88 protein-coding genes and 1 tRNA gene are annotated in these 98,307 nt (G+C 64.7%); 49 read left to right on the top strand and 40 right to left on the bottom strand.

Annotated elements, in window-relative coordinates; genetic code table 11:
• Positions 1-689 precede the first annotated feature (689 nt).
• A complete protein-coding gene (gene tyrS / locus NMG10_RS14680; protein ID WP_232855096.1) occupies positions 690-1,889 on the bottom strand; it encodes a tyrosine--tRNA ligase in 1,200 nt (399 codons plus the stop codon).
• Positions 1,890-2,101: 212 nt separating this feature from the next.
• Between tyrS and NMG10_RS14685 the strand changes: the two genes are divergently transcribed.
• Both NMG10_RS14685 and NMG10_RS14690 read left to right on the top strand, forming a co-directional pair.
• Positions 2,102-3,517 (top strand): peptidoglycan DD-metalloendopeptidase family protein, encoded by a 1,416-nt coding sequence (locus NMG10_RS14685; protein ID WP_254464604.1) that lies wholly within the window; start codon positions 2,102-2,104, stop codon positions 3,515-3,517.
• Position 3,518: 1 nt separating this feature from the next.
• Positions 3,519-4,610 carry an anhydro-N-acetylmuramic acid kinase gene (locus tag NMG10_RS14690; RefSeq protein WP_232855094.1) on the top strand — a complete coding sequence of 364 codons (1,092 nt, stop codon included), beginning with the start codon at positions 3,519-3,521 and terminating at the stop codon, positions 4,608-4,610.
• Between the two features lie 57 nt (positions 4,611-4,667).
• Here the strand turns inward: NMG10_RS14690 and erpA are convergent, their stop codons facing one another.
• Both erpA and argC read right to left on the bottom strand, forming a co-directional pair.
• Complete coding sequence (gene erpA, locus NMG10_RS14695; RefSeq protein WP_050703544.1) at positions 4,668-5,018, bottom strand: iron-sulfur cluster insertion protein ErpA; 351 nt, start codon at positions 5,016-5,018, stop codon at positions 4,668-4,670.
• Between the two features lie 145 nt (positions 5,019-5,163).
• The gene (gene argC / locus NMG10_RS14700) at positions 5,164-6,198 is read right to left on the bottom strand and encodes an N-acetyl-gamma-glutamyl-phosphate reductase (protein ID WP_186731668.1); all 1,035 of its coding nucleotides are present in this window, start codon (positions 6,196-6,198) and stop codon (positions 5,164-5,166) included.
• Positions 6,199-6,338: 140 nt separating this feature from the next.
• On the opposite strand from argC, the gene hemJ reads away from it, so the two are divergent.
• From hemJ to NMG10_RS14735, 7 genes are all read left to right on the top strand, one after another.
• A complete protein-coding gene (hemJ, locus tag NMG10_RS14705) occupies positions 6,339-6,764 on the top strand; it encodes a protoporphyrinogen oxidase HemJ (protein ID WP_050703542.1) in 426 nt (141 codons plus the stop codon).
• Positions 6,765-6,794: 30 nt separating this feature from the next.
• On the top strand, positions 6,795-7,751 hold the full coding sequence (locus tag NMG10_RS14710) for a nitronate monooxygenase family protein (protein WP_232855093.1): 957 nt from the start codon (positions 6,795-6,797) through the stop codon (positions 7,749-7,751).
• Between the two features lie 51 nt (positions 7,752-7,802).
• Positions 7,803-8,585: an SDR family oxidoreductase gene (locus NMG10_RS14715; protein WP_110734638.1), complete on the top strand. Its 783-nt coding sequence runs from the start codon at positions 7,803-7,805 to the stop codon at positions 8,583-8,585.
• Positions 8,586-8,649: 64 nt separating this feature from the next.
• A complete protein-coding gene (locus NMG10_RS14720; protein WP_110734636.1) occupies positions 8,650-8,988 on the top strand; it encodes a histidine triad nucleotide-binding protein in 339 nt (112 codons plus the stop codon).
• Positions 8,989-9,054: 66 nt separating this feature from the next.
• Positions 9,055-9,702 (top strand): 2-polyprenyl-3-methyl-6-methoxy-1,4-benzoquinone monooxygenase, encoded by a 648-nt coding sequence (gene coq7 / locus NMG10_RS14725; RefSeq protein ID WP_198742874.1) that lies wholly within the window; start codon positions 9,055-9,057, stop codon positions 9,700-9,702.
• Between the two features lie 10 nt (positions 9,703-9,712).
• Positions 9,713-10,750 carry a DUF2157 domain-containing protein gene (locus NMG10_RS14730; protein ID WP_232855092.1) on the top strand — a complete coding sequence of 346 codons (1,038 nt, stop codon included), beginning with the start codon at positions 9,713-9,715 and terminating at the stop codon, positions 10,748-10,750.
• An 8-nt stretch (positions 10,751-10,758) separates the two neighbouring features.
• Positions 10,759-11,178, top strand: a complete 420-nt coding sequence (locus NMG10_RS14735) for a hypothetical protein (RefSeq protein ID WP_232855091.1) — start codon at positions 10,759-10,761, stop codon at positions 11,176-11,178.
• A gap of 20 nt (positions 11,179-11,198) precedes the next feature.
• Here NMG10_RS14735 and NMG10_RS14740 read toward each other — a convergent pair whose 3' ends face one another.
• On the bottom strand, positions 11,199-11,621 hold the full coding sequence (locus NMG10_RS14740; protein ID WP_110734630.1) for an OsmC family protein: 423 nt from the start codon (positions 11,619-11,621) through the stop codon (positions 11,199-11,201).
• Positions 11,622-11,811: 190 nt separating this feature from the next.
• Here NMG10_RS14740 and crp point away from each other — a divergent pair, with 190 nt between their 5' ends.
• Entirely contained in the window at positions 11,812-12,456 is a 645-nt protein-coding gene (gene crp / locus NMG10_RS14745; protein WP_050703538.1) for a cAMP-activated global transcriptional regulator CRP, read from the top strand.
• Here crp and NMG10_RS14750 read toward each other — a convergent pair.
• From NMG10_RS14750 to NMG10_RS14765, 4 genes are all read right to left on the bottom strand, one after another.
• The gene (locus NMG10_RS14750; protein WP_232855090.1) at positions 12,453-13,157 is read right to left on the bottom strand and encodes a lipoate--protein ligase family protein; all 705 of its coding nucleotides are present in this window, start codon (positions 13,155-13,157) and stop codon (positions 12,453-12,455) included. The genes crp and NMG10_RS14750 overlap by 4 nt on opposite strands.
• A gap of 167 nt (positions 13,158-13,324) precedes the next feature.
• A complete protein-coding gene (trpC, locus tag NMG10_RS14755; protein WP_232855089.1) occupies positions 13,325-14,158 on the bottom strand; it encodes an indole-3-glycerol phosphate synthase TrpC in 834 nt (277 codons plus the stop codon).
• On the bottom strand, positions 14,155-15,204 hold the full coding sequence (trpD, locus tag NMG10_RS14760; RefSeq protein WP_232855088.1) for an anthranilate phosphoribosyltransferase: 1,050 nt from the start codon (positions 15,202-15,204) through the stop codon (positions 14,155-14,157). Before trpD ends, trpC begins: the two co-directional genes overlap by 4 nt.
• Before the next feature lie 9 nt (positions 15,205-15,213).
• Positions 15,214-15,807: an aminodeoxychorismate/anthranilate synthase component II gene (locus NMG10_RS14765; protein ID WP_110734621.1), complete on the bottom strand. Its 594-nt coding sequence runs from the start codon at positions 15,805-15,807 to the stop codon at positions 15,214-15,216.
• Between the two features lie 376 nt (positions 15,808-16,183).
• On the opposite strand from NMG10_RS14765, the gene estP reads away from it, so the two are divergent.
• The gene (gene estP, locus NMG10_RS14770) at positions 16,184-18,088 is read left to right on the top strand and encodes an esterase EstP (protein WP_232855087.1); all 1,905 of its coding nucleotides are present in this window, start codon (positions 16,184-16,186) and stop codon (positions 18,086-18,088) included.
• Positions 18,089-18,202: 114 nt separating this feature from the next.
• Here estP and trpE read toward each other — a convergent pair whose 3' ends face one another.
• From trpE to NMG10_RS14815, 9 genes are all read right to left on the bottom strand, one after another.
• A complete protein-coding gene (gene trpE / locus NMG10_RS14775) occupies positions 18,203-19,684 on the bottom strand; it encodes an anthranilate synthase component I (protein WP_254464605.1) in 1,482 nt (493 codons plus the stop codon).
• Positions 19,685-19,754: 70 nt separating this feature from the next.
• Positions 19,755-20,573: a phosphoglycolate phosphatase gene (locus NMG10_RS14780; RefSeq protein WP_203649947.1), complete on the bottom strand. Its 819-nt coding sequence runs from the start codon at positions 20,571-20,573 to the stop codon at positions 19,755-19,757.
• Entirely contained in the window at positions 20,570-21,244 is a 675-nt protein-coding gene (gene rpe, locus NMG10_RS14785) for a ribulose-phosphate 3-epimerase (RefSeq protein ID WP_028689018.1), read from the bottom strand. The genes NMG10_RS14780 and rpe overlap by 4 nt, the downstream gene beginning before the upstream one ends.
• A gap of 176 nt (positions 21,245-21,420) precedes the next feature.
• Entirely contained in the window at positions 21,421-22,248 is an 828-nt protein-coding gene (locus tag NMG10_RS14790; protein ID WP_028689019.1) for an ABC transporter permease, read from the bottom strand.
• Between the two features lie 11 nt (positions 22,249-22,259).
• Positions 22,260-23,507: an ABC transporter permease gene (locus NMG10_RS14795; RefSeq protein ID WP_186731676.1), complete on the bottom strand. Its 1,248-nt coding sequence runs from the start codon at positions 23,505-23,507 to the stop codon at positions 22,260-22,262.
• Between the two features lie 217 nt (positions 23,508-23,724).
• Entirely contained in the window at positions 23,725-24,756 is a 1,032-nt protein-coding gene (locus NMG10_RS14800; protein WP_254464606.1) for an ABC transporter substrate-binding protein, read from the bottom strand.
• Positions 24,757-24,796: 40 nt separating this feature from the next.
• A complete protein-coding gene (locus NMG10_RS14805) occupies positions 24,797-25,909 on the bottom strand; it encodes an ABC transporter ATP-binding protein (RefSeq protein ID WP_203649939.1) in 1,113 nt (370 codons plus the stop codon).
• A gap of 260 nt (positions 25,910-26,169) precedes the next feature.
• A complete protein-coding gene (locus NMG10_RS14810) occupies positions 26,170-26,802 on the bottom strand; it encodes a response regulator transcription factor (RefSeq protein ID WP_203652578.1) in 633 nt (210 codons plus the stop codon).
• Positions 26,803-26,811: 9 nt separating this feature from the next.
• Complete coding sequence (locus NMG10_RS14815; RefSeq protein WP_203649937.1) at positions 26,812-29,199, bottom strand: transporter substrate-binding domain-containing protein; 2,388 nt, start codon at positions 29,197-29,199, stop codon at positions 26,812-26,814.
• 95 nt (positions 29,200-29,294) lie between these two features.
• Here NMG10_RS14815 and NMG10_RS14820 point away from each other — a divergent pair, with 95 nt between their 5' ends.
• Positions 29,295-30,293 (top strand): alpha/beta hydrolase family protein, encoded by a 999-nt coding sequence (locus NMG10_RS14820; protein WP_254464607.1) that lies wholly within the window; start codon positions 29,295-29,297, stop codon positions 30,291-30,293.
• 63 nt (positions 30,294-30,356) lie between these two features.
• On the opposite strand, the gene NMG10_RS14825 is transcribed toward NMG10_RS14820, so the two are convergent.
• Genes NMG10_RS14825 through NMG10_RS14835 form a run of 3 tightly spaced genes read right to left on the bottom strand, consistent with a single transcriptional unit; the run spans position 30,357 to position 32,810 of the window.
• Complete coding sequence (locus tag NMG10_RS14825; RefSeq protein ID WP_203649933.1) at positions 30,357-31,121, bottom strand: TerB family tellurite resistance protein; 765 nt, start codon at positions 31,119-31,121, stop codon at positions 30,357-30,359.
• 1 nt (position 31,122) lies between these two features.
• A complete protein-coding gene (gene murU / locus NMG10_RS14830) occupies positions 31,123-31,794 on the bottom strand; it encodes an N-acetylmuramate alpha-1-phosphate uridylyltransferase MurU (RefSeq protein ID WP_203649931.1) in 672 nt (223 codons plus the stop codon).
• A complete protein-coding gene (locus tag NMG10_RS14835) occupies positions 31,791-32,810 on the bottom strand; it encodes an aminoglycoside phosphotransferase family protein (RefSeq protein WP_254464608.1) in 1,020 nt (339 codons plus the stop codon). The genes murU and NMG10_RS14835 overlap by 4 nt, the downstream gene beginning before the upstream one ends.
• 132 nt (positions 32,811-32,942) lie before the next feature.
• On the opposite strand from NMG10_RS14835, the gene NMG10_RS14840 reads away from it, so the two are divergent.
• From NMG10_RS14840 to NMG10_RS14890, 11 genes are all read left to right on the top strand, one after another.
• Positions 32,943-35,753, top strand: coding sequence for an LPS-assembly protein LptD (locus NMG10_RS14840; protein ID WP_232855080.1), 2,811 nt, complete (start codon positions 32,943-32,945; stop codon positions 35,751-35,753).
• The gene (locus tag NMG10_RS14845) at positions 35,734-37,053 is read left to right on the top strand and encodes a peptidylprolyl isomerase (RefSeq protein ID WP_234561389.1); all 1,320 of its coding nucleotides are present in this window, start codon (positions 35,734-35,736) and stop codon (positions 37,051-37,053) included. The genes NMG10_RS14840 and NMG10_RS14845 overlap by 20 nt, the downstream gene beginning before the upstream one ends.
• Positions 37,050-38,039, top strand: a complete 990-nt coding sequence (gene pdxA / locus NMG10_RS14850) for a 4-hydroxythreonine-4-phosphate dehydrogenase PdxA (protein WP_232855078.1) — start codon at positions 37,050-37,052, stop codon at positions 38,037-38,039. Before NMG10_RS14845 ends, pdxA begins: the two co-directional genes overlap by 4 nt.
• Complete coding sequence (gene rsmA, locus NMG10_RS14855) at positions 38,036-38,836, top strand: 16S rRNA (adenine(1518)-N(6)/adenine(1519)-N(6))-dimethyltransferase RsmA (protein ID WP_232855077.1); 801 nt, start codon at positions 38,036-38,038, stop codon at positions 38,834-38,836. The genes pdxA and rsmA overlap by 4 nt, the downstream gene beginning before the upstream one ends.
• A gap of 189 nt (positions 38,837-39,025) precedes the next feature.
• Positions 39,026-39,406, top strand: a complete 381-nt coding sequence (apaG, locus tag NMG10_RS14860) for a Co2+/Mg2+ efflux protein ApaG (RefSeq protein WP_186712684.1) — start codon at positions 39,026-39,028, stop codon at positions 39,404-39,406.
• Positions 39,406-40,263 carry a symmetrical bis(5'-nucleosyl)-tetraphosphatase gene (locus NMG10_RS14865; RefSeq protein ID WP_254464609.1) on the top strand — a complete coding sequence of 286 codons (858 nt, stop codon included), beginning with the start codon at positions 39,406-39,408 and terminating at the stop codon, positions 40,261-40,263. The genes apaG and NMG10_RS14865 overlap by 1 nt, the downstream gene beginning before the upstream one ends.
• Before the next feature lie 13 nt (positions 40,264-40,276).
• Positions 40,277-40,606 (top strand): thiosulfate sulfurtransferase GlpE, encoded by a 330-nt coding sequence (glpE, locus tag NMG10_RS14870; protein ID WP_050703512.1) that lies wholly within the window; start codon positions 40,277-40,279, stop codon positions 40,604-40,606.
• Between the two features lie 282 nt (positions 40,607-40,888).
• Complete coding sequence (locus tag NMG10_RS14875; protein WP_203649925.1) at positions 40,889-42,811, top strand: PrkA family serine protein kinase; 1,923 nt, start codon at positions 40,889-40,891, stop codon at positions 42,809-42,811.
• 119 nt (positions 42,812-42,930) lie between these two features.
• Entirely contained in the window at positions 42,931-44,202 is a 1,272-nt protein-coding gene (locus tag NMG10_RS14880) for a YeaH/YhbH family protein (protein WP_203649924.1), read from the top strand.
• Positions 44,199-45,767: a SpoVR family protein gene (locus NMG10_RS14885; RefSeq protein ID WP_203649922.1), complete on the top strand. Its 1,569-nt coding sequence runs from the start codon at positions 44,199-44,201 to the stop codon at positions 45,765-45,767. Before NMG10_RS14880 ends, NMG10_RS14885 begins: the two co-directional genes overlap by 4 nt.
• A 58-nt stretch (positions 45,768-45,825) precedes the next feature.
• A complete protein-coding gene (locus NMG10_RS14890) occupies positions 45,826-46,923 on the top strand; it encodes a multifunctional CCA tRNA nucleotidyl transferase/2'3'-cyclic phosphodiesterase/2'nucleotidase/phosphatase (protein ID WP_232855074.1) in 1,098 nt (365 codons plus the stop codon).
• 157 nt (positions 46,924-47,080) lie between these two features.
• On the opposite strand, the gene folK is transcribed toward NMG10_RS14890, so the two are convergent.
• Positions 47,081-47,590 (bottom strand): 2-amino-4-hydroxy-6-hydroxymethyldihydropteridine diphosphokinase, encoded by a 510-nt coding sequence (folK, locus tag NMG10_RS14895; protein ID WP_203649918.1) that lies wholly within the window; start codon positions 47,588-47,590, stop codon positions 47,081-47,083.
• Positions 47,581-47,937, bottom strand: a complete 357-nt coding sequence (folB, locus tag NMG10_RS14900; protein WP_110994292.1) for a dihydroneopterin aldolase — start codon at positions 47,935-47,937, stop codon at positions 47,581-47,583. Before folB ends, folK begins: the two co-directional genes overlap by 10 nt.
• A gap of 74 nt (positions 47,938-48,011) precedes the next feature.
• On the opposite strand from folB, the gene plsY reads away from it, so the two are divergent.
• Positions 48,012-48,581, top strand: coding sequence for a glycerol-3-phosphate 1-O-acyltransferase PlsY (gene plsY / locus NMG10_RS14905; protein WP_050703505.1), 570 nt, complete (start codon positions 48,012-48,014; stop codon positions 48,579-48,581).
• A gap of 25 nt (positions 48,582-48,606) precedes the next feature.
• On the opposite strand, the gene tsaD is transcribed toward plsY, so the two are convergent.
• Entirely contained in the window at positions 48,607-49,632 is a 1,026-nt protein-coding gene (gene tsaD, locus NMG10_RS14910) for a tRNA (adenosine(37)-N6)-threonylcarbamoyltransferase complex transferase subunit TsaD (protein WP_203649916.1), read from the bottom strand.
• A 205-nt stretch (positions 49,633-49,837) separates the two neighbouring features.
• Here tsaD and rpsU point away from each other — a divergent pair, with 205 nt between their 5' ends.
• From rpsU to NMG10_RS14935, 5 genes are all read left to right on the top strand, one after another.
• Positions 49,838-50,053 carry a 30S ribosomal protein S21 gene (gene rpsU, locus NMG10_RS14915; protein WP_003255575.1) on the top strand — a complete coding sequence of 72 codons (216 nt, stop codon included), beginning with the start codon at positions 49,838-49,840 and terminating at the stop codon, positions 50,051-50,053.
• Positions 50,054-50,334: 281 nt separating this feature from the next.
• Complete coding sequence (dnaG, locus tag NMG10_RS14920; RefSeq protein ID WP_232855073.1) at positions 50,335-52,323, top strand: DNA primase; 1,989 nt, start codon at positions 50,335-50,337, stop codon at positions 52,321-52,323.
• A gap of 67 nt (positions 52,324-52,390) precedes the next feature.
• The gene (gene rpoD, locus NMG10_RS14925; RefSeq protein WP_232855072.1) at positions 52,391-54,241 is read left to right on the top strand and encodes an RNA polymerase sigma factor RpoD; all 1,851 of its coding nucleotides are present in this window, start codon (positions 52,391-52,393) and stop codon (positions 54,239-54,241) included.
• Positions 54,242-54,361: 120 nt separating this feature from the next.
• A complete protein-coding gene (locus tag NMG10_RS14930; protein WP_254464610.1) occupies positions 54,362-58,105 on the top strand; it encodes a bifunctional diguanylate cyclase/phosphodiesterase in 3,744 nt (1,247 codons plus the stop codon).
• Between the two features lie 17 nt (positions 58,106-58,122).
• A tRNA-Ile gene (locus NMG10_RS14935) sits at positions 58,123-58,199 on the top strand.
• Between the two features lie 80 nt (positions 58,200-58,279).
• Here NMG10_RS14935 and prfH read toward each other — a convergent pair.
• Together prfH and NMG10_RS14945 are read right to left on the bottom strand one after the other, a co-directional pair.
• Positions 58,280-58,900: a peptide chain release factor H gene (gene prfH / locus NMG10_RS14940; RefSeq protein WP_232855070.1), complete on the bottom strand. Its 621-nt coding sequence runs from the start codon at positions 58,898-58,900 to the stop codon at positions 58,280-58,282.
• Positions 58,900-60,036 carry an RNA ligase RtcB family protein gene (locus NMG10_RS14945; protein WP_232855069.1) on the bottom strand — a complete coding sequence of 379 codons (1,137 nt, stop codon included), beginning with the start codon at positions 60,034-60,036 and terminating at the stop codon, positions 58,900-58,902. Before NMG10_RS14945 ends, prfH begins: the two co-directional genes overlap by 1 nt.
• 451 nt (positions 60,037-60,487) lie before the next feature.
• Between NMG10_RS14945 and NMG10_RS14950 the strand changes: the two genes are divergently transcribed.
• A complete protein-coding gene (locus NMG10_RS14950) occupies positions 60,488-60,859 on the top strand; it encodes a hypothetical protein (RefSeq protein ID WP_046857393.1) in 372 nt (123 codons plus the stop codon).
• A gap of 54 nt (positions 60,860-60,913) precedes the next feature.
• Here NMG10_RS14950 and NMG10_RS14955 read toward each other — a convergent pair whose 3' ends face one another.
• A complete protein-coding gene (locus NMG10_RS14955) occupies positions 60,914-61,609 on the bottom strand; it encodes a CatB-related O-acetyltransferase (RefSeq protein ID WP_232855068.1) in 696 nt (231 codons plus the stop codon).
• A gap of 156 nt (positions 61,610-61,765) precedes the next feature.
• On the opposite strand from NMG10_RS14955, the gene NMG10_RS14960 reads away from it, so the two are divergent.
• Positions 61,766-62,227 carry an Lrp/AsnC family transcriptional regulator gene (locus tag NMG10_RS14960; RefSeq protein WP_088852407.1) on the top strand — a complete coding sequence of 154 codons (462 nt, stop codon included), beginning with the start codon at positions 61,766-61,768 and terminating at the stop codon, positions 62,225-62,227.
• A 16-nt stretch (positions 62,228-62,243) separates the two neighbouring features.
• On the opposite strand, the gene NMG10_RS14965 is transcribed toward NMG10_RS14960, so the two are convergent.
• Positions 62,244-62,534, bottom strand: coding sequence for a DUF3077 domain-containing protein (locus NMG10_RS14965; protein WP_232855067.1), 291 nt, complete (start codon positions 62,532-62,534; stop codon positions 62,244-62,246).
• A gap of 551 nt (positions 62,535-63,085) precedes the next feature.
• Between NMG10_RS14965 and NMG10_RS14970 the strand changes: the two genes are divergently transcribed.
• The 10 genes from NMG10_RS14970 to NMG10_RS15015 all read left to right on the top strand — a co-directional run bounded on the left by NMG10_RS14970 (position 63,086) and on the right by NMG10_RS15015 (position 73,856).
• Positions 63,086-63,400, top strand: a complete 315-nt coding sequence (locus NMG10_RS14970) for a DNA-binding transcriptional regulator (RefSeq protein WP_096049206.1) — start codon at positions 63,086-63,088, stop codon at positions 63,398-63,400.
• Between the two features lie 160 nt (positions 63,401-63,560).
• Positions 63,561-65,243 carry an NAD(P)/FAD-dependent oxidoreductase gene (locus NMG10_RS14975; protein ID WP_232855066.1) on the top strand — a complete coding sequence of 561 codons (1,683 nt, stop codon included), beginning with the start codon at positions 63,561-63,563 and terminating at the stop codon, positions 65,241-65,243.
• 16 nt (positions 65,244-65,259) lie between these two features.
• Positions 65,260-66,042 (top strand): carbon-nitrogen hydrolase family protein, encoded by a 783-nt coding sequence (locus tag NMG10_RS14980; RefSeq protein ID WP_232855065.1) that lies wholly within the window; start codon positions 65,260-65,262, stop codon positions 66,040-66,042.
• A gap of 180 nt (positions 66,043-66,222) precedes the next feature.
• Complete coding sequence (gene pqqF, locus NMG10_RS14985; RefSeq protein WP_254464611.1) at positions 66,223-68,538, top strand: pyrroloquinoline quinone biosynthesis protein PqqF; 2,316 nt, start codon at positions 66,223-66,225, stop codon at positions 68,536-68,538.
• Between the two features lie 170 nt (positions 68,539-68,708).
• Positions 68,709-68,780, top strand: coding sequence for a pyrroloquinoline quinone precursor peptide PqqA (pqqA, locus tag NMG10_RS14990; protein ID WP_003243383.1), 72 nt, complete (start codon positions 68,709-68,711; stop codon positions 68,778-68,780).
• Positions 68,781-68,871: 91 nt separating this feature from the next.
• On the top strand, positions 68,872-69,783 hold the full coding sequence (pqqB, locus tag NMG10_RS14995) for a pyrroloquinoline quinone biosynthesis protein PqqB (RefSeq protein ID WP_232855063.1): 912 nt from the start codon (positions 68,872-68,874) through the stop codon (positions 69,781-69,783).
• Positions 69,784-69,901: 118 nt separating this feature from the next.
• Entirely contained in the window at positions 69,902-70,657 is a 756-nt protein-coding gene (gene pqqC, locus NMG10_RS15000; RefSeq protein WP_203649870.1) for a pyrroloquinoline-quinone synthase PqqC, read from the top strand.
• On the top strand, positions 70,654-70,929 hold the full coding sequence (gene pqqD / locus NMG10_RS15005; RefSeq protein WP_203649868.1) for a pyrroloquinoline quinone biosynthesis peptide chaperone PqqD: 276 nt from the start codon (positions 70,654-70,656) through the stop codon (positions 70,927-70,929). Before pqqC ends, pqqD begins: the two co-directional genes overlap by 4 nt.
• A complete protein-coding gene (gene pqqE / locus NMG10_RS15010) occupies positions 70,901-72,049 on the top strand; it encodes a pyrroloquinoline quinone biosynthesis protein PqqE (protein WP_203649866.1) in 1,149 nt (382 codons plus the stop codon). Before pqqD ends, pqqE begins: the two co-directional genes overlap by 29 nt.
• Positions 72,030-73,856: a S9 family peptidase gene (locus tag NMG10_RS15015; RefSeq protein WP_232855062.1), complete on the top strand. Its 1,827-nt coding sequence runs from the start codon at positions 72,030-72,032 to the stop codon at positions 73,854-73,856. Before pqqE ends, NMG10_RS15015 begins: the two co-directional genes overlap by 20 nt.
• Positions 73,857-73,983: 127 nt before the next feature.
• Here the strand turns inward: NMG10_RS15015 and NMG10_RS15020 are convergent, their stop codons facing one another.
• Positions 73,984-74,142, bottom strand: a complete 159-nt coding sequence (locus NMG10_RS15020) for a YqaE/Pmp3 family membrane protein (protein ID WP_009681539.1) — start codon at positions 74,140-74,142, stop codon at positions 73,984-73,986.
• 157 nt (positions 74,143-74,299) lie between these two features.
• Entirely contained in the window at positions 74,300-75,577 is a 1,278-nt protein-coding gene (locus NMG10_RS15025) for an aspartate aminotransferase family protein (protein WP_232855061.1), read from the bottom strand.
• A 208-nt stretch (positions 75,578-75,785) separates the two neighbouring features.
• Between NMG10_RS15025 and NMG10_RS15030 the strand changes: the two genes are divergently transcribed.
• Positions 75,786-76,709, top strand: a complete 924-nt coding sequence (locus NMG10_RS15030) for a LysR family transcriptional regulator (RefSeq protein WP_186712661.1) — start codon at positions 75,786-75,788, stop codon at positions 76,707-76,709.
• A 401-nt stretch (positions 76,710-77,110) separates the two neighbouring features.
• On the opposite strand, the gene NMG10_RS15035 is transcribed toward NMG10_RS15030, so the two are convergent.
• From NMG10_RS15035 to bioB, 9 genes are all read right to left on the bottom strand, one after another.
• Positions 77,111-78,889, bottom strand: a complete 1,779-nt coding sequence (locus NMG10_RS15035) for an acyl-CoA dehydrogenase C-terminal domain-containing protein (RefSeq protein WP_232855060.1) — start codon at positions 78,887-78,889, stop codon at positions 77,111-77,113.
• A gap of 135 nt (positions 78,890-79,024) precedes the next feature.
• Positions 79,025-80,308 carry a diguanylate cyclase gene (locus tag NMG10_RS15040; protein ID WP_254464612.1) on the bottom strand — a complete coding sequence of 428 codons (1,284 nt, stop codon included), beginning with the start codon at positions 80,306-80,308 and terminating at the stop codon, positions 79,025-79,027.
• A gap of 346 nt (positions 80,309-80,654) precedes the next feature.
• Positions 80,655-82,460 (bottom strand): phenylacyl-CoA dehydrogenase, encoded by a 1,806-nt coding sequence (locus NMG10_RS15045; RefSeq protein ID WP_110734511.1) that lies wholly within the window; start codon positions 82,458-82,460, stop codon positions 80,655-80,657.
• A gap of 250 nt (positions 82,461-82,710) precedes the next feature.
• On the bottom strand, positions 82,711-83,007 hold the full coding sequence (locus tag NMG10_RS15050) for a pyrroloquinoline quinone biosynthesis protein PqqE (RefSeq protein ID WP_254464613.1): 297 nt from the start codon (positions 83,005-83,007) through the stop codon (positions 82,711-82,713).
• 109 nt (positions 83,008-83,116) lie between these two features.
• Complete coding sequence (bioD, locus tag NMG10_RS15055; RefSeq protein WP_203649854.1) at positions 83,117-83,797, bottom strand: dethiobiotin synthase; 681 nt, start codon at positions 83,795-83,797, stop codon at positions 83,117-83,119.
• 1 nt (position 83,798) lies between these two features.
• The gene (bioC, locus tag NMG10_RS15060) at positions 83,799-84,623 is read right to left on the bottom strand and encodes a malonyl-ACP O-methyltransferase BioC (RefSeq protein WP_234562718.1); all 825 of its coding nucleotides are present in this window, start codon (positions 84,621-84,623) and stop codon (positions 83,799-83,801) included.
• Positions 84,616-85,347: an alpha/beta fold hydrolase gene (locus NMG10_RS15065; RefSeq protein WP_203649850.1), complete on the bottom strand. Its 732-nt coding sequence runs from the start codon at positions 85,345-85,347 to the stop codon at positions 84,616-84,618. The genes bioC and NMG10_RS15065 overlap by 8 nt, the downstream gene beginning before the upstream one ends.
• A complete protein-coding gene (gene bioF / locus NMG10_RS15070) occupies positions 85,340-86,512 on the bottom strand; it encodes an 8-amino-7-oxononanoate synthase (RefSeq protein WP_203649847.1) in 1,173 nt (390 codons plus the stop codon). The genes NMG10_RS15065 and bioF overlap by 8 nt, the downstream gene beginning before the upstream one ends.
• 2 nt (positions 86,513-86,514) lie before the next feature.
• Positions 86,515-87,573, bottom strand: a complete 1,059-nt coding sequence (gene bioB, locus NMG10_RS15075; RefSeq protein WP_110734496.1) for a biotin synthase BioB — start codon at positions 87,571-87,573, stop codon at positions 86,515-86,517.
• A gap of 90 nt (positions 87,574-87,663) precedes the next feature.
• On the opposite strand from bioB, the gene NMG10_RS15080 reads away from it, so the two are divergent.
• The 4 genes from NMG10_RS15080 to rarD all read left to right on the top strand — a co-directional run bounded on the left by NMG10_RS15080 (position 87,664) and on the right by rarD (position 91,318).
• Positions 87,664-88,401, top strand: a complete 738-nt coding sequence (locus NMG10_RS15080) for a ComF family protein (protein WP_254464614.1) — start codon at positions 87,664-87,666, stop codon at positions 88,399-88,401.
• A gap of 57 nt (positions 88,402-88,458) precedes the next feature.
• On the top strand, positions 88,459-89,223 hold the full coding sequence (locus NMG10_RS15085) for a TOBE domain-containing protein (protein WP_234562723.1): 765 nt from the start codon (positions 88,459-88,461) through the stop codon (positions 89,221-89,223).
• A 168-nt stretch (positions 89,224-89,391) separates the two neighbouring features.
• On the top strand, positions 89,392-90,366 hold the full coding sequence (locus NMG10_RS15090) for a serine/threonine protein kinase (RefSeq protein WP_203649843.1): 975 nt from the start codon (positions 89,392-89,394) through the stop codon (positions 90,364-90,366).
• 64 nt (positions 90,367-90,430) lie between these two features.
• Positions 90,431-91,318, top strand: coding sequence for an EamA family transporter RarD (gene rarD, locus NMG10_RS15095; protein ID WP_203649835.1), 888 nt, complete (start codon positions 90,431-90,433; stop codon positions 91,316-91,318).
• A 333-nt stretch (positions 91,319-91,651) separates the two neighbouring features.
• Here rarD and NMG10_RS15100 read toward each other — a convergent pair whose 3' ends face one another.
• The gene (locus tag NMG10_RS15100; RefSeq protein WP_254464615.1) at positions 91,652-92,170 is read right to left on the bottom strand and encodes a glycine cleavage system protein R; all 519 of its coding nucleotides are present in this window, start codon (positions 92,168-92,170) and stop codon (positions 91,652-91,654) included.
• A gap of 459 nt (positions 92,171-92,629) precedes the next feature.
• Here NMG10_RS15100 and NMG10_RS15105 point away from each other — a divergent pair, with 459 nt between their 5' ends.
• Positions 92,630-94,807, top strand: coding sequence for a malate synthase G (locus NMG10_RS15105; RefSeq protein WP_254464616.1), 2,178 nt, complete (start codon positions 92,630-92,632; stop codon positions 94,805-94,807).
• Positions 94,808-94,891: 84 nt separating this feature from the next.
• Here NMG10_RS15105 and NMG10_RS15110 read toward each other — a convergent pair whose 3' ends face one another.
• Positions 94,892-95,341, bottom strand: a complete 450-nt coding sequence (locus NMG10_RS15110; RefSeq protein ID WP_062575435.1) for a response regulator — start codon at positions 95,339-95,341, stop codon at positions 94,892-94,894.
• Between the two features lie 225 nt (positions 95,342-95,566).
• Here NMG10_RS15110 and NMG10_RS15115 point away from each other — a divergent pair, with 225 nt between their 5' ends.
• Both NMG10_RS15115 and NMG10_RS15120 read left to right on the top strand, forming a co-directional pair.
• Complete coding sequence (locus NMG10_RS15115) at positions 95,567-97,504, top strand: putative nucleotidyltransferase substrate binding domain-containing protein (RefSeq protein WP_232855049.1); 1,938 nt, start codon at positions 95,567-95,569, stop codon at positions 97,502-97,504.
• A complete protein-coding gene (locus tag NMG10_RS15120) occupies positions 97,501-98,211 on the top strand; it encodes a PolC-type DNA polymerase III (RefSeq protein ID WP_203649818.1) in 711 nt (236 codons plus the stop codon). Before NMG10_RS15115 ends, NMG10_RS15120 begins: the two co-directional genes overlap by 4 nt.
• Positions 98,212-98,307: the final 96 nt, after the last annotated feature.

Genomic DNA, 98,307 nt, shown 5'->3' on the forward strand with positions numbered 1-98,307 from the left:
TTGCTGTCAACTGCCTTTTTCACCGCTGCCGATCAAGTGATCGAAGCACCTCCGATACTACCTGAAACATTCAACCTTTTGATTAACAAGAGATTTTTCGTTTCGACTACGTCGGAAGTGGGGCGCATTATAAGGGGATCTGAGAGGGCGTCAACCTTTTATTTCAGGAATATGAAAAGGACCGCGTCAGGGCCTCTAGGTGTTCACCGAGAGCCTTGCAGCGCCTATCAGACCGAGCGCCGCCCGCGCGGCGCATCGCGGCACAAGGCCGCTCCTACATTTGTTGCAACGTGCCGAACCTGTCAGGCCATGGTTGCCAGCCTTGTTGGCACGACGCGGTTTCGGCGTGGGCACCACTGCCGCTCCGCACGACTTGAGGCATGCACCAAGGCAGGCGCCGCCTCACTCCCAGGAACAATTGGCCCGAAACAGATGTAGGAGCGGCCTTGTGCCGCGATGCGCCGCGCGGGCGGCGCTCGATCTCATAGGCGCCAGAGAATCTTCGGCGAACACCTCTGAAACACAACACAATCCCAAGGCGAACACCTCGAAACCCAACCCCTCGCCCAAACAACACAACCCCAAGACAGGCACCCTCCAGCCCCGACACCTATATAAGCAACCCCCAAAAACAAAAGCGGGGAGACCTACCGGCCTCCCCGCTTCTATATAGCTACACCACCAGGCGATCACTCCGCCTTGAGGCTGACCCGGGCAAACGCCTTCTTGCCCGCCTGGCACACATGGGTCGCACCAACCACAAACATGAAGTCACGGTCGACCACCACACCATCCACCTTGACCGCACCGGCGCCGAGCAGATCTCGCGCCTGCGCCGAGTTCTTCACCAGGCCAGCCCGGTTCAACACAGCAGCGATCGGCAGATCTTCAACAGCGGCCACTTCGATCTCCGGCAGATCCTCCGGCAACTCGCCTTCCTTCATGCGGTTGCCCGCGGCACGGTGCGCATTGGCCGCAGCCTCTTCACCATGGAAGCGAGCCACGATCTCCTCGGCCAGCTTGATCTTGATGTCGCGCGGGTTGACGCCGTTCTCGACATCCGCCCGGAACTGATCGATCTCTTCCATCGAACGGAAGCTCAGCAGCTCGAAGTAACGCCACATCAAGGTGTCGGGAATCGACACAAGCTTGCTGTACATCACCCCAGGCGCTTCCTGGATACCGACATAATTGCCCAACGACTTGGACATCTTCTTCACGCCATCCAGCCCTTCGAGCAGCGGCATGGTGACGATGTTCTGCGCCTCCTGACCGTAGGCGCGCTGCAACTCGCGCCCCATCAGCAGGTTGAACTTCTGGTCGGTGCCGCCCAGTTCGACATCGGCCTTCAAGGCGACGGAGTCGTAACCCTGCACCAGCGGATAGAGGAACTCATGGATCGCGATCGGCTGGTTGGTGGTGTAGCGCTTGTCGAAGTCGTCGCGCTCGAGCATGCGCGCCACGGTGTACTGCGAGGCCAGGCGAATGAAGTCGGCAGGCGTGAGCTTGTCCATCCAGGTGGAGTTGAACGCCACCTCGGTCTTCGCCGGGTCGAGGATCTTGAACACTTGCTGCTTGTAGGTCTCGGCGTTATCCAGCACCTGCTCGCGGGTCAGCGGTGGGCGGGTGGCGCTCTTGCCGCTCGGGTCGCCGATCATGCCGGTGAAGTCGCCGATCAGGAAGATGACCTGATGCCCCAGCTCCTGGAACTGGCGCAGCTTGTTGATCAGCACCGTGTGCCCCAGATGCAGGTCGGGCGCGGTTGGATCGAAGCCCGCCTTGATGCGCAGCGGCTGGCCGCGCTTGAGCTTCTCCACCAGTTCCGATTCGACCAGTACCTCTTCCGCACCGCGCTTGATAAGCGCCAGCTGCTCTTCAACCGACTTCATAGACAGACCCGCAACGCTAGGATTCAAGGGGAGCCAACCATACAAGATCGGCCATCAAATACAAGTTTCGCAAAGGATTGTGACCCGAACGGCGCACCGCAACGTCTACGCGCCCTTGCGTGCGAATGGATTTGGTTATATTTTATACAGTTATTTCATCTTCATCATGTCATTCATCTTTTCCATTTCACCTTTTCAAAGTCACCTTATCTATGACCAACGAAACGCCTAAAGCGCCCCCGCTTTATCCGAAAAGCCATCTGTTGGCCGCAAGCGGCATTGCCGCTCTCCTCAGCCTGGCCTTGCTGGTCTTCCCTTCCAGCGAAGTGGAAGCCAAGAAAACCACCCTCAGCCTGGAGCTCGAAAGCCCGGCAGAACAGCTCAAGGACGAGTCCCGCAGCGCCCCCCTGGTAGAGGCAGGACAGGGCAGCGACTCGCCATTCGCCCAGATCGACGGCGCCGAGCCCGAGACCGCCAAGGCGGAGCCGACACCGGCCCCCGCCGCCAAGCCGGAAGAGAAGGCCCCAGGCCACCGTGAAGTAGTGGTCAGCCGCGGCGATACGCTTTCCACCCTGTTCAACAAGGTCGGCCTGCCGGCCAACGCCGTCCATGGCGTCCTGGCGAGCAACAAGCAGGCCAAGCAGTTCAGCCAGCTCAAGCACGGCCAGGTGCTGCAGTTCGAACTGGACAAGGACGGCCAGCTGACCAGCCTGCACAGCAAGGTCAGCAACCTCGAGACCATCCGCCTGAACAGGACCGACAAGGGCTTCGCCTTCGAACGCGAGGTCAGCAAGCCGGTGGTCCGTACCGCCTACGCCCATGGCGTGATCAAGAGCTCGCTGTCCGCCTCCGCCCAGCGCGCCGGCCTGTCCCACAGCATGACCATGGACATGGCGCGGATCCTCGGCTACGACATCGACTTCGCCCAGGACATCCGCCCTGGCGACGAATTCGACGTGGTCTACGAGCAGAAGATGATGGACGGCAAGGTGGTCGGCACCGGCAACATCCTCTCCGCCCGCTTCACCAACCGCGGCAAGACCTACACCGCCGTGCGCTACACCAACAAGCAGGGCAACACCAACTACTACACCGCCGACGGCAACAGCCTGCGCAAGGCGTTCATCCGCACCCCGGTGGACTTCGCCCGCATCAGCTCGCGCTTCTCGGCCGGGCGCAAGCACCCGATCCTCAACAAGATCCGTGCGCACAAGGGCGTCGACTACGCCGCGCCACGCGGCACGCCGATCAAGGCCGCCGGCGACGGTCGCATCGAGCTGGCTGGCCGCCGCGGCGGCTACGGCAACACCGTGATCATCGCCCATGGCAATTCGTACAAGACGCTCTACGGCCATATGCAGGGCTTCGCCAAGGGCATCAAGACCGGTTCCAGCGTCAAGCAGGGGCAGATCATCGGCTATATCGGCACCACCGGTTTGTCGACCGGCCCGCACCTGCACTACGAGTTCCAGGTCAACGGCGTGCACGTCGACCCGCTGAGCCAGAAGGTGCCGATGGCCGACCCGATCGCCAAGGCCGAGCGCCAGCGTTTCAACCAGCAGAGCCAGCCCCTGATCGCCCGCATGGATCAGGAAAAGGCCACCCTGCTCGCCGCCAACAAGCGCTGACATGGCGCTCTACCTGGGGGTGATGTCCGGCACCAGCCTCGACGGCCTGGACATCGCCCTGATCGAGCAACACGAGCAGCTACGGCTGCTCGCCACCCATTACATCCCCATGCCCGTCGACCTGCGCCAGGACCTGCTCGGCCTCTGCGCCAGCGGCCCCGACGAGATCGCCCGTGCGGCCCTGGCGGAAAACCGCTGGGCCACCCTGGCAGCACAGGGCATCAATCACCTGCTGACCACCCAGGGCCTGGCGCCCGACGCCATCCGCGCCATCGGCAGCCACGGCCAGACGGTTCGCCATGAGCCGGCCCGTGGCTTTACCGTGCAGATCGGCAACCCGGCCCTGCTGGCCGAGCTCACCGGTATTTGCGTAGTAGGCGATTTTCGCCGCCGCGACGTGGCAGCTGGCGGCCAGGGTGCGCCCTTGGTACCGGCATTCCACGAATCGTTGTTCGGTCACCTCGGCCAGCGCCTGGCAATCCTCAACGTGGGGGGCTTCAGCAACCTGAGCCTGATCGAGCGCGACCAACCGGTACACGGCTTCGACTGCGGCCCGGGTAACGTGCTGCTGGACGCATGGATCGAACGCAAACGGGGCCAGGCCTTCGATGCCAATGGCGCCTGGGGGGCCAGCGGCAGCGTCCGCCAGGACCTGCTGAACGCTTTGCTGAGCGACCCGTTCTTCGCCGGCAACGGCCCGAAGAGCACCGGCCGCGAGGTCTTCAACCTGCCCTGGCTGGACGCGCATCTGGGGCGCCTGCCGGCGTACCGTGACGAAGATGTCCAGGCCACCCTGCTGGAACTGACGGCGAGCAGCATCATCGACTCGCTGCGCCAGGCCCAGGACGGCACCGAGGCCTTGCTGGTCTGTGGTGGAGGTGCGCGCAACGGCGCATTGATGGCGCGCCTGGCGGCCCTGCTGCCGAGCGCCAAGGTCGCCAGCACCGCGGCACATGGCGTGGACCCCGACTGGGTTGAGGCCATGGCCTTCGCCTGGCTGGCCCATTGCTGCCTGGAGGGCATCCCGGCCAACCGCCCCAGCGTGACCGCCGCCCGCGGCCTGCGCATCCTCGGCGCGATCTACCCCGCCTGACCCCCCAGAATGCAAAACGCCGCGCAATTGCGCGGCGTTTTCACAGCGGGGCGCGGATCAGATCGAGAACGACGAACCGCAACCGCAGGTAGTGGTGGCGTTCGGGTTCTTGATCACGAAGCGCGAACCTTCCAGGCCTTCCTGGTAGTCGACTTCGGCGCCCGCCAGGTACTGGTAGCTCATCGGGTCGACGACCAGCGCAACACCTTCGCGCTCGACGATGGTGTCGTCGTCGGCCACGTCTTCATCAAAGGTGAAACCATACTGGAAGCCCGAGCAGCCGCCGCCGGTCACGAACACACGCAGCTTCAGCCGCTCGTTGCCCTCTTCGCTGACCAGGGTTTTCACCTTGTGCGCAGCCCCGGGAGTGAACTCCAAAGCCGTGGGGGTGAAGGTTTCGACGCTCATGTTGATTCTCCCGGCGCAGTGCCGCCATAAAACTCGATGGCGGGTATTATCCGCTTGTCCGAGAAAATCGGTCAAGAATTGTGCGGCTTTAGTCGCCCCCATGAAAAAGGCCCGCACGAGGCGGGTCTTGGCAACGACGGCCGGCTTACGGCAGCAGCCCGGCGTGGGACAAGCCCATGCGCTCGTCGAGACCGAACAGGATGTTGAGGTTCTGCACCGCCTGGCCCGACGCGCCCTTGACCAGGTTGTCGATCACCGACAGCACCACCACCAGGTCACCGCCCTGAGGCCGGTGCACGGCGATGCGGCAGACGTTGGCACCGCGCACGCTGCGGGTTTCCGGGTGGCTGCCGGCCGGCATGACGTCGACGAACGGTTCGTTGGCGTAGCGTTTCTCGAACAACGCCTGCAGGTCGACCGAGGTATCGGCGACCGTCGCGTACAGGGTGGCATGGATGCCACGGATCATCGGGGTCAGGTGCGGCACGAAAGTCAGGCCGATGTCCTTGCCCGCCGCCTGGCGCAGGCCCTGGCTGATCTCCGGCAGGTGACGGTGGCCCTTGACCGCGTAAGCCTTCATGCTTTCACCGGCCTCGCAGAACAGCGAACCTACCGCAGCGCCGCGGCCGGCACCGCTGACGCCCGACTTGCAGTCGGCGATCAGTCGCGACGGGTCGGCCAGGCCGGCTTCCAGCAGTGGCAGCAAGCCCAGCTGGGTGGCGGTCGGGTAGCAACCCGGCACGGCAATCAGGCGCGCCTGGCGGATCTTCTCGCGGTTCACCTCGGGCAAGCCGTAGACGGCGTCCTTGAGCAGCTCGGGCGCACCATGGGGCTGGCCGTACCACTTGCCCCATTCGGCGGCGTCCTGCAGGCGGAAGTCGGCGGACAGGTCGATGACCTTGGTGCCGGCCGCCAGCAGCTCACCCGCCAGGGCGTGGGCAACGCCGTGGGGCGTGGCGAAGAACACCACGTCGCAGGCCGCCAGGGTCTTGCTGTCCGGCACGCTGAACGCCAGGCCATCGTAATGGCCGCGCAGGTTCGGGTACATGTCGGCAACCGCCACGCCCGCTTCGGAGCGCGAAGTGATGACCGCCACTTCGGCCTGTGGGTGCTGCGCCAACAGACGCAGCAGTTCGACACCGGTGTAACCCGTGCCGCCGACGATACCGACCTTGATCATGACGCTTGCCCCTTATCAACGAGACCACTGGAAAACGCACGATAATAGGGGCCAAGGGCGCCTGTAACAACTCTTGGGATGACCCTTCGGGCCCTTGGCCTCTACTATCTGACGACCGTGAAAACCTGAAGGAACTCCCCATGCTCTATCTATGGATCAAGGCGCTGCATATCGTCAGCGTGGTCTGCTGGTTCGCCGGCCTGTTCTACCTGCCACGCCTGTTCGTCTATCACGCCCAGAGCCAGGACAGCATCAGCCTCGAGCGCTTCACCACCATGGAGCGCAAGCTGTACCGGGGCATCATGAACCCGGCGATGATCGCCACCTATGTGTTCGGCGGCTGGATGCTGTACCTGAACCCCGGCTGGCTGAGCCAGGGCTGGCTGCACGCCAAGCTCACCCTGGTGGCCCTGCTCACCGTCTACCATCACATGTGCGGCGCCCAGCGCAAACGCTTCGCCGCCGGCACCAACACCCGCAGCCATGTGTACTACCGCTGGTTCAACGAGGCACCGGTGCTGATGCTGCTGGGCGTCGTAATTCTCGTGGTGGTCAAACCGTTCTGACGATATCCACCCGCCTACAGGAGTTTCGCCATGTCCCTGCCCGCCTCGCTCGAACAACGCCTGCGCCTGCCCCTGGTGGCGGCGCCGATGTTCCTGATCTCCAACCCCCGGCTGGTGCTCGCCTGCTGCGCCAATGGCGTGGTGGGCAGCTTCCCTGCCCTGAACCAGCGTGACAGCGCAGGGTTCAAGGCCTGGCTGGAGGAGATCGAGGCCGGGCTGGCCGAGCTGCAGGCGCCCGCGCCCTATGCGGTCAACCTGATCGTGCACCCGACCAATCCGCGCCTGCAGGCCGACCTGACACTGTGCGTCGAGCATCGGGTGCCCATCGTCATCACCAGCCTCGGCGCGGTGAAGGAGGTGGTCGATGCGGTGCACGGCTATGGTGGCCTGGTGTTCCATGACGTGACCACCCGTCGCCACGCCGAGAAGGCCGCTGAGGCCGGCGTCGACGGGCTGATCGCCGTGGCCGCCGGCGCCGGCGGGCATGCCGGGACCTGGAGCCCGTTCGCCCTGGTCGCGGAGATCCGCCAGTTCTTCGACAAGACCCTGCTGCTGGCCGGTTGCCTGAACCATGGCCATGAACTGCTGGCCGCGCAATTGCTGGGGGCCGACCTCGGCTACATGGGCACCCGCTTCATCGCCACCCGCGAGAGCCAGGCCCAGGACGCCTACAAGCAGATGATCCTGGGTGCCGGGGCCGCCGATATCGTGCATACCCCGGCGGTGTCCGGCATCCCCGCCAGTTTCCTGCGCCAGAGCCTGGAGCAGGCCGGCTACGACCTGGCGGCACTGAAGAGTGGCCATGAAGCCGGCAAGCTCAAACCCCTGGATGAAGAGGCCAAGGCCTGGAAGACCGTCTGGTCGGCCGGCCAGGGGGTCGGTGAGATCCATGACCTGCCCACGGCCGGCGAACTGATCGGGCGCTTGCACAACGAATACCGGACAGCCCTGGAGCGTAGCCAGCAGCTGCACGGCAATGCCTTGTAGCAATTCGGCCACGCTGTAAACTAGGCGCCCCTTTCGCCCCAGGAGCCTTGCATGACCCGTTACGCCATGATCACCGGAGCTTCCAGCGGCCTGGGCCTGGCCCTGGCGGAAGCCCTGGCACGGCGCGGGCGCAACCTGATCCTGGTGGCGCGCCAGCGCGAGACGCTGGAGCCGGTGGCCATCGAGCTCACCCAACGCTTTGGCGTGGAAGTGCTGTTCCGTGCCTGCGACCTCAGCCAGCCTCTACGCCTGTCTGGCTTCGTCCTCGAGCTGGAGGAAGGCGAGCGGCGCATCGACCTGCTGGTGAATTGCGCGGGGCAGCGTACCTATGGGCCGTTCCTGGCCCATGAGTGGGCCGATGAACAGGACCTGCTCGAGGTCAATATCCTCGCCCTGAGCCGCCTGTGCCACGCCATTGGCAACCTGATGGCGATCCAGGGCGGTGGGCAGATCCTCAACGTCGCGGGGCTGGCCGGCGTCGCACCAGGCCCGTGGATGGCTGCCTACGCGGCGAGCAAGGCCTATGTGCTGAGTTTCTCCGAGGCCCTGCGCGAGGAACTGCGACGGACCGGGATCAAGGTCTCGGTGCTGTGCCCGGGGCCGGTGCGCTCGGCCAGGCGCCGCATCCCCCGGCTCGACGGCAACAGCCGCTGCCTGAGCCCCGAGGAAATCGCCCTGTACACCGTCCGTGCCCTGGACCGCAACCGCGCGCTGATCCTGCCCGGCCGGCGCAACCGCTGGCTGGCCTTCGCCCCGCGCCTGCTGCCGCGCTGGCTGACACGCAAGCTGGCCGGGATGATCCATCGCCGCTATTGCCCGATCGGCATGGAATAGCCACTGGGCGAGCGGCGGCGGGCTCAGTACACTCAGCCCCGACACTCACCATGGAGCACGTGCTGTGGACGATTTATTCCTCAGAATCATCAACCGGGAGATCCCGGCGAAGATCATCTACGAAGACGACCAGGTCCTGGCCTTCCACGATATCGCCCCCCAGGCCCCGGTCCATTTCCTGGTCATCCCGAAGAAACACATCCGCACCCTCAATGACCTGACCGAAGAGGACAAAGGCCTGGCGGGCCACATCCTGTTCACCGCCCAGCGCCTGGCCCGGGAACTCGGCTGCGAAGAGGGCTTCCGCGTGGTGATGAACTGCAACGAGCAGGGCGGCCAGACCGTCTACCACATCCACATGCACGTGCTTGGCCAGCGCCAGATGCACTGGCCGCCGGGCTGATCCAAGGCAAGCCTGCCCAGGGGTATTGAGGTAGACTGTCGGGCATCACTTCAGCGGAGGTGCCCGATGGCTACCGAACGTCACTACTCGCCGCTCGACCGCTTGTTGCTGCAGGCCGATACCGCCATGCGCACCTTGCTGCCCTTCAGCGGCCAACCCGCCCGCCCATCCCCGGCAATCATCCAGCCGGACGCCGAACTCGACGAGCAGCAGACCCGCCATATCGCCGGCCTGATGCGCATCAACCACACCGGCGAAGTCTGCGCCCAGGCGCTGTACCAGGGCCAGGCCCTGACCGCCAAGCTGCCCCAGGTGCGCAAGGCCATGGAGCATGCGGCGGAAGAAGAAATCGACCACCTGGCCTGGTGCGAGCAGCGCATTCGCCAGCTCAACAGCCACCCCAGCGTGCTCAACCCGGTGTTCTACGGCCTGTCGTTCGGCATCGGCGCCCTCGCCGGGCTGGTCAGCGACAAGGTCAGCCTGGGCTTCGTCGCCGCCACCGAGCATCAGGTGTGCAAGCACCTGGACGAACACCTGGAGCAGATCCCCGAGCACGACGGCAAGTCCCGCGCCATCCTCGAGCAGATGCGTGTCGACGAGGAGCACCACGCCGAATCCGCGCTGGAAGCCGGCGGGTACCGTTTTCCGGCCCCCGTGCGCTTTGGCATGAGCCTGCTGGCCAAGGTCATGACCAAGAGCACCTACCGGATCTGAGGCACTCGCCATGGCACGCTTCGACGCCAGGGACCTGGCACGCGCCGTGAGCGCCGGGGTGCTGCAGCCCGGCCAGGACCGTGCACTGGTGGACTTCCTGCGCCAGCAACCGCAGGCCTCCGGCAGCTTCCAGCTGGCTCACGTTGCGTTCTACTTCGGAGCCCTGCTGATCATGGGCGCCATGGGCTGGCTGCTCACGGAAGCCTGGATGCGCATCGGCGACTCAGCGCTACTGACGATCGCCCTGCTCTATATTGCCGCGATCACCTTGTTTGCCCTGTCACTGCAACGCCGTGGCCAACCTGTTGCTGCGGGAGTACTGGCAGCGGTGGCAGTCAGTATCGTTCCACTGGCGGTGTTCGCCGTTGAGCGGTTGGTCGGCTGGTGGCCACTGGAGGATGCCCAGGGCGATTACCACCAGTACTACACCTATGTGCAGGGTGGTTGGCTGGCCATGGAAGCGGCAACCGTGCTGGCCGGCCTGCTGATGCTGCGCCTGGTGCCCTTCCCCTTCATCGTCATGCCGATTGCCGTGGCTTTGTGGTTCATGTCGATGGACCTCACCGAATGGTTGCATGGCGATGTCTTCGACTGGGAGCAACGCCGCACCGTGTCGCTGTGGTTTGGCCTTGGCATGCTGCTGGTATTTCTCGTGGTGGACGGGCGCACAGCGCGGGACTATGCCTTCTGGGGCTACCTGGCCGGGCTGGCGGCATTCTGGGGCGGGCTGACGCTATTGGACAGCGGGAGTGAATGGGGCAAGTTCCTGTACTGCCTGATCAACCTGGGGTTGATGAGCCTGGCCGTGCTGTTGCGCAGGCCGGTGTTCATGGTGTTCGGCGCAATGGGTGTGGCGGCTTACCTGGGCCACCTTTCCTACGAGGTCTTCGCCGACTCCCTGCTGTTCCCGGTAGTGCTGACCCTGATCGGCCTCGCGGTCATCGGCCTGGGCGTGCTCTATCAGAAGCGACGTGAAACATTGAGTGCGCACCTGCGGGCAAAAATACCTGCCAGCCTCTTGCAACTGCTACCGGCATTGCGGCGTTGAGCGTTCGCATGCTCACCGCCCGCCTGCTGCAAGGCCTTGGGCTGATACTGGTTGCCTATCTCTTTGTTTGCCTGATGACCGCCGGTCTCAGGCAAACCGGATTCAGCCTGGAACTGCCAGATCTCGTCGAGCCCGACAGCAACAGTGCGTTGGAACTGCTGCTCTTCGCCGTACCCGGGCTATTGCTGTTTCTGCTGTTCGGCTGTTTTATCCGCAATCGTCGAACGCTCATCCACACTTATGTGCTGCTGGCGATCATGGTCGCGCAATTGCAATGCCTGAACTTTGCCGAAAGCTACGGCAGTACCTGGAGCGGCCTGGAGCTTGTCATGCTGCTGGGCATGAACACGCATTGGTTGTTGCTTGCCCTCATCCCAGGGCTCGCACTGCTGCTGGGTATCGAGCAGTTGCGCAGACAGAGCGCCTGAAGAGCAGGCGCTCCTGCACATCAACCAAGTTCGACGATTTCGTAACCGTGCGTGATCTCGACGCCAGCGCGATCCAGCATGATCGAGGCCGAGCAGTACTTCTCCGCCGACAGCTCCACCGCACGCTTGACCTGCGCCTCCTTCAAGCCGCGGCCCTTGACCACGAAGTTGAGGTGGATCTTGGTGAACACCTTGGGGTCCTCATTGGCGCGTTCGGCTTCCAGGAAGGCCTCGCAGCTTTCCACGGCCTGGCGCGACTTCTTGAGAATGCTGACCACGTCGAAGCTGCTGCAGCCACCGAGGCCAAGCAGGAGCATCTCCATCGGGCGCACGCCCAGGTTGCGGCCCCCGGCTTCAGGCGGACCGTCCATGACCACGACATGGCCGCTCCCCGACTCGCCGAGGAACATCGCTTCACCGGCCCACTGGATGCGTGCCTTCATCTATCCGGACTCCCGATCTCGTAAAAGGGTGTCAGCTTAGACCTTGCGAGGCTGTCGGAAAAGCTCAAGCCGCGTCGCTTTTGTGCCGATTCAAGTTGAAGTGTCTGATAAGCTGGCGCCAAATGACTGGCGCATGCTGCCAGGCAGCCCCTATAAAAAGCCAATGCGTCGCATCGAACAGGATTTCGTGATGGTCTCCTCAGCCCTGCCACCCAAGATCAAGAACATCGACAAGCTGCTGGCCCACTGCCAACGCCGTCGCTATGCCGCCAAAAGCAACATCATCTGTGCCGGCGACCGGGCCGAGACCTTGTCGTTCATCATCAAGGGCTCGGTGACCATCCTGATCGAGGACGACGACGGCCACGAGATGATCATCGCCTACCTCAACAGTGGCGATTTCTTCGGTGAGCTGGGGCTGTTCGAGCCGGCAGGCCAGGAACATCAACGCAGCGCCTGGGTGCGTGCCAAGACCGAGTGCGAAGTGGCCGAGATCGGCTACGACAAATTCCGTGAGCTGGTACGCCTGGAGCCGGAAATCCTCTATGCCCTGGGCAGCCAGATGGCCCAGCGCCTGCGCAACACCACCCGCAAGGTCGGCGATCTGGCGTTTTTCGATGTCACCGGACGGGTCGCCCGCTGCCTGCTCGACCTGTGCAAGCAACCCGACGCCATGACCCACCCCGACGGCATGCAGATCAAGATCACCCGCCAGGAGATCGGTCGTATCGTCGGTTGTTCACGGGAGATGGTCGGCCGCGTCCTCAAGGACCTCGAGGAGCGCAGCCTGGTGCAGGTCAAGGGCAAGACCATGGTGGTCTACGGCACCCGTTAATCCTGTGGCAGCTCCGCCAACACTTGCTCATAGGCCTGGCTCAAGCGCTCGAACCAAGGGGCGGTAGGCGCCACCTCGTGCAGGGCGATATGGCTGTCGGCGCGGCAGCGCTGGTCCAGCTCGCAGCACTCATTGAAGCGGTTGACCGCCGCGACCATCGATTCGCGCTCGTTGTCCAGCAACAGCGCGCCATGCACCAACACCACCGGGCGCTTGCCCCCCATCCCCTGGCGCCAGCGCTGGGCCGTGCCGACCAGCTTGCGGCCATTGAGGTTGACGTTGTAGCGGCCATCGCAGAAGGCGCCGTCGATCTCCCCCACCGAAGCGACACCGCCCCATTCGCGCAGGACATCGCACAGCGGCAGGCACAGACGCTCGTAGGCATTCTCAATGCGGCCGTGGTCACCCTCGCTGCGCGGTGCCACATAGACCAGTGCCACGTTGACCGTCGCATGGGATTGCGGCACGGGCTCGCCACCGGTTTCGCGCAGCAGCACCGGCCAGCCGGCGATGGCCAGCTCGGCGCAGGCGGCCTCGAAGTTGTCCAGGCGGCTCATGCGCCGGGGCATGACCAGGGCATGGTCGGTCGGGCGCCAGAACAGCACGCCGGATTCGCGCTCGCCGCGGCAGACGGCGGCCAGCAGGTCCTGTTCGGCGTGCAGGCCTTGTTCGACGGTGAGGGCAAGGGGTTGATCGGTCATTGATCCACCATTGATGTTGGATTCTATGGCCTCTTCGCGGGTAAACCCGCTCCCACAGGTGCTGCACACTCCTTGAGAGCGACAGAAGTCCTGTGGGAGCGGGTTTACCCGCGAAAGGGCCGGGGCAGGCCTACAAAAAAGCCGGCGTAACGCCGGCTTCGTTTAAATCAGTCCAGTTGCTGAACAGTCTTCTTCACCTGTTCGGGGAAGAACAGCCGCTGCAGCTCCAACCCTGGCTGCTCGGCGCGCATGAACGCCTCGCCGACCAGGAACGAATACACCTCGTTGATTTCCATCAGCTCGACATCGGCACGGTTGAGGATGCCGCTCTCGGTGATGGCCAGGCGATCGCGGGGGATGCGTGGCAGCAGGTCGAGGGTAGTCTCCAGGCTGACTTCGAAGGTATGCAGGTTGCGGTTGTTGACCCCGACCAACGGGGTGTCGAGGGTCTTCAACGCACGTTCCAGCTCATCACCGTCATGCACTTCGACCAACACGTCGAGGCCGACGTCCTTGGCGGTGGCGGCCAGCTCGGCCATCTTCACGTCGTCCAGCGCCGAGACGATCAGCAGCACGCAGTCGGCGCCCAGCGCACGGGCTTCGACGATCTGGTACGGATCGACCATGAAGTCCTTGCGGATCACCGGCAGCGAAACGGCGGCGCGCGCCTGCTGCAGGTAGACGTCGGCACCCTGGAAGTAGTCCACGTCGGTCAGCACCGACAGGCAGGTCGCCCCGCCTTTCTCGTAGCTGACGGCAATCTCCGCCGGTAGGAAGTTTTCGCGGATCACGCCCTTGCTTGGCGAGGCCTTCTTGATTTCGGCGATCACCGCAGGCTGCTTGCGCGCAGCCTGCTCGATCAATGCCCTGGCAAAGCCACGGGACGCATCGGCCGCCTTGGCCAGGCGCTCGAGTTCAGCCAGGCTGACCCGCGCGCTGCGCTCGGCCACTTCCTGGAATTTGCGGGCGATGATCCTTTCCAGCACCGTCGGTACGCTCATGCTTCGTTCTCCACCTTGAATACCGCGGTAAAGGCGCCCAGCTCCTGCAGTTTCTCCCAGGCCAGCCCGGTGTGCAGCACATCGTGGGCCAGCTCGACACCCTGGGCCAGGGTCATCGCGTGGTCGGCGGCATACAGCGCCGCGCCAGCGTTGAGCACGATCATCTCGGCGGCCTTCTGGCCGTTCTCGGTCTTGCGCCGGCCCAGGGCGTCACGGATCAGCTCCAGCGATGCCTGCGGCCCCTCGACCGCCAGGCCATGCAGGCTCTGGCTCTTCATGCCGAGGTCTTCCGGCTCGACCCAGTACTCGGTGATCTGGTCATTCTTCAGTTCGGCGACGAAGGTCGGCGCGGCCAGGCTGAACTCGTCCAGACCGTCCTTCGAGTGCACCACCAGCACATGCTTGCTGCCCAGGCGCTGTAGCACCTCGGCCAACGGGCGGCACAGGGCCTGGGTGAAGACCCCGACCACCTGGTGTTTCACACCGGCCGGATTCGTAAGCGGGCCGAGCATGTTGAACAGGGTGCGCAGGCCCAGGTCGCGACGCGGGCCGGCGGCGTGCTTCATGGCACTGTGATGGGTCTGGGCGAACATGAAACCGATGCCGAGGCTATCGATGCAGCGGGCGACCTGGACCGGGGTCAGGTTCAGGTAGATACCGGCGGCTTCCAGCAGATCGGCGCTGCCGCTCTTGCCGGAAACCGCACGGTTGCCATGCTTGGCCACGGTGCAACCAGCTGCAGCCAGCACAAAGGCCGAAGCAGTCGACACGTTGAAGATGTTGGCGCCATCACCGCCTGTGCCGACGATGTCGACCACGCCGTCGAGGGTCTTCAGCTCGACCTTGTCGGCCAGCTCACGCATCACCGACACCGCGCCGACGATCTCGTCGATGCTTTCGCTCTTCATGCGCATGCCCATGAGGAAGGCGCCGATCTGCGCCTCGCTGCACTGGCCGGTCATGATCTGGCGCATGACGTCGCGCATTTCCTCGGTGGACAAATCCAGGTGGCCGACGATACGGGTCAAAGCGGTCTTGATATCCATGATCGGTCCTTAACGGCGTCCGCCGGTCTGCTTGAGGAAATTGGCGAACAGCTCGTGGCCCTGCTCGGTGAGGATGGATTCGGGGTGGAACTGTACCCCTTCGACGTTCAGGGTTTTATGACGCAGGCCCATGATTTCGTCGACGGAGCCGTCTGCGTGGGCGGTCCAGGCGGTCACCTCCAGGCAGTCGGGCAGGGTTTCGCGCTTGACCACCAGCGAGTGGTAGCGGGTCACGGTGAGCGGGTTGTTCAGGCCGGCGAACACGCCCAGGTCACGGTGCAGCACCGGGCTGGTCTTGCCGTGCATCACCTGGCGGGCGCGCACCACGTCGCCGCCGAAGGCCTGGCCGATGGACTGGTGGCCCAGGCAGACGCCCAGGATCGGCAGCTTGCCGGCGAAGTGCAGGATGGCCTCGATGGAGACCCCGGCTTCGCTCGGCGTGCACGGGCCCGGGGAGACGACGATGCGCTCGGGGTTCAGGGCTTCGATCTGGGCGATGGTCATTTCGTCATTGCGAATGACCTTGACCTCGGCACCCAGCTCGCCAAGGTACTGCACGACGTTGTAGGTGAAGGAGTCGTAGTTGTCGATCATCAGTAACATCTGCAACGAACCTCTTGAATACTGACTTTTGATTCGAGCCTTCCGCTGCCGCTCATGAATGCGGCCGATCCCGCACGGGGCGGTTGACGGAACAAGTGGGGAAGGCAAACGGGGACGGGCCGGGCGAACCGGCAGGAGAAAAAGTCAGGCGCGCCAACGCCAACGGGCGACGGCCTTGATAACGCGCATCAAGAGTTTGCTGACGATCAACACAGGGTAGGTCTCGTTCATACGTTCCGGGACAGTAACCTACCGGGGCGGCGGGTGCAATATGCCCCTAAACACTGGAAAAACATTGCCATGCTGGGCAAAGACCGGCGATTTGCTATGTTCATGCGGCTTGCCTTAATAAAAACAACGAAAAGGATATTCATGCATGCGCAAGACCCCATTCCTGCACGTCACCCTCGGCATGCTCGCCCTCGCCTGCAGCCAGGCCATCATGGCCGCGCCCTCCCCCTACGCATCACTCATCGTCTTCGGTGACAGCCTCAGCGACGCCGGGCAGTTCCCCGACCTGACCGGCGGCACGCCAGGCATGCGCTTCACCAACCGCGATGCCAATGGCAACTACGCGCCGGTGTCGCCGATGATCCTGGGTGGCAGGCTGGGCTTTTCCGGCACAAGCCTGGGGCCCTCGACGTCGCTGACCAACCAGCTGCAAGGCACCCCGGACGGCAACAATTGGGCCGTGGGCGGCTACACCACGCAGCAGATCCTCGACTCGATCACCGACACCTCGCAAGCCGTCATCCCACCCGGTCGACCCGGCGCCGGCACGGTTCTGCGCGAGCGTGACGGTTACCTGGCCAACGGCCTGCGGGCCGATCCCAATGCCCTGTACTACCTGACCGGTGGCGGCAACGACTTCCTCCAGGGCCTGGTCAACAGCCCCGCCGACGCGGCCGCCGCCGGTGCCCGCCTGGCGGCCAGTGCGCAGGCGCTGCAACAGGGCGGCGCGCGCTACATCATGGTCTGGCTGCTGCCGGACCTGGGGCAGACACCGAACTTCAGCGGCACGCCCCAGCAAGGGCCGCTGTCGCAACTGTCCGGCGTGTTCAACCAGTCGCTGGTCAACCGGCTCGGGCAGATCGACGCCGAGATCATCCCGCTCAATGTCCCAGTACTGCTACGCGAGGCCCTGGCCAGCCCCGCCCAGTTCGGCCTGGCCGCCGACCAGAACCTGGTCGGCACCTGCTACAGCGGCGACGGCTGCGTGGGCAACCCGGTCTACGGGGCGAACGGCACGACGCCGGACCCGACCCGGCTGCTGTTCAACGACTCGGTGCACCCGACCATCGCCGGTCAGCAACTGATTGCCGACTACGCCTATTCGATCCTCGCCGCGCCCTGGGAACTGACCCTGCTGCCGGAAATCGCCCACGCCAGTATCCGCGCCCACCAGGATGAACTGCGCAACCAGTGGCAGACGCCCTGGCAGGCGGTCGGTCAATGGCAGGCGTTCGTCGCCACCGGCGGCCAGGACCTGGACTTCGGCAGCCAGCGCAGCGCCGCCAGCGGCGACGGGCGCGGCTACAACCTGACCCTCGGCGGCAGCTATCGGCTGGATGACGCCTGGCGCGTAGGGCTGGCAGCGGGCGTGTATCGACAAAAGCTTGAGGTGGGCCAACAGGATTCCGACTACAAGCTCGACAGCTACCTTGCCAGTGCCTTCGCCCAGTTCCGCCAGGATCGCTGGTGGGCCGACGCGGCGCTGACCGCCGGGCACCTGGACTATCGCGACCTCAAACGCACCTTCGCCTTGGGGGTGAATGACCGCAGCGAGAAAGGCGATTCCAATGGCGAAGCCTGGGCCGTCACCGGCCGGGTGGGCTACAACCTGGCGGCCGAGAGCAGCCGCTGGCAACTGGCACCGTTCATCAGCGCCGACTATGCGCGGGTCAAGGTCGATGGGTATGACGAGAAAAGCGGCCGCTCCACGGCGCTCGGCTTCGACGATCAGGAGCGCACATCGCGCCGGCTGGGGGCCGGCCTGCTGGGGAGCGTGCAGCTCCTGCCGACGACCAGGCTGTTTGCCGAGGTGGCCCGCGAGCACGAGTTCGAGGACGATCAGCAGGACCTGCGCCTGCACCTGACCAGCCTGCCGGCGAACGACTTCACCCTGACCGGGTATACGCCGCACAGCAATCTGACCCGCGCCAGCCTGGGGCTGAGCCATGAACTGGTGCCGGGGGTGAACCTGCGGGGGAACTATAACTGGCGCAAGAGTGATGAGTTGACCCAGCAAGGGGTGAGCCTGGGGGTCAGCGTCGACTTCTAGCTCTTTGGGGCCGCTCTGCGGCCCATTCGCGGCTAAAGCCGCTCCTACAGGTACTACGCCAATCTGTGGGAGCGGCTTTAGCCGCGAATGGGCTGCAAAGCAGCCCCAATCGATCTACTTGAAGGAGGTCTGCTCGGCCAGCGCCACCGCACGGAACATCGCCCGGCGCTTGTTGATGGTCTCTTCCCACTCCAGCGCCGGCACCGAGTCGGCGACGATGCCGCCACCGGCCTGCACATGCAGTTCGCCGTCCTTGATCACTGCGGTGCGGATGGCGATGGCGGTGTCCATGTTGCCGTTCCAGGCAAAGTAGCCCACCGCGCCACCGTAGACGCCGCGCTTGACCGGCTCCAGCTCGTCGATGATCTCCATGGCGCGGATCTTCGGCGCGCCAGAGAGGGTACCGGCCGGCAGGATCGCCCGCAGCGCGTCCATGGCCGTCAGCCCGTCACGCAGTTGGCCGGTGACGTTGGACACGATATGCATGACGTTCGAGTATCGCTCGATCACCATTTTCTCGGTCAGGCGCACGCTGCCGGTGGCCGACACCCGGCCCACGTCGTTGCGGCCCAGGTCGATGAGCATCAGGTGCTCGGCGATTTCCTTGTCGTCCGACAGCAGGTCGTCTTCCAGCGCCCGGTCGGCTTCTTCGGTGGCCCCGCGTGGGCGGGTACCGGCGATCGGGCGCACGGTGACCAGGTTGTCCTCGACCCGCACCAGCACTTCCGGCGAACTGCCGACCACATGGAAGTCGCCGAAATTGAAGAAGTACATGTACGGCGTCGGGTTGAAGCAGCGCAGCGCCCGGTACAGGTCGATGGGCGCGGCCTTGAAGTCGATGGACATGCGCTGGGACGGCACCACCTGCATGCAGTCACCGGCCAGGATGTATTCCTTGATGCGGCCCACGGCGTTTTCGTAGTCGGCTTGTGTGTAGCTGGAGCGGAATGCCGGCTCGGCGGCCATCGGCCCGCTCAGGTCCAGGCCACGACGCGGAGTGATCGGCTGGCGCAGGGTGTCCAGAAGCCCCTGCAGGCGAGCCTGGCCTTGCTCGAAGGCCTGCGCCTCGGCCGGGTCGACCAGCACGATGGCGTGCATCTTGCCCGCCAGGTTGTCGAACACCACCACGGCATCGGAGACCATCAGCAGGATATCCGGCACCCCAAGCGGATCCGGATTGGGGCTGGCGCCCAGGCGTTTTTCCACGTAACGCACGCAGTCATAGCCAAAATAGCCCACCAGGCCGCCGTTGAAACGCGGCAAGCCGGGAATGTCGGCGACCTTGTAGCGGTCCTTGAACGTCTCGACGAAGGCCAGCGGATCCTCGACGTCGTGGCTTTCCACCTCGACGCCATCCTGCAGGATGCTGACGTGGTAGCCGTGCACACGCAGCACGGTGCGCGACGGCAGGCCGATCATCGAATAGCGGCCCCATTTTTCGCCGCCCTGCACGGACTCGAGCAGGTAGGAGTTGGGCTGGTCGGCCAGCTTCAGGTAGATCGACAGCGGCGTGTCGAAGTCGGCCAGGGTTTCGCAGGCCAGGGGAATACGGTTGTAGCCGGCAGCGGCCAGGCGCAGGAATTCTTCGCGGGTCATGTGTAGCCTCGGGGCAAGCAGCAATGGGGGCGGGCAAATGGATATACCGGCAGGCGCCGGTGGGCAGGAGTCAGGCGCGCCAGCGCCAGCGGGCCAGGGCCTTGATGACTTTCATCCAGAATTTGCCGGTAACCACCACGTTGTTGTCTCTGCTTTGCGGGGCTTGAAGGTCCGCCAACGTTATCCCAGTGTCGGTGACTAAGCAACCGGGCAACAGTAGGCGCAGGTCGTCGATGACCAGGCTGGGTGACTCGTCGCCGATCGGCCGGCCATGGTTGTAGCCGTAGCTCAGGCCAACGCACTTGACGCCGGCGGCCTTGGCGGCCAGCACGTCGCTGCGCGAATCGCCGACGAACAGCGATTGTTCGGCACTGACGCCGGCCATTTTCATGACGAACAACAGCGCCGCCGGGTCGGGTTTCTTCTGTGGCAGGGTGTCACCGCCGATGATCCAGCGGAAATAGCGGCCGATCTTCATCTGGTCGAGCAAGGGGGCGACGAAGCGTTCGGGCTTGTTGGTGATCAGCGCCATCTCCACGCCCTGCTTGCGCAGCCAGCGCAGGGTATCGCGTACACCGGGGTAGACCACGGTGAGTTCATGGTTGTCGGCATAGGCTTCCATGAACAGCGCCAGCGCGCGTTCGGCCAGCTCGTCGTCCACCGCGGTGTGATCGATATCGCCGGCCAGGGCCCGGCGCACCAGCACCTGGGCGCCGTTGCCGACCCAGTGGCGCACGGCCTCCAGGCCTGCGGGCGGTCGCCCGAGTTCGAGCAGCGTGCGGTCGACAGCTGCGGCCAGGTCGGGTACCGAATCGATCAGGGTGCCATCCAGATCGAACATCACCAGCCTGGGCAGTGTCCCCGGGAACAGCTGCTCGAAACCGCTCATGCGCGTGCCAGCGCCATTTCGGCACGCATCTTGTCGATGACTTCCTTGTAGTCCGGGGCGTTGAAGATCGCCGAGCCGGCCACGAAGGTGTCAGCGCCGGCGGCGGTGATCTCGCGGATATTGCCTACGTTGACGCCGCCGTCAATCTCCAGGCGGATGTCACGGCCACTGGCGTCGATCAGCGCGCGGGCTTCGCGCAGCTTGTCGAGGGTGCCGGGGATGAACTTCTGCCCGCCGAAGCCTGGGTTGACGCTCATCAGCAGGACCATGTCGACCTTGTCCATCACGTACTTCAGCGCATCCAGGCCGGTGGCCGGGTTGAACACCAGGCCGGCCTTGCAGCCGCCATCGCGGATCAGTTGCAGCGAGCGGTCGATGTGCTGGGAGGCTTCCGGGTGGAAGGTGATGTAGGTGGCGCCGGCCTCGATGAAGTCGCCGATGATGCGGTCGACCGGGCTGACCATCAGGTGCACGTCGATCGGCGCGGTCACGCCGTACTTGCGCAGGGCGCTGCAGACCATCGGGCCGATGGTCAGGTTGGGCACGTAGTGGTTGTCCATGACATCGAAGTGGACGATGTCGGCCCCGGCGGCCAGGACCTTGTCGACGTCCTCGCCCAGGCGGGCGAAATCGGCGGACAGAATGGAGGGGGCAATAGCGTAGGGCTGCATGGCGCACCTGTTGGGCAGAATCACGGTGGCGCGCATTGTAACTCAGGGAAGCGGATGAGGGCTGATTGGTATCAATTGGCCCCCCTTTCGCGGCACAAGGCCGCTCCTACAGGAGACCGCGACCCCTTGTAGGAGCGGCCTTGCGCCGCGAAAGGAGGGCAAAGCCCTCCCGGCAGTCAGGCCGGCTGCTGGGTCCTCAGCTTCTCGCTGCGCCCACGCAGCCACTCCAGGGTCAGCAGCAGGATCACCGAAAAGGCGATCAGCAAGGTGGCCGCCGCCGCGATGGTCGGGCTCAGGTTCTCGCGAATGCCGCTGAACATCTGCCGTGGCAGGGTCGCCTGCTCGGGCCCGGCGAGGAACAGGGTCACCACCACCTCATCGAACGACGTGGCGAAGGCGAACAGCGCGCCGGAGATCACCCCGGGGGCGATCAGCGGCAAGGTCACCCGACGGAAGGCCAGCAATGGCGAGGCCCCGAGGCTGGCCGCCGCGCGCACCAGGTTGTAGTTGAAGCCCTGCAGCGTGGCCGACACGGTGATGATCACGAACGGCACACCCAGCACCGCGTGCACCAGGATCAACGAGGTGAAGCTGTTGCCCATGCCCAACGGGGCGAAGAACAGGTAGCTGGCCACGCCGATGATCACCACCGGCACCACCATCGGCGAGATCACCAGCGCCATCACCAGCGACTTGCCGGGAAAGTCGCCGCGGGTCAGGCCGATGGCCGCCAGGGTGCCGAACACCATGGCCAGCACCGTGGCCGCCGGGGCGACGATGATGCTGTTCTTCAGGGCGCGCATCCATTCAGCGGAAGCGAAGAAGTCCTGGTACCAGTGCAGCGAGAAACCTTGCAGCGGGTACACCAGGAAGCTCCCGCTGTTGAACGACAGCGGGATGATCACCAGTACCGGCAGTACCAGGAACAGCAGGATCAGGCCGCACAGGATGCGCAGGCTGTAGAACCACACCCGTTCCACGGGCGACATGTAGGGGCTCAGCATGACAACGCTCCTCAGCTCAGGCGCAGGCGGCTGGCGCCGACCAGCCAGCTATAGATCAGGTACAGCAGCACGGTCGCCAGCAGCAACAGCCCGCCCAGGGCGGTGGCCATGCCCCAGTTGATGCTGGTGTTGGTGTAGAAGGCGACGAAGTAGCTGACCATCTGGTCGTTCGGGCTGCCCAGCAGCGCCGGGGTGATGTAGTAGCCGATGGCCAGGATGAACACCAGCAGGCAACCGGCGCCGACACCGGCATAGGTCTGTGGGAAGTACACCCGCCAGAAACTGGCGAACGGATGGCAACCCAGGGAAATCGCCGCGCGCATGTAACTGGGCGAAATACCCTTCATCACGCTGTACAGCGGCAGGATCATGAACGGCAGCAGGATGTGCACCATCGAGATGTACACGCCGGTGCGGTTGAACACCAGCTCCAGCGGTTGGTCGATGATGCCGATGGCCATCAGCGCGCTGTTGATCAGCCCGCCCGACTGCAACAGCACGATCCACGCCGCCACCCGCACCAGGATCGAGGTCCAGAACGGCAGCAGCACCAGGATCATCAGCAGGTTGCTCTGCCGGGTCGGCAAGTTGGCCAGCAGGTACGCCAGCGGGTAGGCCAGCACCAGGCAGATGGCGGTGATCACCACGCCCATCCACAGGGTGCGGGCAAAGATATCCAGGTAGATGGCCTGGTCCGGCGTGGCCTTGGCCAGTTCGCCGAGGTCGTCGATGCGGTGATCGACGGAGGCCAGCAGGTAGAAAGAGGTGACCGTGCTGGTGTTGCGGCGGATCGCCTGCCAGTAGGCCGGGTCACCCCAACGCTCGTCCAGCGCTTGCAGGGCATCCTTATAAGACGCGGGCTCGGCCTTGAACGGCAGCGCACGCGCGGTCTTGGCCAGCAGGCTGCGGTAGCCGGCCAGCTCCATGTTCAGGCGCTTGGAGAGGTCGCCCAGGGTCTGGTTCTTGCGCGACTCGGCCAGGTCCTGGCTGAGGGCCTTGTAGACCTCCTCGCCGGGCAGGCTCTTGCCGTCCCACTGCGCCACCGCCTCGACGGTGCGCGGCAGGCCGGCGACCACCTCGGGGTTGCCGACGCTCTTGTACAGCAGCGCCGCGATCGGCACCAGGAACACCAGCAGGAGGAACAGCGCCAGCGGCGCGATCAACGCCTGGGCCTTCCAGCGGTTGACCCGCTCGGCATGCTTGAGGCGCTGCTTGAGGCTTTTACCCGCGCCTTCGTTGAGGGGCACTGCAATGGCCATGGCGAACTCCGGGAAATCAGGGAAACATCGAGGCCGCTTTACAATGACAGCGGTGACCTCAGGCTTGACGCGCTAACTGTAGGAGCGGCCTCGTGCCGCGAAAGGACCGCGAAGCGGCCCCTGGATCTCAGCCGTGATGCACAAGATGCTGGGGGCTGCTTTGCAGCCCTTTCGCGGCACGAGGCCGCTCCTACAGACATCAGGGATTGTGTCCCTACTACTTCGCCGCCCAGGCGTTGAAGCGTTGCTCCAGCTGTTCGCTGTTGTCGGCCCAGAAGGCCACGTCGATCTGCACCTGGTTGGCGATGTTCTCAGGCGTGGTCGGCATGTCCTTCTTCACCGCATCGGCCAGCAGCGGGACGGCCTTGGAATTGGCCGGGCCGTAGGCGATGTTCTCGGAGTAGGTCTTCTGCTGTTCGGGCTGGACGGTGTAGGCGATGAATTTCTTCGCTTCTTCCACATCCTTGGCGCCTTTCGGGATGGCCCAGGCGTCGAAGTCGTAGATGCCGCCGTTCCACACCACCTTCAGGTTGCTTTCTTTCTGCACCGCGGCGATCCGGCCGTTGTAGGCCGAGCTCATGACCACGTCACCCGAGGCCAGGTACTGCGGTGGCTGGGCACCAGCTTCCCACCACTGGATGCTTGGCTTGAGCTGATCGAGTTTCTTGAAGGCGCGGTCCTGGCCTTCCTTGGTGCCGAGCACCTTGTACACTTCTTTTGGCGCGACGCCGTCGGCCATCAGGGCGAATTCGAGGGTGTACTTGGCGCCCTTGCGCAGGCCGCGCTTGCCCGGGAATTTCTGGGTGTCCCAGAAGTCGGCCCAACTGGTCGGGGCGGTCTTGAGCTTGTCGGCGTTGTAGGCCATCACCGTGGACCACACGAAGAAACCGACGCCGCATGGCTGGATGGCGCCCGGTACGTAGTCAGCCTCATCACCGAACAGGGCCGGGTCGAGTTCCTCGAACATGCCTTCGTCGCATCCACGGGCCAGCTCCGGCGACTCGACTTCCACAAGGTTCCAGGACACGCTCTTGGTGTCGACCATGGCCTTCACCTTGGCCATCTCGCCGTTGTACTCACCGGCGACGATCTTGCCCTTGCCAGCCTTCTCCCATGGCTCGTAGAACGCCTTGGTCTGGGCCGCCTTGTTGGCGCCGCCAAAGGAGATCACGGTCAGGTCGGCCGCCAGGGCCTGCCCGGCGACGAACAGGCCAAGGGCCAGGGCGGTCAGTTTCAACTGCTTGCGCATTATTATTCTCTCCACAGTTCAGGGTTGGTGAAGCAAACCATCAATGGGCTTCGGCAATCGGATCGAGCGCGCGGGCGTGTTCCACCTCCCAGCCCAGCGGTACCACATCGCCCACGGCCAGGGCCGGGTCGAGCTCGGCGATCGGCTGCTTGACGAAGAAATCGGCCTTGCCGCACACCTCCAGGCGCACCCGCACGTGGTCGCCCAGGTAGATGAACTCGGCCACGCGGCCGGAGAAGCGGTTCACGCAGCTTTCGCTGTGGCCGTTCAGGCGCACGCGCTCCGGGCGGATCGACAGGGTCACCGGCTCGCCGGCCTGGCCGACGTTCACCGCCAGCGCCTCGACCCGCTCGCCACGGGCCAGTTGCACCTGGCAGCGCTTGCCGTCACTGGCCAGCAGGGTGCCGTTGAGGCGGTTGTTCTCGCCGATGAAGTTGGCGACGAAGGTGTTGCGCGGCTCTTCGTAGAGGGTGCGCGGGTCGGCGATCTGCTGGATCTCGCCCTGGTGGAACACCGCCACCCGGTCGGACATGGTCAGCGCCTCGCCCTGGTCGTGGGTCACGTAGACCACGGTCACGCCCAGGCGCTGGTGGATATGCTTGATCTCCATCTGCATGTGTTCGCGCAGTTGCTTGTCCAGGGCGCCGAGCGGTTCGTCCATCAGCACCAGCTGCGGCTCGAACACCAGGGCACGGGCCAAGGCCACGCGCTGCTGCTGACCGCCGGACAGCTGTCCGGGGTAGCGCTTGGCGAAGGCGTCGAGCTGGACCATGCCGAGCACGCGCTTGACCCGCTCGCTGATGTCGGTCTTGCTCAGGTTGCGCACGGTCAGCGGGAAGGCCAGGTTCTCGGCCACGGTCATATGCGGGAACAGCGCGTAGTTCTGGAACACCATGCCGATGTCACGCTTGTGCGGCGGCACATTGTTGATCGAGCGTCCGGCCAGCTGGATTTCACCGGCGGTGGGGGTCTCGAAGCCGGCCAGCATCATCAGGCTGGTGGTCTTGCCCGAGCCGGACGGGCCGAGCAGGGTCAGGAACTCGCCCTTGCGGATGTCCAGGTTGAGGTCCTTGACGATCAGCGATTCGCCGTCGTAGCTCTTCTGCACACCTCGGAAGCTGACCAGCGTCTCGTTCGAATTCGCCTCGCTCATGCCCTGCACCTTCTTGTTGGAATGACTGCGTGGGCACAGCGTAGAAGAGGCGCAAGCGCCCGAAAATCGGGGGGACTGAGAGATTGCCATCATCCGCATGGAAGACTTGCTGTAGGGATTGCCCTACAAGGATGGCGCTTTCAGGACAGACACATTCCCTTGTAGGAGCGGCCTTGCGCCGCGAAAGGGCTGCAGAGCAGCCCCGGCAATATAAGCTGAAGCCCAGGGGCTGCTCCTACAAAAAACCGGGCATGTCGCAATCAGACCAGCTTGTGCTCCATCGCGTACTTCACCAGCTCCGCCAGCGAGTTGACCTTGAGCTTCTGCATCAAGCGCGCCTTATGGGTGCTGATGGTCTTGTTCGACAGCGCCAGCTGCTGGGCGATGTCATTGACGTTGGCGCCCTGGGCCAGGCGCTCGAACACCGAGAACTCGCGCTCGGACAGCAGCGTGTGCAACGGCCGGGTTTCGGTCAACCCCACCTCGAAGACCATGCGGTCGGCCAGGCTCGGGTCAATATAGCGCCCGCCGCCGGCAACCCGGCGAATCGCGGTGAGCAGCAGCGCCGGGTCGCTGTCCTTGGTGGCGTAGCCCGCCGCCCCGGCCTTCAGCGCCCGCGCAGCCATCTGCGCTTCATCATGCATCGACAGCATCAGGATCGCCGGCGGGTTGCTCAATGCCAGGATCCGCGGGATGGCCTCCAGGCCATTCACCCCCGGCATGGAGATATCCAGCAGCACCACCTCACAAGGGGTATGGCGCAGGGTCTCCAGTAACTGCTCGCCGTTGCCCGCCTCGCCGGCGACCTGCATGTCCTTGGCCAGGCCAATCAACTGCTTGATGCCCTCACGGACGATGGTGTGGTCTTCCGCCACCAGCACTCGAATCACGATCGTTCTCTCCTACGCCAAAGGAATCGCCACGCTCAGGCTGCTGCCTTCGCCGGGCTCGCTCTCCAGGGTCATGTCGCCGCCCAGCATCAGCACGCGCTCACGCACCCCCACCAGGCCGAACGAAGTCGGCCGGGCCGCATCGACGGCGAACCCCACGCCATCGTCGATGACCGTCATGCGCAACTGCCCGCCTTCCTCGACCAGGGCGATCTGCACGGTGTGCGCCCGGGCATGGCGCATGACGTTGGTCAGCGCCTCCTGGAGGATGCGGAACAGGCCGATGGCCTTGGCATCGCTCAAGGGCGGCAGTTGCTCCGGGACCTCGACCAGGCAGGGGATCTGCGTGCGGGCCTCGAAACGCCGTGCCTGCCACTCGATGGCCGAGGCGATCCCGGCATCCAGAATCGGCGGGCGCAACGCGCTGGCCACGTCACGCACCAGCTGGAACAGTTGGGCGATCAGGCGCTTCATGCTGGCCAGGCGCTCATGCAGCCCGGCGTCCAGCTCGGCATAGGCCAGCTCGCACATCGACACCTCGAGCTTGAGCACCGTGAGCATCTGCCCCAGTTCGTCATGCACCTCGCGGGCGATACGGGCCTTTTCCTCCTCGCGCACGCTCTCCAGGTGCGCCGACAACTCACGCAACTGCTCCTGGGAGGCGGCCAGGGCCAGCTCGGCCTGCTTGCCCTGGGTGATGTCCCAGACCACACCATCCCACACCATGCGCCCATCGGCCAGGCGGCGTGTGGTCGCCTTGATGTCAGCCCAGCGCTGTTCGCCCTGGCGGGTGAGGATACGGCCCTGCCACGACCAGTCCTGGTCGCTGGCCAGGGCCAGGTCCTGGACCCGGTGATAGTCGGCGCGGTCCTGGGGGTGGACCAGGTTGCGCAGCCCCATCTGCGGGTGCTGGATCGCCGCCGGGGTATAGCCGACCAATGCCTCGCTGCCCTCGCTGATATAGGGGAACTCCGGGTCGCCCTCGGCCGGGTCGCGCTCCAGGCGGAACACCAGCCCCGGCACGTTGCCGGCAATGCCCTTGAGCCGCGCCTCGCTTTCGCGCAACGCGGCCAGATCGCGCTGGCGCTCGGTGACATCGGCGAGGAACACCACCAGGTACTCCGCATCGCGAAAACGCAGGAACGACAACGACAACTCGACCGGGAACAGGCTGCCGTCGGCGCGCCGGCACTGGCTTTCAAACTGCTGCTCGCCGCCATCCCCGGTGCGTGCGCGCTTCCACAGTTCCAGCCAGCGATCCATCGTCAGATTCGGTTCGATATCCACCAGCGGCCGCTCCAGCAATGCCCCCTCGACGAAGCCCAGCATGCGTTCGGCGGCATGGTTGGCGTAGCGCACATGGCTGTCCCAGTTGACCCAGAGGATGCCCACCGTGCTCTGGTCGATGGAGAACTGACTCAGGCGCAAGGCCTCCTCGCGCACCTGGCGCTCCACCAGGCTCTCGCGGGCCGCCAGCAAGCCGCGTTCCAAGCCGCGCTGCTGGCGTCGCTGCCAGACCAGGGTGGCCAGGGCACACAACAGCAGCAGGCCGAACAGCAAGGCGAGGTTCTGCCAGAAGCCGGCGGACTCGGAAAAGCGTGGGTACTTGGGCTGCAACCAGCGCTGGTGCATCTGCTCCAGGGTCTTGGCCGGCAGGGCCTGCAAGGCGCGTTCGAGGATATCGGCGAGCACGGGCCAATCGCGCCGTGATCCGACCCGCAGCAACTGCGGCAAACCGATGTCACCCACTACCGCCAGGTCGGCGAACTCGCCTTCGCGGGAAAACCGACTCAGTTGCGCCTCGTCCAGCACGGCGAAGGTGGCCTGCCCACCCAACACCAGCTGCAGCGCCTCCCGCTCGTTGGGCACGCCCTGCAGGTTGAGGTTGCCGTAGTTGCTCCGCAGGTAGTCCGCCAGGGAGCCCGGCATGCGCACCGCCACCCGTTCGTTGGCGGTCAGCTTCTCCAGCTCCACGGCCACCGCGCCGCTGCGCATCCCCACCACCAACTGCGGCACACGCATGTAAGGGTCACTGAACAACCACAGCCGCAGGCTGGTGGGTGTCTGCGTCAGGCCTGGAGCGAAATCGATCTCTCCCGCCTGCAACGCGTGCTCCAGCGCCGCCTGATCCGGGAAGCCGCGCCAGGTCAGGTCCAGCCGCAGTGCCCGGGACAGTGCGTCGATCAGTTCGACGTTGGCCCCGTAGAATTGCTGCAGTCGGCGGTCGAACTGAGCATAGGGCGCCTGCAGTACCAGGCCGACGCGCAGGCCGCGGTGTTCGTCCAGCCACTGCTGCTGGGCCGGTTCCAGCACCACGGGTGGCGGCGCCTCCGGCTTTGCCAGGGCGATCAAGGGTAGACACAACCAGCCGATAACCCACAGGCAACGCACTCGCTTCATCTCTACGCTCGTCTTGGCAATGACGGCCGCCTGGCGTGGCCGTCGCGGGCAAATACCATTAGGCTGCCGGTATGATTCTGGCCTTGGATTGATCGATGTTCACACTTTATCGCACGACGCTGGCAATGTTCTGCCTGGCTTCGCTCCTGCCGCTCGGCGCTCGGGCCGCCGACGCCGAAAAACCGCAGGATGCCGCCGAAACTGCGGCCCCCGCTCCCCGACCAGCGCTGCTTGAACGCAGCCAGGACGACGCCCTGGCCCTTGAGCGCCAGGTGCCCAAGGCCGAGCAACAGACCTTGCAGGCCAATGGCGAGAACTTCCTGGCCCTGTGGAAGCCGGCCAACGACAGCGATCCGCAAGGCGCGGTGATCATTGTTCCCGGTGCCGGCGAAAGTGCTGACTGGCCAACCACCGTCGGCCCGCTGCGCCGTGGCTTCCCCGATGTCGGCTGGAGCACCCTGAGCCTGAGCCTGCCCGATCTGCTTGCAGAACGCCCGCAGGCCCGGGTCGAAGCCAAGCCGGTGGTCGAACCGAAAAAGGAAGAAGGCGAGTCGGCTCCAGCCAAGGACACGCCAGCAGACGCCAATGCCAATGTCGCCCAGGCGACCGCGCCCGAGGCGGACGCAGCCGACAGCACCGACGCGGTCGAGGCCGACCAGCACACCAGTGAGGAGGATGCCGAACGCATCTTCGCCCGCCTCGATGCCGCCGTGGCTTATGCCCAGCAGCAGAAAGCGCGCAGCATCGTGCTGCTGGGTAACGGCAGTGGCGCGTACTGGGCCGCGCGCTACCTCAGCGAGAAGCAGCCGCCCCAGGTGCAGAAACTGGTGATGGTCGCCGCACAGACGCCGGCGCGGGTGGAGCACGACCTGCTGAGCCTGACGCCGATCCTGAAAGTACCAACGGCTGATCTGTACTACACAACCCGCAGCCAGGATCGACTGGCTGCCCAACAACGCCTGCAAGCCAGCAAGCGCGAGAAAAACAGCCAGTACCGGCAGCTGTCGCTGATGGTCGTTCCAGGCAACAAGGCCGCCGAGCAGGAGCAATTGCTGCGCAGGGTACGCGGCTGGCTGAAGCCCAAGGAAGAGTGACGCGTATCGAGGGACAAGCCAACTCCAACAACGTGGGAGCGGGCTTGCCCTGCGATGGCAAACCTAAAGCCCGCGCCGCTTGCGAATCATGGCATAGGCCTGATGCAACTCGCGGGTATGCTCGGTCGCCTCGCGCACCTTGGCCTCACTGGCGCCACTGCCCACCAGCTTGTCCGGGTGATGTCGGCTGAGCAAACGTCGGTAGGCCTGCTTGACCTTGTCCGCCTCGGTATCCGGTTCCACCCCCAGCAGCCTCAACGCTGCGGCATAGGTCATCGCACCGCCCTCGACCGCCGACTTGCGCGGTTCATACTCCAGCGACATGGCCTGCACCTGGTTGCGACTGAGCCCCAACTGCTGCCCCCAGCCCAACAGCAGGTCGCGCTCCTGGCGCCCTGCCTTGCCGTCGGCCCAGACCATGCGCCAACAGGCACGCAGGGTACCCTCGGCAGCGTGAGGCTGCAGCTTGATCCGGCGCAGGTAGTGACCCAGCCGGCCCTTGCCCGACTTGCCGCGGTTGAACGCGGCAATCGCCCGCATCCGCGCAGGCTCGGCCAGGTCCAGCCGCGACATCTCCTGACGCGCCTGCTGGATATGCCCCTCGAGCACCCGGCCGTCGCTCTTGGCCAGGCGTCCGAGCAGGACAAACAGCAGTTCCTCGTCACGCAGCGCCGGGCGCCCACCCAGGCGCTCGCGCACATCCTCCCAACCCTGCAGTCGCAGGCGCCGATCCATGGCCTGTCCCAGCAACGCCCCCAGCAATGCCCCTGGGATGCTGGCCACGGCGAAACCGGCACCGGCACCAATCACTGTGCTCGGCCACCACATGTCAGGCACGCTCGCCGATCAGGCGCTCGACATCGGCCAGGCGCTCGAGGGTGCCGACATCGATCCAGTGGCCACGATAGTGCTCACCGCTCACCCGCCCCTCGACCATGGCCTTGCGCAGTAGCGGGGCCAACTTGAACGCGCCGGCTTGGCAACCCTCGAACAGGGCCGGACTCAGCACCGAGATGCCGCTGAAGGTCAGCGTTCCCGGCGCTTCGTCACCATCGCTCACCTGGCCATCCGCCAGGCGGAAGTCGCCACGGCCGTGATGGCCGGGATTGTCCACCAGCACCAGGTGCGCCAGCCCTTGCAGGGGAGCATTCAGGCCTGTGAAGTCGTAGTCGGTCCAGACATCACCGTTGACCAGCAGGAACGGCGCATCCCCAAGCAGCGGCAACGCCTTGAAGATCCCGCCACCGGTTTCCAGTGGCTCGCCCTCCGGGGAGTAGCGGATGCTCAGTCCGAAACGGCTGCCGTCGCCCAGGTGGTCCTCGATCTGCTGGCCGAGCCAGGCGTGGTTGATGACCACTTCACGGATACCGGCGCGGGCCAGTGCCTCGAGGTGGTATTCGATCAGCGGCTTGCCGGCCGCGGGCACCAGTGGCTTGGGCGTATGCAGGGTCAGCGGGCGCATGCGCTCGCCCTTGCCTGCCGCCAGGATCATCGCCTTCATGAACGCGCCTCGCCCTTGAGCTCGGCAATCAGTTGCCCCAGCTCGGCCAGTTCGGGACGGCGAGCGACCACTTCATCTATATAGGCGAAGAAACGCGGCACGTCGGCGAGATAGCGCGGCTTGCCGTCACGGTGGCAGATGCGGGCAAAGATACCGATGACCTTGAGGTGGCGCTGCACCCCCATAAGGTCGCTGGCACGGTGGAACGCCTCGAACTCAGGCTGCACCGGGACGCCGGTGGCGCGGGCCTTCTCCCAATAACCACGCAGCCAGCCTTCCACGCGCGCCTGCGGCCAGCTAAGGAAGGCGTCCTTGAACAGGCAGGTGATGTCGTAGGTGACCGGGCCGTAGACGGCATCCTGGAAGTCCAGCACGCCTGGGTTGGGGGTGCTCTGCATCAGATTGCGCGGCATGTAGTCGCGGTGCACCAGCACCTTGGGCTGGGCCAGGGCGCTGTCGATCAGCACCTGGCTGACCCGTTGCCAGGTGGCCTGCTGTGCTTCGCTGAAGCCCAGTCCCAGCTCGCGACCCACGTACCACTCGGGGAACAGCTCCACCTCGCGGCGCAGCAGGGCAACGTCATAGCTGGGCAGCGGCGCGTCCATCGGCAGGCGCTGGAACGCCAGCAGCGCATCGATGGCATCGGCGAACAGTGCGTCAGCGTTGTCCGAACCAATGATGTCCAGGTATGTCTGACGGCCCAGATCGCCCAACAACAGGAAACCACGCTCCAGGTCCTGGGCATGAATGACCGGCACGTTCACGCCCGCCGTGGCCAGCAGGTGATCGATATCGACGAACGGACGGCAATTTTCCTGCGGCGGCGGCGCATCCATGATCACGAAGCTGTGGCCAGCGCCCTCCCAGCGGAAATAACGACGGAAACTCGCATCGCTGCTGGCGGCGGTCAGGCTGCCGGGGGGCACTTCGCCCCAGGCGTTGCTAAGGAACAGGCTCTCCAGTTGCCCGGCAAGCCAGGCGGTCAGTTGTTGCAGGCGTACATCGTGATCGGGCATTACAAGGGTTCTCCGACGGCCCTAGCCGTCAAGCGGGTCATGCTTTATTATCCAGCATCTTTTTCAGACCATCGAGAGGCGTGCGGCCCCCACACGCGGGCAGATGGCACGCAGGAAGCCCGGACTAATAAGATGGCATTGAAATCCCCCGCGTTTCGTAGAAAGTTTCCATTGCTGGTGACAGGCGGTCTGCTGGCCCTGCAACCCCTGGCCACGTCGTACGTGGTGGCGGCCGAGCAGTTCGACTGCCAAGTTTCCGCTTCCGGTGGCTGGGACTGCAAGCCCAAGACCTCCGCCAACCTGCCTCCGCGCCCGGTTCATCCGGGTGCTGCCGCTGCCAGCTCGGGCGCCGAAGCGCCTGGCGAAGCCGCCGCACCCGAGGCCGAGAAGCCGATGCTGGTCACCGAGGCCAAGGGCCGCGGCCTGAAATCGCGCAGCGAAGACTACAGCCACCTGGACTGGGTCCCGCGCGAGAAGCTCACCGCTGCGCAGCTGGCCGAGACCGGCCCGTACTGCGGCGGCGCCTACATCGAGCCGACCCGCCCAGGCATGAACGACTCCACGCCCAAGGACGAGTCGCCCACCTACATCAACGCCAAGGTCTCCAAGTACCAGCAGGAGCAGCAGATCGCCACCCTCGCCGGTGACGTGGTCATGCGCCAGGGCAGCATGCAGGCCGAGGCGGACGAGGCCAACCTGTACCAGGCCGAGAACCGCGGCGAGCTCAAGGGCAACGTCAAGATCCGCGACAACGGCTCGCTGGTGGTCGGCGACGAGGCGCAGATCCAGCTCGACACCGGCGAAGCCCGGGTCGACAACGCCGAATACGTGATGCACAAGTCGCACATCCGCGGCAACGCGCTGTACGCCAAGCGCGCCGAGAACGCCATCATCCGCCTCAAGGACGGTACCTATACCACCTGTGAGCCGGGCAGCAACGCGTGGCAGCTCAAGGGCAACAACATCACCCTGAACCCGGCCACCGGCTTCGGCACCGCGACCAACGTGACGCTGCGGGTCAAGGATTTCCCGGTGTTCTACACACCATACATCTACTTCCCGATCGACGACCGTCGCCAGTCCGGCTTCCTGCCGCCGTCGTTCAGCTCCAGCAGCGACACCGGCTTCATGCTGGTCACGCCGTACTACTTCAACCTGGCGCCTAACTACGACGCCACGTTGTACCCGCGCTACATGGCCAAGCGCGGCATGCTGATGGAAGGCGAGTTCCGCTACCTGACCAAGTCCAGCGAAGGGCAGTTCGGCGGCGCTTTCCTGAACGACAAGGACAACGACCGCGAACTGCAGACGGACTACAAGAAAGATCGCTGGATGGTCAACTGGCAACACAAGGGCGGCCTGGACCAGCGCCTGATGGCCGAGGTCGACTACACCGACATCAGCGACCCGTTCTACTTCCAGGACCTGGAAACCGACCAGATCGGCGTGCAGAGCCGTGATTACATCAACCAGCGTGGCACGCTCACCTACCGTGGCGACTCCTACACCGCTGGCCTGAACGTGCACGCCTATGAGCTGGCAACCATTTCGCAGATCACGCCTTACGACCGCCTGCCTCAGCTGACCCTCAACGGCATGCTGCCATTCCACCCGGGCGGCCTGGACTTTGGTTACGAAGCCGAGGCGGTACGCTTCGATCGTGACCTGAAGAATGACTTCGTCCTGGACAAAGATGGTAATCCGGATGCCTCTGCCGGCCTCCCTGGCCGCCGGCTGGATGAAAACCTCTTCGGCGTTGCCCGCTCCAACGGCACCCGCCTCAACTTCGCACCCTCGATCAGCCTGCCGCTCGAGGCCAGCTACGGCTATGTCACGCCCAAGCTGAAGTACGTCTACACGCACTATGACCTCGACCTCGACAGCAAGGGCAAGAAAGACCTCGCCGACAACCCGGGCATGCTCGACGTGTATGGCGACTTCAAGAGCAATCAGAACCGCGATATTCCGGTCTTCAGTGTCGACAGTGGCCTGTACTTCGATCGCAATACACAGCTGTTCGGGACCAACTACCGCCAGACCCTCGAACCGCGTCTGTTCTACCTCTACGTGCCGTACAAGGACCAGACCGACATCCCGCTGTTCGACTCCGGCGAGAGCACCTTCAACTACTCGTCGCTGTTCCGCGACAACCGTTTCACCGGCACCGACCGCATCGGCGACGAGAACAAGCTGTCGCTGGGCCTGACCAACCGTTGGATCGAAGACAACGGCTTCCAGCGCCAGCGCTTCAGTATCGGCCAGGCGTTCTACTTCAAGGATCGCAAGGTCCAGCTGCCAGGCATCGACTACCGCACCCGAGTGGACAGCAAGTCGGATGTCTCGCCGTACGCGCTTGAATACGAATACGCTTTCAACCGCGACTGGCGCTTCAATTCGGACTACAACTGGGACCCGGACACCCACAGCCCTCGCTCGGGCAGCGCGATGTTCCACTACCAGCCCGAGGACAACCCGAACAAGGTCGTCAACCTCGGCTATCGCTACCGCAACGACCTGATCACCTACGACTCGCAGACCGGTAACTGGAAGGTCGGCGGTGGTGACTACGGTACGCCGGGCACGCCGGGCTACATCAAGGACTACTACAAGATCCAGCAGCACGACTTCTCGGTCATCTGGCCGATCGTGCCGCAATGGAGCGTCATTGCCCGCTGGCAGCATGACTACAACCGTAACCGCACGCTGGAAGCGATGGGCGGCTTCGAGTACGACAACTGCTGCTGGAAACTGCGCCTGATCAATCGCTACTGGATGGACTACGACGACTTCAGCCAGGCAATACCTGAAAACGAAAAGGGCGACCACGGGATCTTCCTGCAGATCGTGCTCAAAGGGCTCGGTGGTGTAGTCGGCAACAAGGTCGAATCGTTCCTGGACCAAGGCATTCAAGGTTACCGTACACGTGAAGAGCAAGCTTATTGATCGTCTGCGCCCGCTGATGCTGGGCGCCGCAATGCTGAGTGGCGCGGTGCATGCCGCGGTGCAACCCATCGACCGCATCGTGGCCACCGTCGACAATGACGTGGTCATGCAGAGCCAGCTGGACCAGCGCGTGCGCGAAGTGCAGCAGACCATCGCCAAGCGTGGCGGCGGTGTGCCGCCAACCAGCGCGCTGGAACAGCAAGTGTTGGAACGCCTGATCGTCGAAAACCTGCAACTGCAGATCGGCGAGCGCTCGGGTATCCGCATCACCGACGAAGAACTGAACCAGGCCGTCGGCACCATTGCCCAGCGCAATGGCATGTCGTTGGAGCAGTTCCGCGCCGCCCTGGCCCACGACGGCCTGTCGTACGACGATGCCCGCGAGCAGATCAAGCGCGAGATGATCATCAGCCGCGTGCGTCAGCGCCGGGTAGCCGAGCGTATCCAGGTGTCCGAGCAGGAAGTGAAGAACTTCCTCAACTCGGACCTGGGCAAGATGCAGATGTCCGAAGAGTACCGCCTGGCCAACATCCTCATCCCGACACCGGAAGGCGCCAACTCGGACGCCATCCAGGCTGCCGCCCGCCAGGTCGGCGATGTCTACCAGCAACTCCGGCAGGGCAAGGACTTCGGCCAGATGGCCATTGAGCGTTCCGCCAGCGAGAACGCCCTGGAAGGCGGCGAGATGGGCTGGCGCAAGGCTGGCCAGCTGCCACCTGACTTCGCCAAGATGCTCAGCAGCATGGCCATTGGCGATATCACCCAACCGATCCGCATCCCCAACGGCTTCATCATCCTCAAGCTCGAGGAGAAGCGCGGTGGCAGCGAGAGCATCCTGCGCGACGAAGTGCATGTACGCCACATCCTGATCAAGCCGAGCGAGATCCGCAGCGAAGCCGCCACCGAGCAACTGGCCGAGCGTCTGTACGACCGGATCCAGAACGGTGAAGACTTCGCCGAACTGGCGAAGAGCTTCTCGGAAGACCCGGGCTCCGCGCTCAACGGCGGCGACCTCAACTGGGTCGACCCGAACAGCCTGGTGCCGGAGTTCCGCGAGCAGATGGCCAACGCCCAGCAAGGCGTGGTGACCAAGCCGTTCAAGACCCAGTACGGCTGGCATGTGCTGGAAGTCCTGGGCCGCCGCGCCACCGACAGCACCGAGCAGGCGCGCGAGCAGCAGGCCATGAACGTCCTGCGCAACCGCAAGTACGACGAAGAGCTGCAGAACTGGCTGCGCCAGATCCGCGACGAAGCCTACGTTGAAATCAAGCTGCCTGGCGTCGACCAGGCCGCCCAGTGAAGCCCCAGCGCTTCGCCGTCACGCCCGGCGAGCCGGCCGGCATAGGTCCCGACCTGTGCCTGCTGCTCGCCGCCGAGGCCCAGCCCCACCCCCTGATCGCCATCACCAGCCGTGACCTGCTCGCCGAGCGGGCCACGCAGCTGGGGCTGGCCGTCAGCCTGCTGCCCGTCACCCCCGACAGTTTCCCCAGCCTGCCAGCCCCCGCCGGCAGCCTGTACGTCTGGGACACACCACTGGCCAACCCGGTGGTGGCCGGACAGCTGGACAAAGCCAACGCCGCGTTCGTGCTGGAGACGCTGACCCGGGCCGGCCAGGGCTGCCTCGACGGGCAGTTCGCCGGGATGATCACCGCCCCCGTGCACAAGGGTGTGATCAACGAGAGTGGCATTGCCTTCTCCGGTCACACCGAATTCCTCGCCGACCTCACCCATACCGCGCAAGTGGTGATGATGCTGGCCACCCGAGGATTACGCGTGGCCCTGGTGACCACCCACCTGCCCCTGCGCGATATTGCCGACGCCATCACCGGCGAACGCCTGGAGCGCGTCACCCGCATCCTGCATGCGGACATGCGCGACAAGTTCGGCATCGCCAACCCACGCATCCTGGTCTGCGGGCTCAACCCGCATGCCGGAGAAGGCGGCCACCTGGGCCGCGAAGAAATTGACATCATCGAGCCGGCGCTGCAGCGCCTGCGCGCCGAAGGCATGGACCTGCGCGGTCCGCTGCCGGCCGATACCCTGTTTACCCCCAAATATCTGGAGCACTGCGATGCGGTGCTGGCGATGTACCACGACCAAGGCCTGCCCGTACTCAAGTACAAGGGCTTCGGCGCCGCGGTCAACGTGACGCTGGGCCTGCCGATCATCCGTACCTCGGTCGACCACGGCACTGCCCTGGACCTGGCCGGCACCGGTCGAATCGATACCGGCAGCCTGCGCGTCGCATTGGAAACCGCCTACCAGATGGCCGAGAACCGACCATGACCGAGCACTACCAACACCGGGCGCGCAAGCGCTTCGGCCAGAACTTCCTGCATGACGCCGGAATCATCGACCGCATCCTGCGGGCAATCAACGCCAAGGCCGGCGAACACCTGCTTGAAATCGGCCCGGGCCAGGGCGCCCTGACCGAGGGGCTGCTGGGCAGCGGCGCACAGCTGGACGTGGTGGAGCTGGACAAGGACCTGGTGCCGATCCTGCAACACAAGTTCGCCGGGCGCGACAACTTCCGCCTGCACCAGGGTGATGCCCTGAAGTTCGACTTCAACCAGTTGGGCGTGCCAGAGCGTAGCCTGAAGGTGGTCGGCAACCTGCCCTACAATATCTCCACCCCGCTGATCTTCCATCTGCTCAGCCACGCCGGGCTGATCCGCGACATGCACTTCATGCTGCAGAAGGAAGTGGTCGAGCGCATGGCTGCCGGCCCGGGTGGCGGTGACTGGGGGCGCCTGTCGATCATGGTGCAGTACCACTGCCGGGTCGAGCACCTGTTCAACGTTGGCCCTGGCGCCTTCAATCCGCCGCCGAAAGTGGACTCGGCCATCGTCCGCCTGGTACCGCACGCAGTGCTGCCTCATCCGGCCAAGGATGCGCGACTGCTGGAACAGGTGGTACGCGAGGCGTTCAACCAGCGCCGCAAGACCCTGCGCAATACCCTGAAAGGTCTGCTCGACAGCGCGGCCATCGAAGCCGCCGGTGTGGACGGCAGCCTGCGCCCCGAGCAGCTGGACCTGGCCGCCTTCGTGCGCCTGGCTGACCAGTTGGCTGATCAGCAAGCCTGATATCGCCTGTACCGGCCTCTTCGCGGGTAAACCCGCTCCCACAGTGACCGCGTGCGATTCCTGTGGGAGCGGGTTTACCCGCGAAGAGGCCGGTACTGATAACAACGATCTCAAGCCCCACCCCGCTGGCCCTCCCCCCTCTCAATGGCCTAGACTGCGTTATTGCGTCAGTTCGCCCAAGGCCCTTGCATGTCCGACCCCCGCTATCAGATCGACGTCAGCGTCGTGACCCGCTATCTCAAAGACCAATCCGACCCCGAAAGCAGCCGTTTCGCCTTCGCCTACACCATCACCGTGCAGAACAACGGCACGGTCACGGCCAAGCTGATGTCCCGCCATTGGCTGATCACCAACGGTGACGGCGAGGTCGAGGAAGTGCGCGGCGCCGGCGTGATCGGCCAGCAACCGCTGATCGAACCCGGCCAGAGCCACACCTACAGCAGCGGCGCGGTCATCAGCACCCGCGTCGGCACCATGCAGGGCAGCTACCAGATGTTCGCCGAGGACGGCAAGCGCTTCGACGCCACGATTGCCCCCTTCCGCCTGGCCGTGCCCGGGGCCCTGCACTGATGGCCACCTACGCGGTCGGCGACCTGCAAGGCTGCCTGCAACCGCTCAAGTGCCTGCTCGAACGCGTACGCTTCAACCCGGCGGTCGACCGGCTGTGGCTGGTGGGTGACCTGGTCAACCGTGGCCCCGAGTCCCTCGAGACCCTGCGCTACCTCTATTCGATCCGCCATGCGCTGGTCTGCGTGCTGGGCAATCACGACCTGCACCTGCTGGCGGCCTGGCACAATGTCGAGCGCCTGAAGAAAAGCGACACCCTGCGCGAAATCATCGAGGCCCCGGACGCCGACCAGCTGTTCGACTGGCTGCGCCGGCAGAAGCTGCTGCACTACGACGAAACCCGCGGCATTGCCATGGTCCATGCCGGCATCCCGCCGCAATGGACCCTGGGCAAGGCGCTGGAGCTGGCGGCCGAGGTCGAGGAAGTGCTGCGCGACGACGGCCGCCTGAAGCTGTACCTGGACGGCATGTACGGCAACGAGCCGAACAAGTGGAGCAAGGACCTGGCCGGCGTCGAGCGCCTGCGGGTGATCACCAATTACTTCACCCGCATGCGCTTCTGCACTGCCGCCGGCAAGCTCGACCTCAAGACCAAGGAAGGCGCCGACAGCGCCCCCAAAGGCTACAAGCCGTGGTTCGATCACCCGGACCGTCGCTCGCGTCATGTGAAGATCATCTTCGGCCACTGGGCCGCCCTCGAAGGCCGTGTCGATGTGCCCGGCGTGATCGCCCTGGACACCGGCTGCGTCTGGGGCGGCGCGATGACCCTGTACAATGTCGACAGTGGTGAGTTCCACCGCTGCGACTGCACCCGCGAGGGCACCCCGCGCCCGCCGGCTCCACTCAACGAACACCCCTGAAGGAACCGCACCCATGAGCGAATTCAAGCGCATTACCCCAGAGCAAGCCCTCGCCCTGCGTGCGCAAGGCGCGGTCGTGGTCGACATTCGCGACCCGCAGGCCTATGCCGCCGGGCACATCGCCGGCGCCACTCATCTGGATAATCACTCGGTTGCCGATTTCATCCGCAACGCCGACCTGGACGCGCCTACACTGGTTGTCTGCTACCACGGCAATTCCAGCCAGAGCGCTGCCGCCTACCTGGTCGGCCAGGGCTTCTCCAACGTCTACAGCATCGACGGTGGCTTCGAGCTGTGGCGCAACACCTACCCGGCGGAAACCGCCCAGGGCAGCGCCGAATAATTTTTTCATTTTTCCTCCAGCCCGCGCTTGGCGCGGGCTTGCGCCCGACCTGACGAACGGTCGCAGGCCTCTTCTCGGCTCCCCGCCCTTGACCTTGCGTATAACCAACTATCCTTAAGCCCAGGCCATCCAAAAAAGGGGAGAGCCGGTACACCGGCGTGCGGGTCATCGGTAGCGTTCCAAGGTGTTCTGGGGGGTATACAGCAATCGGCGAGCCCGGTTGCATGCCAGCATCAGCTGACTGATCCGGCGTCGTCTCCACGTATCGAGCGAGGTGACGTCATGAGCATTTTTAGCCACTTCCAACAACGTTTCGAGTCCACCCGCCAGGAAGAACTTTCGCTGCAGGAGTACCTCGAGCTGTGCAAAGAGGATCGCAGCGCCTATGCCTCGGCGGCCGAGCGGCTGTTGCTGGCCATCGGCGAACCAGAGCTGATCGACACCTCAAGCAACTCCAGGCTGTCGCGGATCTTCTCCAACAAGGTGATCCGCCGCTATCCGGCCTTTGCCGACTTCCATGGCATGGAAGAGTGCATCGACCAGATCGTCTCCTACTTCCGCCATGCCGCCCAAGGCCTGGAAGAGAAGAAACAGATCCTCTACCTGCTGGGCCCGGTGGGCGGCGGTAAATCGTCGCTGGCCGAGAAACTCAAGCAGCTGATGGAAAAGGTGCCGTTCTACGCCATCAAGGACTCGCCGGTATTCGAATCGCCCCTGGGCCTGTTCAATGCCGCCGAGGACGGCCAGATCCTCGAAGAGGAATACGGCATCTCGCGCCGCTACCTCAACACCATCATGTCGCCCTGGGCCACCAAGCGCCTGCAGGAGTTCGGCGGCGACATCAGCAAGTTCAAGGTGGTCAAGCTCTACCCATCCATCCTCAACCAGATCGCCATCGCCAAGACCGAGCCGGGCGACGAGAACAACCAGGACATCTCTGCCCTGGTGGGCAAGGTGGATATCCGCAAGCTCGAGGAATTCCCGCAGAACGACGCCGACGCCTACAGCTATTCGGGCGCCCTGTGCCGGGCCAACCAGGGCCTGATGGAATTCGTCGAGATGTTCAAGGCGCCGATCAAGGTCCTGCACCCGTTGCTCACCGCGACCCAGGAAGGCAACTACAACAGCACCGAGGGGCTGGGCGCGATCCCCTACTCCGGGATCCTGCTGGCCCACTCCAACGAATCGGAGTGGCACACCTTCCGCAACAACAAGAACAACGAGGCGTTCATCGACCGGATCTACATCGTCAAGGTGCCGTACTGCCTGCGCGTCAGCGACGAGATCAAGATCTACGACAAGCTGCTGATCAACAGCTCCCTGGCCAAGGCGCACTGCGCGCCGGACACCTTGAAGATGCTGGCCCAGTTCACCGTGCTCTCACGCCTGAAGGAGCCCGAGAACTCCAACATCTACTCGAAGATGCGCGTGTACGACGGCGAGAACCTCAAGGACACCGACCCGAAAGCCAAGTCGATCCAGGAGTACCGCGACTCTGCGGGTGTCGACGAGGGCATGAACGGCCTGTCGACCCGCTTCGCCTTCAAGATCCTTTCCAAGGTGTTCAACTTCGACCCTCACGAGGTGGCGGCCAACCCAGTGCACCTGCTGTATGTGCTGGAGCAGCAGATCGAGCAGGAGCAGTTCCCCGCCGAGGTGCGCGAGCGCTACCTGCGCTACCTGAAGGAATACCTGGCACCGCGCTACATCGAGTTCATCGGCAAGGAAATCCAGACCGCCTACCTGGAGTCCTACAGCGAGTACGGCCAGAACATCTTCGACCGTTACGTGCTGTACGCCGACTTCTGGATCCAGGACCAGGAGTACCGCGACCCGGAAACCGGCGAGATCCTCAACCGCATCGCCCTCAACGAGGAGCTGGAGAAGATCGAGAAGCCGGCCGGCATCAGCAATCCGAAGGATTTCCGCAACGAGATCGTCAACTTCGTGCTGCGCGCCCGGGCCAACAACAACGGCAAGAACCCCAGCTGGCTCAGCTATGAGAAGCTGCGGGTGGTGATCGAGAAGAAGATGTTCTCCAACACCGAGGACCTGCTGCCGGTCATCAGCTTCAACGCCAAGGCCAGCAAGGAGGATCAACAGAAGCACAACGACTTCGTCACCCGGATGGTGGAGCGTGGCTACACCGACAAGCAGGTTCGACTGCTGTCGGAATGGTACCTGCGGGTCAGGAAATCGCAATAAGGCGACACGCTACACGCCGTGCGTCCGAGGCTGGCCTTGCCGGCCCGGACGGCGGCGGCTGCTTTTACGCGCAGCTCGTAGCTTGAAGCATGCAGCTGTTCCCAGCTACCGGAGGGACCATGAGCTACGTAATCGACCGACGCCTGAACGGCAAGAACAAGAGCACGGTCAATCGCCAGCGCTTCCTGCGGCGTTACCGTGAACACATCAAGAAGGCCGTCGAAGAGGCCGTGAGCCGCCGCTCCATCATGGACATGGAGCATGGCGAACAGATCAGCATCCCGGGTCGTGACATCGACGAACCGGTGCTGCACCACGGTCGTGGCGGCAAGCAGACCATCGTCCACCCCGGCAACAAGGAATTCACCGCCGGCGAACACATCGCCCGGCCACAAGGTGGCGGCGGTGGCAGTGGCCGCGGCAAGGCCGGCAACTCCGGCGAGGGCATGGACGACTTCGTGTTCCAGATCACCCAGGAAGAATTCCTCGAATTCATGTTCGAGGACCTGGAGCTGCCCAACCTGGTCAAGCGCCACCTGACCGGTGCCGACACCTTCAAGACCGTACGCGCGGGCATTGCCAACGAGGGCAACCCGTCGCGCATCAACATCGTCCGCACCCTGCGCTCGGCCCACGCCCGGCGCATCGCCCTGACCGGCAGCAGCCGCGCCCTGCTGCGCGAGGCGCAGAAGGAGCTGGACCGGCTCAAGGTCGAGGAACCGGACAACTTCACCGACATCCAGGACACCGAGATCGAGATCGAGCGGCTCAAGGCGCGCATCAACCGCCTGCCGTTCCTCGACACCTTCGACCTGAAGTACAACCTGCTGGTCAAGCAGCCCAACCCCAGCTCCAAGGCGGTGATGTTCTGCCTGATGGACGTGTCCGGCTCCATGACCCAGGCCACCAAGGACATCGCCAAGCGCTTCTTCATCCTGTTGTACCTGTTCCTCAAGCGCAACTACGACCGCATCGAGGTGGTGTTCATCCGCCACCACACCAGCGCCCGTGAAGTGGACGAGGAAGAGTTCTTCTACTCCCGCGAGACCGGCGGCACCATCGTCTCCAGCGCGCTCAAGCTGATGCAGGAGATCATGGCCGAGCGCTATCCGGCCAGCGACTGGAACATCTACGCCGCCCAGGCCTCGGACGGCGACAACTGGAACGACGACTCGCCGATCTGCCGCGACATCCTCGCCAACCAGATCATGCAGCACGTGCAGTACTACACTTACGTCGAGATCACCCCACGCGAACACCAGGCGCTGTGGTACGAGTACGAGCGCATCGGCGAGGCGTTCCCCGACACCTTCGCCCAGCAGCAGTTGGTATCGGCCGGCGACATCTACCCGGTCTTCCGTGAACTCTTCCAGCGCAGGTTAGCCACATGACCGCCAGAGAGCAGAGACGCCAGCCCATTTCCACCGGCTCCGAATGGACGTTCGAGCTGATCCAGACCTACGACCGCGAGATCAGTCGCCTGGCCGCTCGCTACGCCCTGGACACCTACCCCAACCAGATCGAAGTGATCACCGCCGAGCAGATGATGGACGCCTACGCCTCGGTGGGCATGCCGCTGGGCTATCACCACTGGTCCTACGGCAAGCAGTTTCTCAGCACCGAGAAGTCCTACAGCCGTGGCCAGATGGGCCTGGCCTACGAGATCGTGATCAACTCCGATCCGTGTATCGCCTACCTGATGGAAGAGAACACCATGTGCATGCAGGCACTGGTGATCGCCCACGCCTGCTACGGCCACAACAGCTTCTTCAAAGGCAACTACCTGTTCCGCACTTGGACCGACGCCAGCTCGATCATCGACTACCTGGTGTTCGCCAAGCAGTACATCGCTCAATGCGAGGAGCGCCACGGCATCGATGCCGTCGAGGACCTGATCGACTCCTGCCACGCCCTGATGAACTACGGCGTGGACCGCTACAAGCGCCCCTACCCCATTTCCGCCGAGGAAGAGCGGCGCCGGCAGAAGGAGCGCGAGGAGCACCTGCAACGGCAGATCAACGACCTCTGGCGCACCATCCCCAAGGGCGCCGAAAAAGGCGGCGAGAGAGACGACGCGCGCTTCCCGGCCGAGCCCCAGGAGAACATCCTCTACTTCATCGAGAAGCACGCCCCGCTGCTGGAGCCCTGGCAGCGCGAAGTGGTGCGCATCGTGCGCAAGATCGCCCAGTATTTCTACCCGCAGCGCCAGACTCAGGTGATGAACGAAGGCTGGGCGACCTTCTGGCACTACACCCTGATGAACGACCTGTACGACGAGGGGCTGATCACCGAAGGCTTCATGATGGAGTTCCTGCAGTCGCACACCAGCGTGGTGTTCCAGCCTGGCTTCGACAGCCCCTACTACAGCGGCATAAACCCCTATGCCCTGGGCTTTGCCATGTACACCGACATCCGCCGCATGTGCGAGTACCCCACCGATGAGGATCGCCGCTGGTTCCCGGAGATCGCCGGCAGCGACTGGCTGTCGACGATCAAGTTCGCCATGAGCAGCTTCAAGGATGAAAGCTTCATCCTGCAGTACCTGTCACCCAAGGTGATGCGCGACCTCAAGCTGTTCAGCATCCTCGACGACGACCAGCGTGACGACCTGCTGGTGCCGGCGATCCATGACGAGGACGGCTACCGCACCATCCGCGAGCAGCTGGCCGCGCAGTACAACCTGGGCAACCGCGAACCCAACGTGCAGATCTGGAGCATCGACCGGCGCGGCGACCGCTCGCTGACCCTGCGTCACCAGCAGCACAACCGCAAACCGCTGGGCGACTCCACCGAGGAGGTGCTCAAGCACCTGCATCGCCTGTGGGGCTTCGATATCCACCTGGAGACCGTGCAGGGCGACCAGGTGATGAAGACCCACCACATGCCACCGCGCAGCGAGCACAGCGAGGCCGGCGACTACGGGCGCATGGACCTGGCCGTGGTGCACCACCTCTAGCCCGGCCCGCACCATTTCTGCCGACAAGGTATCCTGTCGGCAGAAATGGAGGTTTCACATGCAGATCTACAAGGTTGGCGGCGCCGTGCGCGACCGCCTGCTTGGCCGTCCGGTCAGCGACGTCGACTGGTTGGTGGTTGGCGCCACCGTCGAACAGATGCAGGCCCAGGGATTCCGCCCGGTCGGCGCCGATTTCCCGGTGTTCCTGCACCCGAAGACCGGTGAGGAATATGCCCTGGCCCGTACCGAGCGCAAGAGCGGGCGCGGTTATGGCGGCTTCACCTTTCATGCAAGCCCCGAAGTCACCCTCGAAGAAGATCTGGTTCGTCGCGACCTGACCATCAATGCCATGGCCGAGGATGAACACGGCGTACTGCACGATCCCTATCACGGCAAGGCCGATCTCGAGCAGCGGATCCTGCGTCATGTTTCCCCGGCGTTCGCTGAAGATCCGCTTCGAGTTCTACGTGTTGCGCGCTTTGCGGCCCGCTACGCGCCCCTGGGTTTCCACGTCGCCGACGACACCTTGAAGCTGATGCGCCAGATCGCCGAGTCGGGCGAGCTGCAGGCGCTGACCGCCGAGCGCAGCTGGAAGGAGATCGAACGGGCATTGATGGAAAGCGAGCCACAGGTGTTCATCGAGGTGCTGCGCAGTTGCGGCGCGCTGAACGAGCTGATGCCAGAGCTGGAGCACGGCGCCGATACACTAGCTGCGTTGCACCAGGCGGCCAGGCACCAGCAATCACTGCCGGTGCGTTGGGCATGCCTGCTGCGCGGATTGGAGCCAACGGCGATCAAGGCACTCAACCAGCGCTTCAAGGTCCCACGCGAATGCCAGGAACTGGCAGTACTGGTAGGAGAGTTCGCCGAACGGGCCGATGAAGCCCAGGCACTGGAGCCGACAAGCCTGCTGGAGTTGCTGCAGAAGTTCGATGTGTATCGACGACCGCAACGCTTCGAGGATTTCATCGCCGCGTGCGAGATGGCTGCGCCAGGCTCGGCGTACCCTCAGGGCATGTACCTGCGGGGAGCCGCTGAAGCGGCGCGGGCAGTGGAGGTGAAGTCGCTGGTTGAGAAAGGAATGACCGGAAAGGCCTTGGGTGACGCACTGAAAGACAAACGGCTGAAGGCGCTCGAAGCATACCAATCAGCTTGATCCGCCCCCGCCCTTCGCGGGTAAACCCGCTCCCACAGGGATCGCGCCAGATTCTAAAAATTGAGCAAGACAGTTGCTCCCACAGGTTTTTCACCGCCCTCAACAGCGGCGCGATACCTGTGGGAGCGGGTTTACCCGCGAAGAGGGCGGTACTGGCTTACATCAGAGTCAGCTGCAACCCTCGCCATTCGAACGGCACCGGCGCCAGTACCTGTTCAATGCTCGCCTCCCGCCACAGCTGCCCCATGGACTTGCCCTCGCCCGGATGCACCAGTTCCGGTGCCAGCAACGACAACGGCCACAGCACAAAGGCGTTCTTCACGATCTCCGCCCGCGGCAGCACCAGACCATTGAACGTGCCACACAGGTCATCGAACATCAGTACATCGATATCCAGCGGCAGCCCCTTGCGATCCGGGGCGTAGCGGCCATTTTCGGCCTCGATGAACTTGAGCCGGCGGTCGAGTTCCAGCAGTGGCAGGTCGGTGCATCCGCGCACCACCAGGTTGTAAAACGGGCCGCTCTTGATTCCCACGGCCTGGCTCTCGAATACTGCGGAGCAGTGCATGTCACTGAGCATGCCAGCCAACGCATCAAGCCCCGCACACAAGTGCCGCTCGCGGTCGATGTTGCTGCCCAGCCCGAGATATACCGTACTCAGAGACATCCGCGCTCGATCTCCACGCCTACACCGCCACGGGCCGCAGGCACCGCGCCCGGCTTGGTCAGCTTCAGCCGCACCCAGGGGATGTTGAACTCGGCCATCAGCACCGCCACCAGACGCTCGGCAAAGGTCTCCACCAGCTCGAAGCGCGCCTGCTCGGCAAAGGCCTGGACGCGCGCCGAGACACTGGCATAGTCCAGCGCCAGTGACAGGTCGTCACCGGCCGCCGCCGGGCGGTTGTCCCAGGCGAAACTCAGGTCCAGGCGCAGGCACTGGCGAATATCCCGCTCCCAGTCATAGGCACCGATGACGGTATCGACTTCCAGGCCTTCGATGAACACTCTGTCCAAGCACTTCTCTCCACAGCACGACAAGGGCGACGGGCGCCGTTAGAATCAGGGCGTCCTCGCCCGGAATAGTTAGCATGTTTTGGTCACTGGCGCTGCTTGCCTACCTGCTCGGCTCTCTGTCCTTCGCCATCGTCCTGAGCCGCCTCAGCGGCAGCCCCGACCCGCGCTCCAGCGGCTCGGGCAATGCCGGCGCGACCAACATGCTACGCCTGGCAGGCCGCAAGCTGGCGATCCTGACGCTGCTCGGCGACCTGTGCAAGGGCATGTTGCCAGTACTGCTGGCCCGCCTGGCCGGGCTCGACCAGCAGGAACAGGCCTGGGTCGGCATCTGCGCGGTGCTCGGCCACCTGTTCCCGGTGTACTTCCGTTTCCAGGGCGGCAAGGGCGTGGCCACCGCCGCCGGCATGCTCATGGCGTTGTACTTTCCCGCCGCGCTGCTGGCCATCGGCGCCTGGCTGCTGACCTTCTACCTGACCCGCACCAGCTCGCTGGCAGCCTTGATCGCCACGCCGCTGACGCTGCCATTGCTGGCCTGGCGCGAGCCCGAAGCGCTGTTGCCGATGACGGTGTTGACGATCCTGATCGTCTGGCGCCACCGCAACAACCTGCGTGACCTGTTCGCCGGGCGCGAACGCCATTTCTGAGGCGCGCGCATGACCCCGGCGCGGCTCACACCGCCGGCAACTGCTCCATCGGCCAGCGCGCCTGCACGCTGATGGCCAGGTCCTGCTGCTGCCCGGCCAGCAGGCGCTGGCAACCGGCGTAGGCGATCATCGCGCCGTTGTCAGTGCAGAACCGTGGACGGGCGTAATAGACATTGCCCTTGATGCTGGCCAGCATGTCTTCCAGCGAAGCACGCAAGGCGGTGTTGGCACTCACGCCACCGGCGATGACCAGACGCTTGAGGCCTGTCTGCTTGAGGGCGCGCTTGCACTTGATGGTCAGAGTCTCCACCACCGCCTGCTGGAACGCCAGCGACACGTCGCAACGGGTTTGCTCGTTGTCGTCCCCGGCGTCGCGGCATTGCTGCCAGGTGTTCAGGGCAAAGGTCTTGAGGCCGCTGAAACTGAACTGCAGACCTGGCCGATCGCACATTGGCCGCGGGAACACGAAGCGCCCGGGCGTGCCTTGCTCGGCCAGGCGGGCGATTTCCGGTCCACCCGGATAATTGAGGCCGATCAGCTTGGCGGTCTTGTCGAAGGCTTCGCCAGCGGCGTCGTCCAGGCTCTCGCCCAGCAGCTCGTACTGGCCGATGCCATCGACCCGCACCAGCTGGGTGTGGCCGCCCGACACCAACAAAGCGACGAACGGAAACTCCGGTGGCTGCTCCTCGAGCATCGGCGCCAGCAGATGGCCTTCCATATGGTGCACGCCGATCGCCGGAATATCCCAGGCGAAGGCCAGCGCCTGGGCGCAGGAGGCGCCCACCAGCAGCGCGCCGACCAGGCCAGGACCCGCGGTGTAGGCGATCGCGTCGATCTCGGTGGCGACGCAGTCGGCTTCCTGCAGCACCTGGCGAATCAGCGGCAGCATGCGCTTGACGTGGTCGCGCGAGGCGAGCTCGGGCACCACGCCGCCGTAGACGCGATGCAGGTCGATCTGGCTGAACAGCGCGTCGGCCAGCAGGCCGCGTTCACTGTCGTATAATGCGACGCCAGTTTCGTCGCAGGATGTTTCCAATCCCAGTACTAGCATGGGTCCGTGCCTTGTCGAGGCTGAATTCGAAGGCGCGCATGATAGTCCCCGTGTCCGGTGCCGACCAGCGGTTTTCGATCAGAGGCTTTGCATTCCGGCCAGCTAAGGGTTAACATCCGCAACCCTTGAAAACCGACGTTCTCCAGCACACCTTATGTTTTGCCAGGAGCACGTCTACCCCGGTAATGAATTAAGGTAGCCCTGGATGCCAGCCGTCAAAGTTAAAGAGAACGAACCCTTCGACGTAGCTCTGCGTCGTTTCAAGCGCTCCTGCGAAAAAGCCGGTGTACTGGCTGAAGTTCGTAGCCGCGAGTTTTACGAGAAGCCGACCGCCGAGCGCAAGCGCAAAGCCGCTGCCGCTGTAAAGCGTCACGCCAAGAAGGTTCAGCGCGAACAGCGCCGCGCCGTTCGTCTGTACTAAGTACAGCCGTTCTACGCAAAGCTTCTGCCATGCCCGGCCTCGTGCCGGGCTGATGGCAGCGGTCGCTTCAAACCCTTGGCCATGCGCCTTGGGTGCCCCGGCAAAAGCCATGGGCAACCTGCATCAACGCGTCAGAACTGGTCCTTGACCAGGCGTGCACGTCCTTTCTGACGAGCCCTTCATGGGCTGGTGACGAGCACACTCCTCTTCCTGCTAGATACCCCACGCCAAACCCGCGCACAAGCGTTTAGACTTGCCAGCTGCCAGATGACGAGACTGCCATGGCCGGGCTGATTCCCCAGAGCTTCATCGATGACCTTCTCAACCGCACCGACATCGTCGATGTGGTGAGTTCGCGCGTCCAGCTGAAGAAGACCGGCAAGAACCTGTCCGCCTGCTGCCCGTTCCACAAGGAAAAGAGCCCCTCCTTCACCGTCAGCCCCGACAAGCAGTTCTACTACTGCTTCGGCTGCGGCGCCGGCGGCAACGCGCTTGGCTTCATCATGGACCACGACAACCTGGACTTCCCCCAGGCGGTCGAGGAACTGGCCCGCGCGGCCGGCATGGAAGTACCCCGGGAAGAAGGCCGTCGCGGACAGAAGCCGCGCCAGCCAACCGATTCACCGCTATACCCGCTGCTGGAAGCGGCCAGCGAGTTCTACCGCCAGGCCCTGCGCGGCCACGCCACCCGCAAGGCGGCGGTGGACTACCTCAAGGGCCGCGGCCTGTCCGGCGAGATCGCCCGCGACTTCGGCCTGGGCTTCGCCCCGCCGGGCTGGGACAACCTGCTCAAGCACCTGGGCGCCGACTCGCTGCAGCAGAAAGTGATGATCGACGCAGGCCTGCTGATCGAGAATGCCGAAAGCGGCAAGCGCTACGACCGCTTCCGCGACCGGGTGATGTTCCCGATCCGCGACAGCCGTGGCCGGGTCATCGCCTTCGGCGGCCGGGTACTGGGCGACGACAAGCCCAAGTACCTGAACTCCCCGGAAACCCCGGTGTTCCACAAGGGCCAGGAACTGTACGGCCTGTACGAGGCACGCAAGCACAACCGCAACCTCGACGAGATCATCGTGGTCGAGGGCTACATGGACGTCATCGCCCTGGCCCAGCAGGGCCTGCGCAACGCGGTGGCCACCCTCGGCACGTCCACCAGCGAGGAGCACCTCAAGCGCCTGTTCCGCGTGGTGCCCAGCGTGCTGTTCTGCTTCGACGGCGACCAGGCCGGACGCAAGGCTGCCTGGCGCGCCCTGGAGGCAACCCTGTCGAGCCTGCAGGACGGCCGCCGTGCGCGCTTCCTGTTCCTGCCCGAAGGTGAGGATCCGGACAGCCTGGTACGCGCCGAAGGCACCGACGCCTTCCAGGCCCGTATCAACCAGCACGCCCAGCCGCTGGCCGACTACTTCTTCGAACAGTTGAGCAACGAGGCCGACCCGCGCTCGCTGGAAGGCAAGGCGCACATGGTCACCCTCGCCGCACCACTGATCGAAAAGGTGCCGGGAGCCAACCTGCGCCAGTTGATGCGCAACCGCCTGAAGGACATCACCGGCCTCGACCCGCAACAGATGGAGCAGTTGGCGCAGAGCGCGCCGACGCCCAGCGTGCCGGATTACGACCCCGGCTACGACTACGACGCAATGGCCAGCTACACGCCGGACCATGGCGACCTGCACTACCAGCCCGACTACGCCCCGGCGCAACAGGAGCAACGCCCCTGGACGCCGAACAAGGGCGGCGGCAAGAAACAATGGGACGGTAAGCCGTGGGACAAGAAAGGCGGCAAGCCCTGGCAACGCGACGGCCAGCGCGGCGAAGCCCCGCCACGGGTACCGGCGCCGGTCGAGCCGCCGACGCTGTCGGCCCTGCGCACCCTGCTGCACCACCCGTTGCTGGCCGGCAAGGTCGAGGACGCCAGTCACTTCGCCGACGAAGAACAATTGTACAGCCAACTGCTGGTGGCACTGATCGAGGCCGCGCAGAAGAATCCTAAGCTAAGCTCTATGCAGCTGATCGCACGCTGGCACGGCACCGAACAGGGCCGCCTGTTGCGCGCCCTGGCAGAAAAGGAGTGGTTGATCGATGCCGACAACCTTGAACAACAGTTTTTCGACACTATAACTAGTTTGTCCGCTCGCCAACGCGAGCGCAGCCTGGAACATCTGCTCAGGAAAGCGCGTCTAAGCGAACTGAGCACAGAGGAAAAATCTCAGCTGCTCGCCTTGCTGAGCCGCAATGTTCCCGCACAAAACCCGACCTCATCTGGCGCGTGAGGTCCAGGTTCGGGTATAATCCTCGGCTTGTTTTTTGCCCGCCAAGACCTTCAGTGGATAGGGTGTTATGTCCGGAAAAGCGCAACAGCAATCTCGTATCAAAGAGTTGATCACCCGCGGTCGTGAGCAGGGCTACCTGACTTACGCGGAGGTCAACGACCACCTGCCTGAGGATATTTCAGATCCGGAACAGGTGGAAGACATCATCCGCATGATCAACGACATGGGGATCAACGTATTCGAGAGTGCTCCGGATGCGGATGCCCTGTTGTTGGCGGAAGCCGACACCGACGAAGCCGCAGCCGAAGAAGCCGCCGCAGCGTTGGCGGCAGTAGAGACCGATATCGGCCGCACGACCGACCCGGTGCGCATGTACATGCGCGAAATGGGTACCGTCGAGCTGCTGACCCGCGAAGGCGAGATCGAAATCGCCAAGCGTATCGAGGAAGGCATCCGTGAAGTCATGGGCGCCATCGCTCACTTCCCGGGCACCGTCGACTACATCATCAGCGAATACGACCGCGTCACCGTCGAAGGCGGCCGTCTGTCCGATGTCCTCAGCGGTTATATCGACCCTGACGACAACATCGCCGCGCCGACCGAAGAAGTACCGATTCCAGGTGCCAAGGCCGCCGCTGCGAAGGAAGAAGAAGACGACGACGACGAAAACGCTGAAAGCAGCGATGACGAGGAAGAGACCGAAAGCGGTCCGGATCCGGTCGTTGCCGCGCAGCGCTTCGGTGCGGTCAAGGATCAGCTGGTCGACACCCTCAAGGTGCTGAAGAAGCACGGTCGAGGCCACAAGGACAGCATCGGCGCCATGCAGGCCCTGGCTGACCTGTTCATGCCGATCAAGCTGGTACCGAAGCAGTTCGACGTACTGGTCGAGCGTGTACGCGGCGCCCTTGACCGCCTGCGCCAGCAAGAACGCGCCATCATGCAACTGTGCGTGCGTGACGCGCGCATGCCGCGCGCCGACTTCCTGCGCCTGTTCCCGAGCAACGAAACCGACCAGACCTGGTCCGGTGACCTGGCCAAGCGCAACACCAAATGGGCCGCCGCCCTGGGTGAAAAGGACGCCGCCATCGTCGCCTGCCAGCAGAAGTTGATCGACCTCGAGACCGAGACCGGCCTGACCGTTGTCGAGATCAAGGACATCAACCGCCGCATGTCCATCGGCGAAGCCAAGGCCCGCCGCGCCAAGAAGGAAATGGTCGAGGCGAACCTGCGTCTGGTGATCTCGATCGCCAAGAAGTACACCAACCGCGGCCTGCAGTTCCTCGACCTGATCCAGGAAGGCAACATCGGCCTGATGAAGGCGGTGGACAAGTTCGAATACCGTCGCGGCTACAAGTTCTCGACCTACGCCACCTGGTGGATCCGCCAGGCGATCACCCGCTCGATCGCCGACCAGGCGCGCACCATCCGTATCCCGGTGCACATGATCGAGACGATCAACAAGCTCAACCGTATTTCCCGGCAGATGCTGCAGGAAATGGGTCGCGAACCGACCCCGGAAGAGCTGGGCGAACGCATGGAGATGCCTGAGGACAAGATCCGCAAGGTGTTGAAGATCGCCAAAGAGCCGATCTCCATGGAGACCCCGATCGGTGACGACGAAGATTCGCACCTGGGCGACTTCATCGAGGACTCGACCATGCAGTCCCCGATCGACGTGGCCACGGTCGAAAGCCTCAAGGAAGCGACCCGTGACGTGCTCTCGGGCCTGACCGCGCGCGAAGCCAAGGTGCTGCGCATGCGTTTCGGCATCGACATGAACACCGACCACACCCTCGAAGAGGTAGGCAAGCAGTTCGACGTGACCCGCGAGCGGATCCGTCAGATCGAAGCCAAGGCGCTGCGCAAGCTGCGCCACCCGACGCGAAGCGAGCATCTGCGCTCCTTCCTCGACGAGTAAAGACGAACCCCGGCCCAGGCCGGGGTTTTTCTTATGTGACAGAAGGTCGTTGCCACTGTCTACCCAGCGGGCGAGATGCCCGTCTACACTCGAATCAGTCCCCCTGATCGAGAGGCCGCTATGCCCATGATGCCGGCCTTCCTGTTGCTGCTCCTGCTCGCCTGGAACACAACGGCCGGCGCCCTGACCCTGACCGACGAGGAACAAGCCTGGCTCAGCGCCCACCCACAGCTGCGCCTGGGCGTCGATGCTTCATGGCCGCCGTTCGAATTCCGCGACCAGGAAGGTCGCTACCAGGGATTGGCCGCCGATTACATCGCCCTGATCCAGGAACGCCTGGGGATCACCCTCAAGCCGATAGAGCCCAGCAGCTGGACCGAAGTGCTCGAACAGGCGCGCAGCAACCGCCTCGACCTGCTCCCCGGGATCATGTCCACCCCGGAGCGCCAGAACTACCTGGCCTTCACCCGCCCCTACCTGGACTTCCCGATCGTCATCCTCGCCCATTCCGGCGGCGCGCAACCGCGCAACCTCAAGGACCTTTACGGCCTGAAGATCGCCGTGGTGGAGAACTACGCCCCTCACGAACTGCTGCGTACCCACCACCCGGACCTCAACCTGGTGGCCATGCCCAACGTCAGCTCGACCCTGCAGGCACTGGCCACCGACGAGGTCGACGCAGTGGTCGGCGACCTCGCCTCGAGCATCTGGAGCCTGCGTCAGCTAAAGCTGGACGGCCTGTACGTCAGCGGCGAGACCCCTTACCGCTACCAGCTGGCCATGGCCGTGCCCCGTCAGCAAAAGGTGCTGGTCGGCATCCTCGACAAGGTGATGGCCGACATGAGCAGCAGTGAAGTCAGCCACATCCAGCAACGCTGGGTGGGCAACGTCGTCGATCAGCGGACCTTCTGGCACGATGTACTGCTCTATGGCCTGCCGGCGGTGCTGGTGCTGATGGCCATCCTGGCGGTGGTGATCCGCATCAACCGCCGCCTGAGTTCGGAGATTTCCCGGCGTATCGCCCTGGAACAGGAGCTGCGCAGCAGCGAGTACCACTACCGCGGCCTGATCGAGAGCCTGTCGGCGGTGGCCTGGGAGGCCGATGCCAACGACTTCAGCTACAGCTATGTCTCGCCCCACGCCGAGGACCTGCTCGGTTACCCCACGGGCGAGTGGCTCAAGCCCGGCTTCTGGCGCAGCATCCTGCACCCGGAGGATGCCCTCTGGGCGCAGGCCTACTGCGACAGTGAAACGGCGGCCGGACGCGATCACAGCCTCGACTACCGGGTGATCCGCGCCGACGGCCATACCCTGTGGGTGCGCAATATCGTCAGCATGATCGAGCACGGCCACAAGTCGCTGATGCGCGGGCTGATGATCGACATCAGCGAGACCAAGCATACCGAGGATGCCCTGCGCCTGTCGGAGCAGAAGTTCGCCTCGGTGTTCCAGCAATGCCCGGACATCCTGATCATCGCCCGGCACAGCGACGGCTGCCTGCTGGAGGTCAACGAAGCGTTCGAGGAGCTGATCGGCCTGAATCCTGCGCAAGTGATCGGCCGCACCGCCACCGAGCTCGGCTTGTGGGGTGTGGCCGGCACCGGCCCGGCATTGCTCGAACGCCTGCACCGCGGCGGCATCCGCAACCTGGAAATGACCTTCCGGCGCAACAACGGCGAGCTGTTCACCGGCCTGACCTCGGCCGAAACCTTCGAACTGGACAGCATGCCGGCACTGGTGGTGGCGATCCGCGACATCAGCCAGCTCAAGGAAACCCAGCAGCAACTGCAGACCTCCGAGGAGAAGTTCGCCAAGGCCTTCCACGCCTCCCCCGACGGGCTGCTGCTGTCGCGCCAGAGCGACGGCCTGCTGCTGGAGGTCAACGAAGGCTTCTGCCGCCTGACCGGCTACGATGTCAGCACGACGGTTGACCAGACCTCGCTGGACCTCGGTATCTGGGTCGACCTCGGAGAACGCCAGCGCCTGGTCGATCAACTACAGCGCGATGGCTTCGTGCGCGACTTCAGCTGCCATATCCGCCGCAGCGACGGACAGATCCGCCTCTGCGAGCTGTCCGCCCGGCCACTGCCGATCGGCGGCGTCGACTGCATGCTGACCATCGCCCGCGACATTACCGAGCGCCACCTGATGCAGGAGAAGCTGCAACTGGCCGCCACGGTGTTCGAGAACACCGCCGAAGGCGTGCTGATAACCGACACCGACCAGCGCATCAGCGCGGTCAACCGCGCCTTCAGCGAGATCACCGGCTACAGCGAGATCGAAGCCCTTGGCCAGACCCCGCGCCTGCTCGCCTCCGGCCAGCACGACAGTGCCTTCTACGTTGCCATGTGGCACCAGCTGACCGCCGAGGGCCACTGGCAGGGCGAGATCTTCAACAAACGCAAGAACGGCGAGCTGTACCCCGGCTGGCTGACCATCAGCGCCGTGCGCAACCACGAGCGCGAGATCACCCACTTCGTCGCCGTGTTCGCCGACATCTCCAGCCTCAAGCACGCCCAGGCCAAGCTCGACTACCAGGCCCACCACGACCCGCTCACCGGCCTGCCCAACCGCGCCCTGTTCGAAAGTCGCCTGCAGGCCGCGCTGAACTGCGCCCAGATATCCAATCGCCAGGGCGCGGTGCTGTTCCTCGACCTCGACCGCTTCAAGCACATCAACGACAGCCTCGGCCACCCGGTGGGCGACCTGCTGCTCAAGGGCATCGCCCAGCGCCTCAAGGAGCAGGTGCGCGACGTGGACACCGTGGCCCGCCTGGGCGGCGACGAGTTCATCATCCTCCTGCCCGGCCTGCACAAGCCCAGTGATGCCAGCGCCATCGCCAACAAGCTGCTGGCCGGCTTCCACGCGCCGTTCCAGGCCGGCGAGCACGAGTTCTTCACCAGCGCCAGCATCGGTATCAGCTTGTACCCGCAGGACGGTACCGATGTCGCCAGCCTGATCCGCAACGCCGACGCCGCGATGTACCGTTCCAAGGCCAAGGGTCGCAACCGCGTCGAGGCCTACACCCGCGAGCTCACCACCCAGGCCAGCGAACGCATTGCCCTGGAACACGAGCTACGCCGCGCCATCGAGCGCAACGAGCTGAGCCTGTGCTATCAGCCCAAGTTCAGCCTCAAGACCCAGAGCCTGGTCGGCGCAGAGGCGCTGGTCCGCTGGACCCATCCCACTTTCGGCGAAGTGCCGCCCGAGCAGTTCATCCACCTGGCCGAGGAGAACGGCACCATCCTGCAGCTCGGCGACTGGGTGCTGGAGCAGGCCTGCCGGCAGATGCACGCCTGGAAGAAGGCCTACCATGCCTTTGGCCCGCTCTCGATCAACCTGGCCGGTGCCCAGTTGCGCCAGCCCAGCCTGGCCCGGCGTATCGAACAGCTGCTGCGCAGCTATCAGCTCAAAGCCGGCGACCTGCAGCTGGAGATCACCGAGAACTTCATCATGAGCCAGGCCGAGGAAGCGCTGAGCGTGCTGCATCAGCTCAAGCTGCTGGGCGTGCAGTTGGCCATCGACGACTTCGGCACCGGCTACTCCTCGCTCAGCTACCTCAAGCGCCTGCCGCTGGACATCCTCAAGATCGACCAGTCGTTCATCCGCGGCCTGCCGGACGATCCCCACGACGCCGCCATCGCCCGCGCCATCATCGCCCTGGGCCGCAGCATGCAGCTGACGATCATTGCCGAAGGCGTGGAAAACCAGGCGCAACAGCGCTTCCTGGCCGCCGAAGGCTGCGAACAGATCCAGGGCTACATCGTCAGCCTGCCGCTGCCGCCGAACGAGTTCGCGGCGACCTTTCTTCGCATAGCACAAACGGATCTTTCGGATGGCACGCTATCGAAACCCTCGTTATAATCCTGCGCACCTGCTGAGGGCCTATAGCTCAGTTGGTTAGAGCAGAGGACTCATAATCCTTTGGTCCACGGTTCGAGTCCGTGTGGGCCCACCAAACAGAAAGCCGCGCGATGCGCGGCTTTTGCGTTTTTGGCGGGACCACCTCAGATACAGTCCTATGGTCTCGCACACAATCTACTCGTCAGCCGGCTCGAAGCGCTCGCCACGAAACACCCGACGGGGATTGCCACGCTCGATGCGGTGATGGAACAACCGCCGCTCCGCGCGCAGTTCGCTGTCGACCTGCTCTGCCTGCTGCGCCAGGCGTTGACCGATGAGCAGCAGCGCCAAGCGTTTGTTGGCGTGCTGGCTACGCTCGCTCTGTACCTTGACGCTGACGCCGCTGGCCAGGTGCGTGGCGCGCACTGCCGAGTCGGTGGTGTTGACATGCTGGCCACCCGGCCCGGACGAACGCAAGGTCTCGAAGTGGATCTCGCTCGCCAGTTCCGGTGCCGGTGGCGCAAACCGTGCGCCCCCAAAGAACCAGTTCTTGCGCGCATGCCCCGGCCGGTACGGACTGCTGCACGTCCATTGCAGCGAGCCCGTCCAGTGATCCGCCAGGCGCTCGGCCTGCTCACCATCCAGTGCCAGCAACACCGAGCGCAAGGTACCGCGCCGCGGCCCCGATTCTTCTTCGAGTATCCGAACCGCCACGGCCTGGGCATCCGCTTCGGCCTGCAGCCTGAGCAATGCCTTGGCCACTGCCAGGGCACATTCTTCCGGCCCCTGAGCCGCCGAGAGTTGCAGCAGGATCATCAGCAGCACCCTCCGCGCGTCTTGTAGGTGAGCACCGGTTTCAGTCGTGCCAGCACGCGAACCAACCCCGCTTCACGCAAGGCACCCACCACCGAGTCGATAGCCTTGTAGGCCTCCGGCGCTTCCTCGTAGATCAGCGCCCGGTCGGCGCAGATCACGCGGCTGCCTAGTGCCGTACGACTCAGTTGCTCGACGCTGTAGCGCGAGGCGAGGCGGTCCTTGCACTCGCTGCGCATCCATTTGCGTCCGGCGCCATGGGCCAGGGACAACAGGCTGCGCTCGTCGGCGATCGGCTGTACCAAGTAGCTGTAGTCGCCGCGCGAACCAGGGATCACCACCGCCCCCTGATCCGACGGTGTGGCGCCTTTGCGATGCAGCCAACCATCGAGCCCGTCGACCTGCGCTGGCGACACCAGGTTGTGGTTGATGTCGAGCAGTACATCGCCATCGGCACGCAAGCGGTCGAGCATGCGCCGGGCAATCAACTGACGGTTGGCTTCGGCAAAACGCAGCGCGCCGTCGTGCCGGCCCAGGTAATGAGTGCTGGCCTCGCTGCCCGCCTCCAGTCCGTGATGACCGAACAGGTCGACCTGCTCACGCAAGATCGCCTCGCCCAAACCACGCGAGCCGCTGTGCACCAGCAACAGCAGGTGTTTGCGCTCGATGCTCAAGGCTGCCAGGGCCGTATCGTCGTAGCTTTCATCGAGTTGCTGCAGCTCGGCGAAGTGGTTACCACCACCAATGGTGCCTAGAGAACGCTCGTGCCCCGTGGCAGGCAAACCGAAGCTGGCGACGGCCTCCTGCCACGTCTCGTCGAGCGGCAGGTCGAGGTTGCCAAGGCGTTTCTCCAGCTTGTCCAGATGCAGCTTGGCGGTCGGGATGTCCGTGCGCCACAGCGCCATGCCACAGCCGATGTCATTGCCGACCAGCGCCGGGTACAAACGCCCCACGGAAAAGAATGCCGCGCCGACCGGATAGCCACGCCCCGGATGCAGGTCCGGCATGCCGGCCACCCGATGCATGCCCCCTAGGCGAGCGGTGGTTTCGAGTTGTTGGATCGCTTTTCCTTCGATCCAGGTGTCGTCCGCGGCGACCAATACGGCGCCGTCGGACAAATTGCGAATGCAAGTGCCCATAGTCCAATCCTGATGGGTTGAAACAAAAAGATGTTCGGATTGGCAGGCCAGAGGCCGGGCGTTGCGGTACCGCTAACGAGTAGCGGCGAATGCGTTCAAGCCAGGCGCGACCTGCAAAGGGTGATCAACTGTTGCATGATGTACCTCCTTTGCTGTCGGGTGAGAGAAGGCGGGGATCTTAGGTATGTAATTGCCACCTTGCAACAACCTTGATCACATTTTCACCAGGAGAACAACGTCATGGCCGAAAAACCTGGCCGCTCCGCGGTACAAAAAACAATACACGGGCGGTACAGTGCCCAGCTTCCCCTGGATTTGTAGCTCGGGTCGCGCTGACCAGCGGCAAAGTGCCTTTAGCACACCCGTTCTATTTCGCCATTACTGCCGCGTTTCTAGAATCCCTCCATCGCTTCGGCACCGGGTCGGAGCCCAGTGATCGAGGGAACGTCACATGAACATCCAAGGAACGCTTGGGGCCCTGCTCGTTGTACCGATGCTGGCCACGCTCGCAGGTTGCGTGGCACCGGGCTCCTACAACCAGGGCCAGCAGCCCAGCCAGATGGCCGGCGGCAACGCCCCGTGCACGCCCAGTGCGACCGACAACCTGATCTCCACCGGCCGCAGCCTGCTCAGCATCGCCAACTCCGTGCTCGAAACCAAGAACAGCATGAATGGCACTTCAGCCACCTATGACCAACGCATGCAGCTTGCGGAGAACGCGCAGAAGGTCAACAAAGGCAACCAGATGCTCGACAACGTCGAGAGCATGACTGCTGGCCTGAAGTCGCCTTGCGCCACGGCGCAGACCAGTGCGTCACGTTGATCAAATCCGATCAGGGCTGCGCAGCAGCCCCGGTCGTGACAGATTCTCGGCAATTCAAGCCGACGTCAGCACCTTGCAGCCACGCCGCGAAATCTCGATCCTCGCGTAACTTGCCTCACCGAGCCCGCTGATCCGATCAAGACAGGCGGCAGGGTCATGCAGCGGCAGCTCCAGCAACTGCCGGGTATCGCGCTCCCACCAGCGCGATGCGAGCAAGCGCTCGATCATCGCTTCCGGGTATCGATAACGCACGACCTTGGCCGGAAAGCCCGCCACCACGGCGTAGGGCGGTACGTCCCGGGTGACCAGGGCGCGGGTGGCAATGATTGCGCCCGTGCCCACCTCGACGCCTTCCATGATCATCGCGCCTTCGCCGATCCACACGTCGTGACCGATACGTGCCGGTGTGCTCGGCGGTTCGTATTGCCACTGGGTGCCGGTGAACTGGAAAGGGTGCGAACTCAGCCAATCGGTGGGGTGAGCGTATTTTTCCTGGCCGATGACCACCGCGCTGCCAATGGAGCAGTAACGCCCGATCGATTCGACCACCTGCAGCGAACCGCCGCTGCGGATATAGGTATGAGCCCCGATCGCGACGTCGAGGGTGGCGGCGCTGACCGCCACATCGCCCATGCGCACTTCGGCTTCGAGCGCCAGCTTCGCCCGCTTGCCGAACTTGGAAATGCCTGTGCTCACCTTGCAACCGTGTTGGCGAATCCATCGCCGCCAGTACCAGTCCTTGAACTTCATGGGTCAATCACTCCTGCCATGGTCCAGGCTGCCCGATGGCAGCGGCCTGCCATCGTACCGTCTTGTCGGCGCAATGCCAGCCCCGGACACCTTTGTACGCCTTGCGCGAAGCGGTCGCGCTTGCATAGGCTAGCAGCTCGACAAAAGAGACCTACCATGCCGGCCACCTCCTCCATCGCCCTTGACGCCATCGATCGCCAGTTGATCGCGCTGCTGCAGATCAATGCCCGCGAAAGCGTCGCCACCCTCGCCCGCCAGCTGGGCATCGCCCGCACCACGGTGAACTCGCGGCTCGAGCGCCTGGAGCGCAACAAGGTGATCACCGGCTATGGCGTGCGCCTGGGCCAGCGCCTGATCGGCGGCGGCCTGCAGGCGTACGTGGGGATCAAGGCGCAGCCGCGCTCGGGCAAGGACATCGTGCGCCACCTCAGCGCCATGGGGCAGGTCCAGCAGTTGTGCGCGGTCAGTGGCGAGTTCGACTACGTGGCCTGGCTGCTCAGCGACTCGCCGGAGCAACTGGACCAGTTGCTCGACCTGATCGGCAGCCTCGACGGGGTGGAGAAGACCACCACGTCGATCATCCTCAGCAGCAAGGTGGACCGCGGCCAGCCGGGCTGACCGCGGCGCCCGGCCCTCAGGCCTCCATCGCGTCGAGCAGCCCTTCCAGCAGCGCGCGCACCGTTTCCGCCGAATGCAGGATCGACCAGATCATCGCCCTCCCCGCCTCGGGGGCATGGTGCTGGGCGTAGTCGTCGGCGATTTCCTGGATGGCCCGGGCCAGCATGCTGGCGTGGACCAGGGCGTCGGCGGCATCGACGCCGGGGCGCACGGTGAAGATGGGGGGATGACTGGACTGGCAGGAGCAGAAGGACTGCTCGGTGGTTGGGTTCAGGGAAAGGGGTGGGTCGGGGACGATCTTTTTCATAGCGCAGTATCCAAGTTGAGCCAGGGATTACTGCCATCTGCATCCTTCTCACGGGAATTGGGTGGCAGCCGTACGCGGGGTGAGAATCCGGCCAACTTGGAAACCGGCCAGGCAAAAGCCTGCCCGCGCAAGGCTGCCATAACGCATGCCTCGGCGCTCAAGTTGGAAGAGGGTTCTCACGCCCGCTCACCGAATAGGCGGTGACCGGCTGAAGTTAACCGCGAAGGGTTCTCCCAAACTGCCAGACCGAGGCTACATGGCTCGTAGGATACTTCCTGTTATTACATGTCTCTGTAGGACCAAGCTGATTCTCTCCAGCGCGACGTAGACTTTGTGGGAGCGGGCTTGCCCCGCGATCACGGGCGGAGCCCGTGCCATAACCCGATAATCACTATGCGGCCCAATTCGCGGGGCAAGCCCGCTCCCACAAGGTATGTATCTCGCCTCAAGACTTGGGAACCCGCCAAATGAAACAACTTGAAAGTAATTTTCTATACGTAGATCACGTACAGAAATGGCAACATGGCGCACCTGAAAAGCAGGAGCCACCAATGCCACGCAACATCTTCACTGAACTCACCGAAGGCTTCGACGCCCTCGCCGATGAGCGCGCCGGCAAACTGACCCTGCGCTCGCACAAGGTGACCTTCGAGGAGCTTGCCCCGCTGGCCCCCAACGAACTGACCGAACTGCGCCAGCGCCTGAACATGTCCCGGGCGGTGTTTGCCGCTTACCTGCGCACCAACGCCCGCACCCTGGAGAGCTGGGAACAGGGCCGCTCAAAGCCCAACGCCCAGGCCGTGGCGCTGATTCGACTGGTGCAGAAGTACCCTGAAACCGTCGAGCATCTGGCATCGCTGAGCTGATTCGTCAGTATTGAATAAATATGAATCATTAAGACGAAACAAAGCACATAACGACGCCACTCTGCACCTTAATAACGAGCACCCCACTTCATAAAATGGCCACCAGGCATTCTCTATACTCAGGCTCCGCCCCCTGCGCAGCCCCTGGCAAGGTCATTACATGAACAAGAAAAACCGCCACCCCGCCGACGGCAAGAAACCCATCACCATCTTCGGCCCCGACTTCCCCTTCGCCTTCGACGACTGGCTGGAGCACCCGGCCGGCCTGGGCAGCATTCCCAAGGAGCGCCATGGCGAAGAGGTGGCGATCGTCGGTGGCGGTATCGCCGGGCTGGTGGCGGCCTACGAGCTGATGAAGCTGGGCCTCAAGCCCGTGGTGTATGAAGCCTCCAAGCTGGGTGGCCGGCTGCGCTCGCAGGCGTTCAACGGCACCGACGGCATCGTCGCCGAACTGGGTGGCATGCGCTTCCCGGTGTCGTCCACGGCGTTCTACCACTACGTCGACAAGCTGGGCCTGGAGACCAAGCCCTTCCCCAACCCGCTGACCCCCGCATCGGGCAGCACGGTCATCGACCTGGAAGGCCAGACCTACTACGCCGAGAAATCCGCCGACCTGCCGCAGCTGTTCCACGAAGTGGCCGAGGCCTGGGCCGACGCCCTGGAGAGCGGCGCGCAGTTCGGTGATATCCAGCAGGCCATCCGCGACCGCGACGTGCCGCGCCTCAAGGACCTGTGGAACAAGCTCGTGCCACTGTGGGACGACCGCACCTTCTATGACTTCGTCGCCACCTCGCGCTCGTTCGCCAAGCTGAGCTTCCAGCACCGCGAAGTGTTCGGCCAGGTCGGCTTCGGCACCGGCGGCTGGGATTCGGACTTCCCCAACTCGATGCTGGAAATCTTCCGCGTGGTGATGACCAACTGCGACGATCACCAGCACCTGGTGGTCGGCGGCGTCGAGCAGGTGCCGCAGGGCATCTGGCGCCATGTACCGGAACGTTGCGCCCACTGGCCGGCCGGCACCAGCCTCAGCGGCCTGCACGGCGGCGCGCCACGCACCGGGGTCAAGCGCATCGCCCGCGCCGCCGATGGCCGCCTGGCGGTCACCGACAACTACGGCGACGTGCGCCATTACGCGGCGGTGCTCACCACCTGCCAGAGCTGGCTGCTGACCACCCAGATCGACTGCGAGGAGTCGCTGTTCTCGCAGAAGATGTGGATGGCCCTGGACCGCACCCGCTACATGCAGTCGTCGAAGACCTTCGTCATGGTCGACCGGCCGTTCTGGAAGGACAAGGACCCGGAAACCGGCCGCGACCTGATGAGCATGACCCTCACCGATCGCCTGACCCGCGGCACCTACCTGTTCGACAACGGCGACGACAAACCAGGGGTGATCTGCCTGTCCTACGCCTGGATGAGCGACGCCCTGAAGATGCTGCCGCACCCGACCGAAAAGCGCGTGCAACTGGCCCTCGACGCACTGAAGAAGATCTACCCCAAGACCGATATCGCCGGGCATATCATCGGCGACCCGATCACCATCTCGTGGGAGGCCGACCCGCACTTCCTCGGCGCCTTCAAGGGCGCGCTGCCGGGCCACTACCGCTACAACCAGCGCATGTACGCGCATTTCATGCAGCAGGACATGCCCGCCGAACAGCGCGGCATCTTCATCGCCGGTGACGACGTGTCGTGGACCCCGGCCTGGGTGGAAGGCGCGGTGCAGACTTCGCTGAACGCGGTGTGGGGTATCATCAACCACTTCGGTGGCCAGACCCACCCGGACAACCCCGGCCCGGGCGATGTGTTCCACGAGATCGGCCCGATCGCCCTGGCCGACTGAGCGTAGGAGTAGCGCCATGCGCATCGCCCTGTTCCAGGGCACGCCCAAGCCGTTGGACGTGCCCGGCAACCTCGAGCGCCTGCAGCACCAGGCCCAGCAGGCGGCCGCCCGTGGCGCGCAGTTGCTGGTGTGCCCGGAGATGTTCCTCAGCGGCTACAACATCGGCCTGGACCAGGTGGAACGTCTGGCCGAGGCCGAGGACGGCCCCTCGGCCATGAGCGTCGTCGAGATCGCCCAGGCGCACCGGATCGCCATCGTCTATGGCTATCCGGAGCGGGCCGAGGACGGGTCGATCCACAACAGCGTGCAACTGATCGACGCCCATGGCCGCAGCCTGTGCAACTACCGCAAGACCCACCTGTTCGGCGAGCTGGACCGCTCGATGTTCAGCCCGGGCGCCGATCACTTCCCGGTGGTCGAGCTGGACGGCTGGAAGGTCGGGCTGCTGATCTGCTACGACATCGAGTTCCCGGAAAACGCCCGGCGCCTGGCGCTGAACGGTGCCGAGCTGATCCTGGTGCCGACGGCGAACATGGCGCCTTATGACTTCGTCTGTCAGGTGACCGTGCGCTCGCGGGCGCAGGAGAACCAGTGTTATCTGGTGTACGCCAACTACTGCGGCAGCGAGGGCGAGATCCGGTATTGCGGGCAGAGCAGCATCGTCGGGCCGGATGGTGATGTGCTGGTGATGGGCGGGGATGAGGAAGGACTGTTATTGGCAGACCTGCAGCGTGAGCGGGTATTGAAAGGGCGGGAGGCGTTTCCCTACCTGGCGGACTTGCGTCGGGATCTGCATTAACAGCCAGTCCTTTCAGGGTGTTGAGAATTGGCGCTCGGCTTGGAGCTGCCGGGGCTGCTTTGCAGCCCTTTCGCGGCACAAGGCCGCTCCTACAGGGGGGCGCGGTCGCCTGTAGGAGCGGCCTTGTGCCGCGAAAAGGCCAGAACAGACAACCTCGGCATTGCGCGCTAGCATGGCGTCATGTCCGATGCCATTCGCCACCTCACCCTCGCCAACGGCCTGCACCTGACCCTGCGCCACGCGCCACGCCTCAAGCGCGCGGCGGCTGCGCTGCGGGTGCATGCCGGCAGCCACGACGCACCAGCGCGCTGGCCGGGCCTGGCGCACTTTCTCGAACACCTGTTCTTCCTCGGTAACAGGCGTTTTCCGCTGGACGACGGCCTGATGCGCTACGTCCAGGGCCTGGGTGGCCAGGTCAACGCCAGCACCCGCGAGCGCACCACCGACTTCTTCTTCGAAGTGCCCCCCGTGGCGCTGGCTGGTGGGCTGGAGCGTCTGTGCCAAATGCTCGCCGAGCCGGACTTCGCCATCGAACGCCAGCGCCGCGAGCGGGAGGTGATCCATGCCGAGTTCATCGCCTGGTCGCGCAACCCCGAGGCACAGCGTCAGTTCGCCCTGTTGCAGTCGGTGTCGGCGCGCCATCCGCTGAGCGGCTTCCATGCTGGCAACCGTCATAGCCTGCCGCTGGAAAGCCAGGCCTTCCAGCAAGGACTGAGGCAGTTCCACCACGACTTCTACCAGGGCGGGCAACTCACCCTGAGCCTGGCCGGCCCGCAGCCGCTGGAAGAGCTGGCGCACCTGGGCAGGCAGTTCGGCGGGCTGTTCGCCAAGGGCGAAAGCGTCACCCGGCAACGGCCACCCGCCTTGCTCGACGCGCCGCTGCACCAACCAGACGCCTGGGGCAACCGCCACGACCTGCTGTTCGCCCATGACGGACTGCCGGATGGCGCGGAACAGGCGCTCGAACTGCTGCTGGCCCAGCTCACCGACAGCCGGCCCGGCGGCTGGCTGGACGCCTTGCGCCGGCGCGGCTGGCTGCAGGGCTGCAAGGCGCAACAACTCCACGCCCATGCCGGGCAGTTGCTCTGGCATGTCCAGCTGCAGCTGTCGGACCAGGCCTGCCTGGACAAGACCCGGGAGCTGCTGCACGGCTGGCTGGGTTTTCTGCGGCAACAGGACCACAAGCAACTGAACGATCGCTTCACCCGCCTGCAGCAACGCCATGAACAGGCCGCCAGCGCACTGGAACTGGCCCAGCGCGACAGTGCCGGCCGGCCTTTCGCAGGGCTCGGGACACAAGGCCTGGACGCCTTCGCCGCACTGCTGTGGGACTTGCCTTTCTCGGCTGTCGGAGACTGGCAATTGCCTGCCGATGAAGCGCTGCTGGCAACCGAACTACCCACGCTCAGTACGCTGTTGCCAGCAGGGCTCGATATCGGCGACTGCCTGCCGCCCTCTCGCCAGTTTGCGACCCTCGACCTGCGTTGGCACATTCCTTCGCCGCTGCGTCAGCGCATGCAGGTCGTTCTGCAACACAGCCTGCAACCCCTGCGCGAACGTGCCGCGCAGGCGGCGCTGCAACTGGGCTTCGAGACCCTTGGCGAGCACTGGCAGTTGCGCCTGGCGGGGCATCCGCTGGCCGTGATCATTGCCACGCAGGAAGCCCTGACCTTGCTGCGCGCGCCGACCCGAAAGCATTGGCACTCGCCAGCGGCAGCCGAACCGCCGCTGATTCCGATCCGTGCCCTGCTGAAGGCACTGCCGGACGCCTTACTGACGGGTGAAAAGCAACCGCAGCCAGCCTGCACCCTGGACCAGTCGCAGCTCGACGCACTCTGGCAGCAGGCACGCTGGCAGGGATTGGCACAAGGGTTCGCCCCCGCCCAACAGGGCGCCCTGGGCACGGCACTGCAAGGCCTCATGGGACAACCCATCGCCCCCTCGCCAGCGCGCCCGATCCTCGGACGCCACTGGCGGCAGATCCCGACCTTGGGCAGCGAGCCCGCGCTGTTGCTGTTCTGTCCACTGCCGGTTGATCTGCAGGCCGCCGGACGACTGCTCGCCCACGTGCTGCAAGGCCCGTTCTATCAGCGCCTGCGCGTCGAGCTGCAGCTGGGTTACGCCGTGTTCAGCGCCTTTCGTCAGATCGAAGGCTACGCCGGGCTGCTGTTCGGCGTGCAATCGCCGCACGCCGGCCACGCGCAGATCCTCGGCCATCTGCTGGACCTGCTGCGCCAGGGCGTCGCGCTGGCCCCAGCGGCACGAGCGCAGCTGGCCGATCAGTTCGACGAGACAGCGATGGCCAACGCCGATATCACGCAATGGGCCTGGCAGGCACATATCGCGACACACAATGCCGACCTGTCGCGCATGCGAGGGTCTATCCTCAATGTCGAACAAGGCCAGCTGGATGCATTGCTCCAGCAGTTGCTCGATGCCAGCCACGGTTGGTTGTGCCTGGCCAATGCCGCCGCCCCGGACGCCGAATGGCTATGAAAAAAGGCGGGATTGTTACCGCAAATGCAATGGCGCTTTTCGAAGAATTAACCTTTCGGTACAAATTTTTCTTGTAAGATAGCGCAATCTCGGCCAATGGAACCTCTCTCTCCGGGGAGTACCCAATAGTGAGCCGACCACCCCAAACCCCATCCGGAAGGAGCAAGCCCATGTGGACCAAACCTGCATACACTGACCTGCGTATCGGCTTCGAAGTGACCATGTACTTCGCCAACCGTTAAGCGTCTGCGCGGTTCGACGCCTCGGCCCGCCGGGGCGTTTGCGTTTTTCCGATACGGCTTTCGGGCTAACCTTTCCGGCTAGAGAGTACCCATGTACATCCAGATCCTCGGTTCCGCCGCCGGTGGCGGGTTCCCCCAGTGGAACTGCAACTGCGCCAACTGCAAGGGCTACCGTGACGGTACCCTGCGTGCCACGGCGCGCACCCAGTCGTCCATCGCCCTGTCCGACGACGGCGAGCACTGGATCCTGTGCAATGCCTCGCCGGACATCCGCGCACAGCTCCAGGCGTTCGCGCCGATGCAGCCGGCACGCGCCCTGCGCGACACCGGTATCGACGCCATCGTCCTGCTCGACAGCCAGATCGACCACACCACCGGCCTGCTCAGCCTGCGCGAGGGCTGCCCGCACCAGGTGTGGTGCACCGACATGGTCCACCAGGACCTGACCACCGGTTTTCCGCTGTTCAACATGCTCAGCCACTGGAACGGCGGCCTGGTGTGGAACCGCATCGAGCTCGAAGGCAGCTTCGTCATCGACGCCTGCCCGAACCTGCGCCTCACCCCCTTCCCCCTGCGCAGCGCCGCGCCGCCCTACTCCCCGCACCGCTTCGACCCGCACCCGGGCGACAACCTCGGGCTGCTGGTGGAGGACACCCGCACCGGCGGCAAGCTGTTCTACGCGCCGGGCCTGGGCCAGGTCGACGCCAAGCTGCTGGAGATGATGCACGGCGCCGACTGCCTGCTGGTCGACGGCACCCTGTGGGAGGATGATGAGATGCAGCGCCGCGGCGTCGGCACCCGCACCGGCCGCGAGATGGGCCATCTGGCGCAGAACGGCGCGGGCGGCATGCTCGAGGTACTGGATGGCTTCCCGCGCCAGCGCAAGGTGCTTATCCACATCAACAACACCAACCCGATCCTCGATGAGGACTCGCCCGAGCGTGCCGAAGTGGTCCGCCGCGGAGTGGAAGTCGCCTTCGATGGCATGAGCATCGAGTTGTAAGGGCAGCCCTTGCACAACGTGGGAGCGGGCTTGCCCCGCGATAGCGATGGTGAGGCTGACGCCGCCATCGCGGGTCAAGCCCGCTCCCACGTACAACGAACCATCACAGGAGCCCTCCATGAGCGATGCAATGCCCCTGTCCCCTGCCGAGTTCGAGCAGGCCCTGCGCGCCAAGGGCGCCTACTACCACATCCATCACCCCTACCATGTGGCGATGTATGAAGGCCGCGCCAGCCGCGAGCAGATCCAGGGCTGGGTGGCCAACCGCTTTTACTACCAGGTCAACATCCCGATGAAGGATGCCGCGATCCTGGCCAACTGCCCGGACCGCGAAGTGCGCCGCGAGTGGATCCAGCGCCTGCTCGACCACGATGGCGCGCCCGGCGAGGACGGCGGCATCGAGGCCTGGTTGCGCCTCGGCCAGGCCGTGGGCCTGGACCCCGACCAGCTGCGCAGCCAGGAGCTGGTGCTGCCCGGCGTGCGTTTCGCGGTCGACGCCTATGTCAACTTCGCCCGCCGCGCCAGCTGGCAGGAAGCCGCCAGCAGCTCGCTGACCGAGCTGTTCGCCCCGCAGATCCACCAGTCGCGCCTGGACAGCTGGCCGCAGCACTATCCGTGGATCGACCCGGCCGGCTACGAATACTTCCGCACCCGCCTGGGCCAGGCCCGGCGCGATGTGGAGCACGGCCTGGCGATCACCCTGCAGCACTACACCACCCGCGAGGGGCAGGAACGCATGCTGCAGATCCTGCAGTTCAAGCTGGATATCCTGTGGAGCATGCTCGACGCCATGAGCATGGCCTATGAACTGAACCGCCCGCCCTATCACAGCGTCACCCGCGAGCGGGTCTGGCACAAGGGGATCACCCTATGAGTTTCGACCGTCAACAGGTGCCCGCCTGGCGCCCCGGCTACCGTTTCCAGTACGAGCCGGCGCAGAAGGGCCATGTGCTGCTGTACCCCGAGGGGATGATCAAGCTCAACGACAGCGCCGGGCTGATCGGCGGGCTCATCGATGGCCAGCGCAGTGTCGCTTTGATCATCGCCGAACTCGAGCAGCAGTTCCCCGGTGTGCCCGAAGTCGCCGACGACATCGAGCAATTCATGGAGGTGGCCCGTGCCGAACACTGGATCACCCTCGCCTGAGGTACCGGTAGGCCTGCCGCTGTGGCTGCTGGCCGAACTCACCTACCGCTGCCCGCTGCAGTGCCCGTACTGCTCCAACCCGCTGGACTTCGCCGAGCAAGGCAAGGAACTGAGCACCGAGCAGTGGTTCAAGGTGATGGCCGAAGCCCGCGAGATGGGCGCCGCGCAGATCGGCTTTTCCGGCGGCGAGCCGCTGGTGCGCCAGGACCTCGCCGATCTGATCGGCGAAGCCCGGCGCCTGGGCTACTACACCAACCTGATCACCTCCGGCATCGGCCTGACCGAGCAGAAGATCGCCGCGTTCAAGCAGGCCGGACTGGACCATATCCAGATCAGCTTCCAGGCCAGCGACGAGCAGGTGAACAACCTGCTGGCCGGCTCGAAGAAAGCCTTCGCGCAGAAGCTGGAGATGGCCCGGGCGGTGAAGGCCCATGGCTACCCGATGGTGCTCAATTTCGTCACCCATCGGCACAATATCGACAAGATCGACCGCATCATCGAGCTGTGCCTGGCCCTTGAAGCCGACTTCGTAGAGCTGGCCACCTGCCAGTTCTACGGCTGGGCGCACCTCAACCGCCTGGGCCTGCTGCCGACCCGCGCCCAGCTGGAGAGGGCCGAGCGCATCACCAACGAGTACCGGGACAAGCTCAAGGCCGAAGGCAAGCCGTGCAAGCTGATCTTCGTCACCCCGGACTACTACGAAGAGCGCCCCAAGGCCTGCATGAACGGCTGGGGCAGCCTGTTCCTGACCATCACGCCGGATGGCACCGCGTTGCCCTGCCATGGCGCGCGCCAGCTGCCGGTGCAGTTCCCCAATGTGCGCGACCACGACCTGCGGCATATCTGGTACGACTCGTTCGGTTTCAACCGCTTCCGTGGCTATGACTGGATGCCCGAACCGTGCCGCTCATGCGACGAGAAGGAAAAGGACTTCGGCGGCTGCCGTTGCCAGGCCTTCATGCTCACCGGCGACGCCAGCAAGGCGGACCCGGTGTGCGCCAAGTCGCCGGACCATGGCATCATCCTCAAGGCCCGCGAGGAGGCCGAACACGCAACGCTGGAGATCGAACAAATGACCTTCCGCAACGAGCGCAATTCCCATGTCATCGCCCGTGGCTGAGTTCAGCGCCGCCCAGGCGGTGGCCGCCGGCACCGACTTCGCCGAGCTCAAGGTCGGCGCGCAAGGTGTGTTCTGGAACGAGTTCCGCCCCGCCGATGGCGCCTGCCGGGTCTGGCACTGGCGCGATCAGCAGGCCCGCTGCCTGACCCCGGACGGATTCAGTGTGCGCAGCCGGGTCTATGAGTACGGTGGCGGCAGCTTCTGCCTGGGCGACGACGGGCTGGTATTCGTCAACGAAAAGGACCAACAGGTCTACCTGCAGGCCCTGGATGGCAGCCCACCGCGCCCGCTTACCCACGCCGACGACTGCCGCTATGGCGATGTGCAGTGGCAGGCCGGCCAGGTGCTCGCCGTCGAAGAGCAGCATGGCGAACAGGTCGTGCATCGCCTGGTGAGCCTCTCGCCGGAGCATCGACAAATCCTGGCCGAAGGGGCCGACTTCTACGCCTCGCCCACGCTGAGCCACGATGGGGAACGCCTGGCCTGGATCGAGTGGGACCGCCCGGCCCAACCCTGGACCGTCACCCGCCTGATGTGCCGGGAACGCGAACCGTCTGGCGCCTGGGGCCCGGCACGCTGCATCGCCGGGCAGGACGAATCGCTGCAACAGCCACGCTTCGATGAGCAAGGCCGCTTGTATTGCCTGTCCGACCGCGACGGTTTCTGGCAGCCCTGGGGCGAACTCGACGGCCACTGGCAACGCCTGCCCGCCGCGCTCGCCGACCATGCCGCCGCCCCCTGGCAACTGGGCGCCAGCACCTGGCTGGCCCTTGGCCCCGTCAGCTATCTGGCCAGCTGGTTCGAGGACGGTTTCGGGCAACTGGGGCTGCGCCGCGCCGATGGCGAAGTGGAGCGTTATGCCAGTGCGTACACGCGTTTCCGTAGCCTGGCGCTGGATGACGGACAGCTCTACGCCGTAGCCGCCTCGCCGATCAGCCCAGCGGCCGTGATCGCCATCGACCGGCGCAGCCACGAAGTCCAGGTGCTGGCAGGTGGCGCCGAGGTGCTGCCCGCCGAGGACATCAGCCTCCCACAGCCGATCCGTTACGCCAGTGGCGAAGGCGAGGCCAACGGATTCTTCTACCCGGCCATGCAAGGCTCGGATGGGCCATCGCCGCTGGTGGTGTTCATTCACGGCGGCCCGACTTCGGCCTGCTACCCGGTGCTCGACCCGCGCATCCAGTACTGGACCCAGCGCGGCTTTGCCGTCGCCGACCTCAACTACCGGGGCAGCAGCGGCTATGGTCGCGCCTACCGCCAGGCACTGCACCTGAACTGGGGAGCGAGTGATGTGGAAGATGCCTGCGCGGCGGTCGCCCATCTTGCCGGCCTGGGCCTGATCGACCCTGATCAGGCCTTCATTCGTGGCGGCAGCGCCGGCGGCTACACCACCCTTTGCGCCCTGGCCTTCCGGGACGTCTTCCGCGGCGGCGCCAGCCTGTACGGTGTCAGCGACCCCGAGGCGCTGGGCCGGGCCACCCACAAGTTCGAAGGCGACTACCTGGACTGGCTGATCGGCGACCCCCGGCGCGATGCCGAGCGTTATCGCCAGCGCACGCCCCTGCTGCACGCCGGGCAGATCAAGGTGCCGGTGATTTTCTTCCAGGGTGAGCTGGACGCGGTGGTGGTGCCGGAGCAGACCCGCAGCATGCTTGAAGCGCTCAAGGCCAAGGGTATCGAGGCCGAGGGGCATTTCTACGCGGGCGAGCGACATGGCTTTCGCCAGGCGGCGAACCTGGCGCATGCGCTCGAGGAGGAGTGGAAGTTCTACTGCCGGTTGCTAAGCCAGGCAACGCCATCCCTGTAGGAGCGGCCTTGTGCCGCGAAAGGGCCGCGAAGCGGCCCCGGCGATATCTGCTTTACCGCTGAGAACCTGGGGCTGCTTTGCAGCCCTTTCGCGGCACAAGGCCGCTCCTACAGGGGCCGCGTGTCCCCTAGCGCTTGGCGATGATGTACACCGCGTGCACGATCCCGGGGATATAGCCCAGCAAGGTCAGCAGGATATTCAACCAGAACGCGCCACCGAACCCCACCTGGAGGAACACGCCCAGCGGCGGCAGGATGATGGCGATGATGATGCGGATGAAGTCCATGTGCTGCGCTCCTTGAGGGTGTATCAACACAGACTAGCCGTGCCTGGCAGAGGTTCCACCGGGCAAAAAAAACGCCCCGGGCCATGTATTTCAGGCCAGGGGCGATGCGCAGGAACGCCAGACGGTTCGTTGAAATTCTGTATGCCGGAGCAACCGGTCAGGCCGGCACTTCGCGGCGGTTGTGCTGCTGGGCATGCAGGCGGGCGAAGGCCCGGGCCAGGCGCAGGAGCATCTCGTCGATATTGCCCTTGCTCACCGTCAGCGCCGGCGAGAACCGCACCACGTCGGGCTGCGGCGCATTGAGCAGCAAGCCCTCCTGCAGCGCGGCCTCGACCAGTTGCGCCGCGCTGTCTTCACGCAGTTGCAGGCCCCACAGCAGCCCCTCGCCACGCACCTCGCCCTGGCCATAGCGACCCGCCAGGCGGCTCAGGCCATCGCGCAGGTGCCGGCCACTGTCCAGCACCTGCTCGAAGAAGCCCGCCTCCAGCACGGTCTGCAACACGGCCAGCCCGGCGGCGCTCATCAGCGCGTTGCCATGGTGGCTGCCTTCCAGCTCGCCCGGTTCGGCGCAGCAGGCGCGGCCACGGGCCAGTAGCGCCGCCAGGGGCACGCCGCCGCCCAGGCCCTTGCCGAGGGTGATGATGTCGGCCCGTACGCCGTAGGACTCTTCTGCCAATAGGGCGCCGCAGCGTCCTACACCTGTCTGTACTTCATCGAGGATCAGCAGGATGCCCAGCTCACGGCACAGGCGCTCGACACCCTGGAGGTAATCACGGGTGGCCGGAATCACGCCGGCTTCTCCCTGGATCGGCTCGAGCATGATCGCCACGGTGCGCGAGTCGACCGCCGCGTGCAGCGCCGCCAGGTCGTTGAACGGCACCTTGCTGAAGCCCGGCAGGCCGGGCTCGCAGCGGTTGCACGGCAGCGGGTCGGAGGCCGACAAGGCCCCCAGGGTGCGACCATGGCAGCCCTGGCTGGCGGTGATGATGTGATAGGCGCCGTTGCGGTGCAGCTGGCCCCACTTGCGCGCCAGCTTGATCGCGCCCTCGCAGGCTTCTGCACCGCTGTTGAGCAGGTAGGCCTGGTCACTGCCGGTGCGCTGGCACAATAGCTCGACCAGGCTCAGCAGGCCGCGGCTGTGATAGCCGGCGCCGGGATTGATCAGCGCCTGGGCCTGGTTGCCCAGCGCCTTGACCAGCACGCTCGGGCTGTGGCCCAGGCTGTTGACCGCGCAGCCCTGGGTGAAGTCCAGGTAGGCGTGCCCCTCGCTGTCCCACAGCCAGGAACCCTGACCACGCACGAACACCTGCGGCGCGCGCTCGGTGCTGGGCATCAGCCGATCGCGGGAGAGCTGCGCGCCGGCCGGCTCGATCACCGGAGCACGCTTGGGCTCGGCGACGGCGGGCGCCGAACGGCGCAGGTTGAACAGGTTCATCAGGGCTCCGGCCAATCACGGGTGGGCGGTCAAGGTTCCGGTCTGGCGCCGGAATCGGATATTTTGCCTTGCCTATCAAAAGTGTTTTTCATCCGGGGTAACAATCGCCTGAATAGCCGCTGTAACCCTTTGGAATACGGCGATAGACTAGGCTTGCGGTCGGTTCCCGGCCATTTCGTTTTTCCAGCTTTTTCGATAAGTATCACTTATGGATTTTCGCCAACTGCGTTACTTCGTCGCGGTCTACGAAGAGGGCCATGTGGGCCGTGCCGCCGAGCGTCTGTCACTGTCACAGCCGGCACTGTCGCAGCAGATCCGCCAACTGGAACACAGCCTCGACCTGAGCCTGTTCGAACGCAGCAACAAGCGCCTGCTGCCCACGCTGGCCGCCCACACCCTGTACAACCATGCCGTGCCCCTGCTCGACGGCCTGCAACGGGCCCATGAAGCCATGGGCAACTTCAAGGGCCAGTCGCTGCGCACCCTGGCCATCGGCGTGCTGCAGACCGTGCGGCCAAGCCTGGTGCCGCAGTTGCTGGAACGGGTGCGCAAGGCCCAGCCGCATCTGGTGGTGCAGATCTATGAACTGTCGGGGTCGGAGATCGAGCGGCGCCTGCTCAATGGCGGCCTGGACATCGGCATCAGCTACCTGCCGCCGCGCCAGCCCGGGCTGCATGGTTTGCTGCTGTACGAGGATGAACTGCAGCTGGTGATCCCCAGGACCCACCCGCTCAAAGACTTCAAGAAGGTCTCGATCCGCCAGGCGGCGGAGCTGCCGATGCTGATGCTCGGCGAGGAGTTCCAGATCCGCCAGATCTGGAAGGCGCAGCTGGCCAGCCAGGGTCGCAGGCCCCAGGTACAGGCCGAGATGAACAACATGGCGGGGATCCTCGACAGCCTGGCGCACACGGCGCTGGCAACCATCCTGCCGGGCAGGGCCAAGGATGCCGCACAGGACGATCAGGAACTGCTGTGGAAGCCCCTGAGCGAGCCGCGGGTGCCGCTGAAGGTTGGCCTGGTGTTCCGCGATGCCCAGCGCCAGCAGGCTTCGGTGGAGCTGCTGCGGACCCTGCTGGAGGAAGAAGCCGACCCGCGCCAGCTGGGCGTCTCGCCTCTGGACGTGCTCGGCTGAAAAACACGCGCACAAAGAAAACCCCGCCTAAGCGGGGTTTTCCAGACTGTTTCCCTTCGACATCCCTATCATCCCGCCGTCCTGGCAGGAAATCCTTCGTGTCCCTGTTCTAGCTTTTCGCGCTTCCTGCGCTACTTCCGTGTAAGGCGTCCTGCTCTGTCCATTGCGCGTCCTGCGCTACGTCCATGTAAGAAAGAGTAACCGTGGATCCAATCTTAGGAAAGAGGCGAAACGTCACCACGTCGTGTAAGCCAAAGCTTACAAAAGCAGCCCATTCACAAACACGCCGCCCTGATAAAACAAAAGGCCGCCCCTACAGACGGATTGCATCCCCATTGTAGGAGCGGCCTCGCCGAGGCGTCGGACCGGCCGGATGGGCTGCAACGCAGCCCCAAAAATGGTCAGAACTGCGCAGCGTCCAGCAGGTACAGCGACTCGCTCCCCGCCTTCACCGATGCCACCAGCGAGTGAACCCGTGGCAGCAAACGTGCGAAGTAGAACCGTGCCGTGCCCAGCTTGGCGCCGTAGAAGTCGGCATCCCCTTCACCGGCCTTGGCCGCCCGTGCCATCAATGCCCACATGTAGGCGTAAGCGACATAGCCGAATGCGTGCAGGTACTCGACCGAGGCCGCGCCGATTTCGTTGGGGTTGCCCTTGGCCTGGTCCAGCACCCAGGCGGTCAGCTCATCGAGCTGGTCAAGGGATGCCGCCAGCGGCTTGGTGAATTCACCCAGCTCGCCGCCGGCAGTGGCGATGAACTGGCGGATCTCGTCGGCGAACAGCGTGTAGTAGGCGCCGCCGCTGGCCACCACCTTGCGGCCTACCAGGTCCAGTGCCTGGATACCGTTGGTGCCTTCGTAGATCTGGGTGATACGCACATCGCGCACCAGCTGCTCCTGGCCCCATTCGCGGATGTAGCCATGGCCACCGAAGACCTGCTGGCCATGCACGGTGCACTCCAGGCCCAGGTCGGTGAGGAAGGCCTTGGCCACCGGGGTCAGCAGCGCCACCAGCTCCTCGCTGCGCTTGCGGGTCGCGGCGTCTTCGCTGTACTTGGCGCTGTCGAGCTGCATCGCCACATAGGTGGAGAACGCGCGACCGCCTTCGGTCAGCGCCTTCATGGTCAGCAGCATGCGGCGCACGTCCGGGTGGACGATGATCGGGTCGGCCACCTTGTCCTTGGCCTGCGGGCCGGTCGGGGCGCGGCTCTGCAGACGGTCGCGGGCGTACTCCACGGCGTTCTGGTAAGAACGCTCGGCCGAAGCCAGGCCCTGGATGCCGACACCCAGGCGCTCGTAGTTCATCATGGTGAACATGGCCGCCAGGCCCTTGTTCGGCTCGCCGACGATGTAGCCGACCGCTTCGTCGAAGTTCATCACGCAGGTGGCCGAGCCCTGGATGCCCATCTTGTGCTCGATCGAGCCGCAAGTGGCCGGGTTGCGCGCGCCGAGGCTGCCGTCCTGGTTGACCAGGAACTTGGGCACCAGGAACAGCGAGATGCCTTTCGGGCCTGCCGGAGCATCCGGCAGCTTGGCCAGCACCAGGTGGATGATGTTCTCGGTGAGGTCGTGCTCGCCGCCGGTGATGAAGATCTTGGTGCCGCTGACCTTGTAGCTGCCGTCAGCCTGGGGTTCGGCCTTGGTGCGGATGATACCCAGGTCGGTACCGGCGTGGGGTTCGGTGAGGCACATGGAACCGGCCCAGACGCCGGCGTACATGTTCGGCAGGTACTGTTCCTTGAGCGCTTCACTGGCGTGGGCGTTGATCGACAGGCAGGCGCCGGCGGTCAGCATTGGGTACAGGCCGAAGGCCAGGCTCGAGGCGTTGACCATCTCCTCGACCTGGGCCGAGACGACCTTGGGCATGCCCATGCCACCGAAGAGCGGATCACCGCCAACGCCGACCCAGCCCCCTTCGGCGTAGGTCTGGTAGGCCTCGATGAAGCCTGCCGGGGTACGCACCGAGCCGTTGTCCCAGTGGCAGCCCTCTTCGTCGGCGGCGCGGCTCAGCGGCGCGATGGTCTTGCCGGTGACCTTGCCGGCCTCTTCCAGCACGGCCATGGCCGTGTCCGCATCGACGGCCTCGGCCAGGGCGGGCAGTTGCGACCAGAGCGTGGCCACGTCGAAGACTTCATTGAGGACGAAGCGCATATCGCGCAGGGGCGCTTTATATTCAGCCATGACAACCTCTCGCTATCGGGGTCGGAGCGGCCCGTCGGGGCCGCGGCACTGGGATGACCGCAGTGTAACCGAACAACTTTTACGAGACATAGGGTCATCATGCGACCGAATAGTCTTACATGGTCACACGAAAATTCACGCCATGCGCACGGCGCCGCGCCGCGACTGCTGGCCGAAGGTCATGACACAGTTGCGCCCCGCGCCCTTGGCGCTGTACAGCGCCTGGTCGGCGGACTTGAGCACTTCGTCGGGGTTGCGGTGCTCGGCCTGGCGCTCGGCCACGCCGATGCTGATGGTTACCGACACCGTGGTATTGGCCCCTCCGACACGGCGCTGGCGACCCGCGGAATCATCCTGCGGACGGCTGTTCTGGTCACGCAACTGGATGGCGTAGTTGGCGATCATCTCGCGCACCGCCTCCAGGTGCGGCAGGCACTCTTCGGCGGTCTTGGCGGCGAATACCAGGGCGAATTCCTCGCCACCGTAACGGTAGGCGCGCCCGCCGCCGGTCACCTTGGACAGGCGGCTGGCGACCAGGCGCAGTACCTGGTCGCCGACATCGTGGCCGTGGGTGTCGTTGAATTTCTTGAAGTGGTCGACGTCGGTCATGGCGATCACATAGTTGCGCCCCAGGCGCTGCATGCGCTCGTTCAGGGCGCGCCGCCCGGGCAGGCCGGTCAGTTCGTCGCGGAAGGCCATCTGGTAGGCCTCGTGGGACACCGCGGCGGCGATCATCAGCATCACCTGGCTGCACATGATGTTCAGGGTGAACGGCAGGATGAAGGTCTTGGGCAGCATCCAGAAGATGCCGATCAGGCCGATGATCTGCGCGGCATGCAAGGGCCTTGGCTCACGCAGGTACTGCACCACCAGCAGGATGAACACCGCCAGGAACAAGGGGTAGGCCAGCTGGATCAGGCTCATCCACTGACCATGCAGCGCGGGCCAGCGGATCTCGGCCAGCCAGCCCAGCAGCGCCTCGGGAAAACTCTGCTCCAGCGCCACCGCAACGCTGCTCACGGCGAACAGCACGGCGAAGCGCGCCAGCAGGTCCTGGGCCAGGTGGGTGCGTTCCTGCCACGCCCCGTACAGGCCGAACAATGCCGGCAGCAGCAGGCACACCAGGTGGAAGATCACCGCCGCATCCTCGCGGACCCGGCCATTGTCGCGGTAGAAGTCGGTCTGGGTATCGAGCAGGAAATAGGCGACGTACACCGTGACCATCAGGAACAGCTCGCGCTGGCGGCGGTACACGGCGCAGTAGGCGCCCCCCAGCAACAGCACCAAGGTGGGTAGAACGTTGAACAGCGATGTGAAGAAGACGCTGAGGTCCCTCACATAGGCTGCCGCAAGCCCTGCCAGCAACAGAATCAGCGAAGGCAGGAAGTGGCTCGCGCGTACAGCGGATAGACGAAACAAGGGTAATCTCCGACCCGGCAGATCAATAATGGCATTGTGCCCCTACTTCATCGGCAGTGCACATGAATAGATGAATACAGATGCCCGCTTTAACGGCAGATCAGGGGCCAAGCTTGAGACTTTCTCGTTACTGGATGCGACATTCCTGATTTCGCGCGATCCGTGTAGGAGCGGCCTTGTGCCGCGAAGGGGCTGCGCAGCGGCCCCAGGAAACAAAGATCGCCGGGGCCGCTTTGCGGCCCTTTCGCGGCACAAGGCCGCTCCTACAGGGGGTTCGTGTAAAAACCCGGGCGAAAAAAAACCGCCTGCCGGTGAGGGCAGGCGGTTTTTGGTACAACCAACCAGTTTAGATGGACAGACCGAAGTCTTCTTCCTTCATAGCCATCAGGTTGTCGGCGCCGGACAGGATCGCCGCGACGTGGCTGCGGGTACGCGGCAGGATGCGCTGGAAGTAGAAGCGCGCGGTCTGCAGCTTGGCGGTGTAGAACGCCTCTTCGCTGGTGCCGGCTGCCAGTTTCTCGGCGGCCAGGCGGGCGATGTCGGCCCAGAAGTAGGCCAGGCACGCGTAGCCGGAGTACATCAGGTAGTCCACCGAAGCGGCACCCACTTCCTCGCGGTCCTTCATCGCGGCCATGCCGATCTTCATGGTCAGCTCGCCCCACTCCTTGTTGATCGCGGCCAGTGGCTCGACGAACTCCTTGGTGGCGGCGTTGCCTTCCTGCCCTTGGCAGAACTTGTGGACGATCTTGGTGAAGCCCTTGAGCGCCTCGCCTTGGGTCATCAGCACTTTACGGCCGAGCAGGTCGAGGGCCTGGATGCCGGTGGTGCCTTCGTACAGCATGGAGATACGGCTGTCGCGCACGTTCTGCTCCATGCCCCACTCGGCGATGAAGCCGTGGCCGCCGTAGATCTGCACGCCGTGGTTGGCGGCTTCGAAGCCGACTTCGGTCATGAACGCCTTGGCGATCGGGGTCAGGAAGGCCAGCAGGGCGTCGGCCTTCTTGCGCTCTTCCTCGTCCTGGCTGTACTTGACGATGTCCACCTGCTTGGCGGTGAAGTACACCATCGCACGGTTGCCTTCGGCGAAGGCCTTCATGGTCAGCAGCATGCGACGCACATCCGGGTGGACGATGATCGGGTCAGCGGCTTTTTCTGGTGCTTTCGGGCCGGTCAGCGAGCGCATCTGCAGGCGGTCACGGGCGTACTTCAGGCCACCCTGGAACGCCACTTCGGCGTGGGCCAGGCCTTGCAGCGCGGTGCCCAGGCGAGCAGTGTTCATGAAGGTGAACATGCAGTTCAGGCCCTTGTTGGCCGGGCCGATCAGGTAACCGGTGGCGCCGTCGAAGTTCATCACGCAGGTGGCGTTGCCGTGGATGCCCATCTTGTGCTCGAGGGAGCCGCAGCTCACGCCGTTGCGCTCGCCCGCGCCGCCTTCGGCGTTGGGCAGGAACTTCGGCACGATGAACAGCGAGATGCCCTTGGTGCCGGCAGGGGCATCGGGCAGGCGGGCCAGGACGATGTGGACGATGTTGTCGGCCATGTCGTGTTCACCGGCCGAGATGAAGATCTTGGTGCCGGAAACCTTGTAGCTGCCGTCGGCCTGAGGTTCGGCCTTGGTGCGCAGCATCCCCAGGTCGGTGCCGCAGTGCGGCTCGGTCAGGCACATGGTGCCGGTCCACTCGCCGGATACCAGCTTGGTGAGATAAGTCTCTTGCTGCTCGGGAGTGCCGTGCTCGGAGATGGTGTTCATCGCGCCGTGGGACAGGCCTGGGTACATGCCCCACGACCAGTTCGATTCGCCAACCATTTCGCTGAGCGTGAGGCCCAGCGACTCGGGCAGGCCCTGGCCGCCGTGCTCGATGTCATGGGCCAGGCTCGGCCAGCCACCCTCGACGAACTGCTCATAGGCTTCCTTGAAGCCGGTCGGTGTCTTCACGCCCGACTCGCTCCAGGTGCAGCCTTCGAGGTCGCCGACACGGTTCAGCGGGGCCAGGACCTGCTCACAGAATTTCGCGCCTTCTTCCAGGATCGCGTTGACCATGTCGGGCGTGGCGTCCTGGCAGCCCGGCAGGCTCTGATAGTGCGCCTCATAGCCGAGCAGCTCGTCGCGGACGAAGCGGATATCACGCAAGGGGGCTTTGTAATCAGGCATTGCGATGAACCTCTGTGATGAGTTCGGTGGGGAGACCGCGGATACCGACCAGCTCTTGGCGGCTTTCGGTCAAACAGTTGTTTGAAACTTACGTTTAGGTGGCCTCGCTGTCAAGGTGGGTGAACGATGGCGTTTATGCCGCCGAATATGACATTTACGCCAAACACCCTTAAACGCATCGCGGGGCAAGCCCGCTCCCACGAATGGAAGCGGGCTTGCCCCGCGAAGTAAGCGAATGTGATTCAGCGGGTCAGACGTAGGTGTCGATGAACCGACCGAGCATTTCATCGGAAGCCTTGGCGACTTTGACGCCGAGTTCGACTTCGTGCTTGCCCAGGGCCAGTTGCACGGTGCTGGTGGCCAGGTCCAACTGCTGGCTGCGGTCTACACCGCGCAGGCGCTCGGCCTGGTATTCAGTGGATTGCCCGCTGGTGCCTCGCTCGACAGCGCCGCTGGCAATCTGCTGGGCGGCCTGGTCGACACGGTTCTGGCCATTCTGGATGGCACCCAGGCCCGCGTAGAAGGCGGAGTTCGCATTGATTTCCATGTCAGGACTCCATGACGCTGGATGATGAACAGGCCTTATTAAAGCAGCAGACAGGGAAAAAGGCCCGTTTAAATCCCTAATAGCCTAGTGCCAGCCAATAGGCAAAGGCCTAATCCAGCAGGTCCAGTTGCAAATGCGCAGCCACTGCCTCCGCGCCAGCCTGCTTCAACCAAGGCACCCGCCCCAGGCAGGGCGCGGGCAGGCGCTCGGCCAGGCTGGACAGGTTTTCTTCCAGGCGCGATGTACGCGGATCGACGATGTTCGCCACCCATCCCGCCAGTTGCAGGCCGTCCCGGGCGATGGCTTCGGCACTGAGCAAGGCGTGGTTGATGCACCCAAGCCGTACGCCCACCACCAGGATCACCGGCAGCTTCAAGGCAATGGCCAGGTCCGACAGGTTGGCATGGTCGGACAACGGCACGCGCCAGCCACCGGCGCCTTCGATCAAGGTGAAGTCGGCATTTTGCGCCAGCACCTGCTGCATGGCATCGCGCAGCGCCGGCACGCTCAGCGCCACCCCGGCCTCGCGGGCCGCCACATGCGGGGCGATTGCCGGCTCGAAGGCGAAGGGGTTGACTGCTTCATAGGACAACTTGACCGAGCTTTCGTCGATCAGCGCCAGGGCGTCGCTGTTGCGCAGCCCCTTGGCCGTCACCACGCACCCGGACGCCACCGGCTTGGCCGCCAGGGTGCTCAACCCCAGTTGCCGCGCCGCATGCAGCAAACCCGCGGCGATGGTGGTCTTGCCGACATCGGTGTCGGTGCCGGCAATGAAATAGGCCTGGCTCATGTCACTGCTCCCCGTCCAACGGCTTGCGCAAGACGCCGTAGACCACCTGGTAGGTGGCCGGCAGGCCTTGCACCTGGCGGTACTGTTCGTAGGCCTGCAACAGGCCCTGCATCCGCGCCCGCCCGGTGAGCCCCGACGGCCGCCCCGGATTGAGGTTGTGCGCGCCCAGTGCCTTGAGCTCATGGGTCAGGCTGCGCACGTCGGGATAATGCAGCACGTGGGGACGCCGCTCCAGATCGATCAATTCCAGCCCGCTGTCACCGCACAGGCGCTGGTAATCCTCGAAACGCCGGAAGCGATTGACGTGCACCATGCCATCCACGGCCTGCCAGCTGGCGCGCAATTCATCGAGAGTGCCCACGCACAGGCTGCTGAAGGCCAGCACGCCGCCGGGGCGCAGCACCCGCCGCGCCTCGTCCAAAACGCTGGAGAACTGGCCGCACCACTGCACCGCCAGGCTGCTGAACAACAGATCAATACTGTCATCGCGCAACGGCAGGCGCTCGGCGTCGCCCGCCACATGATGCCGGGCGCCGCCCTGCTCGCGGGCATGGCGCAGCATCCCTTCGGCGATATCCACCGCAACGCCGCCCGCATCCGCGAAGCGCTCGGCCAGCACCCGGCTGAAGTGGCCGGTACCGCTGCCCATGTCCAGCCAGCGCTCAGGCGCGAGGCCGCTGGGCAGCTTTTCCAGCAGCGCGATGCCCACGGCGCGCTGCAAGGCCGCGACGCTGTCGTAGCTGGCCGCAGCGCGGGAAAACGAAGCCGCCACCTGGCGCTTGTCCGGCAACGCGCCGGGCAGGGTGGGCTGGGAAAGGTCAGTCATCGCCACTCTCATGCAGGAAACTCTTGATGCCCGCCGCCAGCTCCTGGGGATACTCCAGCAGGAAGGCGTGGGAACTGTCTTCGACCAGACCGACTTCCACGTCGGGCAGCAGGTCGCTCAGGGCCTGGGCCGCTTCCACCGGCACCAGCGCGTCACTGCCGGCGAACAGGTGCAGCTGCGGGCCGCCGTATTGCTCCAGGGCAGTGCGGGTATCGAGGCTGGCCAGTACTTCCAGCCCGATGGCCAGGTACAGCGGATCGGTGTCGGGCACGCCCACCCCCAGCTGCCGCAGCAAGGTGCGGGGTTGCTGCGCGCCCTCGCTGCACAGGGTGCGGAAGCGCTTGAGGGTGACATGGGTGTGACTGCGGCAGCCGTCCAGGAAGGTGCCGAAGGTATCGGCGGGCATGCCGTGCGGCCAGTCCGGCCGGGCCACGAAGCAGGGATTGCTGGCCAGGGTGAGCAAGCCGCAACAGTGGTCGCCGCGCTTGTGCGCCAGAGCGCTGGCGAGCATGCCGCCGAGCGACCAGCCGCCCAGCCACACGTCGGTCGGCAGCTTGCGGTCCAGATGCTCGACCCAGGCCTGGACATCGCTGTCGGCCAATTCAGGTAGCGGCATCAGCTCGACCTGCAGGCGTGGATCCTGGGCGCGCAGGCTGGCGGCCAGCGGCTCCAGTGAAGCGGTGCCCAGGCCCCAGCCGGGCAGGAGGATCAGTCGGTTACGCATCGGCGGACTCCAGCTGTGGATAACACTCGGCCAATGCATTCAACAATAGCTGGACCTGCGCCTCACTGTGGGCGGCGCTCAGGGTCACCCGCAAGCGGGCGCTGCCGGCGGGCACGGTGGGTGGGCGAATCGCCGTGACCAGCAACCCGCGCTCACGCAACAGGCGGGACAACGCCAGCGTCCGGGCCGCATCGCCGATCAGGATCGGCTGGATCGCCGTATGGCTGTCCATCAGGGTCAGGCCGATCTGCTCAGCGCCCGTGCGGAACTGCCGGATCAGCGCGGCCAGGTGCTCGCGCCGCCAGTGTTCGCGGCGCAGCAAGTCCAGGGCCTTGAGCGTGGCGCAGGCCAGCGCCGGTGGCTGGCTGGTGGTGTAGATATAGGGCCGGGCGAACTGCACCAGCGCCTCGATCAGTTCCTCGCTACCGGCGACGAAGGCGCCGGAGGTACCGCAGGCCTTGCCCAGCGTGCCGATCAGCACCGGCACATCCTCGACACCCAGGCCGCAATGCTCGACCAGGCCACCGCCATTGGCGCCCAAGGTCCCCAGGCCATGGGCATCGTCGACCATCAACCAGGCACCGCGTGCGCGGGCCTCCCTGGCCAGGGCCGGCAGGTCGGCGCAGTCGCCGTCCATGCTGAACACGCCGTCGGTGACCACCAGGGTATTGCCGGTGGCCTTGCCCAGGCGGCTGGCCAGGCTGGCCGGATCGTTGTGCAGGTAGCGGCTGAAGCGGGCGCCGCTGAGCAGGCCGCCGTCGAGCAGGGAGGCGTGGTTGAGGCGGTCCTGCAACACCGTGTCGCCCTGCCCGACCAGCGCGGTGATCGCACCGAGGTTGGCCATGTAGCCGGTGGAGAACAGCAACGCGCGCGGCCGGCCCGTCAGCTCGGCCAGTGCCTCCTCCACCTCATGGTGCGGGGTGCTGTGGCCGATCACCAGGTGCGAGGCACCGCCACCGACACCCCAGCGCTCGGCGCCGTCGCGCCAGGCCTTGATCACCTCGGGATGATTGGCCAGGCCCAGGTAGTCGTTGCTGCAGAAGGCCAGCAGCGGCTGGCCATCGACCACCACCTGCGGCCCCTGCGGGCTTTCAAGCAGTGGTCGCTGGCGGTACAGGTCGGCGGCACGCCGTTCGGCCAGGCGCGCGGCGAGATCGAAGGCCATGCTCAGGCCGAGGCTGCGTCGTAGAACAACTCGCTGCTGCGCTGCTCGACCAGCGCCTGCTCGATGGCGGCCTGGTGCACTTCGTCGGCGTGCTCCTCACGGGCCTCCGGCTGAATGCCGAGGCGGGCGAACAGCTGCATGTCCTTGTCGGCCTGCGGGTTGCCGGTGGTCAGCAGTTTCTCGCCGTAGAAGATCGAGTTGGCGCCGGCCATGAACGCCAGGGCCTGCATCTGCTCGTTCATCTGCTCGCGGCCGGCCGACAGGCGCACATGGGACTTGGGCATGAGGATCCGGGCCACGGCCAGCATGCGGATGAAGTCGAACGGGTCGACGTCCTCTTCATCGGCCAGCGGCGTGCCGGCGACCTTGACCAGCATGTTGATCGGCACCGACTCCGGGTGCTCGGGCAGGTTGGCCAGCTGGATCAGCAGGCCTGCGCGGTCGTCCAGCGACTCGCCCATGCCGAGGATACCGCCGGAGCAGATCTTCATGCCGGCATCGCGCACGTAGGCCAGGGTCTGCAGACGCTCGCTGTAGGTGCGGGTGGTGATGATGCTGGTGTAGAACTCCGGCGAGGTGTCGAGGTTGTGGTTGTAGTAGTCAAGGCCGGCCTGGGCCAGGGCCTGGGTCTGCTCCTGGTCGAGTTTGCCGAGGGTCATGCAGGTTTCCAGGCCCATGGCCTTGACCCCTTTGACCATCTCCAGCACGTAGGGCATGTCCTTGGCCGACGGGTGCTTCCACGCCGCGCCCATGCAGAAGCGGGTTGAACCGATGGCCTTGGCCCGGGCGGCCTCCTCCAGCACTTTCTGCACTTCCATCAGCTTCTGCTTTTCCAGCCCGGTGTTGTAGTGACCGGACTGTGGACAATATTTGCAATCTTCCGGACAGGCGCCGGTCTTGATCGACAACAGCGTGGAAACCTGCACGCGATTGGGGTCGAAGTGCGCGCGGTGCACGGTCTGGGCCTGGAACAGCAAGTCGTTGAACGGCTGCTGGAACAGGGCCTTGACCTCGGCCAGGGACCAGTCGTGACGTGTGGTTGCAATTGCGCTGGCGCTCATCGGCGTTTCCTTATCTATGGTCTGACTGACGCCGGGACAGGAAAACCCTCCAGCGCATCACGGATAGCTCGCATAGTTACGGAAGGCCTCATGCACTGTCAACCAATCAAGAACAAGCTGGTTTACATCTGTACAAATATCGATCAATTCTGTTTACTCTGCGACGAGCCTGCCGAGCAGCCCTATCCCTTGTGCATCGCTTGCGAGCAGGCGCTGCCCTGGCTGGACGAGCAGTGCCGCCGTTGCGCGCTGCCCCTGGCCATCGACGGCCTTCTCTGCGGCGGTTGCAGCCGCCGCCCTCCCGCATTCAGCCAAGTGATCGCGCCGTGGCAATACGGTTTTCCCATCGACACCCTGGTCAGCCGTTTCAAGCACAACAGTCAGTGGCCGCTGGGGCGGTTGCTGGCGCAGTTGCTCGGCCACAGCCTGACGCACCGCTACGACGAAGACCTGCCACGGCCGGACCGCCTGTTGCCGGTGCCGCTGGCCAGGCGTCGACTGCGCCAGCGCGGCTTCAACCAGGCGGCGATGCTCGCCCGCTGGCTCGCCGGGCAACTGCACCTGCCCTGTGACGAGCGCCTGCTCCTGCGTGTGCGCGATACCCCGGCGCAGCAGGCCCTCGGCGCCCGGGCCCGGCAACGCAACCTGCGCCAGGCCTTCGCCCTTGCCCCCGGCAGCGAGCTCGACGGCCTGCACCTGGCACTGGTCGATGACGTGCTGACCACCGGGGCGACCGCCCAGGCCATCGCCCGGCTGCTGCGCCAGGCCGGCGCCCGGCGGGTCGACATCTACTGCCTGGCGCGCACGCCCAGGCCGGGCCAGGCTTGACTTGCCCCGGTGACGGCGGCAACGTCGCGGGACCTACACCACACCCGATGCCCGCCCATGTCCCTGCCAGCCCTGCTCACCCAGCACATTGTCCGCCGTCCACAGCGCATCGCCCTGTTGCAGCATGTCGCCGAACAGGGCTCGATCACCCGCGCCGCCAAGGCCGCCGGCATCAGCTACAAGGCCGCCTGGGATGCCATCGACGAACTCAACAACCTGGCGGCGCAGCCCCTGGTGGAACGCAGCACCGGCGGCCGCGGCGGCGGTGGCGCACGGCTGTCCGCCGAAGGCGAGCGAGTGCTGCGCCTGTACCAGCGCCTGCAGGCACTGCAGGCGGAGATTCTCGAGTCCGCCGAGGACAGCAGCGACCTCGATCTGCTCGGCCGACTGATGCTCCGTACCAGTGCGCGCAACCAGTTGCAGGGGCGGATCAGCGGGCTGCGCCGCGAAGGCCGGCATGACCGCATCAGCCTGGACCTGGGCGGCGGGCTGGAGATCGAGGCCTTGATCACCCAGGGCAGTACCGAGCGGCTGGAGCTGGCGCTGGGGGGGACGGTGGTGGCGCTGCTCAAGGCCGGCTGGGTACGGTTGCTGGACGCGGATGAGACGCCGGAGCCTGGGAGCAACTGCCTGAAGGTCAAGGTCGAAGAGGTGCTGATTGAACAGGGCGGGCCGGGCGAGGTGCGCCTCGCGCTGGGCAATGGCCAGACCTTGTGCGCCATCGCCGAGGCGGCTTGGCTGGCGCAACGGCAGGTCCAGCCGGGGAGCGCCCTGCGGGTGCAGTTTCATCCGTCGTTCGTGTTGCTCGGGGTGCCGGTCTAGCCTGGCCGTGCGCTGCGCGCCCGGATCGCGGGGCAAGCCCGCTCCCACGCTGTTGATTCATGCAACTTGGCTCACTGTGCAACAGCGCAGCCTAAAGGACTGGGTGATCGGGTCAGCCTTGGGATTGGGGTAACATGCAGGCCGCAGTCCCAGCGACCGGAGCCTCTCATGTCCCACCCCTTCGACACCCTCACCCCCGACCTCGTGCTGGACGCCGTGGAAAGCCTCGGCTTTCTAAGCGATGCACGGGTGCTGGCGCTCAACAGCTACGAGAACCGCGTCTACCAGGTGGGCATCGAGGACGCGCAGCCGCTGATCGCCAAGTTCTATCGCCCAGGGCGCTGGAGCGACGCGGCGATCCTCGAGGAGCACGCCTTCACCCGCGAGCTGGCCGAGTGCGAAGTGCCCGTGGTAGCTCCGCTGCTGCACGAGGGGCGCTCCCTGTTCGAGCACCAGGGCTTTCGCTTCACCCTGTTCCCCCGCCGTGGCGGCCATGCCCCGGAGCCGGGCAACCTCGACCAGCTCTATCGCCTAGGGCAGTTGCTCGGGCGCCTGCACGCGGTAGGCGCGACCAAACCCTTCGAGCACCGTGAAGCCCTGGCTGTGGACAACTTTGGCCATGCCTCGCTCAAGACCCTGCTTGACGGCGACTTCGTGCCCCGCGAGTTGCTGCCGGCCTACGAATCGGTGGCCCGCGACCTGCTCAAGCGGGTCGAGGACATCTACGCTCGCACCTCGTACCAGCCGATCCGCCTGCACGGTGACCTGCACCCCGGCAACCTGATGCACCGTGACGACGTTTACCACGTGGTCGACCTCGACGACTGCCGCATGGGCCCGGCCGTCCAGGACCTGTGGATGATGCTCGCCGGCAGCCGCGAAGAGCGTCTCGGCCAGCTGGCCGAACTGATTGACGGCTACAACGAATTCCACGACTTCGACCCGCGTGAGCTGGCCCTGATCGAGCCGCTGCGCGCCCTGCGCCAGTTGCACTACAGCGCCTGGCTGGCGCGGCGATGGGACGATCCGGCGTTCCCGCCGAGCTTCCCCTGGTTCGGCCAGCCGCGCTACTGGGGCGATCAGATCCTGGCCCTGCGCGAGCAGATCGCCGCGCTCGATGAACAACCGTTGAAATTGTTCTAGGTCCAGGCCGAGGTCTGTCTACAATAGGCGTCGCTTTATTTAGCTACCTAAGCAAGGATTCTGCATGCACGCCGCCAACCCGCGCCGCGGGTACCTCCTGGGCCTCGGCGCCTACATCATCTGGGGCCTGTTCCCCCTGTACTTCAAAGCGATCCAGAGCGTTCCGGCGGTGGAAATCATCGTCCACCGCGTGCTCTGGTCGGCCCTGTTCGGCTCGCTCCTGCTGCTGGTGTGGAAACACCCCGGCTGGTGGCGCGAACTGCGCGACAACCCGCGGCGCCTGGCGATCCTCGCGCTCAGCGGTGCGCTGATCGCCGGCAACTGGCTGACCTACGTGTGGGCGGTGAACAACGGGCGCATGCTCGAGGCCAGCCTGGGCTACTACATCAACCCGCTGATCAACGTGCTGCTGGGAATGCTGCTGCTCGGCGAGCGCCTGCGCCGCCTGCAATGGCTGGCGGTGGTCCTGGCGGCCCTGGGCGTGGCGCAGCAGGTGTGGCAGGTCGGCAGCCTGCCCTGGGTGTCGCTGGCCCTGGCGCTGTCGTTCGGCTTCTATGGCTTGATCCGCAAGCAGGCACCGGTGGCGGCGCTGCCGGGGCTGGTGGTCGAGACCTGGATGCTGGTGCCCATTGCCATCGGCTGGTTGTTGCTGCACCCGACGGCCAGCAGCGCCAGCCCTGAGTTCTTCAGCAGCAGCGAAGCGCTGTGGCTGATCGCCGCCGGCCCGGTGACACTGGTACCGCTGGTGTGCTTCAACGCCGCTGCACGCCACCTGCCCTATACCACGCTGGGCTTCCTGCAGTACCTGGCACCGACCCTGGTGCTGCTGCAGGCAGTGCTGCTGTTCGACGAACACCTGTCGTCGAGCACCTTGGTGGCGTTCGCCTTTATCTGGGCGGGGCTGGCTGTCTACAGCGTCGATGCCTGGCTGAGTTTGCGCAAGCGCGCCTGATCAAAAAATGATCATATTGCTGAAGGCCACGGGGGACGTGGCCTACAGCAAGCGCTCCAAAGGTTATCCACACCCTCGTCCCCGGCGTTTGTGCACAAGCTACTGAATAGTGGACGTTTTTTGCTCAAATCTCGCCAGGCCTCGTGACTACTGGGCTGGCGGGGAGCGCCCCCAGGTTATCCACAGGGGCATCCCCGATAAATAGGGATAACCGCCGGGGGCGCTGCGCACCCCGTTCGCGGCACAAGGCCGCTCCTACAAGGGCATGCAGTCCTCTGTAGGAGCGGCCTTGTGCCGCGAAAAGGGCTGCAAAGCAGCCCCGACGATCTCGAATCAATCTTCCGGCCGCAGCCACAACTCCACCATCAGATCATCCGCCAGGCTCTCAAGCCGCGCCTGCAGATCGTCCAGCGACAAGGTCAACGGCAACGCCAGCAACGCATCGGCATGGAACAACGGCTCACTGCTCATCGGCGCCGGCCGCACCTCGGTACTCAAGCGCTCCACGTTCACCCCTTGCTCGGCCAGCAAGCGGGTGATATCACGAACAATACCCGGCCGGTCGTTGCCCACCAGTTCCATGGCGATCGGTTTCCAGGTGCAGGATGGCTCGATCCCGCTTTCGGCGATGAGCACACGGATGCCGTGGTCGCCCAGTTTCTGCAGCGACTCGACCAGTTCGGCGTAGGTCTCCGCCGGCACCGCCACCCGCAAGATCCCGGCGAACTGCCCGGCCATGCGCGACATGCGGCTTTCCAGCCAGTTGCCATTGTGATCGGCGATGCACTGGGCGATACGCTCGACCTGCCCGGCCTTGTCCGGGGCGATCACGGTGAGTACGAGATGGTCCACGGGCCACTCCTTCATTCGTCTGCGAAGGCCGCCCCAGGCGACCGGAATACGGGGATCGAATCAGTATAGGCAAGGCGCGGCAACCTGCCGCAGGACAGTCACGGCAAGTAATCGTGTACTGTTTCAAGATTTATCTGGAACAATCCACCTGTTTTTTGCGAACATGGCGTCTCCCAGCGTGACCCCATGCGACCAACCGGTCGCAGAGCGACGCTTTTAGTCTGATGTTCACCTGCCTGCTGCTTCATGTAGTATGCGCCGACGCGGACTACAAAACGTCGTTTCGATGTCTGCCAAGGCGCCTGTGAAAATACGCCAACCGCCCGCCGGCCCGTCTGGCGAGCCGCACCCAGCCGCCCCGGAGCACGCGGGCACGCACTGGTGCCGTGTTTAGAGAAGCGCTACAGGCTTAATACAGAAGAGCGAAAGCGAAATAGCTGAGCAGAGGTGAGGCAAGCAATGACTGGATACGTTCAAGTCGGTGGCCTTCAGGTCGCCAAGGCCCTGTACGACTTCGTCAACGACGAAGCGATCCCTGGAACCGGCATCGAAGCCGACAAGTTCTGGGCCGGGGCGGCAGAGATCATTAAAGACCTCGCTCCAAAGAACAAAGCCCTGCTCGCCAAGCGCGACGAGCTGCAAGCCAAGATCGACGCCTGGCACCAGGCACGCCAGGGCCAGGCCCATGACGCGGTGACCTACAAGGCATTCCTCGAGGAAATCGGCTACCTGCTGCCACAAGTCGACGACTTCCAGGCCACCACGCAGAACGTCGACGAAGAAATCGCCCACATGGCCGGCCCGCAGCTGGTGGTGCCGGTGATGAACGCCCGCTTCGCCCTGAACGCCGTCAACGCCCGCTGGGGTTCGCTGTACGACGCCCTCTACGGCACCGATGTCATCAGCGATGAGGGCGGCGCCGAGAAAGGCCAGGGTTACAACAAGCTGCGCGGCGACAAGGTCATCGCCTTCGGCCGCGCCTTCCTCGACGAAGCCGCGCCACTGGCCGCCGGCTCCCACGTCGACTCCACCGGCTACCGCATCGAAGACGGCAAGCTGGTAGTCGCCCTCAAGGGCGGCAGCAACAGCGGCCTGCGCGACGACGCCCAGCTGATCGGTTTCCATGGCGACGCGAAGGCGCCGACCGCCGTGCTGCTCAAGCACAACGGCCTGCACTTCGAGATCCAGGTCGATGCCAGCACCCCGGTCGGCAGCACCGACGCCGCCGGCGTGAAGGACATCCTGATGGAGTCGGCACTGACCACCATCATGGACTGCGAAGACTCGGTCGCCGCCGTCGACGCCGACGACAAGGTGATCGTCTACCGCAACTGGCTGGGCCTGATGAAAGGCGACCTGGCCGAGAGCGTCAGCAAGGGCGGCAAGACCTTCACCCGCACCATGAACCCGGACCGCGAGTACGCCGCACCGAACGGTGGCAGCGTCACCCTGCACGGTCGCTCGCTGCTGTTCGTGCGCAACGTAGGTCACCTGATGACCAACCCGGCAATTCTCGACGCCCAGGGCAACGAGATCCCCGAGGGTATCCAGGACGGCCTGTTCACCAACCTGATCGCCCTGCACAACCTCAACGGCAACACCAGCCGCAAGAACACCCGCAGCGGCAGCGTGTACATCGTCAAGCCGAAGATGCACGGCCCGGAGGAAGTGGCCTTCGCCGCCGAGATCTTCAGCCGCGTCGAAGACCTGCTGGGCATGAAGCGCAACACCGTCAAGGTCGGCATCATGGACGAGGAGCGCCGCACCACGGTCAACCTCAAATCCTGCATCAAGGCCGCCGCCGAACGCGTGGTGTTTATCAACACCGGCTTCCTTGACCGCACCGGTGACGAAATCCACACCTCGATGGAAGCCGGCGCCGTGGTGCGCAAGGGCGCCATGAAGAACGAGAAGTGGATCGGCGCCTACGAGAACAACAACGTCGACGTGGGCCTGGCCACCGGCCTGCAAGGCCGCGCGCAGATCGGCAAGGGCATGTGGGCCATGCCCGACCTGATGGCCGCCATGCTCGAGCAGAAGATCGCCCACCCGCTGGCCGGCGCCAACACCGCCTGGGTACCTTCGCCGACCGCCGCCACCCTGCACGCCCTGCACTACCACAAGGTCGACGTGCAGGCCCGTCAGCGCGAGCTGGCTTCACGTACCCCGGCCTCGGTCGACGATATCCTGACCATCCCGCTGGCCGCCGACACCAACTGGTCGGCCGACGAGATCCGCAACGAGCTGGACAACAATGCCCAGGGCATTCTCGGCTACGTGGTGCGCTGGATCGACCAGGGCGTGGGTTGCTCGAAGGTGCCAGACATCAACGATGTCGGCCTGATGGAAGACCGCGCCACCCTGCGCATCTCGGCCCAGTTGCTGGCCAACTGGCTGCGCCACGGCGTGGTCACCCAGGAGCAGGTGCTGGAAAGCCTCAAGCGCATGGCCGCGGTGGTCGACAAGCAGAACGCCGGTGACGCCCTGTACCGCCCGATGGCGCCGAACTTCGATGACAACATCGCGTTCCAGGCGGCAATCGAGCTGGTTGTAGAGGGTGCCAAGCAGCCGAACGGCTACACCGAGCCGGTGCTGCACCGTCGTCGTCGCGAGTTCAAGGCGCGCAACGGGCTGTAATCAGCCAGCAACGCATCGCGGGGCCAGCCCGCTCCCACGCCACATGCACATTGGCGTGGGAGCGGGCTGGCCCTGCGATCGTTTTCAGCCCTGCCCTATTCGCAACTCCTTCCTCACCAACTCCAGCAACCTGTCCAGGTCCACCGGCTTAAGCAGGAAATCCACCACCCCCAGATGCATCACGTCCACCGCTTCCTTCACATCGGTGTCACCAGAGACGACGATGATCGGAAGAGCAGCCCGTTCCGTCTTGTGCACTTCCTCGATAAGTTTCTGGCCATCCAGAGGTTTCATGCGCAAGTCGGTAATCATCAGTGCGATACGCGACTGATAATGCAGTTTGAACAGCGCCTCCTCAGTTCCGTCTGCCTCCATGCAGTCAATCTGATGACTCTGCAGATACAGGCACAATGCTTGTCTGCTCACCGGGTTGTCGTCCACCACCAGTACCACGGGCCTGGGCGCGACGGGTGCGCTCACCACGGCCAACGCCTCACGTTCGGCGTCGCTCAGGATGTCGTCATGCTCTGCCATGGTCGTCTCGTCAAAAAAACCCCGTTATTCAAGTTCAGACCGCAAAGCCCCTGCATGCAAACTGCCTTTCGTCGGCTATTTGACACCGGACACAAGCAGCGAAACACCCATCGCGCCTTATAGACTTACGTCCAATGGGCACCGCAGAGCCGTCGTCCGACCATGGAGCCTTAGAACAACAAGGTCTGCGCTACATTTGCAGACATACTTATCGCGGTCGGTTCCATGAGCAAAAAGGACGCCTACAGCCAGGCGGGCAGAACAGCAGTGCTGCAAAACATCCAGGGTACCCTGCAGTTCCTGCAGCGTTTCCCGCCGTTCAACCAGATGGAACACAACCACCTGGCCTACCTGGTGGAGCAGTGCCAGCTGCGTTTCCACGCGGCCGGCGAAAGCATCATCAAGCCTGCCGACGGTCCGGTCGAGCACTTCTATATCGTCAAGCAGGGCCGCGTGGTCGGCGAGCGCCACCATGTCACCAAGCCGGGCACCGAGACCACCTTCGAGATCGCCAGCGGCGAATGCTTCCCGCTGGCCGCGTTGCTCGGCGAGCGGGCCACCCGCACCGAGCACCTGGCCGGCGAGGACACCTTCTGCCTGCAACTGGACAAGGCCGCGTTCATCCGTGTGTTCTCCATGTCCGAGGTGTTCCGCGACTTCGCCCTGCGTGGCGTCAGCAGCCTGCTCGACCAGGTCAACCAGCAGGTGCGCCGACGCGCCGTGGAGACCCTGGGTACCCAGTACTCGCTGAACACCCCACTGGGCGAACTGGCGCTGCGCCATCCGGTGGTGTGCGCGCCGGACACGCCGCTGCGCGAGGCGGTGGGGTTGATGCACGAGCAGCAGGTCGGCAGCATCGTCATCGTCGACGACCAGCGCCATCCCCTCGGCATCTTCACCCTGCGCGACCTGCGCCAGGTGGTGGCCGACGCCAGTGCCGAGCTGACCGCGCCGATCGAGCGCTACATGACCGCCCGACCGTTCCACCTGAGTCCCCAGGCCAGCGCTTTCGACGCCGCCATGGCCATGACCGAGCGGCACATCGCCCATGTCTGCCTGGTGGACAACCAACGCCTGTGCGGGGTGATCTCCGAACGCGACCTGTTCTCCCTGCAGCGTGTCGACCTGGTGCACCTGGCCCGCACCATCCGCCATGCGCCACGCCTGGACAGCCTGGTGTCGTTGCGCGGCGAGATCGGCCAGTTGGTCGAGCGCATGCTCGCCCACGGCGCGTCCTCGACCCAGATCACCCAGATCATCACCCTGCTCAACGACCATACCGTGTGCCGGGTGATCGAGCTGGCCATCGCCGAACGCGGCGACCCGGGCGTGCCGTTCAGCTGGCTGTGCTTCGGCAGTGAAGGCCGCCGCGAGCAGACGCTGCACACCGACCAGGACAACGGCATCCTCTTCGAGGCCCGCGACGCCGTCGAGGCCGAGGCCATACGCGCCCGGCTGCTGCCGCTGGCCCAGCAGGTCAATCACAACCTGGCCCAGTGCGGCTTCACCCTGTGCAAGGGCAATGTGATGGCCGGCAACCCCGAGCTGTGCCTGTCACGCAGCGAATGGGCGCGACGCTTTGCCGGCTTCGTGCGCGAGGCGAGCCCCGAGAACCTGCTGGGCTCGAGCATCTACTTCGACCTGCGCGTGGTCTGGGGCGACGAGCAAGGCTGCGAACAACTGCGCCAGGGCCTGCTGGAGCAGGTCGCCGACAACCGCCTCTTCCAGCGCATGATGGCCGACAATGCCCTGCGCCAACGACCACCGGTCGGGCGCCTGCGCGAGTTCGTGCTGACCCGCCAGGGGGACGACAAGGCCGCCACCCTCGACCTCAAGGTGCAGGGCCTGACCCCGTTCGTCGATGGCGCCAGGCTGCTGGCCCTGGCCCATGGCGTCAGCGCCTGCAACACCCTGGAGCGCCTGCGCCAGCTGATCGCCAAGGGCATCATCGACCCGCTCGACGGCGCCGCCTATGAAGAGGCCTACCACTTCATCCAGCAGACCCGCATGCAGCAGCACCAGCGCCAGACCCGCGAGAACCAGCCCTACTCCAACCGGCTCGACCCGGACAGCCTCAACCACCTGGACCGGCGCATCCTGCGCGAGTCCCTGCGCCAGGCCCAACGCCTGCAAAGCAGCCTGGCCCTGCGGTACCAGCTGTGAACCTGTTCGCCTGGTGGCGCCCCGCCGCCCCCGAACTCGCCGCCCCGCTGCGTCGGCGCCTGGCCATGCTGCCAGGGCCGGCGCCACTGGGCGTGCGCTCGTTGCGTGAACAGCGCTGGGTGGTGCTGGACCTGGAGACCAGCGGCCTGAACCTCAACCGCGACCAGGTGCTGTCGATCGGCGCGGTGGCCATCGAGGATGGCGCCATCGCCCTGGGTCGTCCGTTCGAGCGCACCCTGCACCGGCCCGCGCAGAAGACCAACGCCAGTGTGCTGATCCATGGCCTGGGCCCCAGCGCCCTGGCTGCCGGCTGCGACCCGGCCGAGGCGCTGCTCGATCTGATGGACTTCATCGGCGACAGCCCGGTGCTGGCGTTCCACGCCCCGTTCGACCAGCGCATGCTGGCCCGGGCGCTGAAGGACAGCCTGGGCCTGCGCCTGCAGCATCCGTTCCTCGACGTGGCGGAGCTGGCGCCGATGCTCAACCCCGACACCGTGCTGCGTGAAGCCGGTCTGGACGACTGGATCGCCCGCTTCGGCCTCGAAGTCCAGGCCCGCCACCATGCCAGCGCCGATGCCCAGGTGACTGCGGAGCTGGCGTTGATCCTGTTCAGCCAGGCCCGGCGCCAGCAACTGGACAGCCCGTTGCAGCTGGAGCAGCGGGTACGCCAGTGGCGACGGCGTAAAGTCCAGAGTCATGGCCTCTGACCCATACATCGCCCCCTGTAGGAGCGGCCTCGTGCCGCGAATGGGCTGCACAGCAGCCCCTCTCCCGGTGAGCGCTAGAACCGCCGGGGCCGCTTT

Origin of the sequence: Pseudomonas sp. DVZ6, assembly GCF_024259445.1 — a bacterium.
GTDB classification, from domain to species: Bacteria; Pseudomonadota; Gammaproteobacteria; order Pseudomonadales; family Pseudomonadaceae; genus Aquipseudomonas; species Aquipseudomonas peradeniyensis.

What these genes read in the sequence shown, in the direction of transcription:
- tyrS (WP_232855096.1), bottom strand. Translation starts at nt 1,889, where the DNA reads ATGAAGTCGGTTGAAGAGCAGCTGGCGCTTATCAAGCGCGGTGCGGAA.
- NMG10_RS14685 (WP_254464604.1), top strand. Translation starts at nt 2,102, where the DNA reads ATGACCAACGAAACGCCTAAAGCGCCCCCGCTTTATCCGAAAAGCCAT.
- NMG10_RS14690 (WP_232855094.1), top strand. Translation starts at nt 3,519, where the DNA reads ATGGCGCTCTACCTGGGGGTGATGTCCGGCACCAGCCTCGACGGCCTG.
- erpA (WP_050703544.1), bottom strand. Translation starts at nt 5,018, where the DNA reads ATGAGCGTCGAAACCTTCACCCCCACGGCTTTGGAGTTCACTCCCGGG.
- argC (WP_186731668.1), bottom strand. Translation starts at nt 6,198, where the DNA reads ATGATCAAGGTCGGTATCGTCGGCGGCACGGGTTACACCGGTGTCGAA.
- hemJ (WP_050703542.1), top strand. Translation starts at nt 6,339, where the DNA reads ATGCTCTATCTATGGATCAAGGCGCTGCATATCGTCAGCGTGGTCTGC.
- NMG10_RS14710 (WP_232855093.1), top strand. Translation starts at nt 6,795, where the DNA reads ATGTCCCTGCCCGCCTCGCTCGAACAACGCCTGCGCCTGCCCCTGGTG.
- NMG10_RS14715 (WP_110734638.1), top strand. Translation starts at nt 7,803, where the DNA reads ATGACCCGTTACGCCATGATCACCGGAGCTTCCAGCGGCCTGGGCCTG.
- coq7 (WP_198742874.1), top strand. Translation starts at nt 9,055, where the DNA reads ATGGCTACCGAACGTCACTACTCGCCGCTCGACCGCTTGTTGCTGCAG.
- NMG10_RS14730 (WP_232855092.1), top strand. Translation starts at nt 9,713, where the DNA reads ATGGCACGCTTCGACGCCAGGGACCTGGCACGCGCCGTGAGCGCCGGG.
- NMG10_RS14735 (WP_232855091.1), top strand. Translation starts at nt 10,759, where the DNA reads ATGCTCACCGCCCGCCTGCTGCAAGGCCTTGGGCTGATACTGGTTGCC.
- NMG10_RS14740 (WP_110734630.1), bottom strand. Translation starts at nt 11,621, where the DNA reads ATGAAGGCACGCATCCAGTGGGCCGGTGAAGCGATGTTCCTCGGCGAG.
- crp (WP_050703538.1), top strand. Translation starts at nt 11,812, where the DNA reads ATGGTCTCCTCAGCCCTGCCACCCAAGATCAAGAACATCGACAAGCTG.
- NMG10_RS14750 (WP_232855090.1), bottom strand. Translation starts at nt 13,157, where the DNA reads ATGACCGATCAACCCCTTGCCCTCACCGTCGAACAAGGCCTGCACGCC.
- trpC (WP_232855089.1), bottom strand. Translation starts at nt 14,158, where the DNA reads ATGAGCGTACCGACGGTGCTGGAAAGGATCATCGCCCGCAAATTCCAG.
- trpD (WP_232855088.1), bottom strand. Translation starts at nt 15,204, where the DNA reads ATGGATATCAAGACCGCTTTGACCCGTATCGTCGGCCACCTGGATTTG.
- NMG10_RS14765 (WP_110734621.1), bottom strand. Translation starts at nt 15,807, where the DNA reads ATGTTACTGATGATCGACAACTACGACTCCTTCACCTACAACGTCGTG.
- estP (WP_232855087.1), top strand. Translation starts at nt 16,184, where the DNA reads ATGCGCAAGACCCCATTCCTGCACGTCACCCTCGGCATGCTCGCCCTC.
- trpE (WP_254464605.1), bottom strand. Translation starts at nt 19,684, where the DNA reads ATGACCCGCGAAGAATTCCTGCGCCTGGCCGCTGCCGGCTACAACCGT.
- NMG10_RS14780 (WP_203649947.1), bottom strand. Translation starts at nt 20,573, where the DNA reads ATGAGCGGTTTCGAGCAGCTGTTCCCGGGGACACTGCCCAGGCTGGTG.
- rpe (WP_028689018.1), bottom strand. Translation starts at nt 21,244, where the DNA reads ATGCAGCCCTACGCTATTGCCCCCTCCATTCTGTCCGCCGATTTCGCC.
- NMG10_RS14790 (WP_028689019.1), bottom strand. Translation starts at nt 22,248, where the DNA reads ATGCTGAGCCCCTACATGTCGCCCGTGGAACGGGTGTGGTTCTACAGC.
- NMG10_RS14795 (WP_186731676.1), bottom strand. Translation starts at nt 23,507, where the DNA reads ATGGCCATTGCAGTGCCCCTCAACGAAGGCGCGGGTAAAAGCCTCAAG.
- NMG10_RS14800 (WP_254464606.1), bottom strand. Translation starts at nt 24,756, where the DNA reads ATGCGCAAGCAGTTGAAACTGACCGCCCTGGCCCTTGGCCTGTTCGTC.
- NMG10_RS14805 (WP_203649939.1), bottom strand. Translation starts at nt 25,909, where the DNA reads ATGAGCGAGGCGAATTCGAACGAGACGCTGGTCAGCTTCCGAGGTGTG.
- NMG10_RS14815 (WP_203649937.1), bottom strand. Translation starts at nt 29,199, where the DNA reads ATGAAGCGAGTGCGTTGCCTGTGGGTTATCGGCTGGTTGTGTCTACCC.
- NMG10_RS14820 (WP_254464607.1), top strand. Translation starts at nt 29,295, where the DNA reads ATGTTCACACTTTATCGCACGACGCTGGCAATGTTCTGCCTGGCTTCG.
- NMG10_RS14825 (WP_203649933.1), bottom strand. Translation starts at nt 31,121, where the DNA reads ATGTGGTGGCCGAGCACAGTGATTGGTGCCGGTGCCGGTTTCGCCGTG.
- murU (WP_203649931.1), bottom strand. Translation starts at nt 31,794, where the DNA reads ATGAAGGCGATGATCCTGGCGGCAGGCAAGGGCGAGCGCATGCGCCCG.
- NMG10_RS14835 (WP_254464608.1), bottom strand. Translation starts at nt 32,810, where the DNA reads ATGCCCGATCACGATGTACGCCTGCAACAACTGACCGCCTGGCTTGCC.
- NMG10_RS14840 (WP_232855080.1), top strand. Translation starts at nt 32,943, where the DNA reads ATGGCATTGAAATCCCCCGCGTTTCGTAGAAAGTTTCCATTGCTGGTG.
- rsmA (WP_232855077.1), top strand. Translation starts at nt 38,036, where the DNA reads ATGACCGAGCACTACCAACACCGGGCGCGCAAGCGCTTCGGCCAGAAC.
- apaG (WP_186712684.1), top strand. Translation starts at nt 39,026, where the DNA reads ATGTCCGACCCCCGCTATCAGATCGACGTCAGCGTCGTGACCCGCTAT.
- NMG10_RS14865 (WP_254464609.1), top strand. Translation starts at nt 39,406, where the DNA reads ATGGCCACCTACGCGGTCGGCGACCTGCAAGGCTGCCTGCAACCGCTC.
- glpE (WP_050703512.1), top strand. Translation starts at nt 40,277, where the DNA reads ATGAGCGAATTCAAGCGCATTACCCCAGAGCAAGCCCTCGCCCTGCGT.
- NMG10_RS14875 (WP_203649925.1), top strand. Translation starts at nt 40,889, where the DNA reads ATGAGCATTTTTAGCCACTTCCAACAACGTTTCGAGTCCACCCGCCAG.
- NMG10_RS14880 (WP_203649924.1), top strand. Translation starts at nt 42,931, where the DNA reads ATGAGCTACGTAATCGACCGACGCCTGAACGGCAAGAACAAGAGCACG.
- NMG10_RS14885 (WP_203649922.1), top strand. Translation starts at nt 44,199, where the DNA reads ATGACCGCCAGAGAGCAGAGACGCCAGCCCATTTCCACCGGCTCCGAA.
- NMG10_RS14890 (WP_232855074.1), top strand. Translation starts at nt 45,826, where the DNA reads ATGCAGATCTACAAGGTTGGCGGCGCCGTGCGCGACCGCCTGCTTGGC.
- folK (WP_203649918.1), bottom strand. Translation starts at nt 47,590, where the DNA reads ATGTCTCTGAGTACGGTATATCTCGGGCTGGGCAGCAACATCGACCGC.
- plsY (WP_050703505.1), top strand. Translation starts at nt 48,012, where the DNA reads ATGTTTTGGTCACTGGCGCTGCTTGCCTACCTGCTCGGCTCTCTGTCC.
- tsaD (WP_203649916.1), bottom strand. Translation starts at nt 49,632, where the DNA reads ATGCTAGTACTGGGATTGGAAACATCCTGCGACGAAACTGGCGTCGCA.
- rpsU (WP_003255575.1), top strand. Translation starts at nt 49,838, where the DNA reads ATGCCAGCCGTCAAAGTTAAAGAGAACGAACCCTTCGACGTAGCTCTG.
- dnaG (WP_232855073.1), top strand. Translation starts at nt 50,335, where the DNA reads ATGGCCGGGCTGATTCCCCAGAGCTTCATCGATGACCTTCTCAACCGC.
- rpoD (WP_232855072.1), top strand. Translation starts at nt 52,391, where the DNA reads ATGTCCGGAAAAGCGCAACAGCAATCTCGTATCAAAGAGTTGATCACC.
- NMG10_RS14930 (WP_254464610.1), top strand. Translation starts at nt 54,362, where the DNA reads ATGCCCATGATGCCGGCCTTCCTGTTGCTGCTCCTGCTCGCCTGGAAC.
- prfH (WP_232855070.1), bottom strand. Translation starts at nt 58,900, where the DNA reads ATGATCCTGCTGCAACTCTCGGCGGCTCAGGGGCCGGAAGAATGTGCC.
- NMG10_RS14945 (WP_232855069.1), bottom strand. Translation starts at nt 60,036, where the DNA reads ATGGGCACTTGCATTCGCAATTTGTCCGACGGCGCCGTATTGGTCGCC.
- NMG10_RS14950 (WP_046857393.1), top strand. Translation starts at nt 60,488, where the DNA reads ATGAACATCCAAGGAACGCTTGGGGCCCTGCTCGTTGTACCGATGCTG.
- NMG10_RS14955 (WP_232855068.1), bottom strand. Translation starts at nt 61,609, where the DNA reads ATGAAGTTCAAGGACTGGTACTGGCGGCGATGGATTCGCCAACACGGT.
- NMG10_RS14960 (WP_088852407.1), top strand. Translation starts at nt 61,766, where the DNA reads ATGCCGGCCACCTCCTCCATCGCCCTTGACGCCATCGATCGCCAGTTG.
- NMG10_RS14965 (WP_232855067.1), bottom strand. Translation starts at nt 62,534, where the DNA reads ATGAAAAAGATCGTCCCCGACCCACCCCTTTCCCTGAACCCAACCACC.
- NMG10_RS14970 (WP_096049206.1), top strand. Translation starts at nt 63,086, where the DNA reads ATGCCACGCAACATCTTCACTGAACTCACCGAAGGCTTCGACGCCCTC.
- NMG10_RS14975 (WP_232855066.1), top strand. Translation starts at nt 63,561, where the DNA reads ATGAACAAGAAAAACCGCCACCCCGCCGACGGCAAGAAACCCATCACC.
- NMG10_RS14980 (WP_232855065.1), top strand. Translation starts at nt 65,260, where the DNA reads ATGCGCATCGCCCTGTTCCAGGGCACGCCCAAGCCGTTGGACGTGCCC.
- pqqF (WP_254464611.1), top strand. Translation starts at nt 66,223, where the DNA reads ATGTCCGATGCCATTCGCCACCTCACCCTCGCCAACGGCCTGCACCTG.
- pqqB (WP_232855063.1), top strand. Translation starts at nt 68,872, where the DNA reads ATGTACATCCAGATCCTCGGTTCCGCCGCCGGTGGCGGGTTCCCCCAG.
- pqqC (WP_203649870.1), top strand. Translation starts at nt 69,902, where the DNA reads ATGAGCGATGCAATGCCCCTGTCCCCTGCCGAGTTCGAGCAGGCCCTG.
- pqqD (WP_203649868.1), top strand. Translation starts at nt 70,654, where the DNA reads ATGAGTTTCGACCGTCAACAGGTGCCCGCCTGGCGCCCCGGCTACCGT.
- NMG10_RS15015 (WP_232855062.1), top strand. Translation starts at nt 72,030, where the DNA reads ATGTCATCGCCCGTGGCTGAGTTCAGCGCCGCCCAGGCGGTGGCCGCC.
- NMG10_RS15020 (WP_009681539.1), bottom strand. Translation starts at nt 74,142, where the DNA reads ATGGACTTCATCCGCATCATCATCGCCATCATCCTGCCGCCGCTGGGC.
- NMG10_RS15025 (WP_232855061.1), bottom strand. Translation starts at nt 75,577, where the DNA reads ATGAACCTGTTCAACCTGCGCCGTTCGGCGCCCGCCGTCGCCGAGCCC.
- NMG10_RS15030 (WP_186712661.1), top strand. Translation starts at nt 75,786, where the DNA reads ATGGATTTTCGCCAACTGCGTTACTTCGTCGCGGTCTACGAAGAGGGC.
- NMG10_RS15035 (WP_232855060.1), bottom strand. Translation starts at nt 78,889, where the DNA reads ATGGCTGAATATAAAGCGCCCCTGCGCGATATGCGCTTCGTCCTCAAT.
- NMG10_RS15045 (WP_110734511.1), bottom strand. Translation starts at nt 82,460, where the DNA reads ATGCCTGATTACAAAGCCCCCTTGCGTGATATCCGCTTCGTCCGCGAC.
- NMG10_RS15050 (WP_254464613.1), bottom strand. Translation starts at nt 83,007, where the DNA reads ATGGAAATCAATGCGAACTCCGCCTTCTACGCGGGCCTGGGTGCCATC.
- bioD (WP_203649854.1), bottom strand. Translation starts at nt 83,797, where the DNA reads ATGAGCCAGGCCTATTTCATTGCCGGCACCGACACCGATGTCGGCAAG.
- bioC (WP_234562718.1), bottom strand. Translation starts at nt 84,623, where the DNA reads ATGACTGACCTTTCCCAGCCCACCCTGCCCGGCGCGTTGCCGGACAAG.
- NMG10_RS15065 (WP_203649850.1), bottom strand. Translation starts at nt 85,347, where the DNA reads ATGCGTAACCGACTGATCCTCCTGCCCGGCTGGGGCCTGGGCACCGCT.
- bioF (WP_203649847.1), bottom strand. Translation starts at nt 86,512, where the DNA reads ATGGCCTTCGATCTCGCCGCGCGCCTGGCCGAACGGCGTGCCGCCGAC.
- bioB (WP_110734496.1), bottom strand. Translation starts at nt 87,573, where the DNA reads ATGAGCGCCAGCGCAATTGCAACCACACGTCACGACTGGTCCCTGGCC.
- NMG10_RS15080 (WP_254464614.1), top strand. Translation starts at nt 87,664, where the DNA reads ATGCACTGTCAACCAATCAAGAACAAGCTGGTTTACATCTGTACAAAT.
- NMG10_RS15085 (WP_234562723.1), top strand. Translation starts at nt 88,459, where the DNA reads ATGTCCCTGCCAGCCCTGCTCACCCAGCACATTGTCCGCCGTCCACAG.
- NMG10_RS15090 (WP_203649843.1), top strand. Translation starts at nt 89,392, where the DNA reads ATGTCCCACCCCTTCGACACCCTCACCCCCGACCTCGTGCTGGACGCC.
- rarD (WP_203649835.1), top strand. Translation starts at nt 90,431, where the DNA reads ATGCACGCCGCCAACCCGCGCCGCGGGTACCTCCTGGGCCTCGGCGCC.
- NMG10_RS15105 (WP_254464616.1), top strand. Translation starts at nt 92,630, where the DNA reads ATGACTGGATACGTTCAAGTCGGTGGCCTTCAGGTCGCCAAGGCCCTG.
- NMG10_RS15110 (WP_062575435.1), bottom strand. Translation starts at nt 95,341, where the DNA reads ATGGCAGAGCATGACGACATCCTGAGCGACGCCGAACGTGAGGCGTTG.
- NMG10_RS15115 (WP_232855049.1), top strand. Translation starts at nt 95,567, where the DNA reads ATGAGCAAAAAGGACGCCTACAGCCAGGCGGGCAGAACAGCAGTGCTG.